This is a genomic window from Pseudoalteromonas sp. 2CM28B, from assembly GCF_023161935.1.
The window spans coordinates 1-97,401 of record NZ_JALNTH010000029.1 but is presented as its reverse complement, the minus strand read 5'-3'; the positions used below and the strand labels follow the sequence as shown (position 1 = coordinate 97,401).

Here is a 97,401-nt window from a genome sequence, read left to right as displayed (position 1 = left end):
TCAGTAGTGAAACGAAACAGCGCCGATGATAGTGTAGCATTTGCTATGTGAAAGTAGGACATTGCCAGGCTCCAAATACAAGAAAGCCCGACTCGAAAGAGCCGGGCTTTTTTACGTCCGTAGAAAAGTGAAATGCGGACAATTAATGCACACTCATCTACTTCTAGAATGTAGGTCGAGCGAGCGTAGCGACTTCTGGCACAATGATAGTGTCCCATTTGCTATGTGACTCTCTACCGCTGTGGGCACCACGACATTGCCAGGCTCCAAATACAAGAAAGCCCGACTCGAAAGAGCCGGGCTTTTTTACGTCTGCAGAAAAGTGAAAAATACATTCCAGATATTATTCGCACAGTCTCCACCACCACCGTAGCGTGGGTTGAGTATCACGAAACCCGCGGATAAAACACAACACAGAGCTCAAACTCTTTGTAGTAATACTAATACGCAATAATACTTAATCATTTAGCCTAGCCATCAACACGTTTTTCCACCCTCAAAATAGATCACATAATTAAGCGAATTGGTATTACAGTACAAGCAAGTCTCTTAACTTAACTAATCTATTAAGATGTATAAAAATAATAGCTTATAGTTCAGACTATTTTGATCCACACTCTTTAACTTTGACTATAGTTATACCTCATAATAATTATTCTGCAGAATTATAAAATGTCGTTACTTTTTAATATTCAGCGCTTTTTATCTAGGTTGCTGAGTGTCTATGCGAAATAAAATATTTCAGATATTCGTTTTAATCGTCAGCCTACACCATTTACCGGCTAAACCGGGTGAGTTTGATTTTTCAGGCTACGCGCGTGTTATTGGTGGTTATTTAGATGAAAAAGATGTCGAATATAGAGGCTACGACGACAGTCTTAACTTTTCACCATCAAGTTTAATAGGTCTTCAAGCTGAGTATCAGTTTAATACAAACTGGTCAGTGACAGCACAAGGGTTATTTAGATCTGATGGCACAACGGTATCTGGTGAGAGTGGACTTGAATGGCTGTATTTAACTTATACGCCCACAACAAACCTACAGATAAAAATCGGTAAGCTGCGAACCCCATTTTTTACAATGAGCGACTTCTCTGATGTAGGGTTTGCATACCCATGGATCAATCCGCCACAACAAGTATACGACACGTACTTATTTAAAACATTTAATGGTATTGATGCTATTTACAAATTTGGCTCAGATGACTTTGATATCAGTATTGAAGGGTACTATGGCGAAGAGTCGGGGAGTATTGGCATAGGCCCTTTTAAAACAGGTTTTGAGGTGGATAATTTAGTGGGTGTGATAGGGAAGTTGAATATTGAAAATATAGAATTTAGGGCTTCAAGGTATAACGGTAACATAGCGTTAGATCTTAAATCGATTAACCAACTACAAGATATTTTAGAGAATTTTAATTTTAGCCAAAGTGCAGCATCGCTGACAACGCAGGGCAGTGCACATGCAGATCAGTTTGGTGTTATTTATGATAATTTAGATTATTTTTTTAGAGGTGAGCGGGTAAAGATTAAAACACAGTTAGATATAATTCCGATTATACAAAGCTATTACTTAACCGTAGGCTATAACGATGCACCTTTTACTTATCATTTAACCTTTGCAGACAGCGATGTAGAAATTAATGCCAATCAGAATGAAATCCCTACTGGTGCTAATGTAGAGCTTGATCAGCTGGCACAGGCTTATAACAGCGTGTTTGCAGAGTCGGCGCCCGACTCACTAAAAACATGGACACTCGGTATACGATGGGATGTGCTACCTAATCTGGCATTAAAGGCGGAAGTATCTGCTTTAGAGGGCGATGAGGTTAGTAATTCTTTTTTTGTTATCCCTGAGGATGTTAGCTTTAATAGAAAAACGAATCTTTACCTTATTGGCTTAGATTGGGTATTTTGATGATGTACTCTAAGTTAACTTACGTGATTAGACATATAATACTGCTGTGTATTTTTACTTGGTCATTATTGTTTATCAGCGTACAAGCCTACGCGGATAATAGCCACACCACTAAAGTAATCATTGTTGTTAATACGGCCAATAAAAACTTAGCTTTGAGTAAGCAGCAAATTCGCCATATTTATATGGGCGGCGCGATGAGTCGTCAATTTAAAGCAGTAAATTTACCCGCCGGAAACCCGTTACGAATCGACTTTAATACGAAATTGGTTGGCTTAACCGAATCCAGAATTCAGGCTTATTGGGCTCAGATGAGATTTACAGGGCGTAGCAAGCCACCCGTAGAATTTAGCTCGACTAAAGAAATTATTGCGTATTTATTGAAAGAAGAAAATGCAGTTGCTTATTTGCCTGCTGATACAAAAATTCCGGACGAGTTAACTGTTGTAACGCTAACGCCTTAATTTATGGTTAACTAGTAGCGCTGATTTATTTTAAAGTTAGCGCTTTAAATGCCTCTTTTGCTTGGGCTTTAGCTGCTGGAATGTGTGCTATGGCTACAGCCTTTGCAAAATAATACCCTTGCATTTCATCACTGCCATTTTTAATTAGGTAGTTAGCCTGGCTGGCTGTTTCTATACCCTCACTACATACTTTTAAGCCTAGGCGTTTACTTAAATCGAGTATGGCCTTTAATACCGCCGCATCCTTTTCTGAGCTATCAAATTGATTAACGAACATACGGTCAATTTTGATGGTATCGATATCTATTTTTGTCAGGTAGCTTAGCGATGAATAACCCGTTCCAAAATCATCAAGGGCTATAGACCCGCCCATTTGTTTTATTTGGTTAAAGAATTCATTGGAGTTTTCAAAATTATCGAGATAGCTTGATTCGGTTATTTCAAACTGGATATTTGCAATGTCGACGTTGTATTTAACCAATTTATTTTTTACAACATCAATAAAGTGATTATCTTTAAGATCATGGCTCGATAGGTTTAAAGAAACGAGTACATGGTTACCTATAGTTTGCTTTAGTGTGGGTAAATCTTGAAATACCCTGGAGACAACCCACTGCGTGATTGCTTTTATTTTACCTGCTTGCTCTGCAATGGGTATAAATTCGCCTGGTGAAATGAAGCCAAGCTCTTCACTTTGCCACCTAATAAGGGCTTCAAGGCCATTAGCCTCACCATTGGCAGCTATTTTTAACTGATACACAACTTCAAACTCATTTTGCGCAATTGCATGACTAATTAAATTAGCCACTTGAGCCATTCGCTTGCTGTTTTCTAACATTTTTCTATGGAAAACAGTGTACGACCCTTTACCTTTTTCTTTTGAGGCATACATTGCGATGTCTGCATTACTAATCAATGTATTAATGTCAAACTCTGCCTCTTTAGCGTGGGCAATACCAATACTTACCCCGGTGGGTATATCCCACTGGTTAATAGTAAAAGGCGTTTGCATTGAGCTGATAATTTGCTCCGCAATATTAATAACGTCGGTGTAATTATTTATATTACGCAGCATTATTAAAAACTCATCACCCCCTAAGCGTGCAATAACATCGTTTTCGTGTAAGTGCTTTTTAATATTACTGGCTACCGCCTTTAAAAGTAGGTCGCCCGTTTCATGGCCAAGTGTATCGTTAACACCTTTAAAGCTATCTACGTCAAAAAACATAATAGCTATATCTTGATGATTATTTTTACAGCGTGTTAATTCTTCTTTTAGTAAGCCCATAATAAACATGCGATTTGGCAAACCAGTTAATATATCGAAGTTAGCTAAGTGCTCCATTGATTGTTTTTGCTTTAAAAGTTGTGCGGTGTTTTTTTGATTAGTGAGCACTTGGGCATTAATAGTGTTAAGTAAGTTATTAATATCTTTGCCAAGTTGCGATACTTCGTCGTTGCCCGAGCCCTGGTATTGGAGTTGATAGTTAGTTGTTTTTTCTACTTTTTGCGTGAACTTAGAAAGTTTTAAGAGCGGGCTTAATAAATGTTGGTATATCCAAAAAGAGATGATGATGGTGATCACGATACTAAAAATAACGATAGGGGCCGCACTATAAAATAAGCTCGCTTTGCTCTCATTAAGGGGTTTATTAAAATCTTGAACAATTAATAAGTAGCCTATAGGGAACTGCTCCTCACCAATTGTTTTTAAGGCAACTAAGCCTTGGTTAGTAACACTGACGGTACGGGGCAAGCTTTGCGGTTTGATGCCCTTTAGCTGTGGAGTAAAATCCTCGTACTTTAAGTAATTAGGGTGCACGTAGGACTGTATTAGTTGCCAATTGCTATCAAAGACATTTACAAATTTTATGTGCTCGTACCTATCTAACCCCAAAAGCTCAGTTGTAATAGAAAATAAATCTATCTCTTGCGACATAACACGTAACAAATTATCTGAAATATTTGATGACATAGCATCGAGGTTTTCTTCAACTGATTGGCGGTATAAATCCTCGTGCTCATTAATAGCTAAATAAAAAACAAAGCTAGCGCTTAGTACAATTAAACAAGTCGTAATAATAATAAATTTGTTACGAATACTATGAAACATTTAGCCAAATCCCTTCTTACTGTCATGCTCTTTCACTAAAAGAGTTATTACTTATTGTTGTTATTTATTAATAGAAGGCTTACGCGTAGCGCTGATGTTACTTACTAAATTTGTAAGTAAAAGAATGTGTTTAAATTCATAGAGTAACTATAGCTGGTTATTTTATTTTAGGCAGACTTACTTTGTTGCAATTTCATTCTTGGCTTAATAAGTGACCTGTGTAAGACTAATGCGGTTATTTATTAAATCAGGTGACATGAATGTCGAATATAAAAGCTTGGAAACTTATGAGCCTGTTTTGTTTGTTTGCAGTGCTTATGGGTTGTCAATCTAAAGAAGAGCAACTACAACAAACAATTCAAGAGTCTATTAAAAAGGCAGATGTTGAGCTTGCACAGCTTGGTACCGCGCTTGATAATGGGACTATACGTAATGCTGTATTGCTTAAAGAATATGGCAAACTCCTTAAACAGCAACAGCCAGAACTTAGTCAGGTTGTTGATGTAATTACCCTTGATGCTACAAGGCAGGGTGCCCTTTACAGTGGTTTAACACAACGACTTAAAGATATTAAAGGCACTTATTTAATCCCTCCTTACGAAGATACGCTACACAGTATTGATTTACTACGTGAGGCGGCTAAGCCTACGCTGTTTTCTGATGCGTTAACTGACCCGATTAATATGCTAGCGGATATGTCTAAGGGCAGCCTTGCGCGCGTTGGTGCTATTAGTAAAGAAGCGGAGGGCGCAGGCGAGGGTAATCAATTGGTGGGCAACCCTAATTACGGTAACTGGCAAACTAATAGTAATGGTATTAGCTTTTGGCAGTGGTATGGCATGTACCGTATTTTAGGCGATGTATTTGACCGTGTTGAATACGGACGTTGGAGCAGCCGCCGTAAATATAGCTATTACAACGATTACGGCCGCTATCGTTACTCAAGCCCTAAACAAATTAAAACGCAAAGTGCTTTAGAAACGCGTACGCGTCAATCGTACCAACGCCAAGGCAAACAGTTTACTAGCCCTTATGCGAGCAAAAAAACGGGTGCCTCGGGTTTAAGCCGCAGTAGTTATACACCGCCTAAAAGCCGCAGTAGCTACTCGCGTTCGAGTAGTTATAGCAACAGCTCTGGATCGGTACGCAATAGCGGTAGCAGAACCTCTCGTGGCGTGAGCCGTGGTAAGTAAAGAATAAGTTGGAGTTAGAAATATGTACGAATTTAATGGAATAACTACGTGGTCGCTACAAGCTTTGGCGATTGATTTTGCAATTATCGTGTTGTTATTTGTAAGCCTGAAATACATTAAGGGCTGGGTTTCAAACCTTCATGCAAATGACGAAATAACAGAACGCGATAACTTTGCTTTTGGTATTAGCTTTGCGGCAGGCTTAGTTGCACTTGCCATTGTATTAACGGGTGTGAGTAGTGGCGCCTTTGCTGCGTCGTTACAACAAGAAGCCCTGCAAATGCTGGGCTATGGTGTATTAGCCATTGTACTGATTAAATTAGGCCACTTTTTTCAAGACAAGGTCGCGCTTCGCAAAGTCAGCCTGCACGACGAAATTGTAAAAGGTAATGTAACAGCCTCTATTATCGATTTTGGTCATGTAGTGAGTGTGGCTATTGTGATTCGCTCTGCACTTTTATGGGTAGCAACAGAGGGTTGGCACGGGCTGCCTATCGTTATTGCTGCCTTTATTATTGGCAGTGTTGCACTACTGCTTGTAAGCCAATACCGCGTACAATTATTTAAGCGTACCAATAAAAGCGGTGATTGTTTACAACAAGCCATTATTGATGGCAATTTAGCTGTAGGTATACGCTACGCAGGCTTTTTAGTAGGAAGTGCCTTAGCTATTACTGCGGCATCAGGTATTGCGCCGTATGCGGCCGATAACATTAATGCTAGCCTGCTTTATTGGGCTATTAGCGCGATTGTAAGTTTAGTGGCATTCATCATTTTACATTTAATCACCATCAAAATAATTTTATCAGGTTGTGATATTTCAGATGAAGTTAACCGTCAGAAAAATGTAGGTGTAGGTGCTATTTCTGCTGCAGTGTCGTTTGCTGTCGGTATTACTATGGCAACCTTACTAGGCGCATAATCAGTGTCATCAACTACAACTAGCCCAAGTAAATCACGTTTACTTGGGCACGATATTTTACTAATAACTGTTATGGCCGTACTCGCTGGGTGCGGCCTTATTTATGAATACTTACTTTCGCATTACGCAGGGCGGGTACTGGGCTCTGTAGAGAGTGCTATCTATGCCATGATTGGCACAATGATAGTTGCCATGGGCTTAGGCGCATTTTTAGCCCGTTGGTTTAAAGATGCCTTTACCGCCTTTGCTTGGCTTGAAAGTATTATTGCCCTGGTTGGCATGGGCTGTATTTTGGCAATAGCCGGTGTAATTGCTGTAAGTTATTCACTTCCTCATTTGTTTTCTAGTATTTTTAATTTACCTCCCGATGTTGTGCTCAATGGCTGTGTATTTCAAAAGCTGCAAGAGTGGTCACGCTTTTTACCTTATGTGTTTGGTTTAGTACTGGGTTTATTTATTGGTATGGAAATACCGCTTATTGCACGTATTCGCCAACATGTGTACGGGCGTTTTTTAGAAAACAATGCAGGCACTATTTATGGTGCCGATTATATTGGCGCGGGTATTGGTGCGGCTATTTGGGTAAGCATTATGCTGGCGATGCCTATAATGCAAGCTGCAGCGTGGACAGCTCTTTTTAATATACTGGCAGGGCTCGTCTTTTTATGGCGCTACCATGCTCATGTGCGCTTTGCTAAGGCACTTCTGATCTGCCATATAGTGTTATTGGCACTGTTTGGGTTTATTTTAGTGATGGGAAGTAGCTGGATGAACAGCTTAAGTAATGTACTTTATAAAGATAAAGTTATTTACTCACAAGCAACTAAATACCAGCATGTAGTATTAACCGAGCGCTTAAGTAAAAACCAGCCAGCGCCTATCACCGACTTGTATTTAAATGGACGTTTACAGTTCTCGAGTATTGATGAGCAAATATATCACTCAATGCTGGTGTATCCGGCAATGCTCGCATCAAACCGGCACGATAGCGTATTAATTATTGGTGGTGGCGACGGGCTTGCCCTTAGAGATGTTTTAAAGTGGCCAGTGAACGACGTAACGTTAATTGATTTAGATGCACAGCTGCTTAATTTATTTGGCCATAAAGACGGTGATTTTACAGCGCCTGAGTCTATAAGTAAGCGGTTATTAGCGCTAAATAAACAATCGATGTTAGACCCACGCGCCAATATTATTGTGGGAGATGCGTTTTTAGAGGTTGAAAGGCTCCTTGATCAAGGTAAGCAATTTGACACCATTTTAATTGACTTACCGGACCCTAATCACCCCGATTTAAACAAAATGTACAGCGACTATTTTTATAACCATGTACGTCAATTGTTAGCTTCCGATGGCGCAATGGCTGTGCAGTCTACCTCGCCTTATCATGCCAAAAAAGCATTTTTAAGTATTGCTAAAACGGTAAAAGCGGCGGGTTTTGATTATGTTGAGCAGTACCAGCAAAATATTCCTTCGTTTGGGCAATGGGGGTGGACAATAGCCACTAAAATGGGTCAACCAGCCAGTGGGCGAATTAAAAATATAAGCGCTATGCCGGTGCCATCAAGGTGGGTAAGTAAAGAATATTTATTAGCCAGCTTTGTATTTCCTAACCAGTATTTTGAACAAGTTAAAAGTATTGAGGTCAATAGGTTAGGTTCGGGCCAGCTATATGATTACTACCGTAATGCGTGGCAGATAGAAAGCGAATTGTATAAAAATTAATAAAACATGGTTGACATAATATGTCGGCCGTGCGAATCTTAACTCAGACATAATATGTCAAACAGCAAAAAGGCAGAGACATGGAATTAAATGAACTTTCAATAAAATTAGCTTCTTTTGAAACAGAAGGCGCTAACTTTGAGTCTTTCTTGATTGCCAACCCTGGTGAGCAAGATGTTTTACAAGTCATAGTTGATGGAAACGATGAGCTTCCAATTTTTGTTACGCAAACACAAGAGCAGTTGTTATGTATTAGCTACTTGTTTGGCGAAGATGAAGTAAAAAGTGAATTACGCAACGAGTTAAACGAAACACTACTACGTTTAAACGTGCCAATTCCACTGAGTGCATTTGCTAAAATCGATAACAAATACGCGATTTTTGGTGCACTGTCGGTAAATTCATCATTAGATGATATTACCCACGAACTAGTGACACTAGCTGACAACGCTATTGACGCACTAGAAGCCGTGACCTTGTATTTAAACGATTAGTAACTAGTTAGTGGAGTTAAGATTATGAGTATATTAAAAAAATTATTTACAGCAGTACGTGGCGGCGCGCGTGAAGCGGGCGAAGCAATTGTAGATGCAAACGGCATTCGTATTTTTGAACAAGAAATAGCAGATGCGCAAAATGCACTTAATCGTGCTAAAAAGAGCCTTACAGAAGTAATGGCTAAAGAAATGCAAACTAAGCGTAAAATTAGCGCAGTTGATGCATCAATTGCTGAGCACGAAGCATATGCAGGCCAAGCACTTGAAAAAGGTAACGAAGCCTTAGCATTAGAAATTGCCGAAAAAATTGGCGACTTTGAAGCTGAAAAAGCTGAAAACGAGCAAGTATTAGCAGGTTTTAGCAATCATATTGTAGCGCTTAAACAACAAGTTAAAGACGCTGAAAAGTCAATTAAAGAAAACCAGCGTCAGCTTACTATGGTTAAAACCACAGAAAGCGTACAGCAAGCAACAATGGCGGTTAACAGCACGCTTAATACTAATAGCTCGTCTATGACATCGGCCCGTCAGTCGCTTGAGCGTATTAAGCAGCGCCAGCAAGATCGTAGTGACCAGTTAGGCGCTGCTAAGCAACTTGAGTCAGATACAAATGGCGACGATTTAAAAGCAAAAATGGCTGAAGCCGGTATTGGCGATACAAGCCCAAAAAGTGCTGATATTTTAGCGCGCATTAAAGCCAAGCAAAACGGCTAATAGTTCGTACATTTATAATAAAAGGTAATTAAGCGTGGCTTAGTTACCTTTTTTGCTTAAGGGATGCCTCATTATGTTTAATTTTTTCAAATCTAAAAAAGAGCCAGAACGTCAGCTTAACCATGCAAGTGAGCTTAAAAAAGGTGACATGTTTAGCGTTATCGATTCATTTGCGTATCCGTCGTGGTTAAAAGGGCAAACGCTGCGTGTTATTGATATTCAAACCTATCAATATCAACACAGTAGTGATACTGAGTTTGTGCTTGAGACGAACAGCGGACAGGTGGTATTTTTACAAATTGAGCAAGATGATGGCGAGCAGTGGGCTAATTTTTCAATCAAAATTCAGCGTGACGACGTAGAGCAAATATTTGGGCTAGACGAATTTGCACGTATTTTTGATGAAGAGTCGTTAACTCATATACAGGTACAAAATACGCCAGAGCAGTTTATGCAGTTTTTAGCTAAAAGCTATCAGCAAAGTGAATCGCCTTATGTGTGCTATTTCCATAACAAAGATTTTCGTGGCCAGTCATTACCGCGCTATGAGCAAGAGGGTGGCGAACCTTGTGAAATGATTTGCTTAGCATCGCCAGACGAAGGGCATGGCTTAAATATTGAAATATGGGATGGCGGTGAGACCGAAGTGTCACTAACGCTAACTCGCCCAATTACCGATATAGTCGACTTGTTTCCAGGAGATGCGAAGTGAGTGATGCTAAAGACAAGTGGTTACGTCAAGAGCAAGCCGTGCGTGCCACACAAATGGCATTTGATTTAAGCAGCGAAGTACAAAAGTCGATAAAAAAGCAGGCCATTGATCAAGAGCTTACGCCCTCAGATATGATCCGTAAAATTTTAGGCCTAGATGTAAAGTCTAAAAAAACACGTCAGCGCCTATCGTTTAATTTAAATGATGATGAAATAGCCCAACTTGCAACACGATTTAATGTCCAAAGTGATGATAAGCGAGCCGTAAAGCAACAAGTAGCAGAGTTATTAATTGCTCATACTAAAAACACTAAGTAGTTAATTTAGGTTTATATGAATATTATTTTAATTGCTTACTTAATTATTTTTGCTTTATTTGGCACAGCTGCAAGTTACTTTGTGCGATTTATTTATGCGTACTGGGTAAAAAAAGAAATGCCAATGAAATACATTGTTAAAGCAGGAATTTGTGTGGTGTTGGTGGTGGTTATTTCAGCGTTAATACCTTTTATAGGTTAACGCTGAAATTGGCGTTTGCGCTATTTTATATCAAATGCCTGGCATTGCTGATTAATACACAGGGTTTGTACCTCAAGTACCGGCGAGCAATCGGTTAAACCTTGCGCTTTGTTTTGTGCTTTTTGTTGTTGTGTAATTTTTTGGGCAACTTCTTCGGCGTGCTCTTGAGAGGTATTAAGTGTTGAATACACAACATACTTACTTGGCCCACCACATGCTCGTGCACCTACTTCGAGTACCTTACATTGAAAGCTTGCGGTGCAACTATTATCACTAACAATGTTATTAAGATCGTAGTTCAAGTCAGACAAATTCTGATTTTGCTCAGTACTTGATGATGTGCTTGCACAGCCGCTAAGTAATAGCATAGCGCTGGTGGCAACACTCACAATTGATAATTTAATTGCTGATGGTAAACAACTCATAACCTTGTCCTTAAAATACACTTACCGCTGAACCTTCAAGTTTAACACATTTATTTTCAACACACTGCGTGCTTGGCGAAGTTAAATGCTGGCACGTGCTCATCATTTCATTTTGTGTGTTGTAGGCTTTTTCAAGCGTTGTTATTTGCTTTGCAAGCGAACTGACTTGCCCCTCTTTAGCTGATTTTGTTGAGTAAACAACATAATCACTTGGTCCGCCGCAAGCTTTGCTTCCTACAGGCATAACCTTACATTGTGCAGAGGTATCGCACTGTGTATTGGCAATTAACGTATTAAGCTCGCTTTTTGCGGTTTTAATGTCGTTAAGTGATACTTCTTTTAAAGCGGTTTTTATGGGTTGTGATGCATCAGTAGGGGTTTTGTGCTTGTTTTCACTGCTGGTTTGTTGAGGTACTTCTTTATGCGGTACTTCTTTAAGCTCGTTCACCGAGTTAGTTGGTGCATCTTGCGATGTTGTTTCGAGGCATGCAGTTAAACAAAGTGGTAAAAGTAGGGCTAACAGTGGAGTACGCATAACAAACCTTGATAGTGATGAATTATTCATCACTATCATACACGGTGCATTTTTAACGGCAATAAAAACTATATTATCAAGTAATTAAAGCCGTTTTAGATTTACCTTTATAAACCGCCTTGGGTAAGTTTAGTGGGGTTAAGCAGTTTTTCTAATTCACTGCGTGGAAGGTCGGTTTCTTGCTCTGCGACATCAATAATTGGGCGGGCTTCTTTGTAGGCTTGCTTGGCTATTTTGGCTGCTTTTTCGTAACCGATCACCGGATTAAGCGCTGTCACTAAAATTGGATTTTTGGCCAGTGCTTTATCAATATTGGGCTGGTTTACTTTAAAACTCGCAATGGCTTTATCTGCCAATGCTTGGGCGCTATTAGCAAGTAACTCAATGCTTTGTAAAATATTGTGCGCAATAACAGGTAGCATTACGTTTAGCTCAAAATTACCGGCTTGGCCTGCCACAGTGATGGTTGCATCGTTACCTATAACTTGAGCGCTTACCATGGCTGCCGCTTCTGGGATCACCGGGTTTACTTTACCCGGCATAATCGATGAGCCTGGTTGCAGTGCTTCAAGCTCTATTTCGCCAAGCCCGGCGAGTGGGCCTGAGTTCATCCAGCGTAAGTCATTGGCTATTTTCATTTGCGCTACAGCGAGTACTTTTAACTGACCTGAGAGCGCTACAATGGCATCTTGCGAGCCAATATTGTAAAAAAAGTTACTGCTTGGCTTAAAGCTTATACCCACATTAGCGCTTAAGTTTTTAGCAAACTTTGAGGCAAATTCGCCATCAGCATTAATGCCCGTACCAACAGCTGTCCCGCCTTGGGCAAGCTCACATACTCGCTCTAAGCTATGGCGAATACCGGAGGCTGCATTATTTACTTGTGATTGCCAGGCGCTTAGCGTTTGCTCAAACGTAACGGGCATGGCATCCATTAAATGCGTACGGCCAGTTTTAACTATTTTGCCAACGTCTGCCTTTTTTTGCTCTAAACTCTGCGATAGTTTTTCAAGAGATGGCAGTAATTCATAAACCACGTTAATAGCACTACTTAGTGCAATGGCTGTAGGTACTACATCGTTAGAGCTTTGCCCCATATTTACATCATCGTTGGGGTGAATTGGCTCATTACCAATGCGAGTTGCAAGTGTTGCGATAACTTCATTCGCGTTCATGTTCGAGCTGGTGCCTGAGCCTGTTTGGAAAATATCAACCGGGAAGTGCTCGTAATGCTCGCCATCAATAATTTGTTGGCATGCTTGCTCAATAGCGTTGGCTTTACTTTTACTTAAGTGATTTAGCTCAAAGTTACTTTGTGCTGCAGCTTGCTTAATGTATGCAAGCGCTGTTACAAACTGTTTTGGCATAGTTAAGCCGCTAATAGCAAAGTTGTTAACTGCACGCTGGGTTTGCGCTTGGTATAGCGCATCACTAGGGACCTGTAATTCACCCATGCTGTCGGATTCGGTTCTAAAATTGCTCATAAGTCGCTCCTTAAAAAGGGTTAAATTCGTGACTGAGTACGCGAGCTTCGCGCTCAAGTTTTAAAAATTTTTCAGTATCGTTATGTGCATAGTAAAAGCGTTTTAATGCCAATAAGGGTTTATATAATTGCTCAAGGCACTGCTTACGAATGGCATTGTGTATTAGAGGGTCGCACATTTTATTGATAATTTCATGGTGAGTGCGTAATAAATATAACTCTTGTAGTAAGGGGTTACGCTGTTTTTCAAAGCTTTTAGCAACGTTTAAAGCGGTTTCTATGTAGTGAGCTACCACCATAGGCGCATGTAAGCCTGGGCGTAAGCAGTTACAAGCAAGTTCATGATGATAAGGCTGTAATGCCTGAAAGGGAGACATAAAAAAACCGATTTAAGTTAACGATAATAGTTATCATTACATTTAATCGGTTTCAGTGTAAACAGTTATTATAAAAATTATTTGCAGCGTTTAATTGAGTATCAATTATAGCCAAGGATGAATATTTGGTCTGTTTCATGTTTTTTTAGCGCCTGTTGATTTTGGTTACAGTGAGAAAGTAAGTCGATTACAGTGGCTCTACTATCACAGGTGCTACTTGGTTTTTCGGTGCTTTTTTCTGTCACTGAGACCACAGCGTCTACAGCGGTGTAAGGGGGAGTATGCATAATTTTATCCTCGTATTTAATATTGGTAATACACCCTACTTAGGGTTGATTTAATTAAAGCATAATACATACCATCGCCTTATTTTTATTTTAGTGCCATGAATTAACTCACTTTTATAAATTATCTATAAAACTTTAATTGTTCAGTGCCATTTTTTTGCGTTAATGTTGTGCAATAAGTTTCAATATTGGTGCAGGTCATGATCAAACCTTTCTCACAAGCGTGTGAAAACAATAAGGGTCCTATTTTAGAGGTGCTTAAAACGGTTTTTAATAAGACAAAATCGGTACTCGAAGTAGGCTCGGGTACGGGGCAGCATAGTGTGTTTTTTGCTGAGCAATTACCGCATTTACAGTGGTATACAAGTGATCGCCGTATAAACCATGAGGGCATAAATTTATGGCATAAGGAGGCAAATTTAACTAATTTACACGGCCCTCTTGAGCTTGATTTGAATTATGCATGGCCGGTAAATAACGTAGATGCCATTTACACAGCAAATACGTTTCATATTGTAAGTTGGCAGTTGGTTGAGCAATTTTTTAAAGGGGTTTCAACGCACTTAGCAAGCCAAGGTGTAGTGTGTATTTATGGCCCTTTCAAATACCAAGGGCAGTTTACAAGTGCAAGTAATGAAGAGTTCGATCGCTTTTTAACACAGCGTGACCCATTTAGCGGCATTCGTGATTTTGAGGCCATAGAGCAATTAGCAACACAAGCAGGCCTTACACTCATAAGTGATACAGCTATGCCAGCTAACAATCAGTTATTGGTTTTTAAACGGCAGTAAATCAGCGCACTGCGTTTTATAAATTGTCATATGTTGGCGTTCTCGCTTTAGGTAGTCGTTTATTGCTGCTCTAAAGTCGGGTTCAACAATATAGTGGCTGGAGTAGGTAAAAACAGGCTCAAACCCACGAGGTATTTTATGCTCACCTTGAGCGCCGGAGTGAAAGCAATGTAAGTTATGCTTAATCGCAAATTCAATCCCTTGGTAGTAACACAGCTCAAAATGAAGGGAGTCTATTTCTTCGCTGGCGCCCCAATAGCGGCCATACAAGGTGTTTTCACCTTGTAAGCTTAGCGTTGCTGCCACTATTTTGTTGTCTTTTTTGGCAAGCATAACAATTAGCTGATCGCTCATTAGTGCCTGTAATAAAGTAAAAAACTCAATATTTAAATACCCTAAATGCCCAGAACGTTTTAAATAAGTACGCTGATAAAACTCACAAAATAGCTGCATTGTTTCAGGGCTGAGGTGCGAGCCTTGCAGCCATTCAATGGTAATATTTTGCTGTGCTATTTTAGCTCGCTCTTTTTTTAGCGTTTTTCGTTTGCGTGCGGTGAGTGTATTTAAAAAATCGTCAAAGGTTTTAAAGCCTTTATTAAACCATTGAAACTGCACGCCTACGCGCTGCATTATATCGTCAGTACACAGGGCTTGAACTTGAACCTTTGGGCAAAAGTTAACATGCCAGCCAGACCAACCTTGCTCCACACTGGTTAAATTTAATTGCTTTTTTATGTACTCGTATACGCTTTGTGTATTCGTATGTGCAATGGCAATACGCTGGCCTTCAATGGGGCTAAAGGGCACACCGCTTAGCCATTTAGGGTAATAGGCTAATCCGTGTTGCTCGTAGGCTTCTGCCCATGCCCAATCAAAAACATACTCTCCGTAAGAGTGGCTTTTTAAATACCCAGGAGCGAGTGCGACTAATTTGTCAGCTTCATAAACCGCTAAGTGCTGAGGCTGCCAGCCTGTCTCTTTGTTCACACACTGGCTTTGCTCTAATGCATATAAAAATGCATGGCGGGTAAAAGGTTCATTACCGAATAAACGAGTCCATTCGTGTACGTCTATCTGGTTAATATCACTAAACCATTGGTGGGTAAAAGTGGCCATTACTGCTTACCTTGGGCTGCTTTATAGTGGGTGGTGGCGTTTTAAACTAAGTTAACACAAGTGCATTTATTTTGCGCATTATTGTATTAGGGCTCTTCAATTTCGGCATATTGGGCTAAGCACGCGGTTAGCTTAACCAGTTCTAGCGGTTTTGCAAGATGCTGATTAAAACCAACGGCTTGAGCATGGGCTTTATCCTCAGGCATAACATCGGCGGTCAGCGCAATAATGGGCAACTCTACCTCACTTTTAAATTGCCTAATTAGGGCGGTGGCTCTGTAACCATCCATTATTGGCATTTGGCAGTCCATTAAAATTAAGTCAAAGTGTTGCTCTTTTGCTATATCTACTGCCGCTTCACCATTTTCGACAAGATGGGCAACAATACCTAATGAGCCTAGCATGGCTTTAATTACCATTTGGTTTACGGGGTTATCTTCTGCTACTAGCACTTTTAAGGCCGCCAATTTAGTACCCGAGTATACAAGCTCGGCTTGCTCTTGTACTGGGCTGGTGCGAAGCTCAACGTCAAATTTAAACGTAGAGCCAACGTTTGGTTCGCTCTGTAATGTGACGTTACCGCCCATTAATTTACTGAGCTCTTTTACGACAGTTAAGCCCAGGCCTGTGCCACCGTATCGCCTTGATGTTGAGTCGTCTGCTTGGGTAAAGGCACTAAATAGCTTGGACTGCTGGGTAGGCTTTATGCCAATACCCGTATCTGTAACGGTTACGGTAATTTTAACTTTGTCAGTACTGATAAACTCTCCGCCAAAGTCTACATTTACTTTGCCTTGCTCTGTAAATTTTATTGCGTTGCTGCAAAGGTTTAGCACTACTTGCTCAAAGCGTAAAGGGTCGCCTACATACCAAGTATCTACCGGAAGATGACTGCTAACCTGCCAGCCAATGCCTTTATTGGCTGCACTGGCCTCAAACATTGTGTTAATACGCTTTATAATTGCATGAAGGTCAAACGCTGTGCTTTCTAGCTTAAGCTTATGTGATTCAATTTTTGAAATATCAAGTATGTCGTTAATCAGGTTTAGTAAGCTTTTAGATGAAGAGTTTATTTTGTCTAAGTAACCAATAAGAGTGTGTGCGTTGTCTTCTTTGCGCGCTAATGATGAAAAGCCAATAACTGCATTTAATGGTGTGCGTATTTCATGGCTCATATTGGCTAAAAATCGGCTTTTAGCCTGATTAGCTAAGTCAGATTGCTTTTTAGCTTGCGCAAGCGAATGGGTGCGCTCTGCGACTTTTCGGGTAAGGGCAATTTGTTGCTGATTAAAAAGCAGTAAAACAATTAAAATTAAAGCGCATACCACCAATTGCAAGGCCATTAAATACAGTGTTAATTGGTTATTATGGGGGGCAAGGTATTTTTCTTTTAAGGCTAAATGTGCATTCCATATTTGCCCACCAAAGCTGAGTTTTAGTTTCATAACACGGCTGCCCTGAGCAATATTTAAACTTTTGCCGTAGTTACTATAAAATGCGGGCTTATTTACATCTTCATAGAGCGCAATAGAAAACATCTCTGATTGTTGCTCGTTAATCGCTTGCTCAATAATATTACGCACTAAAAACACACCTGTTGCGTACCCCTTTATAATAGCTTTTTGCTGTTGTTGTTCGTACACGGGGGCAAATAGCAGATAGGCAGGCTCAGGCTCAGCTGTTTGCACTAACTGAATAATTTTAGTGCTGACTGGCTGATACCTAATTGCAGGGTTTACTAGCGATGCTTTTCTGTCTGGGTTTGAATACACATTAAAACCAACCGCTTTTTGGTTGCCATTAAAAGGGGCAATGTATTTAACGATGACCATAGGATCGTCTGGTTCAAGGGGCTCGCCGACAATTTCAAAGTCTAGGTGGTATATATCGGCAACTTCTTGGGTAAACGAAGCTCGCTCACTTTGCGCTATTTTTTGATTCCACGAAAGCGCTTTAATAAACGAATGCTGTGCCAGTAACTCGCTGGCGTAGGCGTAAAAGTCTTGTTGGTTTAAATCAGGGTTAGATTGTACTTGGCTGGCTAAGCTTTGCACCGCTATTAAACTTTGGTTGATGTAGCGATATAAGCTATTTTCAATAATGTGAGCTTCTCGCTCGGCGACTTTAACGGTATTTTGTCTGTTTTCTTGGTTATAAAGCTGAGTAGTTACTGCAACAGATACAAATAAAATACTACATACCGCTAACGTAGGCAGCGGCGATATAGGCCTATTTTGCCCCTTAAACTGAGTAAGCACCAATAGCAGAGGAGTGGCAATAATTACGCCTAATGAGTCTCCTAGCCACCAAAATAACACATTTTGCCAATGATCTTTAATATCGTATGCGGAGTTAAATTGGCTCAGCGCAATAACCCCAAAATTTGCTGAAATTAAACTAACCGCAATGCCCACAACAAAAATAAAATAAATGATACTTGCGCGTTTTTTAAAATACAGCGGGTGTCCAAGCCAATATTTAAGTAAACCAGCCCCCACCATTGCCTGCAATACAATGCCAATAGCAATATACATGGCTTGGCTGAAGGTATTGCCAACTAACACCATATCGTGAGCTGTGCTGTCAAAAATATTAAAGTTAAAAGCAAAGGCTGCTATAAAAAGCGCTGGAATGAAGCGCCACCACCACATATAGCATCCAACTAAGGCAATACCTGCAGGTAACCATACTGGGATAATTTGAGTATTAAAGGCGAGCTTAGTGAGTGAAATACCAATTAAAAAGTACGCTAATGAAAAAATTATGTAAAAGATAACTGAATGATATTTTGAGTTAAAATTTTTCACATAGCTCCCTGACTTTTTAAAAGTACTTAATTTTAAATATCAGTATAGCGAACAGTATGTTATTTGCGGTATTTTTTAATATATGTTGTAAAAGGTGTACCTTGCGCAATGTGTAAACTGCTTATTTAGCAGTTAAGGTTGTTTGCTCAGCTGCTGTTTTTGCTGCTGTAAAATAGAGATTTGTTGCTCTACAGCGCTAATTAATGCGTTATAGCGGTTTTGAATCGCTGAAGTTTTAGTGGCTATCGCATCGGCTATTGATTCGGCGCCCATTCTATTAGCTTGATCTTGAGTAACATAGCTGGCTTGTTGTTTGGCGTCGGCTAAGTCTTCTTTATAATTTTTGATAGTAAGCTGGTGGCGTTTAATTTCACGATCAATTTTTTTAATCTCAATGTAGTTATCTACAGAGGCACCAGGCATTGCGGGTGAGTTTGCATTATTGCCGTACTTATCGGCAACTAGTGGCTGTTTTAGCTTAATAACTTCTGCATTGTCAGCACAGGGTGTTTGGCTAAATGTAACGACTCCTTTAATTGTGCATTTATAAACCGTAATGTCTTGGGCTGCGTGTGTACTTAAAGCCACAAGGCCTATTAAAGGTGCAATTAAACGAAACATAATTAAACTTACGTTAGTGGAGTTGTTATTAATAATGCCGTAACTACCCAGTGTATTCAATGTGTTTTGATTCACCTCTTTTAATAAGAAATGGTGGAGAAGGAGGGATTAGCTTAATTACATCCATGTAATTAATTGCTTTGCAACGCCTGTGGCGGCTTAAACTGTTCCAGACATTTTATCGAACCCTATCGAGGGTTCTCACCCTCCTTGGATACATTGGCTGTTAAATTTCAGGCACAAAAAAACCGCAACTAAGCGGTTTTTAATAAGAAATGGTGGAGAAGGAGGGATTAGCTTAATTACATCCATGTAATTAATTGCTTTGCAACGCCTGCGGCGGCTTAAAGTGTTCCAGACATTTTATCGAACCCTAGCGAGGATTCTCACCCTCCTTGGCTACATTGGCTGTTAAATTTCAGGCACAAAAAAACCGCAACTAAGCAGTTTTTAATAAGAAATGGTGGAGAAGGAGGGATTCGAACCCTCGATAGAGCTACAAACTCTATACTCCCTTAGCAGGGGAGCTCCTTCGGCCACTCGGACACCTCTCCAACGCATAACAGATTGTATTAACGGTAGTTTATTCATACCATTAATTAAATAGTGGTGGAGAGATAGGGATTTGAACCCTAGATAGGCTACAAACCTATGCCGGTTTTCAAGACCGGTGCATTCGACCACTCTGCCATCTCTCCGTGACGCAGAATAATACTTAGGTGATACCGTCGTGTAAATAGCAAATAAACTGTTTGCTTAAAAAGTAGGCGTAATTACGGTTTTTTTTGTAAATAGAGGGAAATTAGAAGGATTTAAACTAAAAATTAAAGGGTGGCAGCAAACTAAGGGAGCTAAAGAAGCGCTTTCAATAGTGGTTAGTTGTTTACTGCCCCTGCTTAATAATCATAACAAGATTGATTATTTGTATTGCGCGGCGCTGTTTAATGCTAACTTTTTGCCCATACGGTTTAATTTAGCAAGCATTTTAGCTTTACGGTTAGTTGGTTTTACGCCAACGTGGGCTGCTGCATTTTGGTTTAGGGTGTTTATTGGGTTCATGTCTTTGCTCCAAGGTGTATGTGTTTAAATCGCGAGCATTTTGACTCTTTTTTGTTTAAAAATACAACAATATAAACTAAGGCTTGGCTATTAGTTATTTTTATCTGAATTTGCATTGTTTTGTTTTTAATTAAAACTACTAAGTGCCCATTTTGCATAGTTATTTAACCAGGGGAACAAGCTTTTAATTTGTTTTGTAAGTATTTTTTTTGTTTTTTAATGTTTTTAGTAAATTTTTACGCACTTTTATGATTAATTATTCAGATAAATTAATTTTAACTTAATTCTTATTTATGCTGGCGTACTGGCTAATAGGAGGTAAATTACTTGCAGTTGTTAATAATAGTTAAACCGAGCGTAAAAAACGTGGTGTTAGAACACTTTGATTGGCTTAAAAAAACATGCCAGAAGAAAAATATTCTCTATATTACGGTTAAAACGACAGGTAATTTTGAGTACGACTTAGCAAACGTTAAATTGAATGCACAAAAAAGCCAAATAGCAGTGGCTATTGGTGGCGATGGCACGCTTAATTTGGCACTTAATGGCGTGATTAACAGTGCATGTAGTTTGGCAATATTACCTTGTGGTACGGGCAATGATTTTGCCCGTCGCTTTCATTGCTCCGCTAAACAATGGCAAAACGCTATTTTTAATGCCCCCACACACTTAATTGATGTAGGTAAAATTAATACTCGTTACTTTATTAATGTGGCTGGTGTTGGTTTTGATGCTCATGTAATTAAGCAGTTGGGTCATTTACAAAGCATGTCAGCTTGGCGCTATAAGTGGACGAGTTTTAAATCGCTCTTTACTTACAAAGCAAGCACACTAAATGGAGCATTTTTAAATAAGCAATGTAGCTATCAAAATTTAATAACTGTATTTGCGAACTCTCAGTATTTTGGTGGCGGCATTAAAATAGCACCTAGGGCGAAAATTGATGATGGACTGCTTGATTGCTACCAAATGCAAGCGGGTAGTCTTGTTGATCACTTATATAGCTTTATTAAATTAATTTTTAAGCGCCACCATACTTTAAAAAAGCTTACTTATAGCCAACTCAAACAGGCGCGTATTAATACTAAAAACTTATTAATTGAGGCCGATGGCGAGCTAGTAGGTGTTACGCCCGCGGTTATTGCTATCCAGGAGCAGGCTGTTAATTTTCATATACCAATAAAAAAGCGCCTACAGTAGGGTAGGCGCTTTTGTGTTAGTGCGTTAAAAACGCCTCTAACTGGGGACGGAGCCATTTTTAGCAACGCAGCGGCTTGCTAAAAAGGCGTTAATTCTTTTTGTGGGGGTAAGTACAATTGCATTACCCAGTAGTACTAAACTAAAGCCGGCAAAGGTGTTTGCATGCCATTCAAAGCCTTCAAAAAAGCTGCTTAATGCAACGGCCACTAACGGAAACAGCACTATGGCGTAGCTTGCCTTTTCGGGGCCAATGTTTTTTAACAAGGCAAAATAGCAGCCAAATGCAATCACAGTACCAAAAACCGATAAATACAACAGCGACAGCCAATAGCTGGTAGGGGCACTAAAACTGACCGTTATACCATTTATTAATACATACACGGCTAAACCTACTGCGCTATATAACATGCCCCATGCGTTACCCTGCAGCACACCTATTTGACGATTAGAATTACGTACACTAATCATATTGCCCAATGAAGCCACAAAGGTACCCCCAAGGGCAAGTAGTAACCCGACCAACGCCCCATTACTCAAGTCGAATTGCTGTAAATGCGGCCAAAACAGACAAATAATACCCACCACGCCGATTAGCGCGCCGCAGTAAATGCGTTTGGCAATGGGCTTTGCAAAAAATAAACGGGTGTTGACTATGTTCATTATTAGCAACATTGAAAATGCAATAGAGGCCATTGCCGATGAGAGGTAGTTTTGTGCCCAATACAAAAGCAAATAATTTAAGCCAAAGTTAGAAATGGCCAATAAAGCAAAAAAGCCATGATCGACTAACGAAAATCGCATATTAGGCTTTTTGTAGGCCACAAATAGCCACATACATGCAGCTGCTATGGCAAAGCGATAAAACAAAGAAAGCTCCACAGCAATATCGCCTAGCTGAAACGAAATTGCGAGCCACGTAGAGCCCCAAATTAACACTGTTGTGAGATATAGCGCTGCGCTTTTCATGGCAAACCTCTAAAAAAACCGATTGAGTGGTTATTTTAGGGTCTATCTGTATACTTACCATAAACAGAAAAGTATAAATGTAACCTATACAGATTTGAGGCGAGATATGCAGCCAGCTGCCAATAAGCAAAAAGCCGAGTTTTTATATCAACAAGTTATTGAGCTAATTAAAGACATGCAAGCACAAAAGGTGTTACTACCTGGGGAAAAGCTTCCTTCGCTTCGTAAAATGGCCAGTAACTTAAATATTAGCATTCCGACGGTTAAGCAAGCGTATCAAGCGTTAGAAGATCAAGGGTTAGTAGAGGCACGTGAAAAATCGGGCTACTTTTTAACGGTGCTTAACACGGTTTACAGTTTGCCAAAGCGTGTAAAACTAAGCCGCGAGCCTGTCACTGTAAATAAACAAGCATTAATAGAGCAGGTATACAGCGCTATTCATCAACCTAATGTAATTGCCTTTGGTATTGCCAATCCCGTTGCTGCCGCGCCTACCGATAAAGCTTTAGCCCGTACCATGCGTCGGGTTATGACAATTGCTGGGGCGAGTGTTATTAATTATGGCCCTATTGATGGTTTTGCTGCGCTTAAAAAGCAATTAGTGCATAGATACTTAGGCTTTGGTATTGGTGTAAATATAGATGAACTGGTGATCACCAATGGCGCGCAAGAGGCGCTGGCTATCGCACTTAAGTGTGTTACTAAGCCCGGCGATGTGGTTGCAATTGAAACCCCATGTTATCACGGCATTATTGAACTAATAGAGAGCTTAGGATTAAAGGCGCTTGAAATTCCGCTATGCCCCGACAATGGTATTTGGCTTAACGACCTAGCTCAAGCGCTTGAACAACATGATATAAAAGCATGCTTGTTTTCGACCGCCATAAATAACCCGGTTGGCAGCTTTATGAGCGATGAAAGCCGTAAGCAAATGGTGGACTTAATAGAGTCACATAATGTTGTTCTTATAGAAGATGATGTGTACGGTGATCTGCACTTTACTGCCAAGCGTGGCACGCCCGCTTTAGCGTATTCAAAAAAGGGGCTTGTGATCAGCTGCGCCTCGTTTTCAAAAACGGCTGCGCCAAGTTATCGAGTTGGTTGGTTAATAGCTGGCAAGTTTGCTGGACAAGCGCGCCGGCATAAGCGTGCATTAAGTTGCTCTGCCTCACTTATAAATCAGTGGACGCTTTCTGAGTTTATAGCCAGTGGTGAGTATGACCGTAATTTAAAAGTACTTAGGCAACGCTTACGTAATAACAAAGAGCGCATGCGGTGGTGCTTATTAAACGCGATGCCTAAAAATACACGTATTAGTGACCCTAAAGGTGGGTGTGTTATTTGGCTTGATTTAGGCCAAGGGGTAGACAGTCAAAAGTTATTTTTACTGGCGTTAGAAGTTGGTATTAGCATAACCCCCGGACTTATTTTTTCAGCAAGTAATAAGTATAAAAGCTGTATTAGGCTAAGTTACGGGGTGCAGTGGAGCGAAAAAATAGAGCAGGCTATTACCACGTTAGGTGCGCTGGCTCACACGCTAAAAGAATAAAAAAGCAGCACCTAATATACAAGTGCTGCTAAAGGGATGTTAAATACGGTGCGGTGTATTAATTTTGTTTAATGGTAAATAGCTCGTAGCCTTTTAGCTGCGGTAACTGCGCTACTAATTGCTCTTCTTGCTGTGCAATGTTGGCAAAGCTGTCGCATAAAGAGTTGGCACGCTTTTCAAGCGCACTGGCATGCAGCTCTACTTTTTCTTCTATTTGCGCGCCCATATTTTCCATGCGTTGCTCAAATGCATCCATATCTCCACCCGAACCAAGCAGCTCAGAGCCTAAAGCAACTAAAATACTGCCCATTGATTGCATAACGGCAGACTCAACCACGGTTTCTATTTGCTCCTCAAATTGGTGTTCAAAGTTTTCACCAAATTGATTAAAGCTTTGTTGGCCCATTACAAACGTACCTTGTTGATAAAAGGTGTTTTCTACTTCAAGTCTTATATCGTCCATCAGGCCAGATAAGTCATCAAGGCCATCAATATTAAATGCGTTAGCTACTTCCTCTAGTGCTACACCGGCTATTTTTACTCCGTCTAGGGCAATATTAGCGACCTCAGGTAGCTGCGTACGTAAGTTGTCAGAATACTGGGTAAGCGCTTGGCGCTGTTCGCTATTAATGGATACTTGTTCGCCATTTATAGTTAAGTTGCCATTGCTGTTAAAGCGCATGAATTGATTAGATGCGGTAAAAATTTCTAATTCGCTAGGTTTAATGCGTACATCGTTTTTGAACTCTACATTGCACTGCTCATTGCTAAACGAAATGCCCGCATTGTTATCGTTATGTGCCATTGCAGCGGGTGTACAAATTAAAGCGCTTACTAATAGTAAATTTTTCATGTTTATTCTCTAATAATTGTTGATGACAGCTAAGTACAAACAAGTTTGGTGCCATTATTTATTTTTATTTTAAAACAGTAGGTTATGAAATTTGTGTGTTTTTAATGATTTTTAATTTTGATAAATAAACTACTTTTTAGTCAAAAACACTAAAAATAAATAAATGATAAATTTTATTTGTCGAAACGATAAAAAACTCTCACTTTCCACTTTCTTAATTTAGCGCTATTTATTCACAATATTGACATGAAGGCTATTTACGATAGTCACGTGGCTTTATTTTGGTGCTAATTTGTTCGTATTTTAGCGCTAAACATTTTTTTAATTTACCAAGTGCAGGAATAAACCTGAGTTGGTCTCAAACACTTTATGGAGTGGGTTGTGGGTAAGACATTTAGTTACGATGCGCTAGATGATGATTTTGTTGAAGACGAGTACGAAATGGTCGGGCGTAATCAGCATGACAAAAAAAAGCAAAAGGTGAAAAAGAAGTTGGAAGATTACCTTGAGCAAAAACGTTTGCGTAAAAATCTAGGTGAAGACGACTTAAACGATTACATAGACTAAATTGTGCTAGTTAAAATAATGCGCCTTTTTATTAGGGTTTGAATGTGCGTTTACGCATGTTTAAAGGCTAAACATTGGCAATAAAGAGGCTTTATGCCTCTTTATTACTTATTGTGTACTTAATTTAGCGAGTGCTTGTTGAATAGTGGTTTCTAGCTTTTCTGGTTTTGTAAAAGGCGCATAGCGCTTGATAGGTGTGCCATCGGACGCTATCAAAAACTTGGTGAAGTTCCACTTTATTTTGCGTGTTAAAAAGCCGGGTAAGGCCGATTTTAAATACCTAAATACAGGGTGGGCGTGACGACCGTTTACATCCACTTTAGCGGCCATTAAAAAGCTTACCCCGTAATTGATTAAACAACCTTGTTGTATTTGCGTTGCGTCGCCTGGCTCTTGCTGACCAAATTGATTACATGGAAAACCAATAATAACCAATCCGCTTTTCGCGTACTTACTATGAAGAGTTTGTAGCGACTCGTACTGCTTAGTAAAACCACACTCACTTGCGGTATTAACAATAAGCACAACCTTGCCTTCAAAGTCGCTAAAATTAATTGTTTTACCGTCTAACGCAGTAGCCGTTAATTGATGAAATTCATGCATGATGGATGCTTTTTTATTGTTGTTAGTTACATTCTACCCGCTGTAGCGCGTTACTAAAAGTATAAAATTTAGGCTTGTTAATACCGCGCTTAACTATGCGCTAATGGGTTGGCTGTTATTTAGGGCGTGTTGAACTTTGCGGATTGAAATTTGTTCAACCTAGGGGCGCTCAAATCGCGGCGCGAGGTTTGTAACCTAGTGGGCTAAGTAAAAACCGAGCAACAAAGAGTTTATCGCCCCTAGGCAGAACCCAAAGGGCAGCGCATGTTTGGCATTTATGCTACGTTATCGCCTATTTATGGGGAATAACCACACTTCACAGGCTCTGCCTTGCCTAAAAACCAAACATACTGCTGCAAATTCAAACGCCAAAGGTCAACACGCTCTAGTTTAAAATTAAAAATAACCCCATACTGGCAAGCGTTGTGTAATAAATATTATGTGTTTTATAGGCAACAATAATGGCAACGATGGCTGCGCTTAAATAAGGGTTGTGCCAGTTAAGGTTGAGCCCGTCTTCATTTATAAAAATAATGGGTACCCAAATAGCGGTTAGTACAGCGGGTGCGCTAAAGCTTAAAAACTGCTGCATTTTAGGGCCCACTTTAAAACCAAGGCGTTGATGTAAAAATAAGTAACGAGTAAAAAAGGTAATACACGCCATTAATAATATAGTGAGCATCATAATGGGCTGTCCTTTTTTTGTGTAAGCCTTGCAGTAAAGTAGCCTGCACTCATTGCAAGTAGAGCAGCACAAACCAACCACAACTCAAACCCCGTGCTTTTTAAAACTGTGGCGCTAATACCCGCAACAATCACAGTAACCAGCGAGGCTAAATTTTTTATGCCCGGTACCACAAGCGCAATAAATGTAGCTGCAATAGCAAAGTCGAGCCCTAAATTTGTTAAATCAGGGAGCACACTTCCTGCAACTATGCCTATGAGTGTCCAAAGGTTCCATGCAATATAAAAACTAAAACCCGCGCTTAAAGCGTATATTAGGCGCGCTTTTGTTTTATAGGCTTTGCGGTGATGCGAAAAGGCAAACAGCTCGTCGGTTAGTACAAAACTTATTGGTAAGCGCCACCGTAATGGCTGTGAAATAACTTTATGGCGTACGGCTAAACCGTATAAAAAATGCCGAGAGCTAATAATAAATGTGGTAAATAGAATAGTCAGTAAAGGGGTGTTACCGGCCATTAGTTCAATTGCAACTAATTGTGCAGAACCCGCGAATACAAGTAATGACATTGCTTGTGTTTCAAAGGCACTAAAGCCATTTTGAATCGCTAAAGAGCCACATAATATTCCCCAAGGAACGACCGCCAGGCAAAGCGGGAGCATATCAAAAAAACCTTTTAATACTGCGCGTTTAGTTATATTCATTAATACAAGTAAGTAATAAGTTTGTGCGTTTAGTGTGCCATAAATAGCGCTTTATGTAATATCATTAATGCAGCGGTAGTAAAACTTTGGAATAATGGCTTTAGTATCAAAATAATGTGCCAGAGCCTGGCAACTAGTTGAGGATTTATATGCAAAGTATAAAAGTATGGGATGGCTTTATAAGAAGCTTTCATTGGTTATTAGTGATTAATATTGCTGTGCTTTACTTTAGCATTGACGAGGGCATGATTGAGCTTCATTTTGTGGCTGGCTTTTTCGCAATCGCATTAATAGTGACCCGTTTAGTTTGGGGGCTGGTGGGCAGTAAAACGGCAAAGTTAAGCGCGTTACTGCACTCGCCAATAGCAGTATTTAAAGAGTTTAAAAACCCCAGTAAAGGTATGGGTCATTCGGCGCCAGGTAGCTACATGGTTTTGTTGTTTTTTGTACTCATTATAGTGCAGTTAGTGTCCGGGCTAATGAGCAGTGATGGCATTTTGACTGATGGGCCTTTGGTTGAGTATGTGTCGAGCTCAACAGTTGATTTTGCAAATTGGCTGCACAGCCTTAATTTCGATATTTTATTTTATGCCATTTGCCTGCATGTTACAGCCATTGTTGTGTATAAAATAAAAGGAAAACCACTTGTCAAAGCAATGATCACCGGTAAACAGGCTAACAGCGAGCAAGCCACTCAAACTAATATAGACAACACGAAAGCTCCTTGGTTGGCGTGGGCTATTTTTGCTGGATTGTTAGTGCTACTGGCTGTTACGTGGGGCAAAGAACCACTTAGTTATTTGCTAAGTTAATAGCTAACAAAAAAACAAAACGGCGCATAAAGCGCCGTTTTAGTGTGCATTGTTTTAATTGTAATTAGTCTTTAAATTGCTTATGGCAATCTTTACAGCCTTTGGCCCATGCGCCAAATGCTTTACCAATTACCGCTTTATCGCCAGATTGAGCTGCTAAAGCTAGCTTATCTGCATTGGCAGCAAAGGCATTGGCTTTTTTAACAAAGGTTGCATTATCAGACCATACATCAGCTAATGCTGCTGTATCACCTTTATCAGTGCCTTCGTAAAACGCTTCCCATGGCATTTTAGAAAGGGCTGCTGCGTTATTAGCGCGCATTTTAAATTGCTCTGCATCAAAAGGAATTTTACCTTTTAGCATCGCGCCCATATCGCTAATTTGCACTGAAATCATAGAAAATGCAGCTTGACGGTATTCAATAGCATCACTTGGCTCTTTAAATGCAGTATTTGCAGATACGCTAAGTGTACATGTTGCTAAAGCAACCCCTGCTAAAAATTGTTTTAATTTCATGTTTTGCCCCTGTAAGAAATTATATCTACTAATCAGACATCTTGAATCGATTATATATTTTATTCAAGTGAAACTTTAATGTCTCGCAGCTTGTTTTCTGAATATATCATTACACCTTGTCAGTTTATTGTTAACGACTGTAAACGGTGAGTTGCTATTAATACCCCTGTTGTGTACCTTGAGTCATCATAAAAATAATTAACGAAGGAAGTTTATGAAGCATAATATTTTTAAAATGTCGGCACTTTCTGCCGCAGTAGTTATGACGCTAGCAGGGTGTGGTGGCAGCGACAATGACAATAATAGCCAAGTTGCTGTAGTAACTGATGTTGCACCAAAAGCAAGCGATGTAGCCGTTGCCGGTTTAAAGCAATGGGTACCTGTAACTGCTGAGTTTAATGCAAGTGATAACGATGGCGATACACTTAGTTATACATTTACTGAAAATGGTGAAGCGGTTGAAGCGCAAAATGGCGTATATACTTTTAGCCATGGCTTACTAACAGTTGAAGGCGATACCTTTACTTACGTTCCTGTTTCAGGCGAAGACGCGGTAATTGATTACACCGCTAATGCAAATGGTAAGTCGGCGTCTGCGCAATTAACAATTAGTGATATTGCAACTGACCCGTTAGCTAATCAGCAATGGCACCTGCGTAACACAGGTCAAAAATCGTACGCTCTAAGCGATGAAATGAAACAAGGCCTAATTGATTTATATGTCAACCAATTAGGTTACAGCGAAGAAGAAGCGCAAACTATTTTTGACGAGGATTTTGCTGAATCAGAAGCAGAAGAATTGGTTGCTGGCGAAGATATGAACGTAGCAGCTGCGTACGCTCAAGGTGTTACAGGTGCTGGCGTAACGGCGGTTGTTGTTGACTCTGGTATGGAAATTCGTCACGAAGACTTAGTTGATAACGTGTTACCAAACCGTTCTTTAAATTTAGATGTTGATGTGTTGGATCGCACCGACCCTACTAGCCTGTCAAATAGCGGCGACCACGGTACCAGTGTTGCAGGCTTAATTGCAGCGAAAGGTTGGAATGGTAAGGGCGGGCGCGGTGTTGCACCAGATGCTGGTCTAATTGGCATGAACTACCTAGGTGGCGATAAAATTGAGCAAACTGATTTACTCGCGCATGGTTTCCCAGGTAGCGGTATTAGCACATCAGAAAATATTTCTGCGTTTAACCGCAGCTACGGTATTACATTCCCAACGTTTATTGGCTACTCAGAGCTAGATGAAGCTATCGAGTCATACCCTAACCTTAACCTTCGTGATGGTAAAGGTGCCCTAAACATGAAATCGAGCGGTAACTCGTTTGTCGATGGTAGCGGTGAAGGGTCATTATGTGCTGATAACGGCGCAAATGAGCTAGGCCTTACTTGTTATAACGGCGCGTTTGAGCCAAGCCAAGGTCATCCATATTACTTAAGCGTTGCAGCTGTAAATGCTGATGGTACGCATACAAGCTACTCAAGCGGTGGTGCTAACTTAATGGTTTCAGCCCCTGCGGGTGAATACGGGCGCTGGGCACCTGCCATGGTAACAACTGACCAAATGACCTGTATTAACGGGTACTCAGGCTTTAATGGTAGCTCGATTACGGCATGGGCTGCAGCATATGGCGAAGACTTTGCTGCATCGCAATACCCATTCAACTACCCAGGACATGAAGATAACGCTAGCTGTAACTATACCTCAACGTTTAATGGTACTTCTTCGGCAGCACCTAATGCGTCAGGTGTAGTATCACTGATTTTATCAGCTAATTCAGAGCTAACATGGCGCGATGTTCGTCATATCTTAGCTACTACAAGCACAGTTAACGATGCAGAAGATGAAGTTGTAACGCTTAGCGTTGGTGAAGGTGAATTTGTAGCGCATGACGGCTGGGTTGAAAATGCAGCAGGCTATAACTTTAATAACTTATATGGTTTTGGACGTGTAGATGCTGGTGCTGCAGTTGCGATGGCAAAAGAGTACGACGTAGCATTAGGTGAGCAAGTTATTACAGATTGGAGTGGTGTTGGCTCTGTTGTTGAAGAAGATGCCCTTACGCTAGAAATCCCAGATAACAGTGCCGCGGGTGTTACACAGCAAATCACTGTTGAAGAAGAGCTAAACATTGAAGCAATGCAGTTTAAGTTTGATGTGAGCAATACTGAAATGGGCTTTGGTTTAGCGGATGGTACGCAAACCTCTGCTGGTACCGATTTAGCAATTGAAGTGACGTCTCCATCAGGCACACGCAGTGTATTACTAGCGTCTAAGCAAGCTCTATTTTACCCAGCTTATAGCTTTACTAACGGTTGGAACACAGGCTATGTTTTAAAAGATGCGGTACTACTGTCTAATGCTTTCTATGGCGAGACAACAAAAGGTACTTGGACTATTCGTGTTCTTGATGCAGCAGCAGATAGCTTTGCATTCAGCGATGGCGGGGATAACGGACTTGGTGCCGTAGGTATTTCAAATAACCGTGCCGCAAGCGTTTTAGAAGGCGTTTCGTTGAGAGCATTTGGTCACGCAGGTCAAGAGTAAGGAATATAGATATGAAAATGAATAAATTAGTTATTTTAGGTGCTGCTGCGTGTATTTCTCTAAGTGCAACAGCGAGTTCAGTAGCAGATAAAAAGCTGCAACTTCCAAAAAAGCCGGTAAATAGTGTGAAATACAGCAAAACCGACTTTGGCTCTTACGTTGTAGAAAAAAACTTACGTTTAGTACCAACAAGTGTTGCTGCTGATGAGTATGTTGTTTCTACCAAAGGTGAGATGGCGGTTGTTGAGTCTTCTGAGGCTTCATCGTTAGTAACAAAAGGTACACTGGTACGTAATGTCCTAACAAACAACTTAACGTCGCTTTCTGGCAATATTACTGTTTTGCTTAAAGATGGCATGAACGCAACAGAGGTAGCTCAGCTGTCTGGCTTAAAGGTAGTGTCTGTTTTCCCAGGTACTAAAATAGCGGTTTTAGCTGTTAATGAGGGTCAAGATATTTTAGCTGCTGCAGAGCAATTAAAGTCAACTGATTATACTAAAGAAGCGCGAATTGAAGTGTTAGAGACTATTTATACTGCACAATAAAATTAAAATGTTGTGATAAAAGCCCGAGAAAATCTCGGGCTTTTTTATTGCTAATCGTTAATATCAGCAAATATCATCCCTCGGCGCATACTACGTGTGGCCAAAAATACCTCGCCAAGTAACGACATAAAACCACATATTAATAAGGCCATTGCAGCCACAAAACAGCTGGCAATTGTTACCCCTAAATTAATAGACTGAATGTGTGATAAAAACAACAGCATAACCACAGCGCATACTAGCAAGGCGCTTAGCACGCTCATACTAAAAGCAATATGAATACATCGAGAGCGCTTTAACAGGGCTCGCAGCTCTGTGGCTAGGGTTTTATTAAAGTCTTCATCGGTGCTTACCTTGAGTTTTCGCTCAAGTTGTCGCGCACGGTCAGTAATGCGGGCTAAGCGATTAGATAAAACCCCGAGCGTGGCAGCAATACCCGTAATTAAAAAGACTGGGGCGACGGCTGTCTGAATTACTTTAGCCATGGTTAAAATATTTATAACGTCGTTACTCATTCATTTTCCATAGAGAAGTTAGGTTTTGTTTACAGTGATTTACAAATTACAGAAAGAGAAAAACTTATTTAAAATTAGTTTGTTGTGATGTTTTTGCGATGCTATTCCTGCAGTTTTGTAATCCACTTGTAATTGAGTTGTTGCTAGCCTGAGGGCTGTAGTTCTATATTAAAATCACAATTCTAATCACATTGAATTGAGTAAATACAATAATATAAAACTCACTCCAGGGGAAATAATGTCTAATATAACACTGAAAAGAACCGCTATTTCATCAGCTATAGGTTTAGCTATGATGTCATACGGTGCAGCCGCCGCACCTGATTTATCTAAAGGATATGTCCCAGAAACATCAAGTGTAAAAACATACTCTCAAGATAAAACCATTTCTACTAAAGCACGCTATATTATCCAGCTTGAAGACGAGCCGCTAGCAACCTACAAAGGCGGCATTGCAGGGCTTGAAGCAACCTCTGCAGCAGTAACTGGGGATAGTAAAGTTAATCTATCTTCAGCACCTGCGTTAAAGTACAGCAGCTACTTAAAAGCAAAACAAAAAAGTGTAGCGCAAGTAGCCGCATCTGTTAGCGGTGGCTCAGTTTCACATTCATTTAGTACGTTATTCAACGGTATTGTGGTAGAAGGTGAGCAAGGTCAACGTGAAAAGCTCGCTAAACTTGCGGGTGTAAAAAAAGTATTTTTAGATACTGAGTACCACACATTAATGGATGCTTCTATTGATGTGATTAGAGGCGTTGAGGCATGGCAGGCGCTTGGTGGTCAATCTGAAGCTGGTAAAGGCGTTAAAGTTGCTATTATTGACTCGGGTATTCGCCCAGAAAACCCTATGTTTTCAGATGTGGGTTTTGCAGCTGCAGAGTTTAGTGAAGAAGAAGCGGCTTACATCGCAGAAAACCCCGATTACTGTCGTATAGAGGGTGGTGAAGCCGATTTTTGTAATAATAAATTAATAGTGGCGCGTGCATTTGGCCCAACACCAAGCGATGTTCACCCTGATGAATATATTGGTTCTCCACTCGGTTACGACGGTCACGGAACGCATGTTGCTGGTACTGCTGTAGGTAACCCAATTGAAATTACTTACCAAGACAATAACGTGTCAATTTCAGGTGTTGCACCAGCGGCACAGTTAATGGCTTATAAAGCGCTTTGGCACACAGCCGATGGACGAGGCAGCGGTACTACCGTTGCACTAATGGGGGCATTAGAAGCGGCCATTAAAGATGGCGCAGACGTAATTAATAACTCGTGGGGCGGTGGTGCAGGTGGTAATCCATCAAGCAGTGCATACAGTGATTTATTCACAGCTGCAGAAGAAGCGGGTGTAGTGGTTGTAACTGCAGCGGGTAACGATGGTAACGGCGCACAAACAATTGGTTGCCCTAGCTGTATTGAGTCTGGTTTAACAGTTGCCAATACGCAAACAGGGCGTTTCTTCTCTCAACAAATTGAAGTGGCAGGTGAAACCTATTTAAGCATTGAAGGAAGCAATGGTTTATTAACAGACCCTATTTCACTTCCTATTATTTCGGCGCAAGTGATTGCTCCTGATAATTTTGAAGGGTGTGAAGAGTTTGCTGAAGATATCTCATTTGCAGACTCTGTAGCATTAATCTCTCGTGGTAGCTGTGCGTTTTCAGCCAAAGCTGAAAATGCGGCGAAAGCAGGTGCAACAGCGGTAATTATCCACAACAATGTTGCTGGCGGTGCAATGGGCATGTCTATGGATGACGCCACAATTCCAGCCTCAGCGATTAGTCAAGAAGATGGTTTAAGCTTGGTTGAGCTGTTAACTGCAGCTGAAGAGCCGGTTATTGCTTCACTCGACCCTAGTGTTAAAAGAACAATTCAAGAGAAATTTACTGATGCAGTAAACTCTTCAAGTTCGCGTGGTCCTAATGGTGAGCCTAGCTTCTTAAAACCTGATATTGCAGCGCCAGGTACAGATATTTTATCTGCGTACTCGCCAGATGAAGGTAATGGTATTACCTTTAATGCCATTACAGGTACAAGTATGGCAAGCCCTCATGTTGCTGGTGCAGCAGCATTGATGAAGCAAGCTCACCCAGAGTGGAATGCGGTACAAATCAAAACGGCGCTTATGAGCTCATCTAAAATGGATGGCCTACATAAAGAAGACTTAGTAACCAAAGCTGATGCATTTGATGTAGGTGCCGGTCGATTAGATATGCCTAATGCGCTAGAGGCAGCACTTACATTTGATCATGGCTCTTACGCTGACCCTAGTTGTTTAAGTGTTTGTAGTTTCTCAAATACCGTGCAAAATATGACTGATGTTGCTGGTGAGTGGACTGCAAAAGTAGTAACTGATATGCAAGGCGCTGAAATTACAGTTTCGCCTAGCACCGTTATGCTTGGCGCGCATGGTTCTACTTCAACGGATGCAGAAGGTACAGAAACAAGCACTGACATGGCTGAATTTAACTTAGATATTGATTCAACATTTAACGATGTAAAAGGTTGGAACTTTGGCCACGTAGTGTGGACTCATACTGAGACAGGTCAAATCGCTCACTTACCATTTGCTATTTACGATAACGAAGCAACAAATAGCAGTGTGTTTAGTGCAACAGTCGATGCCGATTCTTTAAATTCTTCTACTCCTGCAAAAATAGGAGTGCAATTTAATAATACTCTGTTCACTGACGAGCTATCAGTAAATGTAAAACTTGACGAAAATGCGGAGCTTCTTAAAGGTGCTGCCCCTGTTGTTGAAGTGACTAATGGTGCAGGTGAAGTAACATTAAGTGAAGACAATAAAGAGCTAACCTGGACGGGTACATTGGGATCAAAAGAATTTGCTATTAACAGCAGTGATTTCTTAGGTACCTTCTCATTGGCTGATGAAGGCATTGAACCACAAGCATGTCCTGACGGGTGTGATGAGATAACCATTACGGTTGAAGCTGACTTTATTTTTGATGGGAAAGAGTACTCAGCATTTACTATCTCAGATAACGGCTTTATTGCTGTTGGTGCAGATGTAAATACAACTAACTCTTGGAGCCCTCAAGCAATGCCTAATGCACGTACACCTAATGGTGTTATTGCGCCGCTTTGGGCTGACTTTGATTTAGCTGGTGGCACGAGCGGTGGCGGTGATCTTTATGTGGCTAAATTTGATAGCGGCTATGTAGTTGTAGAATGGCATGACGTTGAGCTTTGGGGTAGTTCTTTAGGTGATAAGTACACGTTCCAAGTGATCTTAAAAGAAGGCACTGATGAAGTTCGTATGAACTACATTGATGTGCCTGCTTTACCTGCGCCTTACTCAGCGGGTGTAGAGTCTGCTGATGGCAACGTAGGTGCAATGCTGGACACAGTTCCAACGGGTAATGCTATTGGTAGTGGCTACTTAGTCGATCAAATCAAAGGCGGTGTTGTTGATATTCAATATCAAGCCTTTGCAAAAGATCGCAGCCATTACACAGCCGCAGATGCAGTAGAAGTTGATGAAGAACAAACAGTGACTATTGATGTATTAGCTAATGATATGGCTGAGTCGCGTTTTGTATTTGACGCAGTAGCCTCTTCAGAAACAGAAAACGCAGAATTCTCTGCCCATAAAGGTGTAAGAATTAAAGGCAGCTTAGTGGCATCAACTGTTGAGGTGGTTTCTGCACCTGCAAATGGCTCTACAACCGTGAATGAAGATGGCACGATTGATTATACGCCAAATGCACAGTTCTCTGGTGAAGATAGCTTTACATACACAGTGCGTGAAGCATCAGGCACTAGCGCCGAAGAAACTATGGTATCAATCGTTGTTAACGATACCATTGCAGACCCTCAGCCAGTGACGCCAACACCAGAGCCTGAAAGCAATGGTTCATCGGGCTCACTAGCTTGGTTAACATTACTTGCTGCGCCGTTTGCATTTATGCGTCGTCGTAAACAAAAGTAATTTTATAACTAGCACGTTATTTTAAAGGGAGCCTCGGCTCCCTTTTTACATAGCTTCACAAACTAAATTACACCACGCTTTATTATTAGGTATATTTAATAGCACCAATAATAAAAACCATAGAGATTTCATAATGATTCGTTCTTCATTCACGCTAGCCGCGTTATCACTCGCTGTGCTAGCCGGGTGTGATAATGCGCCAAAAAGTACACCTTCAGATACAGCAACTACTATGCAAACACAACAAACAGAAAAACCAGTGAGCGCCGTGGCGCCAATTGCTAAAAAAGTACCTCATGAAATGACGATTCATGGCGATACGCGTATTGATGATTACTACTGGTTGCGTGATGACGAGCGTAAAGCGCCAGACGTTATAAGTTACTTAAATGCTGAAAACGCTTATACCGAGGCAATGCTTGCGCATACTCAAACATTGCAAGATAAGTTATTTGAAGAGTTAAAAGGGCGTATTAAAAAAGACGATGACTCGGTGCCTGTTAAAAAAGGCGACTATTTTTATTCATCACAAACGCGTGGCGAAAACGAATACCCTACCTATGTTCGCAGTAGCGATTTTAAAGGCACTGATCAGCAAGTTATTTTAGATGTAAATGCGTTGGCCAAAGATCACGACTACTTTGCTGTAAGTGGCTTATCTGTAAGTACTAACGGAAATTTAATGGCGTACGGGGAAGACACCGTTAGCCGTAGAATTTACACCATAAAGGTAAAAGATTTAACCACAGGCCAATTACTCGAAGACACGCTTGAGGGAACAAACGGCGGCGTTATTTGGGCAAACGATAATAAAACCTTTTACTACATTAAAAAAGATGCACAAACCTTACTTGGCTATCAAGTTTTTCGCCATACGTTAGGTACACCGCAAAGCGATGATGAACTTATTTACGAAGAAGCTGATACAAGTTATTACACGGGTATTAGTAAGAGCAAAGATGGCTCAGAAATATATATTTGGCACAGCAGCACCAATGCCTCTGGTATGTCGGTACTCAGCGCAGATGATAATAAAGCAAAACCTAAGCGCTTAATTGAGCGTGAAGACGACCTAGAATACAGTATTTCAAAGCTTGGCAATACGTATTACATCGTCACTAACTTAAATGCGGTTAACTTTCAGCTTATGAAGGTGGATGTAGATAAAGCGCATGATAAAGCAAATTGGCAAACGGTAATTGCGCCGCGCGATGATATTAAACTAGAAGGCGTTGATTTATTTAAAGACTATCTTGTATATCAAGAGCGAGAACTGGGTCAGTCGCGCCTTATTGTTCGCCATTTATCGACTGGAGATGAGCACACGCTAAGCTTTAACGACAGTGCCTATACCATTGCAAGCTATGGCAACAACGATATAAACAGCGACAAATTACGTGTTTATTATACCAGTATGACGACACCGGTTTCGTCGTACGATATTGACCTTAAATCAGGTGATAAAACCCTACTTAAACAGCAAGCCGTGTTAGGTGATTTTAACGCAGATAACTATGCCTCGGAGCGTATTTTTGTAAATGCGCGCGATGGTATAAAAGTCCCCGTAAGCTTAGTGTACCGTAAAGATACATTTAAAAAAGAAGGGACTAACCCGTTACTGCAATATGGTTATGGCTCGTACGGCGCCACCATGGACCCTACTTTTTCAAGCTCACGTTTAAGCTTATTAGACCGTGGCTTTGTGTTTGCTATAGCGCATGTGCGTGGTTCGCAAATGTTAGGCCGCCCATGGTATGAAGACGGAAAGTTATTAACTAAAAAGAACACTTTTAACGACTTTGTTGATGTAACCAAATCATTAGTGGCACAAGGTTATGGCGCAAAAGACGAAATATTTGCCTACGGTGGTAGTGCTGGTGGTTTATTAATGGGCGCGGTGGTTAACCAAGCACCAGAGCTATATAAAGGGGTGGTCGCAGCAGTACCTTTTGTTGATGTAGTTACCACCATGCTTGATGCAAGCATACCACTTACTACCAATGAGTATGGTGAGTGGGGTAACCCAAATGAAAAAGAGTACTACGATTACATGCTGTCGTACTCGCCGTATGATCAAGTCTCAAAGCAAGCGTATCCTAATATGTTAGTGACTACCGGTTTACATGACTCACAAGTTCAATACTTTGAACCGGCTAAGTGGGTTGCAAAGCTGCGTGACTATAAAACAGATGATAATAAACTGCTGTTTAAAATAGATATGGAAGCCGGCCATGGCGGGGCGTCTGGTCGCTTTAAACGCCTAGAAGATACTGCGCTAAACTATGCATTTATGCTTGATTTAGCCGGTATTAAAAACTAACAAAATCAAAATTAAGTAATGTCCTAAAGGTATAGCCGTTGGCTATACCTTTATTTTTTGCGGCAAGTTAAAGCTAAACATAGTGCCTTTGCCCAGCTCACTTTGTACATTTATTTCACTGTCCATAAGTTTTAGTAACCCCTTACAAATAGCCAGCCCTAAGCCACCTTGTTGGCGCCCTTCGTTATTTGAATTTGAAGCCTGGTAATGCGGATTAAAAATTGCGTTTAGCTCATCATGCTTAATACCCACGCCGGTATCAGAAACCTGCACAAATAATTGCTTTTCATCAATACGCTTAACGTTTACAGCTATGCTGCCGCCTTTAGGTGTGTGCCTTATTGCGTTATCAATTAAATTACTTAAAACACGCTCAAGTTTTGCAATATCGGCTACAACAGGAAAATCGCAAATTGCAGGCTCTACCGTTAAGTTAAGGCCTTTTTTCTCGGCGGTTAGAGAAAACTTAGCAATGCAATCGTAAATAAGCTCACCTAAATTAAAGGTTTCTTTGTGTATGCTTATTTCACCGTTTTCTAAATGGGCTAATTCAAAAATTTGTTCAATAAGCTGTTTAAGCTGCGCGCAGTTATTAAGGGATACATGTAAGTATTCTTGTTGTTCTTGAGCGCTTAATTGTGACCCCGATTGATTAAGCACCTCTAAAAACCCCTGCAAGGAGGCTAAGGGGGTTCTTAAATCGTGAGATAAGTGGGTAAGCAACTCCTTGCGCTGTTTATCGCTTTGCTCAAGTGCTTTAAATTGCTCGTCAATTCGGGTAACCATAGCTTGAATGTTACGGCCTAAACTGTGCACTTCGTTACTTTTTTGAGTTGAATAGTTACTGAGCTTGGTATCGGTAAGGCTGTAATTAGCTGCTTCAATATTGCTTACATCACGGGCTAATCGCTGAATAGGGTTAGTAAAAAAACGCAGTAAAATAAGCATCGCAATCAGTAAAAATGCAAATGCAGCTCCAAGCCATAATGCGGCAAGCCATAGTTTGTCATTATTTTTAATTGTGTTTAAAGAGGTATCGTAAGCTTCACCGCCAATAATTACATACAAGTACCCTTGCAGCTTATCGTTATTAAAAACAGGCGCTACAGAGAATATTTTTTGCTGCGCTTTATTTCTTGGATCATCACCATAAATTGGCGCTGCAGCTGGGTTGTTAATCAGCTTTTTTAAAGGGGCTAAATTAATATGAGTGCGTTTAACTTTACCAGGCTTTGCTGAGTAAGTGAGGATTTTTCCGTTTTCATCCACAAAATAAAACTCAAATGCGGGGCCTAATAACATTAAGGTATGAAATAGGTTTTCTAGGGCTGCGTAGTCGTATACACCCTCTTTTATTAATGGGTTATCTTGTACTAAATGCTCAGCAAGGGCTAAGTGCAGGTTTTGCTCGCCATGATGTTTTGAGGTGAGCTCTAGTTGTTTACTCCAGCTGTAAACGAGTGCACAAATAAAGCAAAATATAACCACCAACGACACCGCTAATTTTTGATATAAAGATAGGTTCATAATAAGGCTCTTAAGTAAGTTGGCTTGGATTTAGTTTGTAGCCAACGCCCCAAACGGTTTCGATAATAGGCGCTTGATGATGTAGCTCAAGTTTGGCGCGTAGCCTATTTATATGTGAGTTAACAGTATGCTCGTACCCGCTGTGCTGATACCCCCATACTTTGTCGAGCAATTGCTGGCGGCTAAAAACATGGTTTGGGTGGCGAGCAAAATATACCAGTAAATCAAATTCAGTGGCGGTGAGGTTAAGTGCTTGTTCGTCTAAATAAACTTGATGTGAGCTAAATTCAATATTGAGTGAGCCTATATTTAGCGTTTGTTCGTTGCACGGGCTGTCGTTTTCGTTATTTTGAATCGCTAGAAGTTGTGAGCGGTGGCGTAATTGTGTTTTAACGCGGGCTTGTAATTCACGAGCAAAAAAGGGTTTGCAAATATAGTCATCAGCACCCATTTCAAGACCAATTACACGATCCATATCGCTACTGAGCGCGGTAAGTAAAATAACGGAAATGGTAGGGTAGTGCTCTTTAATTTTACGGCATAAACTCAAGCCATCCATTTGTGGCAGGTTTATATCCAGTAAAATAAGCCCGTAAGGTTGTTTTGCTATTTTTTTAAGTGCGAGCTCAGCGCTTACAACATGGTCAACATGCAAATTTAACGCAGCAAGTTGAGTTGTTATTAATTGCCCTATTTCTCTGTCGTCTTCTACTACCAGTATTTTTTCGTGCCGCATGGTTAACCTCGTAAAAAAGGGACATCCGTGTCGCCTTACATCCCCATTACAAGCTGTTTTTACTGTGTACGAGTGATCACGATTTTTGATACTGGGTTATCAAACTTATGTTCAGCACCTAGTGCAGAGGTTGATAAGCCATCTTGATTAGACACAACACCTGGGTGCATTGTGATTATATCGGCAATATCGTCGCGTATTTCGTTAAACCCTTCGCCGCCAGCAGCGGGACCAGGCACAGTGTCAGCTGTTTCTGTATTCGCCTCCGTACCTGCATCGTAAGCTGGCGTCGTTCGTGATATTGAACTGCCTACTTCCAATGTTGATACATCTACAGAACTAAGACCGGTAAAAGCGTCATTTGTATTCCCAAGCATGGCAGCAAAAGATAAATTAAGAACATCTTGTGCATCAACTAAAAGGGTTACAGAGGTTGTTTCGCCAGGGCCAATGCCGCCTTCAGCCGAGGCTGAAGCAAGTGCATTTTCATCGCTAAGGTACTCTTCATTAGCGCCGCTTTCAGCAATCATTTCTAAAGCAACAGAAGCCGTCTCACCAAATTTCCATGGTGGGGTTTCATCAAATGCAATGACCGAGAGTGGTGATAGTGGTTGTCCAGCCGTTAAGTTACTAAAAGTGATAGTAAACTCATAAACAACAGGTTCGGGCTCTTCAACAACCACAGGTTCTTGCTCTTCAATAGAGTCGTTATTATCGTTATCGCCACATGCGGCTAGTGAGCTGGCTAACAGTAAAATAAGCGCACTTTTTTTAAAATTAGAAAGAGATGACATAATTAACTCTCCTATTTAACCGTCACAGTTAATTTTGCAACGGGGTTTAACCATCTGTGTACAGTGTTATTCAAATCACTGTTTCCACCTTCTAGGTCATCATCGCCAAGGGCGCCGGGGTGAATGTGCACCATCGTATTTGTATCGCCAGTTGTAATACCTGTGCCGTTAGTACCAGCTTGGCCGCCCGGCGCAGCAGGGATACCTAATACACCAGGTGCACCCGAGCCTTCTACTACAAGTTCGTTATTTGCTTCTGTACCTGCATCATAACCATTGAGGTAAACAGTGTAGGTGCCTGCTTCTGTTGGAACTTTCCAGCTATCTAGACCTACAAAGCCATCATTGGTTGGTAGTAACATAGCCGCTACAGATAGGTATTCGTTGCCATCGGTAGTTGTGAGCTCTGCTGTTGCAGATGCCGCGGGTGCTAAAAGGCCTGCCGCTGGGTTTTCTGCAATATCGCTGCTCGATGCTGACGCTTGAGTAACAAGTGCTGATATATCGCCGCCTTCAGCCATTGCTTGCAGTGCAGCAGAGGCTTCGGTTGCAACTTCAAATAGTTGATCTTCGCTATCGTGTGCTGTTATTAGTACCGGTGTAAAGTAAAGGCCTTTAGTAAGGTTAGTAATTTCTACTTCTAGCTCTGCTGCCAATGTTGATTGGCTAGCTACTGCTAAAAGGGTTGCAACTGTAAATGCTGAAGCTTTCATTATTATTTCCTGTAAGTGATGATTCAGGCTAAGTATTGAATAACCACCTCAAGAAACTCTCACAAAGTTATCACTTTTTTATCACAGCGGGTTAGGGCGTGTTATTTAACAATATAGCTGCCTCTATATAGACACCTGCTCAATAAAAAGGCAGTATGTATTAACTAATAAGGAGAGCGTAATGGAAGAAAATCAACAGCTTGAGCCGTTATCAAAAGACGAAAAAACATGGGCTATGCTTTGCCATTTAAGCGCTGTAGCCGGTTTTGTTATTCCGTTTGGCTCTATACTTGGGCCATTAGTGGTATGGCTTATTAAAAAAGATGAAATGCCAATTGTCGATTTACACGGTAAAAAATCGCTTAATTTTCAAATTACTATGGCTATAGCTTACTTTGTATGTTTTTTACTGGTATTTGCCGTAATCGGCCTCGTTTTGCTGCCTTTAGTGGCTATTTTTTCTTTTATCATGGTGGTTTTAGCCAGTATTAAAGCCAACGAAGGGAAAGAGTTTAATTACCCACTGAGTCTAAATTTGATAAAATAAATGACGACCCTTTAATAAACCCAGCTGTATGCTGGGTTTTTACTTTAAGTACTTAATGCTTTATATCACCTTATTTTTTAGTGCGTTTGTGTCCGCTACTTTATTACCAAGTTCTTCAGAAGTGGTACTTGTTACCATGATAAGCCAAGCAAAAGCTAATCTGTGGCTGCTGTGGTTAGCCGCTACTTCAGGTAATGTGCTAGGAAGTTGTGTTAATTATTGGTTGGGAACTCATGTGCTGCGTTTTAAGCACAAAAAATGGTTTCCGGTATCGGCCAAGGGGCTTGAAAAAGCGCAATCTCAATTTAAAAAATATGGGGTATATAGCTTACTGTTTGCTTGGCTGCCGATTGTTGGCGACCCACTAACGGTAATTGGCGGCATATTTAAAGTGCGTTTTAGCCTGTTTTTATTATTAGTGAGCATTGGCAAAGGCGCGCGGTATTTAGCCGTTATTGCCCTTGCCAGTGGTGCACAAGCGGTTTTGTAAAGTTACTTTGTCCAATCAAGCGTGAGCGAAACTGAGTCGGCAAAGCGCAGTGCATGCGGTTTATCTACTCTGGCTTTTGCGTAATGCACGCTTGGATGTGTATGGCATACTACAAGTATTTCGGCAACCAGCTTTTCAAGCAACAAAAAGTGCCCTTGCTCTACTAGGTTTATCACCTCTTTGGTGATCACTTTATAGTTAAGCGCTTGGTCCACTTCGTCTGTTTTACAGGCGTCATCAGCAGGGTAGTGAATTTCTAAATTAATCACTACATCTTGCTTTTTTTCCCGTTCTTCTGGGTTAAAGCCAATAAATGTACGTAAGCGTAAGTTGGTTACGTTAATAATTGCGTTGGCCATAATTAACCCTTAATAAGCTGTAAAAACTCGTTACGCGTTTTAGAGTCACTTCTAAAGTTACCTAGCATTACAGAGGTACGCATGCTTGAGTTTTGCTTTTCTACACCGCGCATCATCATACACATGTGTTTAGCTTCAACAATAACACCTACGCCTTTTGCGCCGGTTACCTCTTCAACTGCTTTAGCAATTTGATGAGTAAGCTGCTCTTGAATTTGAAAGCGGCGAGCAAACATATCAACAATACGTGCAAATTTAGATAAGCCTAGTACTTTGCCATCGGGAATATAAGCAATATGGCAACGACCAATAAAAGGTAATAGGTGGTGCTCACACATAGAGTAAAGCTCTATATCTTGCACAAGTACCATATCGTCAGCGTCTGAGCTAAATACCGCATTATTGGTAATTTCATCAAGCGTTTGACGATACCCTTTGGTTAAATACTCCATGGCTTTTGCTGCACGTTTTGGTGTATCGAGAAGACCTTCTCGGCCTGCATCTTCACCCACAGCGGTAATAATATTTTGGTAGCTTTGCTTTAAATCGTCATGCATAAATTTCTCAGTTTAATGTGTGTTCTACTTTAAATGGCGGCCGCCATCAACAGGCAAAGCGCGGCCTGTGATGTAGTGGCTGCGCAGTAATAAATCAATACTATTAATAATTTCTTGGCAACCTGGCTCTATACCCATAAGAGATTTTTTAAGGGTTTTAGCACGGTAAGCCTCGTCATCGTGCTGATTAAAAATAATCAACGATGGCGCAACCGAATTCACCTTTATGTTTGGTGCGTACTTAGCGCTAAACGACTTGGTTAAGTTATCAAGTGCAGCCTTACTTGCGGCATAGGCAATGTGCTTTGGGCTACCTGTTTCAACAACGTAATCGGTAAGATGAATAATGTCAGCCGGTGTGCAAGTATCAGCTTGGTATGCCATTAATAGCTGTGCACAGGCATTATTAATTAAATACGGTGTTTTGGCATGAATGCGCATCATGTTATCAAACAAACTCGAAAAATCAGGGTTACTGGCTTCGCAGTCCCAGCTAGAGGCATTGTGCACAATGGCACGTAAAGAGTGAGTTTGCTGTTTGAGTGTTTCAATAAAGCTAGCTATACCGGCATCGCTGCTAAAGTCGGCGTGTATACATACGGCGCCTTGTTGTTCTAAGTCGTCGACTGCATCGTGGCGCGTACGATAGGTAATAATAATAGCTTGGCCTTGCGATAAAAAGTGCTTAGCAAGCGCAAGGCCAATACGTTGACCAGCGCCTGTTATTAAAATAGGAGATGTCATGTAATGCAGTTTTCTCTTTGGCAGGCGTTAAAATTAACTATAAATCAGTTTTTTGTTTTACGTAACATTACGGCGAATAGATCAGCTAGTGCATATGCAGCACTAGCTGTTTAGCCGTTATAAATCATCGTAAATAGTCGGAATGGGTTGGCGCTTATGCTGAGTGCGAACATAAATATCAGTTAGCTTTTGCTCAACCTCTGCAGCCACCGGCTTGCCTTCTAAAAAGTCGTCAATTTGGTCATAGCTCAGTCCTAATGCTTCTTCATCGGTGAGGCCTGGGCGGTCACTTTCTAAATCAGCTGTTGGGGCTTTTGTTACTAATAGTTCAGGCGCACCTAAGGCAGTTGCAAGTGCGCGAACTTGACGTTTTGATAAGCCAAATAATGGGGCTAAATCGCATGCGCCATCACCAAATTTGGTGTAAAAACCAGTAATGTTTTCAGCGCTGTGATCGGTACCTACAACGAGGCCTTGGCAAAAACCAGCTATTTCGTATTGCGCTACCATGCGTTGGCGTGCTTTTACATTACCTTTTACAAAGTCAACTTTAGCTTGCTCAGGTAGCTCTTCACCACTGCCTACTACCGCCGCCATAGCTTGCTCGTGTAATGCATCGGCAGCAGGTTTTACGTTGACGGTCATGCGTTTACTTGGCTTGATAAAATCAACGGCCATTTGCGCTTCGTCTTCATCTGCTTGTACACCGTATGGCAAACGAACCGCAATAAATTGGTACTTATTAGTGTTTTGCTCTGCGTTTAGTTCATCTACGGCTAATTGGCACAAGCGCCCGCAGGTCGACGAGTCAACACCGCCGCTAATTCCAAGCACTAGCGATACACTATGGGCTGCCACTAAACGTGCTTTTATAAAGTTAACTCGACGGGTAATTTCGGCGTTTACATCAATAGTTGGCTGAACTTTCATTTCAGCCATAATTTCGGCGCGCATGGCCAGCTCCTCGTTATTTAATAAGTTGTTTTTAAATAGGCTTACATTATCTGGTTTAGTGGTTATTAATTAAAGTCCTAAATGTGCTTTTATACGGCTAAGCTCGGCTTTTAGTTCCTCAATTTCTGCAAGTAACTCGTTAATTTCATCGTTTTTAACTTCTGCGACTTCTGTAGCTGGCACTGGGCTTGGCGCTACTGCTGGGTCAGCAAAAAGGTGCATGTAGCGACTTTCTCGTTTGCCAGGCTCACGCTCAAGCTTTGTTACGTAGTCATCTTTTGCTAACGCGCTCAGGGCGGTTTCTACTTCGCTAACGTTTGTAAAGTCAGCTAGGCGAGCGCTGCGCGTTCTTAGCTCACCGGGTGTTTGTGCGCCGCGTAACAGCAGTAAACATATAATTGCCCGTTGCTGCGTGCTCAACTGTAAGCTACTAAATTCTGTATTACAAAAACGGTGATCGTATTTATTAACTCGTCCCGAAAGCCCTTCGTCTAGCGTTACAAGGCGCTGACTTATAAGCTCATCAAGTGTTTGTTGCACATCACTTTCGCTCAAGTTTACAACCGGGTCTCGATTTGATTTTTGGTTACACGCATTCGTCAGTGCGTTCAACGACAGTGGATAATGCTCGGGTGTAGTGCTTTGTTTTTCTAAAAGGCAGCCAATAACGCGCTGCTGATTTGCTGATAAATGCATGGCTTTTCTTTATTAGTAAACAGTATTTTTAGCTTACACCTTTATTGTGTACCAAGCCATTGTTGTAATTTAGGCTCTAGTGCTGCGGAATCTAAAGGTTTGGTTAAATAATCGTTCATTCCTGCATCGAGGCACTTCTCTCTATCGCCCTGCATTGCGTTTGCCGTTAAAGCAATGATTGTAATATGTTTATTATGCTTACCCGCTTTGCCTTCGCGTATAGCTTGCGTGGCTTGGTAGCCATCCATCACGGGCATTTGGCAGTCCATTAAAACTAACTGGTATTTTTTGTCTTGGCTGCTGTTTAGCTTATCTAGTGCATCTTGGCCGTTTTGCGCAATATCAAAGGTAAGCCCAACTTGTTTTAACAACGCTGAGGCCACCACCTGATTTACTTTGTTATCTTCTACTAAAAGCACTTGCGCGTGCGCTGATATTTCTTTGGGCTTTTCGGTTAACTCATTTTGCAGTTGTGCTTGGCGCTGTTGTTGCTCAATGTATTTATCGTTAGTGAGTGAATCAAATAAATCTGACGGAGTAAGCGGTTTAAATATCAGGCAGTCTATATTTATGCCAATGTTGTTATGCTCTTGCGAATAACTCATTGGAGCCATAACAACCAGTTTGCTTTGCTTGGTGGTTACTCGGTTTTTTAATGTATTTATTTGTGGGTGTGCAGCTTGCTCAAAAAAATGATAATCGACTAGCAATGCATCTGGCTGGGTATCGCAGTTATCAAAATAATTAATGATGCCGCTATAGTCATTTAAAATATTAACGTGTGCGCCCCAAACGCGTAATTGTTTGGCGGCAATATTGGCGTTAAGTGTGCAGGCATCAATAATTAAAATATGTTTGTTATTAATTAAGTGGCTGGGTAAATCTTGCGCTTTAGTTAAACGTGGCTGTATTTTTATAGAAAACGAAAAAGTACTGCCTTCATTTAGCATGCTGGTTACGCTTACTTCGCCTTCCATGAGTTCACAAAGCTGCTTAACAATAGCTAGGCCAAGGCCTGTGCCGCCAAACTGGCGGGTGGTTGAGGCATCGGCCTGAGTGAATGAGTCGAATAAAGTTTTTTGTTTTTCTGCGTCTATTCCTATGCCGGTATCAATAATAGAGCAATGTAAAAAACTGCCATCGGTGGTTTCATCTATCTGCGCGGTCACCAGAATTTGCCCATCAATAGTAAACTTAACGGCATTGCCAATCAGGTTATTTAAAATTTGACGCAACCTATTCGGATCGCTAATTATTTCGCTGATAGTAATTTGGGTGGCATCTAAAATGAGATTGGTATTATTTTGCTCCACTTTAAGCGCAAACGACTCAACAACTTCACCAAGTAATTTAGGTAAGTTAAATTGCACATTTTCTATATCAAGTTTACCTGCTTCAATTTTAGAAAAGTCTAAAATGTCGTTAATTATATTTAACAGCGACTGAGCTGAAGATTGTGCAAGCTCAATATGGTGCTCTTGCTGTTGGTTGAGCTGGGTGCGCTTGATAATATTTAGCATGCCCAGTACGCCGTTCATGGGGGTTCTTATTTCGTGGCTCATACTGGCTAAAAATTCACTTTTAGCCATTACTGCTTGCTCTGCAGCCTCTTTGGCGGTGACTAGCTGTTGCTCTGTTTCAATACGTTGCTGACTTGAATGCAAGCTGCCCACGAGGGCGGCTACAGCAATTAAAAAGCTTTCTTCGTTACGTGACCACGGGCGCATTGAAGCACATTGCTCAGCGCATACTATGCCAATGGTGCCATTTCCCGCCGGTATGATTGCGCACAGCATGGCATTAATATTGAGCGGCGCAAAGTAATGCGCTTTAAGGGGGTTTAGTAGTGGGTGATTTTGGGCATCACTGGTGCTAAACACTGCGTGTTTTTCTATGGCTTCAAAAAAATCTGGCGCCTCTTTTTTAAGCCAAACCGCATTATTATTACCCATTCTGTTTTCAATATTATGGGATGCTATAGGACTCAATGAGGTTTTTGAGCTATTAAAAAACCAAATACTGGCTTGCTCAATGTTTAATGCATGGCAAATAGATTCAGTAATAACTTGTTTAGATTGGCTTAATTGGCCACTTAAAATAAGGTCGTTGGCTGTAAGCGACGCTAAAATTTCGTTATGTAGGGCAATTTTGCTGTTTTCAAGCTCAATACGCTTACGGGTATCAATATTTTGCAATGAGCCAAATATTCTTACACAGCGCTCGTTTTTGCGCTCAGCTTCACCATGAATAAGCACCCACATTTCGCGCCCTTCAGAGTCAATAACTTCAAGTTCGGCTTCGTAACTTTTGCCTTCTTTAATTGCAGATTCAACCAGTTGAGTGATACGTTCTCTGCTTTCACCGGCTTTAAAGTAATTTAAATTTGTAGGCCAAGTAGGCTCTTTGTTTAGCGGGTACTTAAAGATTTTTTTGGTCATATCTGACCAATACACTTGTTTGGTTTCTAAATTAAATGACCACGCCCCAATTTGGGCAAGGTCACTCATTGCCTCCAGCATTTTTTCGTTTTGTTGCTGGCGGTTTAGCATTTTTAAAAAGAATAAGAACGCCCATATTAGTAATCCGCAAATAATTATAATGGCGATTCTAAGCGGCCATATAGTTGAAGGTGCAGGGCTCCAACCTTCTTTAGGGGCTACGTATAATTGCCAGCTTCCCCCTTGAAAATTAAGCGTAAAGTCAAGCGGCTCTTGTGAGGTTATATTGTTATTGCCATAAAAAAACTCGCCTTTTTTGCCTAAACCATGACGCCCTTGAATAGCAATGTTGTAGTTTTTTTCAAGCTCTTTTATGCCTGAGTTTTTGTATACTTTTTCAATGTCGAGCACTACCGATAATAACCCCCAAAAGCGGTTTTCAGGCGGAATATAAACAGGCACTCTGGCAATAAGGGCAATGTCGCCTTGAACCAGTTTAAGTGGCCCTGCCATAACAATAGTATTGGTATCACGGGCTCTAATGGCGTCTAGGCGCTGGTTTTTGTTTTCTAAAAAGTTTAAGCCAATGGCTTTTTCGTTACCTTTTAGTGGGTAAGACATACGAATTATCATGTCGGGCGCACCACCAATATGGCGCAGCTCACTGGAGGTTTTAAACAAAGGCGCGGCAATTTGCTCAAACCGTGCTTGTTGTAACTCAGGTTCAGCTGATACAGCAACCGCTAATCCACGAACTAGCTGAATGTTTGATACCAAGGTGGCCTCTAGTTGTGCACGGTATGTACTTACTTGAGATAAAATTTGTAGGCGGTGGGCGTCTTTTGCGCGATTGTAGTTAATTCTATCTAACACAATGCTCACTAATATTATTAGCGTAAGCGATAACCAAAAGGTCAGCTTATAGTTGCTAATAGTGTTTTTTTTGTTGTTATTTTTTGGCGGCATTGGCTAAGTCATGCTGTTATTTTAGGCAATTTAACTATAGCTAATTTATTGTATAAATAAAAACGGCGCTGATAAATTAGCGCCGTTTTATTTTTATAATTAGTAGTTTAACTATTAAGCGTCGGTTACTTCACGTGCCCAATGGTTTTGCTTAGCGACATGTAACTTACGGTAACCATCAAGTAGTGCTGCATGCTTTTTAAAGCCTTCAAGCGATAAACCTGGGAAGGTTAAACCATTAAATAATTTACGGCCTTCTGCTATTTCAATTGCAAGCGTTACGTTATCGCTGCCAAACATTAAACCCAGTGCATCTTGGTAGTCGGCGTATTCACGCTCGTCATCGTATTTAATTTCAAGAATGGCTTTTAAACAGCGGAAGTGACGCATTGCATCTTCGTTTACTTGGCCTGTGTGTAGTATCCAGTCTACCCAATCAATGGCTTCTTCGTTGCCTGCGGCTAAGCATAAGTGCGCTTTAAGCTCACCAATACGCAGTGTATGCCATGGTGTATCGGCATCGGTGGCAAGGCCAATAAATTCAGCAGCACGAATAATATCGCTGTGGCCTGCTTCTTCTAGGCTGTCGTAAATGTCCATCCATTGCTGCGCATCGTACTGATCAAGCGATAGGAATGCTTCACGGAATTTAGCGCCTTCGTTGTTGTTACGCCAAATTAGTTCATCTACTGGGTAAATGTCTGACATACCTGGTACTAAAATACGACATGCATACACGTTTAAGTGTGTGTAATCCATAATGTAAATGTCGTGGCCCATGCTGTGAATTAAGTCAGTACAGAAGTTGTATTCTTGCTCTGTTGTACCGCTAAAGTCCCAATGAACAAAGTCAAAGTCGGCGTCGGCACGGAAAAAGTCATGCGAGATTAAACCGCTTGAGTCGATAAAGTGCAGCTCAATGTTTTCAGGCGTTGCAACTTCATCGTTATCAAAAGTAGCTGGTTGGAACACATCAAGTTGATCAAGGCGACGTCCTTGCAGTAGCTCGGTAACCGTACGCTCAAGGGCAACTTCAAATGATGGGTGAGCACCAAATGAGGCAAACACAGAGCCATCAACAGGGTTAATAAGCGTTACGCTCATTACAGGGTATTTACCGCCTAGTGATGCATCGGCAATACGTAAATGAAAACCATGGCTGCGTAGCTCTTCACACGCCTCGTGAATTTTAGGGTATTGCTTTACAACCTCTTCAGGGACGATAGGTAAACAAATACCTTCTGCGATAATACGGTTTTTAATGGCGCGCTCAAATACTTCTGATAGCCCTTGTACGCGTGCTTCAAATTTAGTGTTACCTGCGCTCATGCCGTTAGAAACAAAAATATTACCAATTACGTTTACCGGAATGTATACGTCTTGGTTATCGCGTTGGCGTGTGTATGGCAATGTACAAATGCCGCGCTCGTTATTACCTGAGTTAAAGTCAAAAAGGTGTGAGGCATTAAGCTCACGCTCTGGGTCAAAGTAATCCCAGAGGCTCTCGTCCATTATGCCTTCTGGCACTTCATTGCCTTCAACTTTAAACCATTTCTCGTTTGGATAATGAGTAAAGTCGCTGTTTGCAAATTCTTCACCTAGGTAAAAGTCGGCAAAAAAGTAATTACAGCTTAATCGTTCAAAGTATTCACCTAACGCAGAGGCGATAGATGCTTTATCGGTTGCGCCTTTACCATTGGTAAACATTACACCGCAGTCGCTGTCTTTTATATGAACTGAATAACAGTTAGCTACAGGGTTAAGCCAAAGTGCTTCTTCAACATTGATGTTTAGCGCTTTTAACTTGTTTTGCATGGTAGAGATAGACGATTCTAGGTCGCGGTCTTTACCTTTGATAAATGTTTTTTCAGTCATATGAGTCTCAACTAGATCTGCACAAAATGTGGAATGGCTATTATCGTGGATTTTGATGTTTATTTCACCCTTTGCGAGTAAGAACATTATTATTTAATAAAACTATGGTTATTATATGTGCAACAAATGGTGCAAAGGACAAATTAATGTTTAAAGTAATCAAATGGCTAGTGTTACTCGTTGTGGTTTTAGGGTTAGCTGGTACAGCGCTTGTGTATGGCGTATTAAGTTTAAGTATGCCCACACTTGATGGTAAAGGCCAAAGTACAGCAATTAATAAGCCGGTTACTATTTCGCGTGATGCACTAGGGCAGGCGGTTATAAAGGCAGAAAACCGCAATAGCGCCGCATACGGATTAGGCTATACGCATGGGCAAGACCGTTTTTTTCAAATGGATTTATTAAGACGTAACGCCGCCGGTGAGCTTAGTGAGTTATTTGGTAAAGCGGCCCTTGGGCTTGATAAAAAAATGCGCTTTCATCAATTGCGAAAACGCAGCCGCGCTATATTAAACACCTTACCCGAAAGTGATAAACAACTATTAAACAGCTACGCCCAAGGTGTAAACGAAGGGCTGGCACAAGTTGGCTTTGCAAGCTTTGAATATTTACTTACAGGCGGAGCGCAAAAACCATGGCAAAGTGAAGATAGCCTATTAGTTATATTTAGCATGTACCTTGATTTGCAAAGTGCCACCTTTGAGCGAGATGAAGCGCTCATACATATTGAGCAAGCATACGGACAACACATGGTTGATTTTTTAACACAACCTAGCCAATACCAAGCAGCGCTTGATGGCAGTAAACTTGCCCCGTTTACAGGCACCATTCCTCAACTTCCAGAGCAAGCACAGCACACGGTTAAAAATATTCAGGCAAACCAAGAGCGCGGCAGCAATAACTGGGCAGTAACCGGTGCGCATACCCAAACGGGAGCAGCCATGCTCTCTGATGATATGCATTTATCTATGGCGGTGCCGGTTATTTGGTACAGGACGCAGCTTAACTACACACAAAATGGCGAGCAAGCTCAGGTAACTGGCGTATCGCTACCTGGCGCACCCGCTATTGTGGTGGGTACAAATAATAAAATTGCCTGGGGCTTTACTAACGGCTACATAGACACGGCCGATTGGGTTGCTTTAAGTAACGATAATAAAACATGGCAAGTAAATGAGCCAATAGCGCTGCCAAATGATGAGGTAGAAAACTCCCCATTAACGTTAAGCGAATATGGCCCAGTAAAATATATAAATAAACAGCCTTATGCACTTAGCTGGGCTGCACACCAACTTTATGCTGTAAACATGGATCTGCTAAAACTAGAGCAAGCCACTAGTGTAGATGATGCGCTAGATGTGGCAAGCGATGTGGGTATTCCGGTACAAAATTTAATGGTGGTAGATAGCCAAGGCAGTGCCGCATGGCAACATATTGGCGCTATACCTGCACGTAAAACACCGAGCGAGCTAAGTGTTAATGCAAGCGAATACTCACCCGACTGGCAGCAAAATGAGCATCAGCGCCCTTATGTTAAAAACCCGCAAAATGGGCGATTATGGACAGGTAATTCGCGCGTGGTGTCGGCCACTGATAATGCACGCTTTGGCAATGGCGGGTACGCGCTAGGCGCACGTTCAAGCCAAATTCGTGATAGATTATTTGAAAAACAAAGCTTTGCTGAGAGCGACTTTTACGCGCTACAGCTTGATAACCAAGCCCGCTTTTTAACGCCATGGCACACATTGCTACTTAATCAGCTTAAAAAAGACAAAGCCAAAAACGCACAGTACATAAGTGCACTTGAAAACTGGCAGCAATGCGCATGTGCAAGCTCGGTAGGTTATACCTTAGTTAAACATTACCGCAGCACATTAATTAATACTGTATTTGCAAGCATGGAGAACAAACTTAATGAGCAAGACGCCACGCTCAAATATGTAAAACGCGATCTAGAACCAGCTATATGGCAGCTTATTAAGGATAGACCGGGCTCATGGGTAAACCCTGAGTATAAAAATTGGGACGAGCAGTTATTAGGTGCATTTAGCCAAACAGTGACAGCACTTGGGGCTGAGTATGGGGATAACTTACAAAATTGGCAGTGGGGTAAAGTTAATGCGCTTAATATTGAGCACCCGTTTGCTAAACAAATGCCCATACTGGCTAAGCTTTTAAATATGCCTGTAGCGCCAGCTTTTGGCGATAGCTACATGCCCGCCGTACAAGGCAAAAGCTTTGGTGCATCGCAGCGCTTTATTGCCCAACCAGGGCATTTAGAAAACGCCATTATGGCAGTGCCCGGTGGGCAGTCGGGGCATCCGCTATCCGCGTTTTATCGTGCAGGCTTTAGTGACTACATTGAAGGTAAGCACACGCCTTTATTGCCACAAACGCTAATACATCAAATAGTGATAGAGCCAGCACGATGAACTAAATTACAGTTAATCACGTTCTATATAATCATTAATAAATCAACAGAGAACTAAAATGAAAAAAATACTACCTGCATTAATCACAGGCTTATTACTTAGCAGTGCAGCGCATGCAGATGAAAGCCCAGTAACCGCTGAAAAGTTAAGTGACCACGTATACGTATTATTTGGGCAAGGCGGCAACATTGCTGCAAGTGTTGGGGACGATGGTATTTACATTATTGATGACCAATTTGCTAAGCTTTCAAACGACATTAAAAAAACAATTAGCGATTTAAAACCCGGTAGTGCAGAGTTTGTAATTAATACGCATCATCATGGCGACCACACTGGCGGCAACGAAAACTTTGCCAAAGCCGGTGCGCATGTCATTGCGCACGACAACGTACATAAGCGATTAGAAGAAAAACACGGTGCAAACTCAGATTATTTGCCACGCATTAGCTTTGGCCACGATTTAAAGCTGCATTTTAACAACGAACATGCCCATGTAGTGCACTACGCCCATGCACATACCGACGGTGATTCGGTGATATTTTTTAATAACGATAACATAGTGCACATGGGCGATATTTACTTTAACTTTGGCAGTTTACCGTTTGTTGATGTAGATAGCGGCGGCAGTGTTGACGGAATATTAGCAGCCGTAAATGACGTTATTAAGCAAATAGACGAGCGCACCATAGTGATACCCGGGCATGGGCCGGTAAGTGACCGTTCAGGGCTGGTAACGTATGCTAAACTTGTTAAAAAAGCCAAAGATTTAATGCTAAAAGCAATGCAAAATAACGCAAGCTTAGAGCAAGTAATTAAAGCCGATCCATTGGCAGAGCTTGGCCTTGAATACGCAGGCTGGTTGCCAAAAGAGAAAGTGACTACACTTTTTTATCGCAGCTTAAAGTAGTACGCGTAACGTAAAAAACATGATACAAAGCTGAGTGTACTTTAGCGTACATTCGGCTTTTATTTTATTATGCCCAAAGGAGTTGTGTATGTCGGCAGAAAAAACCCACCTAGAAATTTGTAACTTAACAAAAGAGCAGTATCCGCAAATTAAAACCTTAATGGATCAGGCTTATCCTGATTTAGGTGGCGCGTGGCCAAGCCATACTATTTTTAGGTTGATAGATCAGTTCCCTGAAGGACAAATAGGCATTGTAGATGATGGCGTGCTGGTGGGTTTAGCACTAAGCGTGCAAGTAGACTACGCGCGTTTTTCAAATCCTCACACATACGAAGACATAGCCGATGGGCACGACCGTGTATTTAGTGACTCCGACGGCGATGCGCTATACGGTTTAGATGTAGCAATTAGCGAAACCCACCGAGGCATGCGCTTAGGGCGCAGGTTATACGATGCCCGTAAAGAGTTGTGCCGCCAATATAACTTACGCGCTATTTTAGCCGGTGGCCGTATTCCGCGTTATTACAATCACAGCAGTGAAATGACGCCAATGGAATACATTGAAAAGGTTGACCAAAAAGAGCTTTACGATCCAATTTTAAGTTTTCAGCTCTCTAACGACTTTCAGGTAAAACGGTTACTTAAAAAGTACCTGCCGGAGGATCAAGAGTCTGTAGGTTACGCCACCTTGCTTGAGTGGAATAACATAATGTACGAGCCAACCGACACCGTGCTCGAATCAACTAAATCGATAGTGCGTATAGGTGCGGTGCAATGGCAAATGCGCTGTGTAGAGTCGGTTGACGAAATGCTCAAGCAGGTAGAATACTTTGTAGATACGGTATCTGACTACAAAAGCGATTTTATATTATTTCCGGAATTTTTTAACGCGCCACTTATGGGTTTAGGCGATCAGAATAATCAAACCGAAGCTATCCGCTATTTAGCAGAATATACCGAAACATTTAAAAACGCGATGTCGCGTATGGCAATAGAATATAACGCCAATATTATTACCGGCTCTATGCCACTTGCCGAAGACGATAAAATTTATAACGTAAGTTACTTATGCCACCGTAGCGGTAAAATAGACGAGCAGCGCAAAATACACATAACCCCGCATGAACAAAATGATTGGGTGATTCAAGGCGGCGACAAAATTGCCGTGTTTGATACCGATGCTGGGCGTGTAGGTATTCAAATTTGTTACGATGTAGAGTTCCCAGAGCTTTCGCGCATATTAGCCAAGCAGGGGCTTGATATACTCTTTGTGCCGTTTTGGACCGATACTAAAAATAGTTATTTACGGGTTCGTCACTGTGCGCAAGCGCGCGCAATCGAAAACGAATGTTATGTGGTTATTGCAGGCTCAGTGGGTAACTTACCTGAGGTAGAAAGCCTAGACGTACAGTACTCGCAATCGGCAGTATTGACCCCGTCTGACTTTTCTTTTCCGCACGATGCAACATTAAATGAAGCCACACCTAATACTGAAATGTTACTATTTAGCGACCTCGATATGGATAAGCTAAAAATTCTTCATAGCGAAGGTACGGTGCGCAATTTAAAAGATCGCCGCGAAGACTTATACGACGTAATTTTGAAAAAGAGAGATGTTTAATGGCATGGATTTATTTAGTCATTGCCGGCTTGCTTGAAATAGGCTGGCCAATTGGTTTAAAAATTTCACAAAATCCCGACACACGCTGGCAGGGTATAGTAATGGCCATTGCATTTTTAACAGCCAGTGGTTTTATGTTGTGGCTTGCACAAAAGCAAATATCAATGGGGACGTCCTACGCCGTATGGACCGGAATAGGTGCTGCGGGTACGTTTTTAGTGGGTATATTACTTTACGGTGATGCAGCCACGTTTGGCCGTATTGCTGGTGTATTAATGATTATTTGCGGTGTGATAACGCTAAAAATTAGCTCTTAAAAAGAGCGCTTTATACTCGCTTTATACTCGCTTTAAACGTTATAAGCAGCCTATAGTAGCGCAGGTTTAAAAGCCTGCGCTTTTTTATGTTCTCAATTTGGTAGCATTACTAAAACAGCGGCAATGGCTATAAGTATTAAGCCCGCGGTATCTTGCTTTTTAAGTGGCTGTTTGAGCCAAAGTACAGCAATTAGCATGGTAAAAAATACCTCTACCTGACCAAGCGTTTTAACATACGCTACGTGCTGTAAACTCATCGCGCTAAACCAGCCAATAGAGCCTACACAGCTAAAAGTACTAATTGCGGCAGTGGTGCCTTTATATTGCCAAAGTTTGCCAACAGTGTGTGGCTCTTTTAGTAATAAATAGCCAAGTAATATAAGCGTTTGTAGGCTTATTACAAATAGTAAAACCCATGCAGCTGAGTGTGGAAACAATAACCCTGAATTTAAGCTCGCTTCACGCACCCACAGCGATGTAAGGGCAAAGCTGGTACCACAGGCAAGGCCAAGTAACGCTGTTTTAGCATCAAAGTGTTTTACGCTGGTTATGCCGCTAAGTAAAAGCACCGCAATAGCGCCTAAAAATACACCCAGCCAACCAAGAAGGCTAAGCGCAGAACCAAAAAACAATACCCCTAAAATAGCCGCTACTAACGCCTCACTTTTAGCAAGCCCTGCACCAATGGCGTAATTATTCATTTTAAACAGCTTTACCATTAAGCCGGTGGCGAGTATTTGCATAACACTTGCGCCAATAACAAACCCCCAAAAGGCATTATTAAAGGTAGGCATGGCTGTGTCTTTATATTGATACAAGCCATACAAATACACTGCAGCAATAGGGCCGGCTAAAATAAAGCGCGAAAGGGTTACGCCAGCCACACTTGCATGTGCGCTTAATTTACTTTGTAGGGCATTTCGCCATGCTTGCATAAAGGCGGCTAAAAAAGTGAAAAAGATCCAGGTCATAGGGGTCGTCGGTAAAAAAATAAGGTCTATAAGTTAACAATCTTTAGTTATTAATGCGATGCATTAAGGGTGATAGTGAATATTCATCACCTGCGACATTATGCCGCACTGCTTTATAGGTAAACTTAGCTATAGTAAGTATGATGTTATTGTTTAGCCGCCTGCGTATGTCATAAAACGTGTTGGCGGCTTTTTTGTGTATGTGTGTTATATGTATTGGTTAAATAACTAGGTTTTAAAATAAGAGAATAAATTATGACAACATTAGTAGTATGCGCATTACTTGCTGTATTAATGCCTTATTTTGCAAAAATACCAGTGGCCATTGCAATGGCAAAGCTTGGCCAATACGACAATAAACACCCGCGCTCTCAACAAGCAAAATTAACGGGCTTTGGTGCGCGAACGCTCGCTGCTCATCAAAATTGTTTTGAATCACTTGCAGTGTTTGCCGTTGCTATTGCGGTGGTACTGGGAACTAACTCGGTAAATGCAGTAACCGAAACCTTGGCGGTTACCCATATAGTCTCGCGCACTTTGTATTGCATTTTTTATTGGTTGAACTTAGATATTATACGTTCGCTTGTATGGTTTATTGGCTTAGGCACTGCCATTGCCATGATTGTAGTGAGTATTTAATTTTATTGTTAAAACCACAAAGCAAGCGGCCTAAAATGGCGCTTGCTTTGTGCTCTTGCATCACTCATTAGCTTTAATGCGATACTTTAATTCGCTCTATTAAATCGGTATTAGCAACCTCGCTGTTTATAGCAAAATCGAGCTGTACAAGTACATCATTAAAGCCTGCCTCAGAGATTTTATACTCCCACTTTGCCAGCGCTTCTTTAGCTGATTTATCAAAAACGTCTGACGGCTTAGATTGAATGACACTAATGTTTTTTGTTCTGCCATTGACGGCAATATCGTATTTTAATACCACAGATCCGCTAATGCCTTGCTTAGCTGCTTGGGCTGGGTAGCGAGGTTCAATACGAATTATTGGTGAAATATGCTCTTCTTTAGCGCCCTCTGCTTGCGGTTGCTTTGCAATAGCGAGCGTGCTTAAAATACTTGCTGCAACTAGCAGTAAGCCACCTTTGGCAAAGCGAGAGCTGCTGCCACTGTGCTTTATATTGGTAAGTCGTTGTAACATGGTTTTTTTATCTCCGTAGTGTGAATAAGCCATTAGGCCTGCGGGCGTTGCTGCCGCACAGTTAACTAAGGCTTTGCTGTATAAAATGTGTTGGTGTGTGGTTTTATTGGCAAGTACCCGCTGATCACAAGTTAGCTCCTGCAAGCGTCTAAAGCTTGCGTAAGCCATCCAAGCGAGCGGGTTAAACCACATTAAAATAGTAGTCAGTAACAGCAGGGCATTTATTAGGTTATCTTTGCGTTTTATGTGCACAGCCTCATGCTCTAAAATAAGTGCCAAAGTGGCTTTATCAAACTGGGTTTTGTAATTACTAGGCAGTATGAGCTTACTTTGCAAAATACCCACCACCATTGGCGATGCAATATGATTACTGGTATAGGTTTTAATGTGTGAAGTTAGAGTGTGTTCGCTATTAATTAAATAATTGAGCTGCAGGTTTTTTATAAAGCGAATATGCACAGCAAGCGCTATGCTAAACAGCACTAAGCTAACCACTACATAAAGCACGGCCCAATTTAGGCCTAAGTTATTAATAAGGGGCTGGTTAGGCGTTATTAAATAATGGCTAATGGCGCTATTTTGCAGTGGCTTAATGTTACTTGGTAAGTTTGCAACCAGTAACGATACGGGGATTAGGCATACTAATTTATACACAAAGCCTGGGCCAAGCAGCCTTAAACTAAAACGCTCACATATAATAAACCCGCCAAGCATTATGCTGAGTAATAATTGCTGCTCTAGTAACCAGTTAAACAGGGTTTGAATATCCATAGCCACTCCTTACTTTTGGTTTTTTTCCCAGTCATCAATGACCTTTTTTAACTCGTTTATATCTTGTTGCGAAAGCTGCTCTGATTTAGCAAACCCGCTTACCAGCGGCGCTATGCGGCCACTAAAAAAGCGCTCAATAAAGTTTTTGCTTTCTTTTAATGTGTAGTCGGCGCGCTCCATACAAGGAGTATAAATATATTGGCGGCCGTCTTTTTCAAAGGTCAGTGCGCCTTTTTTAACTAATCGACCCAATAGGGTTTTAATGGTTTTTTCGTGCCATTGTTTGTCATCGCTTAAGCGCTCAATAATTTGGCTGGCGGTTGCTGGGTAATTAATCCAAAGCGCATCAAGCACCTCGAATTCTGCTTTTGATAACTCAATCATTTTATTGCCTACAAATGTAATCTTTAAATTAAGACTACACCTGTAATCTATTTTTGCAAGGTTATTTTTTAACTTTTTTGTGCGCTATTTAAACGAAGATTAGATTTTTGAAATATCTGTTTTATTAATTTGTATATAGTGGTTTTCAGGTAGGTTTAGTCTTGAAAGAGCAAGTTCGCTAAATTGTGCCCGATATAAATCAATTACTTTAAAGCCGCAGTACTGCGCCATTTTACGTATTTGTCTGTTAAGCCCTTGCTTTAAAATAATACTAAACTGGTTGTCAGCTATTTTTGTTACTTCACACGGTAAGGTTACTTGTTTATCTACGGGGATTCCTGCGGCCATTTTTTCGCAAAACGCATTATTAATAGGTTTATCTACCGTGACTAAATAACGTTTAGGCTGGTGGAAGTCAGGGTGAATAAGTTGATTACAAAAATCTCCGTCGTTGGTCAAAATAAGCAAGCCCCGAGAGTCTTTATCTAATCGGCCAATGGGGTAAACCCGAGTGAGGGTAGGTAAATGGTGAATAAGGCTGGCAGGGTCATTTTCATTTAATTTGCAGTCGATACCTACAGGCTTGTGGTACGCAAAATAAACTAAATCGGCAGCCCCTTTAACTGCTTGGCCATTAACTATTACGTCGTCTTGCTCATTAACGTGATCAATATGATTAGCAGGGCGATTATTTACCGTTACTACCCCTTCATCTATTAAGCGCGATGCCTGTTTTCGTGAGCACACACCAGCGTGAGCAATGTATTTAGCGAGTCGAATTTTATTGCTCATAAGCTTAAAAGGCAGTGATGTAATAATTTGATCGCGATTATAGCAAAGGTGCGTATCTATAAAGTTACTTTTTATTAAAAGGCGATTGTTATGGGTATGAAATTTTCTGAGTTAAAAAAGCACGAACCATTACAAAAAGTGGTCGCGCACTCCCTTGAAATGGCGCTCTATCAAGTGTCTGTCATTATAAATAACGTAGAGTATTACGTTACTGAAGAAAATGGCGAGTTTGTTAAAGCGCTCAGCCCGCTGCATATTCAAAAACGTTTTGAAAAAATAGCCTACGCCGAAATGGTACTGCGCCATACTAGCGCTTACGATGAAATGTGCGGCCAACCCGAAAAAACAAGCAGCAATTTGCTAGAAGTACCTTATGGAAAAAATAACCTTTTTTAATTAAGTTTGTTTGCTAGTATCTGCTTCTTTAAGGGCGGTACATGTATCAATTAAAAGCAGATAATACCGATGTGTTAAACTCAGCGCTTCGCACTAAAATAGTTGAATTTAACGCGCAGCATTTTGATGCGCAAAGAGTGCCATTAGGCTATAAATTTGTTGATGAGCAAGGTGAGCTTGTTGCAGGTATTAGTGGGTGTGTGTTTGGAAATTGGCTGATGATTAGTTGGCTTTGGTGTAGCGGTGTAGCGCGAGGTCAAGGGCTTGCAGATAAGTTACTAACGGCACTTGAACAATCAGCTGCTGAACTAGGTGCAACGACCGCACAGCTCGATACACTCGATTTTCAGGCCAAGCCTTTTTATGAAAAGCGCGGATACGTGGTTAAGTATCAGCTTAACAACTATCCGCGCTCTGGTACGCGTTACTTTATGGAAAAAACGCTTTAATTTAGTAGCTTAGTGTTATTTCTCTTTTAGTGGCTCACCATCAAAGCTCAGGCCTAAAAATGGAGTCGCTTCTGGCGCTAACATAAACGTGCGAATGTTCATGTGATCATCGCCTTTAGGGTTTTGTAGTACGTCTTCGCGGTAAAACTTACCAAAGCAATCCAATGTATTTTGCTTGCTTAAATCGTTTAATTTAGCAAACGCAAAAATTTTACATGAGCCGTTGTTCTCGCTTGCAGAGCTAAGTAAGCCGTGGTTATTAAATCCACATGCAGTAAAATCGTAATTAGCTTCTATCACCGCCATTGTATCGGTAAATTGAATGCTTTTTGGGTTACCTGCAAGTTGCTGTAAAAAATCGTTTAGGGTCATGTTTTTTCCTTAAATTTAAATTATTTAGCACTCAACTCTAACTCATCTGTTTGTTGATTTATATTAAATTTAAATCTAGATAAAAAGTTCATTCCTAACAAACCTTGGCCGCGGGTGTTTTCAATACTGAGCACTTCAAAACCGTAAATAGTTTGCATCCCTACTTTAAACGACTCAATTTGGTAGCGTTTTACTCTAATTTGCCCATTAGCCGTGTTTACGGTTACATCGCCTAAATACAGTGGTCTGGGTGAAAGTTGGTTAAGCACTTCACTCGAAAGAGAAGTAATACTTGCGCCGGTATCTATCATTAGCTCTGTTTGGATTGAGCTATTTAGCTCGGTGCTAATTAAGTAATGTGCGCCGTAGGGGGTAAGCGCAATAAAGTCATCTTGCGATTGAGCTTTCTCTATCATTGCGTGTAAGGCAGTTACTTCGGCTTGTAGTGGGTGATTTGATGGCATGCGCTCAATAGTTGTTAAGGCGCTAATAAAGTCCTCTAGTTGATAATAAGCATGCGCGAGTGCGTATAAAAAATGGCTATTGTCGTTTTGATAGTCGAGCCAAATTTGAGTTTGTTCAATAATTGTTTGCCAATTTTGCTGCTCACTCAAACTATGCAGTTCTTTAGTCGTTAAATGCACAAGGCGCCTATCTACAGGGCCTTGTTGGTGCTTATTTAATAATGGGTAGAGCTCAAATAGCGCAATAATTGCGTTTTGCCGTTGCCCGCTTTTTACTAGGTAATCAACGTGTAAAGTGAGTAACTCGGTATTGTAAGGGTCTTTATTTAAAAGTGCATTTAACAATGACTGGCTAAGCGGTAGGTTTGTGTTTAGCCATTGCTTTAGTTGTGCTACCCACGAAGCGTATAAAGTATGTGCTTTTTTTGGAGCGTTTAGATTTAGTTGCTGATACGTATTTAGAGCATCATCAAATTTGTGTTGTGTAAATTGCTGTTGAGCTTGGCTGAGCAGGTTACTTTTTGGCGCTTTGATGCTCTTGCCGCTGTGGGTTTTTTGTGTGCCAACTACAGGCTGTTTTTGTGGCCACAATAAGTAAGCGTTTAGGCTAAGCGAGCCTATTAATAGCAAGGTAATTAGCTTGGTATAATGGCTCATTGCAACCTCTTCGTTCTATTTAGGCTATTTGATAAAGTGCGCTAAGGCATGAATATTCGCAATTTCAACATCGGCAAGGCCTTTGTAGTGATAAGCCGCGCCTTGGTCGTTTAACCAAACCGATTGGCAGCCTGCATTATTAGCGCCTTGTACGTCGGTATCTAGGCTATCGCCAATATGTAAAATTTCACTTTTAGCCACGTTTAAGTGCGCGGCGGCTTTATCAAACAGTGTACCGTGGGGTTTGGCTTTACCGTGCATACCAGCTTGCAATACTAGCGCAAATTTATCGCGTAAGTTAAAGCGCTCAATTTCAACATTGCCATTGGTTATTGCAACCAGCGTAAAGTGCTGGGCTAAGTTATCTAGCAGCTTTAGTACGTCGTCGGTTACCACTATTTTACTGCGCGCATCGGCAAAGGCGTTATAGGCAGCATCGGCATGATGCACTACCTCTTGCTCATTAAAATCTAGCTTTGAAAGGGCTAAGCGTAGCGTATGTTGGCGCCATTTAGTTACATTATCAGCAAGCTCTGGTAACTGTAATACAGCCTCGTTGCGGCATTGTTGCCAGTATTTTGGGCCTTGTTGTAAGTAGCTGGGTAGCGCGTTTAAATAATCTTGCTGGGCTTTAACCGCGGCTTTTATTATAGGGTGGTTGTTATACAGGGTGTCGTCTAAGTCAAAGCTCATAACTGAAAAAGGGCGAGGAGCACGATTAAATCGGATCATAATTACATTCCTAATCGGTTTGTTTTTTAGCGCGCGGATGCGTGTTGTCGTACACTTTTGCTAAATGCTGAAAATCTAAATGCGTATATACTTGCGTAGCCGATAAACTACTGTGCCCTAATAATTCTTGCACAGCGCGTAAATCGCCAGATGATTCTAAAATATGAGAGGCAAACGAGTGGCGAAGTTTATGCGGGTGCACTTGTGAGCTAATGCCTTGTTTTATTCCCCACTCTTGCATGCGTAAGCGAACTTGGCGAACCGAAATACGATTTTTTTTACTGCTTAAAAACACCGCCATTTCGTCAGGCTTTGCAAATTGCCCCCGTATGTTGAGCCAATTTTTTAACGCTGTGAGCGCTTTGCGACCCACGGGAATGAGGCGCTCTTTGTTACCTTTACCTTTGACTAAAATTTCGCCGCTTGCAGCGTTTATATCCCGTAAGTTGGTGCCAACTAACTCGCTAATGCGCAGCCCAGATGAATACATAAGCTCCATCATAGCTTTGTCTCGTATGGCTAATGGGTCGTCATCGTTAATCTCTAGTAGGCTTGCCATCTGATCTACATCGAGATTTTTAGGTAAAGGCTTAGAAAATTTAGGCCCTTTAATGCCTTGTGCTGGGTTATGATAATGCGCGTGCTGAGCAATGTTTTTGGCTTTTAAAAATTTATACAAACTACGAATGCAGCTTAATTTTAAACTAATGGTGCGCCCACTTAATTGCTTTGAACGAAGCGCCATGCTGTAGCGGCGAATATGCTCGCCTTGTACGCCAAACCAGTCATCACATAATTTACTAAAATACAGGGCGGCAAAGTTTAGTTGGCTAACATACTGATTTACAGTGTGCTCTGAGTACTGTCTTTCGTACTTTAAATAGTCACTAAATAAATGAATGGGTGTACGCCAATGCTCACTTAATTGCTCAGTGTTAGGCGTCTCGTCGCTCATGCCAATTCCAACAGCCTAAGTTGCAATGCATGAACAAAATCAAGCACGAATAGGTTATCTTGTGCGGGTTCAAAATGGTTTTCATCATGGCTACCAAAGGCCAATATAGCGACGGGTTTTTCAGCGCAACCAATAAGATAAATAGCAGAAGACTGCGTGTTTTCGCAAAATAATAGCTCACGCTCTTGTTGATTAACGCGTCCTAAGTAGTGCCCAAATTGGCTAAGGCGGTGCTCAATAAGCCCATCTAAAGTGTTGTTGTATTTAACCAACCTGCACTCGCTAATATGTGGGCTGGTACAAATAATATTGCGCAAATTAGCGGCAAGCGTATTAAAGTCGTAGTTTGTCCACAGTTGGCGGTGGCATTGGCTAAACAAGCGATATACTAGCTCATTTTGCGTAGCGTGTTCGCTCATACTGTGTATTTGATTTTTTAACTGAGTATTGTGCTCGCGCAATTGGCGCTGTTGTATGTGCACAAGCGAGGTGGCACCTTGCGTTTTGTGGTGTAACTCAAGTTGTGCAAGCAGCTCTGGCTGTTCTATTAAAAAATCAGGGTGGCGCGCTAAATACTCAGCGACTTGCTCTTTTGTTAGCTCGCTCATAAGGCAACTTGCCCATCAAATACATGCTCGGCTGGGCCGGTCATGCGGACAGGGTGACCTTCGCCGCTCCAACGTACTTGTAAAGTGCCGCCGGGTAAATCAACTTGTACCGTGGTGTTAAGTTTGCTTTGAATGTGGCCAATTACCATTGCTGCGCAGGCACCCGTGCCACACGCTAGGGTTTCACTAACGCCGCGCTCCCACACTCTAAGTTTAATATGATCTTGCGATACCACCTGCATGAAGCCAATATTGGCACGATTTGGAAAACGTTCGTGGTTTTCAAGCAGCGGACCAAGCACCTCAACTTGTGCGGTAGCTATATCGTCAACTTCTAACACGCAATGCGGGTTACCCATAGACACAGCGCCACTAAATACAGTGTGTTCTTGAGCTCTTATTATATAAGTTAGTTCTCGCTTGCTGGCTTTAAGCGGGATTTTAGCAGGCTCAAAATTAGGATGGCCCATGTTTACCGTCACTTGCCCGTCTTTTTCTATGTATAGCGTGAGGTTGCCCGACTTAGTCGAGACACTAATTTTGTGCTTGTTAGTTAAGCCTTTCATGCGCACAAAGCGGGCAAAACAGCGTGCGCCATTTCCGCATTGTTCTACTTCATTGCCATCGGCATTAAATATACGGTAATGGAAGTCGAGATCAGGGGAGTAAGGGGCTTCAACCATAAGTAATTGGTCAAAGCCAATACCAAAGTGGCGATCAGCCAGTTTTTTGATTTGATCGCGAGACAAAAATACATTTTGTGTAATGTTATCAATTACAACAAAGTCGTTGCCTAAGCCGTGCATTTTGGAAAAATTAACTAACATAGCGCTCTAATTCGGGTTTGCTCTGCGCTAATCATGCCACAGAGCAGCGCCTTAACAAAAACGTTTATGGTAAAATTTTCTCACCTTGATAAAGGCTCTCGATGGTTTCGCGTTGGCGAATAAGGTGGTGTTGCTCACCATCTACCATTATTTCGGCCACGCGTGGGCGAGAGTTGTAGTTTGAACTCATTGTAAAACCATAGGCACCAGCACTTCGCTGCGCCAATAAGTCGCCTTGTTTAAGGGCTAGTTCGCGGTCTTTTCCTAAAAAGTCGCCGGTTTCGCACACTGGGCCCACAATATCAAAGTTATGTGTTGGGGTGTCGTCATCGCGCACCGATACAGGAATGATTTTTTGCCATGCCTGATAAAGCGAAGGGCGAAGCATGTCGTTCATACCCGCATCGACAATGGCAAAAAATTTATCCTGGTTTTGCTTAATAAACTCAACCTGCGTTACTAAAATTCCAGCATTAGCGGCTATAGCGCGCCCTGGCTCAAAAATAAGTTCAAGGTGTTTGTAATTGGCTAAGCGCTCGGTAACCTGCGCAGCGTATTCACTTGGGTGAGGTGGCTGTTCATCATTGTAAGGAACGCCTAACCCGCCGCCAATATCTAAATGAGTAAGCTCAATACCATTTGCTTTAAGTTCATCTATTAATGCCATTAGCTTATCAAGCGCTTCTAAAAAAGGTTTAACCTCAGTTAATTGCGAGCCTATGTGGCAATCTACGCCGGTTACTTTTAGACCAGGTAAAGACGCCGCATGCTGATAAACGCTCACAGCCGTTTGAATATCGATACCAAATTTGTTTTCTTTTAAACCGGTAGAAATATACGGGTGAGTTTTGGCATCTATATCAGGGTTTACACGAATAGAAATAGGGGCTTCTAAATTTAACTCGCACGCTACCTCAGAAATACGCTCAAGCTCTGAGGTCGACTCAACGTTAAAACATTTAATACCTAACTTTAGTGCATAAGCAATTTCGTCGGCGGTTTTAGCCACACCTGAAAACACCACTTTACTGGCATCACCGCCAGCTTTTATTACACGCGCCAGCTCACCTTTAGACACTATGTCAAACCCTGAGCCTAAACGCGCTAATATATTTAATACTGCAATATTAGAATTGGCTTTAACTGCGTAGCACACCAAACTTTTATGATTTTTAGTGGCATTTGCAAAGGCTAAATAATGGCGCTCAAAAGTAGCACGCGAGTACACATAACACGGCGTACCATAGTGCTGAGCAATTGTGGCAATGCTGACATCTTCGGCAAATAATTGATTGTTTTGATAGTTAAAATAATCCATTTATTGCTCCTGCACTTGCTCGGTGTTGGTTTTTTTTACGGGCGTTGGCAGTGCCGTATTAGGGGGTGTGTTTTGCTCAGCCTGTTGCTCTGGTAAATACAAAGGCCCGCTTTGGCCGCAGCCAGCTAATGCACTTAGCAGTAAAGTACTTATATATAGTCGTTTTAATTGTAAGGTATGTGTCGCTTTCATTAGATTAATACGGTTGCTGGCTTTATAATCGCAGAGTAACAGAATATCTAAAAAATGCAGCTATTCGCGGATGATTTTATTCCTGTTACACTAGCTGTATATAAACCGTATCCAATATTAGGCAGCTCGCCTGCAAAGGAAAATTACAATGACTGAACACGAATATCACCAATTAGCCGAAGCTCTTATGTTCACAATTGAAGAGCAAGTTGATGATTGCGAAGCAGATTTAGACTACGAATCGGCAGAGGGTATTTTAGAAATAATTTTCCCTGATAAAAGTAAAATTGTAATTAACAAACAAGCGCCTTTGCATCAAGTGTGGGTTGCGACTAAATTTAATGGCCACCATTTTGAAATGCGTGACGGCCAGTGGATTGATAACCGCTCTGGCGCAGAGTTTTGGGAGTTTATGAACCAAGCGTCTACTCGCCAAGCTGGCCAAGAAATTAAGTGGCAATCAAGCTTATGAGTTTAGAGTTTGCACAATATCCAGCGCAAGGTGAGCACAAAGCCACTGTTATTTGGTTACATGGTTTAGGCGACTCGGGCGATGGCTTTGCTCCGGTTGCACCGCAACTTAACTTACCCAGTGAGCTTGGTATACGATTTATTTTTCCGCATGCGCCTATTCAACCGGTCACCATAAATGGTGGCATGGAAATGCGCTCGTGGTACGACATTAAATCTATAGAATTAGACAAACGTGCCGATGAACAAGGCGTGAGAGATTCAGCCGAAAAAGTGCAAACCCTGATCAATCAAGAAATTGAAAATGGTATACCTGCCAATAAAATTATTTTGGCGGGCTTTTCGCAAGGGGGCGTGGTGTCTTTACATTTAGCGCCGCGATTTGAGCACAAGCTTGCAGGTGTTATGGCGCTGTCTACTTATATGTGCGTGCCTGAAAAGCTAGCGCAAGAAGCAAAGCATACTGATTTAAATGTATTTATGGCTCATGGTAGCCAAGATAATGTAGTGCCGCATAGCGCGGGTAGAAGTGCGTTTGAAGTATTAACAGCACATAACATGGATGTAAGCTGGCAAGAATACCCTATGGCTCATCAGGTTTGCGCAGAAGAACTGCAAGCTATTCGCCAATGGTTAATTGCCCGTTTAAGCTAATTTGGAGCCGCTGAGGTCAATATGAGTCAAAAAATAGTTATTAAAGCAAATGTAAAACGCGAACCACAAAATAGTGTACCTAATGTAAGCTACGAGTGGCATTGGCGTCGTATTGCGAGTGTTTCTATGTTAGTAGCAATGACCTCGGCAGCGGTTGTGTATGGCTTAACTAGCTCGGTAAATGCCGAGCAGGGCGAGCAACCTAATGAACAATCGCCGTATTCACCTTTGCGCGACAACACAGCAGGTAATGTTGAGCCCACGGTGAGTATAAATGACGAGCAAACGCGCCCAAATGAGCTTATAAATGATATAGCAGATGTTGCGCCAGCGGTGCTTGAAGATGAAAGCGTTAATAATACTTCGTTAGCGCAAAGCAATAATGAGCAAACGGATATAGAGCCAATTGCTAACGTTCAAAGCAATCAAGTTTCTGTTATTGAGCAATCAGATACCGAACTCGCTGAGCCTATCGCTAATCAGCCGCTTACTAGCACGCAGTTAAGCGCATCACCCAATGAACAGCTTCCAGATATTGAAAACGACGACGGTTCGCTAACCAGCAGTGAAGGCTTTTCATCTAATGCGCACATTGCCAGTGTTGCGTTAGGCGCACAAATTGATACAGGTAAAATTAGCCGTGCAGTGCTTACTCGCAAAGTAAGTAAGCGCGAGCCCACTAATGTATTTGCTGCAGATATTCGCTTAAATCAGTTTGAAGAGGCACTTTCGTTTTTTAGTGAGCTTAAAAACCTACAAGGCCAACAAGTAAAGCATGTATGGTCTTATGAGGGTGAAACTATGGCTGAGATTTCGCTTAATGTTACCTCGCCGCGCTACAGAACGTACTCAACCAAAAATATTATGAATACACAAACAGGCCATTGGCGTGTAGATGTTGTTGATGAGCAAGGTAATTTAATTGCTCAAAAAGAATTTAGAATTTTAGCTAATTAAGCTTGGCTATTAGCTGTAACTATTTGGATACCCCTATGACAGAAAAAACAAAGTTAGTACGCATTGCAACCCGTAAAAGTGCTTTAGCGCTTTGGCAGGCTGAATTTGTAAAAGCACAGCTTGAGCATTTTCATGCTGATGTGCGCGTAGAATTAGTCCCTATGTCTACTCAAGGGGATATTATTTTAGATACACCGCTTGCTAAAATTGGTGGTAAAGGCTTGTTTGTTAAAGAGCTTGAGCAGGCAATGTTAGATGGCCGCGCGGATATAGCAGTGCATTCAATGAAAGATGTACCCGTAGAATTTCCAGAAGGCTTAGCACTGCACACAATTTGTGAGCGTGAAGACCCGCGCGACGCGTTTGTATCAAATAACTTTGCCAATTTAAGCGAATTACCAAAAGGCGCTGTAGTAGGCACTTCTAGCCTTCGTCGTCAGTGCCAAATTAGAGCTTTGCGCCCTGATTTAGTCATTAAAGACTTACGTGGTAATGTTAATACCCGTTTAGCTAAGCTAGATGATGGCCAGTACGATGCGATTATTTTAGCCGCAGCCGGACTGCTACGTTTAAAAATGGACGAGCGTATTGCTGATTATATTGAGCCTGAGGTATCTCTACCTGCTAACGGACAAGGTGCTGTCGGCATTGAATGTCGTATTGACGATGAAGTAACAAAAGCCTTACTGGCCCCGCTTGAGCATACTCAAACACGTATTCGTGTAAATGCAGAGCGTGCTATGAATCGTCATTTAGAAGGTGGCTGCCAAGTACCAATTGGTGCCTACGCATTAGTTGATGGCGAGCAAGTGCATTTACGTGGCCTAGTGGGCGCAGTAGATGGTAGTGAAATTTTACATGACGAAGTAACCGGTCATATAAATGATGCAGAAGCTATCGGTGTGCAGCTTGCTAAAAAGTTATTAGCGCAAGGCGCCGACAAAATATTAGCAGAAGTATATAGAGACGCATAAATGACACATATCCTGATAACTCGGCCCGAAGGAAAAGGCGCAGCCCTTGCTCAGCAACTTGAGCAAGCGGGTTATCAGGCGTCATTATTTCCTGTTTTAAAAATATCCTACCTTACGCCTTCTACTACCGAGCTAAGCCCGCTAATTAATGCCGATAAAATTATTTTTATCTCTCAAGATGCCGTTACTGCCCTTGCGCAATTAAAGCCAACAATAAATACCAAAGCACAATTTTACGCAGTAGGGCAGCAAACTGCAGATACTATTTACGCGTTATTTGGCGTGCGAGCAGCAGTGCCTAAACTACATGATTCTGAAGGGTTATTGGCGCTAAACTCGTTAGCTGAGGTTGATGGTAGCAATATTGTATTAGTAAAAGGCCAAGCGGGGCGCCCAGATATTGCCAAAACCTTAAAGGCGCGTGGGGCATTTTTAAATAACTGTGTGGTATACAAGCGCGAGCCAATAAGCGCTGAAAAAACCAACTGGACAGACCACTGGCAAAGCCTGAAAGTACAAGGTATAGTCATAACCAGTAATGCAGCAGTTGATGCAATATTTAATAACCTGACTGAACAACAGTTACAGTGGTTACAACAGTGCCGATTTTATGTTGCTAGCGAGCGTATAGCCGCTTATTTACAACAGCAACAGGTAAGCTCGGCTAATATACACATTGCCGCAGGGGCAAGCGATACCGCTATGTTTTCCTGCATAAAACAGCAAGGTAGCAAGATGAGCGAACAGTCAAAGCCAGTAACGGCAGATAACACACCAACCACTAAGGCAGCGGCCTCTGCACAAAAAAAAGAGGCAGCTAAAGCACACAGTAAACCACATAACGATAAGCAAAAAATAAGTAAATTAGCGGTATTAGCGCTGATCATTTCGCTTATTGTTGCCTGTGGTGTGGGGTATGAGTTTTACCAAAAACTCAATGCAGGTAAAGCCCAAAATGTAGCTGTTAATGAACTAAAAGAAGAAAACGCGTTATTGTCACAAGAGTTACAGGCGCTCAAGTCGGCGCAATCTAATCTTCAGCAAGCATTATTCAATAGTGAACAAAAAGTGGCTGCAGCGCTTAATGAAAGTGCAGAGAGTAACCAGCAACAATTAAAAGCTGCATTGCAACAAGCTCAGCAGCAAGGCGCTTCACTAAACCCGCAAGAAGTAACCAGCTTACAACGTATGGCTGAGTTTAAACTGTGGGCTGAAAAAGATTACCAAGGTGCCAGCGCTGTACTTAAACGCTTAGATGCCTTATTGAGTGAACACCCAGGTACTGTTGCAGTTCGCCAAGCAATAACACAAGACATTCAAACACTAGATAGCTTAAAACCTATCCCAACAGAAGCCATTTACTTAAAGCTTAATAGCGTGTTATCAAACATAGATAACCTTGCATTTAATGCCGTTAACATACCGCAAGAAGCAACAGAAATTGAAAAAAATGCCTTGAGTGAAGATGTAAGCGATTGGCAGCAAAACCTAAGTAATAGCTGGAATAAGCTAGTTGATAGCTTTATTACTATTCGCCAGCACGAAGGGGTTGCTATAGAGCCACTGCTAACCGATCAGGAGCGCCACTTAATTAATCAACGTATTAAATTAAATGTGACGCAAGCTCAAGATGCATTAATGAGCAAACAAGCGAGCATTTATTTTAGTGCCATAAGTGAGGCAAAGCGTCTTGTTAATGAGTACTTTAAACAAGATGACGAGGCGACAAAAGTGGTTATAAATGCACTAACTAGCCTAGAAAAAGAGCCATTAAACTTTAACCCTGAAGTAAACCTACAAAGTACGCAGCAGGTTAAGGAGTGGGCGCAATGATAGGGCTTATAGTATTAATTGTTGCGATTGTTTTAGTTTTAGCGATTACGCCATTTGTACTGGATGAAAAAGGCTATGTGCTGATCTCGTTTAACAACACCACGATTGAAGGCACGATTGTATCGTTTTGTATTATGGCGGTAATTAGTGCAACCATTTTGTTTTTAACTTACAAATTAGTGCGCTATTTATTGTCGATTTATCATAATACTAAACATGGGTTTTTTGCGCGTAGCGAAGAGCGAAAGCAAGCAGCTATAGAGCAAGCCTTATGGAGTGCGATAAACGATGATTACGAGCTTGTTGAGCAAACGTTATCAGGTAATAGTGTACCCAGTAAGTTTGAAGATATACGCTTAGCGCTATTAGCAAAAGCAGCGCTTGCTAATAACCAAACCGACAAAGCACTAGAGCGTTTATTTGAAATTAGCCCAGAGCAGCAACTTAACGTTGCTAAACTTTGGATAGCCAGTGGCGATAGCAGCGCAATAGAATCACAAATGCGTGCAAACAGCGATTCAAAAAAAGCGACACCTCTTGAGCTTAAGCTATACGCCGAAATACTTGTACAGCAACAGCACTTTAGTGCACTTGAAGACTTTTTACCGCGTTTACTTCGTAAAAAAGTCCTCAACGATGCGCAGTGGACGCAGCTGTTTAATGGCTATTTTAATGCACAAGCTAGCGATAAAATCACTGAAAAATATAAACAACTTCCTAAAAAGCTACAAGCTCATGCTAATACAGCTTACTTAATGCAAATGGCTAAAGTGGGCCAGTTAAGTGCGATTGAAAGTGACTTAATTAAAATGGTGAAGCACGACGAGCAACATGCTCAGCTGGCTAATATATTAAGTAACGCCACCTCGGCAGAGGCTGTAAAGCTTCAAAGTAGTATTCAAGAGCGCCTGAAAAAAGATGATGCAAACAACGCATTATTACTCTCGCTTGCGTGTTTAGCTAATGCTCAAGGCGATTATGAGTTAGCCGCAAAGGTTTTTGATAAAGCCTTGAATATCGAAAACAAAAAGCAATTTGCTCAGCAAGCAGCGCTTAGCTATAAAAATACCGCACAAGCCGATAAAGCACTCGTTTTGTATCAATAAAGGCTACACTTATACTTTTGCAGCTTTGATATTCGGGAGCATTGGGTTGAAACACTTTTTCATTGTCACTGTAAGTTTAGCGTGCGCTTACTTTTTTACCGGATATTTTAGTAATTTACTATTAGCGATAGATGGCTACGCAGTGGCTGTGTGGCCGCCTTCAGGGATTGCGCTTGCTGGCTTTTTAATTTGGGGCAGAAAGAGCTTACTAGGTATTGTTTTAGGGGCTTTTTTTACTAACCTCATTCATTTAGAAAGCGCCTCAGCGATATTTCAGTTAAGTGTATTTATGCATGCTGCGGCTGTTACCTTTGCTGCTACTTTACAAGCATGGGTAGGTAGCCAATTGGTCACTAAAGTGATTAAAGCACCACTCGACTTATCTTCTTTAAAGCACTGTATTCAAAGCCTCGTTGTTGCCGGCCCATTGTGCTGTGTTATAACTGCAGGTGTAGGCACCAGCTTATTAATTTTTAATGGCGTTATTGTGTCTCAAGCCGGTTGGGATACGTTTATAGCGTGGTGGATAGGCGACAGTATTGGAGTGCTTGTTTTTACTCCGCTTATGCTAGCGGCATTTAACTATTCACAGGTAAATTATCGCCTACAAGTTATACTGCCCTCACTGTTAATTTATATGGTTATAAGTATTAGCTTTTATGGCGCGGCCAGTGTAAAAAAAGAAAAAAACATTCAAAAAGAAGAGCTGAAAATATTAGCCACTCAAGATGCTATCAACAATAAAATTAACGAAATAACAGCACACCTCGCCTTACTGGCGACCTTTTTTTCTAGTAGTGACGATGTGAGCTTTACTGAATTTAAGCAATTTACTTCTAAGCAGCTTAGTTACAGCGAAGAAATTTTAGCATTTGAGTGGGTGCCCTACTTACCAAGTGAAAACCTAGCTCAGTATATAGAGGCTAATAACAACACAGAGCTGGCTAAATATAGCTTAAAAGAAAGAGCAAAAGATGGCAGTTGGCAGGCCGCTCCCCCACGAGATTTTTACTACCCCGTACAATACGCACATCCTTTGTCGGGAAATGAAGACGTAATTGGCTTTGATCTTGCCTCAAATGAGGTAAGGCGATCTGCATTAATAAAAGCAAAAGTGTTAAATGAGTTGGTGATCAGTGAGCCAATAAATTTAGTACAAAACGAAGCTGAGCGCGGCGTGTTGTTTTTTCATCCGGTGTTTGGCAACAATATTACCGAAGACGATTTTAAAGGTTTTGTGGTAGCCGTTGTTAGTTTAGAAAGACTATCAAACGCGGTGTTATTTGATCAAAACAACGGCGTTGCAGTGAGCTTTACAGACACCACAACAGAGAATAATGCACAGCCTATTTTTATTGCCGATCATCAACAACTATTGCCGTTAAAAGACTATAAGTTATTGGTAGGTAAGCGGGTGTGGCAGGTGGAGCTGCATCAGCCAATGCAACGAGAGTCATGGTTAGTTTACTGGCTTGCGCAAATAGCAGGCATGTTATTTGTTTGGCTGCTTATTACCTTTTTAATATCGGTAACGGGTACCAATATTCGTATACGTGAGCAGGTAGCAAAACAAACAAAAGTTTTACGCTTAGAAAAGCAAAAGGCCGATGAAGCCAATGAAATAAAAAGCCAGTTTTTAGCAAATATGAGCCATGAAGTTCGCACGCCTATTAATGGTATTAAAGGGCTGCATTATTTAGCCCTACAGCAAAACGATTGGCAGCAAGCCCGCAGCTATATTGAACAAGCAGATGGGGCACTGGGCGTATTGCTAAGAGTATTAAATGATGTGCTCGATTTTTCTAAAATGGAAGCAGGCAAACTTGATTTAATTCAAGAGCCAATTGATGTAGGCACACTCAGTGAAGAAGTGGCTAATTTACTGCAGTTTGATATAGAAGCAAAGTCGCTAGAATTTATGCTTGATTACGATAAATCAAGTAACTTGGTTATCAACACCGACCCAATACGCTTAAAACAAGTTTTGCTAAACCTAATCAATAATGCCATTAAGTTTACGGCTAAAGGCAGCATCACACTCAAAGTGTGGCAATCTAAAAAAATGACTTACTTTAGCGTTAACGATACCGGTATTGGTATTAGTAAAGAGGCGCAAAAACAGCTCTTTAAACCGTTTGCACAAGCAGATAGCTCTACCTCGCGTCAATATGGCGGCACGGGCTTGGGTTTAAGTATATGCAAAAAGCTTGTAGAGTTGATGGGTGGAGAAATTGATTTAATAAGCCACGAAGGGCACGGTTCTACGTTTACCTTTAGCCTGCCAATTTATTCGCCGCTACCAAAGGCTGAGCAAATAAAGCAACAATATGATGAGATAGATGTTAGTACGCTTTCTTTTGCAGATTATAAATTATTGCTTGTTGAAGATAACCCATTAAATCAGCACGTCGCGAGCGCTATTTTAAAAACCAAAGGGTGCGTTGCTGATATTGCTAATGATGGTTTTGAGGCGATTGAAAAGCTGACAGAGCATACCTACGACATTGTGCTTATGGATATACAAATGCCAAAAATGGATGGCCTTGAAGCCACGCGAGTTATTCGTAATGAACTTGGTTTGTTTGACCTACCTATTATTGGCTTATCTGCTAATGCCCACGATGACGATGTTAAAAAAGCAGTTGCCAGCGGTATGGATAATTATATTACTAAACCCATTGAAGCAAATACCTTATTTAAAACACTCTGGCATCACTTAGCTCATCAAAATAAGTGAACAAAAACCTAATTTTGTTCACTTTTTGAGTAAAAAGCAGACATATGACCGCTAATATTTACTTTAACTGCTCTACACTTGAAAAATAACTGTACCTGCGTATCATGCGCGCAATTTTAACCTAACCGAGTCGCTATTATGATAAATAAAAAATTACCTCTGCTAGATATTCATCGTCATTTAGATGGCAATGTACGTGCGCAAACCATACTAGAGCTTGGTCGACAGTTTAATATTACGCTACCTGCTGATAACGTAGAGGCGCTTATCCCTCATGTGCAAGTTATTGATCCTGAGCCTGATTTAATGGCGTTTTTGCAAAAGCTCGACTGGGGTGTAACGGTACTGGGCGATTACGACGCCTGTAGACGCATCGCCGTTGAAAACATAGAAGACGCTCAAGCGCAGGGACTTGATTATGTAGAGCTTCGCTTTAGCCCGTATTATATGGCACAAAGCCAAGGCTTACACCCGCAAGGGGTGGTTGAGGCCGTGGTTGATGGTATTAAATCGGCTACTCAAGGCGCCAATATTAAAGCAAACTTAATTGGTATTATGTCGCGTACTTATGGTGTTAAAACCTGCCAGCAGGAGCTTGACGCATTACTTGCCTTTAAAAATGATTTAGTGGCGATTGATTTAGCCGGAGATGAAATTGGTTTTCCGGGAGAGCTTTTTGTCGAACAATTTAAGCAAGTAAGAGACGCTTACCTGGCCGCTACCATTCATGCCGGTGAAGCGCTGGGCGCAGCGAGTATTTGGCAAGCCATGAATGAATTAGGTGCAAGCCGTATAGGCCATGGGGTAAAAGCAATTGAAGACCCTAAACTAATGGACTACCTGCGCGATAACCGCATTGGTATTGAGTCGTGCTTAACCAGTAATATTCAAACCAGTACCGTAAACGATTTAGCTAAACACCCCCTTAAACAGTTTTTAGATCACGGTATTTTAGCGTGTATTAATACCGACGATCCGGCTGTAGAGGGCATTGAAATTGAGCATGAATATTTAGTGGCTGCACCAAAGGCGGGTTTAACACAAGCCGATATGCATAAGGCACAAGCGAATGCCTTAGAGATTGCATTTTTAAGCGACAGCGATAAAAGCGCATTAACTGCGCTTGCTGCAGCACGTTAAACACGCTTAATACAAAAAATGCCGCTTATTTGCGGCATTTTTTATGTTAGCTTACTTTTGTTTGGCAGCTCACGTAATTATCAAACAGTGCTTTTAATACATCGCTTCGGCCAATCAGACCTATTACGGTATCACCCTCAACAACGGGGTAGTTTTTTGGCTTTCCTGTTTTCATTTGCTCTGCAAGCTCGATAATGTTGGTATCGGCATTAACGGTTACAACCTCAGTTTGCATAAGCTGCGAAACTTTTACAACGCCATCGCAAAAATAGCTGCTTCGCATTAATGGTTTTAACAGCTCTTGCTCAGATATAAAACCAACCAGCGATTTATTGTCATCAAATACTGGTGCACCTAATAAGTTAAACTTTTGCAGCTCACTAATGGCGGTGGTCATTTCGGTATTTGGGGTAATGTGTGGCAACTTACGTTGCATAAAATCTTTTACTTTTGTATTTAACATTTGGGTCTCTCCCGCTGATGTTCTATACAAAGTATGGTTTATAGATAGGAATTTAGGAAATTGTTTATACTGATTAAAGTAATAGGTTATACCAATTAATGGCTTAAATTTGATAGAAATAACAAAGGCGCCATGGGGCGCCTTTGTATTATAAATAAAAATTTATTTTATAAACGCGAATGCATCGGCGTACATGTTTTCGCGAACAGCACCGTGAGCAATAAAGTCATCACGGACAATGCCTATCATGTCAAAGCGACCAGCCATATAAATGTCGTAAGGTTCTAACGACACAATATCTTGCATGACTGCTTTGTGTACAAACCCGGTGTGGCCTTGCCAATTAGCAGATGGGTTTTCTACAACAGGAATAAATTTAAAGTGCTCGTTACTCTCTGCCCATGCTTGCATTTCGCTGTGAGCATACAATGCAGACTCTTCTTTAACACCCCAGTAAAACAGTACCGGGCGGTCGCAGTTAATTTCAGCTAAGTGATCAGCCATTGATTTTGCATAAGAAAAACCAGTGCCGCCAGCCAATAAAATAATAGGGCGCTCACATTGTAGACGTAGTTGCGATACACCAAGGCCAGCTTCTATATCTACCGGTGTATTATTTTGATGCGCATTACGCAAATGCTCAAGCGATTGCATTGCGTATGAATCGGCTTTAGATGCGCCAATATGAAGCTCTATTTCATCACATTGCGATGGACGACTTGCAATCGAAAATGCGCGCTTGTCTTTTTCGCCAAGTACAAGTTGCATGTATTGGCCAGCTTCAAACGTAACAGGTTGTTGAGGCTTTAAAATTACTTTATGAACAAATTCTGTAAGTGGGCTGATGGCAACAACTTCAGCTTTTAATGTTTGCATTTTTTACCTTTTAGCAGCGTTTACGCAGATATGCAGTTAAGTGGAGCAATATTAACATATCTGCGGGGTTATTTTATAGCCTGTTTATATTCACTTAGCGTGCTTAAAGTATATCGAGACTTTGCCAAATTTCGTCAACACGATCTTTTGTTGCTTTATCCATGACAATTGGCTCGCCCCATTCGCGGTCGGTTTCACCTGGCCACTTATTTGTTGCATCCATGCCCATTTTTGAGCCAAGCCCAGATACAGGCGATGCAAAATCGAGGTAATCTATTGGCGTGTTTTCAATTAATGTGGTGTCGCGCGCAGGGTCCATACGGGTAGTGATGGCCCAAATAACATCGTTCCAGTCACGGGCATTTACATCATCATCGCAAACAATAACAAACTTAGTGTACATAAACTGACGTAAAAACGACCATACGCCCATCATGACGCGCTTAGCATGGCCTGGGTATTGTTTTTTCATGGTTACCACGGCCATACGGTAAGAGCAGCCTTCGGGTGGCAAGTAAAAGTCGACGATTTCTGGAAACTGCTTTTGCAATATAGGCACAAACACTTCGTTTAATGCCACACCTAAAATAGCTGGCTCATCAGGTGGACGACCGGTAAATGTACTATGGTAAATTGGGTTTTTACGGTGTGTTAAATGGGTCACTGTCATCACAGGAAAGTCATCAACTTCATTGTAATAACCAGTGTGGTCGCCATACGGCCCCTCGGGAGCCATTTCGCCAGGCATAATGTAGCCTTCAAGTACTATTTCGGCACTGGCAGGGACCTGTAAGTCATTTGAAATAGACTTAACCACTTCGGTTTTACTACCGCGCAGTAAGCCAGCAAAGGCATATTCGCTTAACGTGTCTGGCACAGGTGTTACCGCACCTAAAATAGTGGCAGGATCTGCTCCTAATGCAACCGAAACTGGGTAAGGCTTACCGGGGTTTTCTTTACACCATTCTTGAAAATCGAGTGCGCCACCGCGATGCGATAACCAACGCATAATTATTTTATTTTTACCTAATAGCTGCTGGCGGTAAATACCCAAATTTTGGCGCTTTTTATAAGGCCCTTTGGTAACAGTTAAACCCCAAGTAATAAGGGGCGCGGCATCTCCAGGCCAACAATGTTGTATAGGCAGCTTAGCTAAATCTACCTCGTCACCTTCTAGAACAACCTGTTGGCACGGTGCTTTTTTAACTTCTTTAGCCGGCATATTGAGTACTTGTTTAAATACCGGAATTTGCCCTAGTGCTTCTTTAATCCCTTTTGGTGGCTCGGGCTCTTTTAAAAAAGCGAGTAGCTTGCCAACTTCACGCAGCTCGCTTACATTTTCTTGGCCCATGCCCATAGCAACGCGCTTAGGTGTACCAAATAAGTTTGCAAGCACAGGCATACTGTGACCTTTTGGGTTTTCGAACAATAATGCGGGGCCTTTAGCACGTAATGTACGGTCGGCTATTTCGGTCATTTCAAGATACGGGTCGATTTCTTGAGTAATACGTTTAAGTTCGCCTTTTTTTTCAAGCAAATCGATAAAATCACGTAAATCTTTATATTTCATGGTAGGCCGCTACTAAGCAAAAAGTGAAAGTATTATACCCAACTAAACAACAAATGCATGTGCAGTTGTTTAGCGTAAAAACAGGCTATTTATTACGATGAGAAAAAAGAAAAAGTTTAAATCGCGAACGACAAAATTATAAGGCGTCCGTTTGTTGAAGTTGGCAGTGGTATTTATTACCTGAAACAATCAGCATGGCTTCATCGGCTTTAGACCAAAATAGCACTCGCTCATTAATATACTTTACCCCTGATGCGCTCGGCTCTTTATTAAGCGTATATGTTTGCTCATTTAAAGTAAGTGTTGCCCCCGCTCCTTGGTGGGCTAATTCTACTACGCGCTCGTTGCATAAGTAGTGGGTACTTTTAGACTCATTACTACAGGCTGATAAAACCAGCATGCTTGTAAAAATAACCACCAATGCTTTCATTTATATCCCCTAAGTAAGTTTGCCATTGATAAAAATCAGTGCGTTTAATCAGCATAACAAAGCAAAATTAACCGTTGGTGAAAATTACGTATTACGCTATGTTGATAGCATTATTTTTTAGCTAGGAAGCAACATGGCAGGCATTAACCTTTTAACATTACTTGATGATATAACCACCTTACTTGATGACATTGCCACAATGAGTAAAGTCGCCACTAAAAAAACAGCCGGTGTACTTGGTGACGACTTAGCACTTAATGCTCAGCAAGTTACAGGGGTTACAGCCGACCGCGAATTACCCGTAGTTTGGGCTGTGGCAAAGGGCTCATTTTTGAATAAAGCTATTTTGGTGCCTGGTGCATTGCTCATAAGTGTATGGCTGCCTTGGTTAATAACCCCGCTGCTAATAATCGGTGGCTTATTTTTATGTTTTGAAGGCGCTGAGAAAGTATTTGCTGGGTTTTTACCTCACCCCGAAAAAGAGGCTGATGAGTCGCAACAATTAGACCCAGCTGAGTATGAAAAGCAAAAAGTAAAAGGAGCCATACGCACCGACTTTATTCTCTCAGCCGAAATTATAGTGATCACCTTGGGAACGGTTGCAGGTGCCACACTTGTAAATCAGGCGCTTGTACTGTGTGTTATAGCCGTATTAATGACCATAGGTGTATACGGCCTTGTAGCCGGTATTGTAAAGCTTGATGACGCGGGGTTGTATTTGCTTAATCAATCAAAGGTGTCGGCTAATAAATTTAAAGAGATGCTTGGTAAGGGGCTATTAGCTGCAGCACCAAGGCTTATGCAATTTTTAGCCTTTGCCGGCACGGTGGCCATGTTTTTAGTCGGTGGCGGCATTTTATCCCACGGTATTGAGCTACTACATCATTGGCAATTAGAAGTAATAGCCATAGGCAAGTCGTTATTAAATGGCACCGGCGAAACATTAGCCCCCCTTATATTTGACGGATTACTAGGAGTAGTAGCAGGGCTATGCATTGTTATTCTGCATTTAGCTTATACAAAAATATTTAATAAATAACTGCTGTGTGAATTTTTAGGCTGCGCTTTGTTTTATATTTTCATCAAAGCGCAGCCTAATCATTATTTTAAATACAGCCTTAGATTATTTACATTGGCTGTTTTCACAAAGCTGTTCTAGCTCATATTTCGCTTTGCTATTACCTTGCGCTATTGCCTGCTCATACCAATGTTTTGCTGTTTGTACATTTTGAGTCACGCCTTGTCCATCTCGGTACATTTGCGCAAGATTGAGCTGCCCCCATTGCGAGCCGGCATTTGCGGCTAGAGTAAAACTCTCAAGCGCATCGCTATACTGTCCGTTTTTAAAATACGTAATGCCCTGTTGGTTATTTTTGTCGAGCTTTAAGCCTTTATATAGCGGTTTTGGTTTTGGCGGAAACATTACAAAACCACCATATAAACTGTTTGCCGAGGGGCGCAGTACGTCGTAAATCACCCCGTCGCTGTAAAGTCTTTTTACTTCGCTACGAGGCAAAGTAATTTTGTCATCTGAGAAGTAACCTCTTTGTACTAATAAGCTGGTACGCATTGCAGTAGTAATGCCTTTGTTGCGCTTATAGCTGTAGTTACTTACTTGAAACGTAATAAACTGCTCGTCAAAACTTAAAACTTGCGCAACTTTTAAGTTGGTGAGTGTCCATGGCTCATGAGTAAATTTATCAGCGTGTACTAAATACGTATCGTAGGGTTTAGGGTTAGTTAAGTAGCTTTGCTTTTGCGCTTGCGCAGCAGCGTGTTGTTGGTAAAAAAATAACCCCACCCATAACGCTAAAAATACCCCTATAAAGTATTTAGGTAGAGTGAAAATTTCAAACATCGGTAACTGCTTTAACTTTACAGGCGCATTATGGCCGCATTGATAGCATTCGTATTTATAGTTTAGTGCTAAAGGTAGAACCGGAATAACCGTAAAGCGTAAAAAACGACTTTGGTTTATTAGATGATAGGCGCGGCTATGGCAGTTAGGGCAGCACTGTGTTTGTGCAAAATGAGGAAACGACTGACTCGTATTGAAAAGCAACATGCCCGCACACTCCTTGTTTTATTTAATTTATATAAAGGTAAAACAAGGAGTGCGTTTATCAAAGCGACAAACTGTAAGTAAGTATGTCAGTTATTAGTTAGCCTGCGCTTTCGCTTGAATTGTTGTTTTGGCATCTGCTGCCATTAACGCAAATACAGCATACGCAGCGGTATTTTGGCGCAGTTTAGCAGGCGTTACTTTATCGAGTGTGTCATCAGCTGTGTGATGGTAATCAAAGTAATCAGTGCCATCTTGGGCCAACTCAAATATAGGTGCCGACACCGCTTTTTTTAAGGGGATTAAATCTGGCCCGCCGTTAGCCTGGTTTTTACCAATGTACTCAATGTTTAACGCAGCCAACTCTTTTGCTATGGCACGCACTACTGGCAGAGAAGCCGCATTAACATTTGACTCAAAACCATATACTACATCGGCGCCAAAGTCCGACTCAGCAGCTGCAACTATATTGTGTAAGTCACTTTTGTGTTGTGCAAAGTAAGCTTTTGCACCCCAAAGTCCAAGCTCTTCTGCTGCAAACAGTACAACACGAATACTGCGCTTAGGGCGTTTAACATCGCTAATGTGTTTGGCCGCTGCCATTGTTAGCGCAACACCTGCACCATCATCTAATGCGCCAGTGCCTAAATCCCACGAGTCTAGGTGGCCACCAATTAACACATATTGTTCTGGGTTTTCGGTGCCATTAAATTGGCCTATAACGTTATAGCTTGTGCCTTCTCCTAGGCTTTGTGTTTGTACATTTATATTAACTGTTACCTTTTTGTTTAAAGCCACTAAGCGCGCTATTTGATCCGCATCCGGGTTGGCAATAGTTACGTTAGGTATTTTTTTAACCCCTTCTTTATAGTAACTACCACCAGTGTGAGCAAAGCGATGGTGAGCTGTGCTCACTGAGCGCATCATGTAAGCAACCGCGCCTTTTTTTGCAGCTTCAATTGCGCCTGTGGCACGTGCTTTTACTGCGGGGCCGTATCCGTTGCCGTCTATGTCGCGGTTCATGCGGTAATTAATATAGGCAATTTTACCTTCTAAGCTATTTGCTGGTGCTGCAATTAGCTCATCCAATGTTTTAAACAACACAACCGGTGCACTAATACCATCTTTAGGTGTGCTTACACTGTTACCCAGCGCAGTTAAATGCAGAGGTTGCTCACTTGGGGTGAGTATTTTTCCGCTTTCGCTATAACGGCGCCATTTTGGAAATGTTGCTTCTTCAAGCCATACTTTATCAAAACCAAGTTCGTTAAATTTTGCTTTAGCCCATGCTACTGCTTTTTTATCGTTTTCAGTGCCGGGTAAGCGAGGGCCAACTTCTGTTGTGAGTGACTCGAGTAGCTCGTAGCTTAAATGGCTTTTAAGTGCAGCAGTGCGCACCTCATCAACCTGTTGTAATTGCATTGTGGTGAATTCTGCATTGTTTGCGCTAACGCTGAGGCTGCTAGTCATTAGTAGCGCTGTAATAATTTTTTTCATATAGAGTAAGCCTTTTTATAATTAAGTGTATTAGAGCACTTTTTAAAGGCTTTAAAAAATAGATGAGATGAATGCAGTGGTGTTTTTAATAGGCAGTAAAAAGCCCGCACAATTATTATTGTGCGGGCTTTATAAGTATAAGTTTTATAACTTAAAAGCTAAATTGAGCTGCTAGGCGTGCATTTGTGCCTTCGCCCACGGTAACGTTGTTTAAGCCACCGCCGCCTAAGTAGTTTTCGTCTAATAGGTTTTCAATGTTTAAACGAAGGTTTACATCGGTTTTGCTTACTTTAAGTTTGTAAGTTGCACCTACATCTACTCGTGTGTAAGCATCTTTTACTACTGTGTTTGCACTATCGGCAAAGCGCTCACCTTCATAAAATGCACCGGCATTAAATGCAATGGTGTCGTTTAACTCATAGCGTGTCCAAAGTGATGCAGACCATTTAGGAGCATCAGTAGGGCGTTTACCTTGTAGGTCTTCGTCACGCTCAAAATTTGCATCTAAGTACATAGTTGATGCCATAACAAATAAGCGATCGGTAGCTGCACCTTGCGCGCTTAGCTCAAGCCCTTTATGGCGTTGCTCGCCTACTTGGTTTGTTTCAGAGGTAAATTCGCCGACTGGCACTTCAAGTGCTTCGGTTACTAAGGTGCCTTTTTTGCTAATATCAAATACAGCACCGCTTAACATTAGGCGGTCATCAAATAGTTGCCATTTAACACCAATCTCTTTTTGCTCAGAGGTAACAGCATCAAGCTTCATACCGTTGTTGATGTCAGTTTCGCTTACTAATGTATCGCTACCTTGTGGCTCAAAACCTTCTGAGTAGCTAGCATAAATAGTCGCAGAAGGGTTAGGGTGATAAAGCACACCTACTTTTGGTACGAACGACTCGTTATCTGCGCCTTCTCTATTTTGCTCATCGTAACGGCCACCTAATGATACTTGCCACTGTGGCGAGAAAGTAATTAAGTCTTGAACGTAAATACCGTAGTAGTCGTATTCAGTTTCGCTAATAGTATCATCTGATTTATAGCTTACTGTTGGGCGGCTTGGCTCGTTTTGGCCTGCAGCAAAATTAAAATACTCTGCTGATGTACGGCGTTGCCCGTAATAGTAATCTAGTGAGTTTGCACCAATTAAAAACTGATGTTGTAAACTACCGGTTTTAAATTCGCCAACAAAATCAATAAATGCGGTTTTAAACTGCCAATCGTCAAAACGGTCGTAAGGGCGCGACTCATAGCTATCGCCTTCTACGAATGTGCTTGGCTTACGAGGTGCAGACTCAAAACGCTGGCGCTCAAATGTTTGCTCGTTGTAACCAAGCTTAACTTGCCAGTGATCGTTTAAGTACACTTCAAAATCTACGCCTAAGTTTTCTACCGTTATGTCAGTAAACGCCCAAGACATATCGCGAATGGTTTTGTCATCGCCAATCACATTAGCGTTGTCATCTATCCATGCACCTGTATCAAGGCCTGCTTCGTCGTCTGTGCGGTCGTAATGTACACGTACTAATGCGTTGTCGCTTAAATCGTAATCAACAATTACAGCACCTAAAAAACGGTCGCGTTCACGGTTTTCGCCGTTTTGGTATTCGCGCCAGTAATCAACATCTTGTTTTACTAAAATACCGCGTGCACGTAAATCTTCAGCGTCGGTAAGTGCACCAGCTGCGTCTAGCATAAAGCGGGTAGAGCCGTGTTGGTCTACATCTGCGCTGGCGTTAAATAATGTGGTTGCCGTAGGCTTTTTTGTCACCATGTTAATCAAGCCACCTGGGCCTGATTGTCCGTATAAAATACTTGATGGACCTTTAATAACTTCTACTTGTTGTAGAATTTCAATCGGTTGCTGGTAGTGAGACCAATGTTGGTGTCCGTCACGTAAGTAGCCTGTCGATGAGCTAAGTTCAAAGCCGCGTAAGTTAAATACTTCACGGTTACGTTGTTGAGAGCCGGCAGTTAAACTTGCATCGTTAGTAAGTACTTCGCCAAGGGTCGTTGCTAATTGCTCGCTAATGATTGTATCGCTAATAACAGTGACTGATTGCGCTGTTTCTAACAATGACGCTGATGTTCTCATTGCTCCGTTGGCGTTGTCGACTTTGTAGTCGTTAAAATAACTACCTTTAACTTCAATTCGCTCTAAGTCAGTAGGGGCGGCAAAGGCGCTTGTGCTAATGGCACCAACAAGTGCTACGTACAGTGAGTTTAGTTTCATCAATTACATCCAGTGTTAGGGTGTTAAAATTTTTCGAGGATCTTAATGAAAACTAGTATCATTTGCAACTTTTTTATTAACAAGGATTAACGCATCGTAAAATAATGCACATCGGGTATTAATGGTTGCCTAACCTGAATTCTGCTATTATAGAGCCATATTTTGGGGCTAAGCCCTGTGTTGTTTTTATTATTTTGGAATTTATTGTGACTTCTACTGCATTTTCATCTTTGGCTTTACCTGCTGGTTTAGTTGATAATTTATCAACACTTGGCTACTCGCAAATGACGCCTGTACAAGCGCAAAGCCTGCCACCTGTACTTGAAGGTAAAGACATTATTGCACAGGCAAAAACCGGTTCAGGTAAAACTGCTGCTTTTAGTTTAGGTGTGTTAGCTAAATTAAATGTAAAACGTTTTCGTATTCAATCGCTTGTACTTTGTCCAACGCGCGAACTGGCCGAGCAAGTGGCAGTAGAAATGCGTAAACTTGCCCGCGGTATTCACAATATTAAAATATTAACGCTATGTGGTGGTGTATCAATTGGCCCACAAATAGGCTCGCTTGAGCATGGCGCGCACATTATTGTGGGTACACCTGGGCGAGTGGACGATCATATTCGTAAAGGTACACTGCGTTTAGACGATGTTGAAACGTTAGTACTTGATGAAGCAGATCAAATGCTTGATATGGGCTTTCAAGATACCCTTGATGCCATTATTGAGCACATACCGCAAAATCGTCAAACGTTGTTATTTAGTGCAACATTTCCGCGTGCAATTGAAGCGATTGCAAAGCGCGTATTAAAAAATCCAGAGATGATAAAAGTAGAAGAAGAGCAAGAAAAAAGCACAATAAAGCAATACTTTTACAAAATGGATAACAACAAACAGCGTTACTCAACACTTAAATTATTACTACTTAAATATACACCACAAAGCTGTGTTGTTTTTTGTAATACCAAGGTAGAAACACAACAAGTTTGTGATGATTTAGCAAGTGAAGGCTTTAGCGCAGTGGCGTTGCACGGTGATTTAGAGCAGCGTGATCGCGAACGTACGTTAATTCATTTTGCTAATAAGAGCGCCTCAATATTAGTTGCTACCGATGTTGCCGCGCGTGGCTTAGATATTGACGACATGGACATGGTAATAAATTACCATTTAGCACACGACCCACAAACCCATGTGCACCGTGTAGGGCGTACAGGCCGAGCGGGTAAAAAAGGCATTGCGTGTTCTATTTACGGTGAGGCTGAGCAGTTTAAAGTGGCGCAAATAGGCGACCATTACGAACGAGATTTTTTGCCAGAGCCAATGCCTGCTTTTAGCTTATTAGAAAAGCCGCCTTACAAGCCTGAAATGGTTACCCTAATGATTGACTCGGGCAAAAAGCAAAAAGTGCGCGCTGGTGATATTTTAGGTGCACTTACTGGCAAAGATGGTGTTGCAGGACGCCAAGTAGGTAAAATAAATGTACTTGATAACGTTGCCTTTGTAGCCGTTGAGCGCAATGCATCAAAACCTGCGCTTCGTAAATTAACCGAGGGCAATATTAAAGGGCGTAAAATTCGTGCCCGTCGCCTTACCCGTTAATTACCTGTTTTGAGCAGCTAGCTTTAGCTGCTCATACTCGGCTCTTATTTGTCTAAATTTACATGCACTCCCAGTTTGCTTATCGGGATGATGTTTTAATGCCAATTGCCGCCAGCGCTTTTGTAGCATAGCCAGGCTAAAGTTTGGCGGTAGTTGCCAAGCCTTAAGTAATGGCTCAATATGCCCAACTGGTTGCTTTATTAGTGGGTTAAATTGCTGCCAAAAACTATCTAATAATGCCTCTATGTCTTTGGCACTGGTGTCGTAGTTTTCCCAGTTTAAATAGTAACTTTTTAAATGGGATTGCGTTGCTACATTGCTACTTGGCTCTGTAAGTTCAATATGTAATGACGATATAATTAAGTGCTTGGGTAATAGCTGTGTTTGCAGCTCAAATAAAGCATTCATAATTAAAAAATTCTTTTTAAATAAATTTTGCTCAGGGTTTGCATCTAAAGGTGGTAACACCCCTTGTTGAGCGAGCGTTGCAGCTAAGATATGAACTTTCCAAACACGCTGAGTTAAAAGTAGCTCAAAAATCTCATCAATCAGGGGGTTAAGCATTGTTTGCACTCGTTTTGTTGTGTATCTTCAATAAAGATTACACTGACTAAAGCTAAAGTTTGAAGGAATAATATTATGCAAGGCAAATTGAAGTGCCTTTTATTTGTTTTATGTTGTGTGTTCATACTGCCAAGCTTTGCTCAAAATAGTGTATCTTTATTTGATGAATTTAAAAAAGAGCAGCAGTGGGACGTAAAACTCACGCTCGGTAATGCACTGCTTGAAGCAAAAAATATTACAGAATCCCAAAAGGTCAGTGTGTATTCTGAACTTGCTGATTTAGCCTTCTCCTCAGATGATTTTGAAAATGCCCTGCTGTATTTTAAAAAATTAGAACAGCACACCTCCTTAAACTACCTACCAGATATGCATTTTAGAGCCATTAAAATGCAAGGCGTTGTGTTTTATTTTCAGGGGTATTTTCAGCAAGCTATTGTTGAATATAGCCGCGCCATGGTGATTGTTGAAAAAAACAATAAGCAAGTAGAGCTTGCAAACCTACTTAGTAATATTGGTTTAGCGTACTTTGAAATGAATAATATGGAGCTAACGCTCGAATATTATTTAAAAGCAAAAGAGATTTATGAGAAAAAGGGCAGTGCTCAAGACCAAGCTGATATTTTGCTAAATATAGCAGGGGTGTACATAAGGTTATCGCGTTACGAAAGCGCCATTTTATTTTATAAAGAAGTACTTAAAGTTTATCAAAAATTAGCTGATACCAGCGGCATAGCGCAAGTTAACAATAATTTAGGGGTTGCTTACTACGAAAGTTCGCAATTTGATTTAGCGCTGCATTATTATCAAATGGCACTGCGCTATTATATTTCTACCAATGATTATAATAAGTTATCTACCCAATATACTAATTTAGCAAACATCAATTTAATTCTTAATAACGTGGATGTTGCCTACGATCAAGCTAAATTGGGGGTACAAAATGCCCTTAAAATTGCTAATCACAGTTTAGAGCTTAACGCCTTACATGCACTGGCTAAAATACAATTTGTGAGAGGCGAGCTTGCTGATTCGCAAAAAAGCCTAGATAAAGCAACCGATTTGGCCACACAATATAATAGTGTGCGTATAAAGCGCGATGCTTTTGGTACACGCTCGCTCCTAGAGGCAAGCAAAGGCAACTACGCTGAGGCATTAACTCTGCACGAAAAGTTTGTAGCAGAGCAGCGCGGTATAAATAGCGAAACAATTACCAGCGCTTTAGCTGTACTGCAAAATCAATTTAAAGCTACTCAGTTAAATCAAGAAATTCAAAAGCTGAAGCAAGAACGAAAAGTACAAAAGTTAAAAATGAGCCAACGCTCGCAGCTTACGGTTTTTATTTTTGTTTTATTATTTTTAGTGATTGTAACGGGCACGGCGCTTTATCGTCGAGGCGCCGAAAAGCGTGCTAAGCAGTTATTAAAAGAACAAGTCGCGCAGCGTACAGCAGAGCTACAAGCTATTGCCCAAGAGTTGCGAGAAGCAAATGATGTTAAAAGCCAGTTTTTGGCAAATATTAGCCATGAAATTAGAACCCCGCTCACCGCTATTTTAGGCCAAACAGATGATTTAATTAATGGTTTGTACGAGCCTGAAAACCTACAAGACGAATTAAAAATAATTCAACGACATAGCGATCACTTAAAAAGTTTAATTAATGACGTACTCGATTTAAGTAAAATAGAAGCAAACAGATTAGAGCTTAATATTTCGTGCTTTGACATAGTGCAGCTAGTTAGCGATGTGCATGCTATGTTTATTACGCAGGCTAAGGCGAAGCATTTACAAATTCGTTTTGATAACCATGTAGGCAATGCGTTTTATACCAAGCTCGATTTAATGCGGGTGAAGCAAATACTCATTAATTTATGTGCTAATGCTGTTAAGTTTACTCAGGCGGGGCAGGTAGTTGTGTCTTTAAACAAAACCGAGCAAGGGCTTGTTTTTATAGTTAAAGACACCGGTATTGGCATGAATTCATCACAGCTAAAACAAATATTTGAATGTTTTAGCCAAGCCGATAACAGTATTAGTCGCCGCTTTGGTGGCACCGGGTTAGGGCTTAGTTTGTCTCAACAGTTAGCCTCTATGATGGGCGGCTACATTAGCGTACAAAGTGAGTTTAAACGCGGAAGTCAGTTTTCGCTGTTTTTACCCTGTGTAGAGGTCGAAAAAGAGCTAGATGAGTACGAACATGTAAACACAGCTGAACAGGTTAAGCAGTTAACCGGGCGTGTAGTACTGGCTGAGGATCATCCCGACAATCGCAGGCTCATAAGTCGTTATTTACGTTCTATGGGGCTTGAAGTTATTGCGGTAGAAAATGGCGAGCAAGCGGTTGAGAAGTGCCTACAAATATACCCAGACCTCGTGCTGCTTGATATACAAATGCCTATTATGGACGGGCGTGCTGCGTTTTCGTTGTTGCAACAATGCGGCTTTCAAGCGCCTATTTTTGCTTTAACGGCCAATGCAATGAGCCATGAAGTTGATGATTATCTTGCCCTAGGGTTTACAGGGTATTTAGGTAAGCCATTAGATAAAAACGCGTTTTATAACACCCTTGCCCAGCATTTAGGTGAAGCAAAACAAGAGGCAGCCTATACAGCTAAGATAGACATGAGCGACTTAGTAACAAGTTTTAAGCAAAGCTTCACGTTTGAAAGCGAAACCATAAGTCAGCACCATAATAGTAATGACCTAGAGGCACTACAAAAAGACAGCCATCGTATTTTAGGCGCTGCGCAAATGTTTGCGTTAGACGATATTGCCAAAGCCGCTAAAAATCTCGATATGGCTTTACTCAATAAACAAAGCCAAAGTAAAGAACACATTCAAAAGCTTGTAGATGAATTACAGCGTGTACTTAAAAAATATAACGAGAGTTAATTATACCAATCGTGTTAGGTTATTAGACATTTATAGCGACAGATAAATAGAGTGGTCATAAGGCATAAGTTTTGACACCTAGTTGTTCTACATAAGAAATTTATAACGCCATTAACGCTTTATTTAGTATGCTAGAAAGGCTAAATATCTAAGCCGATTGGTATTAGTCGTTTAAACATAAAAAAAGCGCCCTAGGCGCTTTTTTTATATAACGAAAACGCGCTTATTGGCGTTTCATCGAATCGAAGAATTCATCGTTCGTTTTGCTCATAGAAAGCTTATCAATTAAGAATTCCATTGCATCAATCTCTGACATTTCATGAACAATCTTACGTAAAATCCACAGCTTTTGTAGCTCATCTGGCTTAGTAAGTAGTTCTTCACGACGCGTACCAGAGCGGTTAAAGTCGATGGCAGGGAATACACGCTTTTCAGCAATCTTACGATTTAAGTGTAGTTCCATGTTACCGGTACCTTTAAACTCTTCGTAGATAACTTCATCCATTTTAGAGCCCGTGTCGATAAGTGCTGTAGCTATAATTGTTAAGCTACCGCCTTCTTCAACATTACGTGCAGCACCAAAGAAGCGCTTAGGCTTGTGCAATGCGTTAGCATCAACACCACCGGTAAGTACTTTACCTGATGAAGGAATAACAGTGTTGTAAGCACGCGCTAAACGGGTGATTGAATCAAGCAAGATAACCACATCTTTTTTGTGCTCAACTAAACGTTTTGCTTTTTCAATAACCATTTCTGCAACTTGTACGTGGCGAGAAGCTGGCTCATCAAACGTTGATGCAATAACTTCACCTTTAACGAGGCGTTGCATCTCGGTTACTTCCTCCGGACGCTCATCAATAAGTAAAACCATTAATGTAACATCTGGGTGATTGTGAGTAATTGATTGTGCAATGTTTTGCAGTAGCATTGTTTTACCCGCTTTAGGCGGTGCTACTAACAAACCACGTTGGCCACGGCCAATTGGAGATGCTAAATCAAGTACACGAGCGGTAATGTCTTCTTTACTGCCGTTACCGCGTTCCATACGAAAACGTTCGTTTGCATGTAGTGGGGTAAGGTTTTCAAAAAGAATTTTAGTGCGAGAGTTTTCAGGTTTATCGAAGTTAACTTCATTTACTTTTAATAAAGCAAAGTAGCGTTCGCCATCTTTAGGTGGACGAATAAGCCCTGAAATAGAATCGCCAGTACGCATGCTGAAACGGCGAATTTGGCTTGGAGATACATAAATATCATCTGGGCCAGCTAAGTAAGATGCTTCTGATGATCTTAAAAAACCAAAACCATCTTGTAAAATCTCTAGTACACCGCCACCGAAGATGTTCTCTCCGCCTTTGGCGTGTGCTTTAAGAATGGCAAAAATGATATCTTGCTTTCTTAAGCGGGCTACGTTTTCGAGCCCCATGGACTCAGCTAAGTTTACAAGTTCTTTTATAGACTTGTCTTTTAATTCGCGTAAATGCATATTGGTGGGTTCTTTATTACAATTGTCATACTCAAAATCGCTTTGATAGTTGAGTGAGGTTTGTTGAATATAACTAAGGATTAGTTGGCTTTATAAACTAGCAGTTCACTGGCATAGCGTCCAGTCTTTATACAAAATAAACACAAAAAAAGGGCAAAAACGCCCTTTTTTTAATTTTTACTTAGATATTGTTTTCTAAGAACTCAATAAGTTGAGTTTTAGAAAGCGCACCAACTTTCGTTGCAGCTACTTGGCCGTCTTTAAAAAGAAGCAGAGTAGGAATACCACGAATACCAAATTTAGGCGGTGTACCCGCGTTTTGGTCGATGTTTAATTTAGCAACTGTTACACGGCTTTCGTATTCATCAGCTACTTCATTAAGGATAGGGGCGATCATTTTACAAGGTCCGCACCACTCAGCCCAAAAATCTACTAGTACAGGCTTGTCTGATTGTAATACGTCAGCTTCAAAGCTATCGTCAGTAATTTGGATTATTTTCTCGCTCATTGCGCTCTCCGATTTAGTTAGGCGAAATATTTAGTGCGTATTTAAACACTCTTGTTTCTTATTGCAAGTTTAAACGTTATGCTTAAACGCTATGACTAAGACACATTTGACCGATAAAAAGTTTTCAGACTTTGCTATCGCACCGGAAGTGGTTGCCGGTTTAACCGAAAGTGGGTTTGAATATTGCACACCCATTCAAGCAAAATGCCTACCTTTTATTTGTGACGGACGCGATATCGCGGGCCAAGCACAAACAGGTACGGGCAAAACGTTGGCGTTTTTAACTGCCACGTGCCATCGGTTATTACAATCTAGCAAAGCACCTAGTAAACATCCAAGAGCCCTGATCATGGCCCCGACTCGGGAGCTTGCGATTCAGATACACAAAGATGCTAAAATTTTAGCGCCGCACTGTAATCTTAACTTAGGTTTAGTATATGGTGGCGAAGATTACGAAAAACAACGTGCACAATTAGAAAAAGGCGTTGATATTTTAATTGGTACTACAGGTCGACTAATCGATTTGTACAAGCAAGGCTGTTACACCCTTAATGAAATTGAGGTAGTTGTGCTTGATGAAGCCGATCGTATGTTCGATTTAGGCTTTATAAAAGACATTCGTTACATGTTCCGCCGTATGCCAGATACAGCAGATAGATTAAATCTATTATTTTCTGCCACGCTTTCTTATCGCGTGCAAGAACTTGCCTTTGAACATATGACCAACCCTGAGCACGTTCAAATCGAGCCAGACGTTAAAACAGGTAAGCGAATTAAAGAAGAGCTATTTCATCCTTCTCAAGAAGATAAAATTAAGCTGCTATTAACTTTAATTGAGGAAGAATGGCCAGACAAAGCCATTGTGTTTGCCAATACAAAGCACAGCTGTGAAACAGTGTATGCCTGGTTAAAAGCCGATGGCCACCGAGTAGGTATGCTCACTGGCGATGTAAACCAGAAAAAACGCCAATCTATATTAGCGCAATTCACCAAAGGCGAATTAGACTTTTTAGTGGCAACCGATGTGGCAGCACGTGGGCTACATATCCCTGAGGTAAGTCATGTATTTAACTTTGACCTGCCAGATGATTGTGAAGATTACGTTCACCGTATAGGCCGTACAGGTCGTGCGGGCGCATCAGGTCATGCAATTAGCTTTGCATGTGAGCAGTACGCTTATAACCTGCATGAAATAGAAGAGTATATAGAGCACAGCATTCCTTTATCACATTATGATAAAACCGCATTGCTAGATGATTTAACAAAGCCTACTATTCAAAGAAAGCGCAACTATTCTACAGGCCCACGTAATCGTAGTAATAATAACGGACGTCGCCCAAATAATAGTTACCAAAAAGGACGGTCGTAACTCGGCCGTTACTGTACGTAGTAGTAACTAGAGGTTTTTGAACGGTGGGGCAATTTAAACCGCAAAAAAATGTGTATGCAGTCATTGATTTAGGCTCAAATAGCTTTCATATGCTAATTGCTAAATCAATTGCTGGCGGCCTACAAACTATAGGCCGCGTTAAACGCAAAGTAAGATTAGCCGCAGGGCTTGATAAAGATAACGTATTAAGCACTGAGGCAATGCAGCGAGGCTGGGAGTGCCTTGCACTTTTTGCTGAGCGCCTACAAGACATTCCAAAACAAAATATCACCATAGTAGCAACGGCCACATTACGTCTTGCGACGAATGCCGATGTTTTCAAAGCACAAGCCGAAAAAATCTTAGGCCACACTATTAATGTAATAAGTGGTGAGCTAGAAGCACGCACTATTTATAAAGGCGTAGCACACACTTCATCATGCACTGGCAAGCAGCTAGTTATTGATATTGGTGGTGCAAGTACCGAAGTCGTTATAGGTAAGGGCTTTGAGGCACTGCACTATAAAAGCTTAAATATGGGGTGCGTTACTTATTTAGAGCGCTATTTTAAAGATTGCCAATTAAGTGAAGCAAACTTTAACGCTGCTATCAAAGCTGCCCACGAAGTCATTGATGAAATTGCCCCTGAGTATAAACAAGCAGGTTGGCAAATTGCATCGGGTGCTTCTGGCACGGTGCAAGCCATTCAAGAAATAATGGTTGCGCAACACTTAGATGAACTACTCACTCTAGAAAAGCTAAATAAAATAAAAGAGCAATCAATAACGTTTAGCACTATCGCTGCACTAGACTTACCTGGTCTAAGCGAGGAGCGCAGATTAGTTTTTGTATCTGGTCTTGCTATCTTAATTGCACTATTTGAATCACTTGAAATTGAAAAAATGGGATTAGCTGGCGGTGCACTACGCGAAGGTGTGCTTTACAGTATGGTGCCCGAGCTTCATAACAACGACATTCGTAAACGCACCGTTGATGGGTTTATGGACCGTTACCATGTTGATCAAAAGCAAGCTAATCGAGTATCGAGCTTAGTTATTCAACTGGCAGAGCAAGTAGGTGAAAGCTGGCCGCTTGTTAGTGAAAATGCGTTGCCGCTTTTAAAAGCCGCAGCACAACTACACGAAATTGGTTTATTAATAGAGTACAAGCAATATCACAAGCACACAGCCTACATTATAGAAAACACCGATATGCCAGGTTTTTCACAATCTGAACATAAAGTGATTGCTGCTGTTGCCAATGCTCATCGCTCCGATATTCAAAAAGGAAGCTTCGACGTTTTAGGTGCACATAGTACACTTACCCAATACTTAGTTAGGTTATTAAGAATTGCCGTAATATTATCGATGCGCCGACAAGACGACGTACTTCCTAAAATAGAGTTATCTGTAGAAAAAGACACCTTAGACTTAAAGTTTGCCAATAACTGGTTAAAAGAACACCCTCTTATGGCTAGTGAGCTACAACAAGAGTCTAAATTGCAAAGTAAACTCGGTTGGAAACTCATCGTAAACTAATATAAAAGGCCCGTAAGGGCCTTTTTAGTGTTTAAAGTAACCACTTTGCTTTAATTTCACGCGAACAGTCATTTATTTCAAGTTTTCTTCAAAAAAGGGTTGATCTGTTTTCGGATCTCCCTATAATGCGACCCCAC

91 protein-coding genes and 2 tRNA genes are annotated in these 97,401 nt (G+C 41.3%); 41 read left to right on the top strand and 52 right to left on the bottom strand.

Features of this window, described 5'->3' with window-relative positions:
* Positions 1 to 724: 724 nt before the first annotated feature.
* Together MTN96_RS27275 and MTN96_RS27270 are read left to right on the top strand one after the other, a co-directional pair.
* Complete coding sequence (locus tag MTN96_RS27275; RefSeq protein WP_248533389.1) at positions 725 to 1,918, top strand: hypothetical protein; 1,194 nt, start codon at positions 725 to 727, stop codon at positions 1,916 to 1,918.
* The gene (locus MTN96_RS27270) at positions 1,918 to 2,382 is read left to right on the top strand and encodes a hypothetical protein (protein ID WP_054983735.1); all 465 of its coding nucleotides are present in this window, start codon (positions 1,918 to 1,920) and stop codon (positions 2,380 to 2,382) included. Before MTN96_RS27275 ends, MTN96_RS27270 begins: the two co-directional genes overlap by 1 nt.
* A gap of 25 nt (positions 2,383 to 2,407) precedes the next feature.
* Here MTN96_RS27270 and MTN96_RS27265 read toward each other — a convergent pair whose 3' ends face one another.
* The gene (locus tag MTN96_RS27265; RefSeq protein WP_248533387.1) at positions 2,408 to 4,495 is read right to left on the bottom strand and encodes a bifunctional diguanylate cyclase/phosphodiesterase; all 2,088 of its coding nucleotides are present in this window, start codon (positions 4,493 to 4,495) and stop codon (positions 2,408 to 2,410) included.
* Positions 4,496 to 4,755: 260 nt separating this feature from the next.
* On the opposite strand from MTN96_RS27265, the gene MTN96_RS27260 reads away from it, so the two are divergent.
* The 8 genes from MTN96_RS27260 to MTN96_RS27225 all read left to right on the top strand — a co-directional run bounded on the left by MTN96_RS27260 (position 4,756) and on the right by MTN96_RS27225 (position 10,776).
* On the top strand, positions 4,756 to 5,688 hold the full coding sequence (locus tag MTN96_RS27260; protein ID WP_004589136.1) for a hypothetical protein: 933 nt from the start codon (positions 4,756 to 4,758) through the stop codon (positions 5,686 to 5,688).
* A gap of 22 nt (positions 5,689 to 5,710) precedes the next feature.
* A complete protein-coding gene (locus tag MTN96_RS27255; RefSeq protein ID WP_004589137.1) occupies positions 5,711 to 6,610 on the top strand; it encodes a DUF350 domain-containing protein in 900 nt (299 codons plus the stop codon).
* A 3-nt stretch (positions 6,611 to 6,613) separates the two neighbouring features.
* Positions 6,614 to 8,335, top strand: a complete 1,722-nt coding sequence (locus tag MTN96_RS27250) for a polyamine aminopropyltransferase (protein ID WP_248533385.1) — start codon at positions 6,614 to 6,616, stop codon at positions 8,333 to 8,335.
* A gap of 80 nt (positions 8,336 to 8,415) precedes the next feature.
* Entirely contained in the window at positions 8,416 to 8,829 is a 414-nt protein-coding gene (locus tag MTN96_RS27245; RefSeq protein WP_004589139.1) for a YjfI family protein, read from the top strand.
* Positions 8,830 to 8,853: 24 nt separating this feature from the next.
* Complete coding sequence (locus MTN96_RS27240) at positions 8,854 to 9,546, top strand: PspA/IM30 family protein (RefSeq protein WP_029772224.1); 693 nt, start codon at positions 8,854 to 8,856, stop codon at positions 9,544 to 9,546.
* A gap of 73 nt (positions 9,547 to 9,619) precedes the next feature.
* Positions 9,620 to 10,258: a DUF4178 domain-containing protein gene (locus MTN96_RS27235; RefSeq protein ID WP_024032119.1), complete on the top strand. Its 639-nt coding sequence runs from the start codon at positions 9,620 to 9,622 to the stop codon at positions 10,256 to 10,258.
* Entirely contained in the window at positions 10,255 to 10,575 is a 321-nt protein-coding gene (locus MTN96_RS27230; RefSeq protein WP_004589142.1) for a hypothetical protein, read from the top strand. Before MTN96_RS27235 ends, MTN96_RS27230 begins: the two co-directional genes overlap by 4 nt.
* Before the next feature lie 15 nt (positions 10,576 to 10,590).
* Complete coding sequence (locus tag MTN96_RS27225; protein WP_004589143.1) at positions 10,591 to 10,776, top strand: hypothetical protein; 186 nt, start codon at positions 10,591 to 10,593, stop codon at positions 10,774 to 10,776.
* A gap of 20 nt (positions 10,777 to 10,796) precedes the next feature.
* On the opposite strand, the gene MTN96_RS27220 is transcribed toward MTN96_RS27225, so the two are convergent.
* The 5 genes from MTN96_RS27220 to MTN96_RS27200 all read right to left on the bottom strand — a co-directional run bounded on the left by MTN96_RS27220 (position 10,797) and on the right by MTN96_RS27200 (position 13,883).
* Positions 10,797 to 11,201, bottom strand: coding sequence for a hypothetical protein (locus tag MTN96_RS27220; protein ID WP_029772226.1), 405 nt, complete (start codon positions 11,199 to 11,201; stop codon positions 10,797 to 10,799).
* 10 nt (positions 11,202 to 11,211) lie between these two features.
* Positions 11,212 to 11,736, bottom strand: a complete 525-nt coding sequence (locus MTN96_RS27215; RefSeq protein WP_205601655.1) for a hypothetical protein — start codon at positions 11,734 to 11,736, stop codon at positions 11,212 to 11,214.
* Between the two features lie 107 nt (positions 11,737 to 11,843).
* Entirely contained in the window at positions 11,844 to 13,220 is a 1,377-nt protein-coding gene (locus MTN96_RS27210; RefSeq protein ID WP_248533383.1) for a lyase family protein, read from the bottom strand.
* Positions 13,221 to 13,230: 10 nt separating this feature from the next.
* Complete coding sequence (locus tag MTN96_RS27205; RefSeq protein ID WP_004589147.1) at positions 13,231 to 13,596, bottom strand: hypothetical protein; 366 nt, start codon at positions 13,594 to 13,596, stop codon at positions 13,231 to 13,233.
* A gap of 101 nt (positions 13,597 to 13,697) precedes the next feature.
* Positions 13,698 to 13,883 (bottom strand): hypothetical protein, encoded by a 186-nt coding sequence (locus tag MTN96_RS27200; protein ID WP_004589148.1) that lies wholly within the window; start codon positions 13,881 to 13,883, stop codon positions 13,698 to 13,700.
* 200 nt (positions 13,884 to 14,083) lie between these two features.
* Here MTN96_RS27200 and MTN96_RS27195 point away from each other — a divergent pair, with 200 nt between their 5' ends.
* Positions 14,084 to 14,674 carry a DUF938 domain-containing protein gene (locus tag MTN96_RS27195; protein ID WP_024032112.1) on the top strand — a complete coding sequence of 197 codons (591 nt, stop codon included), beginning with the start codon at positions 14,084 to 14,086 and terminating at the stop codon, positions 14,672 to 14,674.
* Here MTN96_RS27195 and MTN96_RS27190 read toward each other — a convergent pair.
* From MTN96_RS27190 to MTN96_RS27165, 6 genes are all read right to left on the bottom strand, one after another.
* A complete protein-coding gene (locus tag MTN96_RS27190) occupies positions 14,651 to 15,790 on the bottom strand; it encodes a GNAT family N-acetyltransferase (RefSeq protein ID WP_248533381.1) in 1,140 nt (379 codons plus the stop codon). The genes MTN96_RS27195 and MTN96_RS27190 overlap by 24 nt on opposite strands.
* An 86-nt stretch (positions 15,791 to 15,876) precedes the next feature.
* Complete coding sequence (locus MTN96_RS27185) at positions 15,877 to 18,597, bottom strand: ATP-binding protein (RefSeq protein ID WP_248533379.1); 2,721 nt, start codon at positions 18,595 to 18,597, stop codon at positions 15,877 to 15,879.
* Between the two features lie 132 nt (positions 18,598 to 18,729).
* Entirely contained in the window at positions 18,730 to 19,218 is a 489-nt protein-coding gene (locus MTN96_RS27180) for a DUF4124 domain-containing protein (protein WP_248533377.1), read from the bottom strand.
* A 461-nt stretch (positions 19,219 to 19,679) separates the two neighbouring features.
* Positions 19,680 to 19,772, bottom strand: a tRNA-Ser gene (locus tag MTN96_RS27175).
* A gap of 53 nt (positions 19,773 to 19,825) precedes the next feature.
* Positions 19,826 to 19,916: transfer RNA gene (locus MTN96_RS27170), tRNA-Ser, on the bottom strand.
* 220 nt (positions 19,917 to 20,136) lie between these two features.
* Positions 20,137 to 20,277, bottom strand: coding sequence for a hypothetical protein (locus tag MTN96_RS27165; protein WP_004589025.1), 141 nt, complete (start codon positions 20,275 to 20,277; stop codon positions 20,137 to 20,139).
* A 327-nt stretch (positions 20,278 to 20,604) separates the two neighbouring features.
* On the opposite strand from MTN96_RS27165, the gene MTN96_RS27160 reads away from it, so the two are divergent.
* Positions 20,605 to 21,477, top strand: coding sequence for a diacylglycerol kinase family protein (locus tag MTN96_RS27160; protein ID WP_248533375.1), 873 nt, complete (start codon positions 20,605 to 20,607; stop codon positions 21,475 to 21,477).
* 36 nt (positions 21,478 to 21,513) lie between these two features.
* Here MTN96_RS27160 and MTN96_RS27155 read toward each other — a convergent pair whose 3' ends face one another.
* A complete protein-coding gene (locus MTN96_RS27155) occupies positions 21,514 to 22,443 on the bottom strand; it encodes a DMT family transporter (protein WP_055255371.1) in 930 nt (309 codons plus the stop codon).
* A gap of 106 nt (positions 22,444 to 22,549) precedes the next feature.
* Here MTN96_RS27155 and MTN96_RS27150 point away from each other — a divergent pair, with 106 nt between their 5' ends.
* Entirely contained in the window at positions 22,550 to 23,992 is a 1,443-nt protein-coding gene (locus MTN96_RS27150; protein ID WP_248533373.1) for a PLP-dependent aminotransferase family protein, read from the top strand.
* Positions 23,993 to 24,050: 58 nt separating this feature from the next.
* Here the strand turns inward: MTN96_RS27150 and MTN96_RS27145 are convergent, their stop codons facing one another.
* Positions 24,051 to 24,845 carry a YggN family protein gene (locus tag MTN96_RS27145; protein WP_004589021.1) on the bottom strand — a complete coding sequence of 265 codons (795 nt, stop codon included), beginning with the start codon at positions 24,843 to 24,845 and terminating at the stop codon, positions 24,051 to 24,053.
* Between the two features lie 381 nt (positions 24,846 to 25,226).
* On the opposite strand from MTN96_RS27145, the gene MTN96_RS27140 reads away from it, so the two are divergent.
* Positions 25,227 to 25,412: a PA3496 family putative envelope integrity protein gene (locus MTN96_RS27140; RefSeq protein WP_004589020.1), complete on the top strand. Its 186-nt coding sequence runs from the start codon at positions 25,227 to 25,229 to the stop codon at positions 25,410 to 25,412.
* Positions 25,413 to 25,520: 108 nt separating this feature from the next.
* On the opposite strand, the gene MTN96_RS27135 is transcribed toward MTN96_RS27140, so the two are convergent.
* From MTN96_RS27135 to MTN96_RS27125, 3 genes are all read right to left on the bottom strand, one after another.
* Complete coding sequence (locus tag MTN96_RS27135; RefSeq protein ID WP_054983691.1) at positions 25,521 to 26,015, bottom strand: glutathione peroxidase; 495 nt, start codon at positions 26,013 to 26,015, stop codon at positions 25,521 to 25,523.
* Positions 26,016 to 26,400: 385 nt separating this feature from the next.
* Positions 26,401 to 26,700, bottom strand: a complete 300-nt coding sequence (locus MTN96_RS27130; RefSeq protein ID WP_004589018.1) for an AzlD domain-containing protein — start codon at positions 26,698 to 26,700, stop codon at positions 26,401 to 26,403.
* Positions 26,697 to 27,401: an AzlC family ABC transporter permease gene (locus MTN96_RS27125; protein WP_138685495.1), complete on the bottom strand. Its 705-nt coding sequence runs from the start codon at positions 27,399 to 27,401 to the stop codon at positions 26,697 to 26,699. The genes MTN96_RS27130 and MTN96_RS27125 overlap by 4 nt, the downstream gene beginning before the upstream one ends.
* A gap of 149 nt (positions 27,402 to 27,550) precedes the next feature.
* Between MTN96_RS27125 and MTN96_RS27120 the strand changes: the two genes are divergently transcribed.
* The gene (locus MTN96_RS27120) at positions 27,551 to 28,213 is read left to right on the top strand and encodes a cytochrome b/b6 domain-containing protein (RefSeq protein ID WP_248463255.1); all 663 of its coding nucleotides are present in this window, start codon (positions 27,551 to 27,553) and stop codon (positions 28,211 to 28,213) included.
* A 64-nt stretch (positions 28,214 to 28,277) separates the two neighbouring features.
* Here the strand turns inward: MTN96_RS27120 and MTN96_RS27115 are convergent, their stop codons facing one another.
* Positions 28,278 to 28,730: a cytochrome c gene (locus tag MTN96_RS27115; protein WP_024032101.1), complete on the bottom strand. Its 453-nt coding sequence runs from the start codon at positions 28,728 to 28,730 to the stop codon at positions 28,278 to 28,280.
* 214 nt (positions 28,731 to 28,944) lie between these two features.
* Between MTN96_RS27115 and MTN96_RS27110 the strand changes: the two genes are divergently transcribed.
* Positions 28,945 to 31,278: a S8 family serine peptidase gene (locus MTN96_RS27110; protein WP_248533371.1), complete on the top strand. Its 2,334-nt coding sequence runs from the start codon at positions 28,945 to 28,947 to the stop codon at positions 31,276 to 31,278.
* Positions 31,279 to 31,289: 11 nt separating this feature from the next.
* Positions 31,290 to 31,823 (top strand): hypothetical protein, encoded by a 534-nt coding sequence (locus MTN96_RS27105; protein ID WP_248533369.1) that lies wholly within the window; start codon positions 31,290 to 31,292, stop codon positions 31,821 to 31,823.
* A gap of 50 nt (positions 31,824 to 31,873) precedes the next feature.
* Here the strand turns inward: MTN96_RS27105 and MTN96_RS27100 are convergent, their stop codons facing one another.
* Entirely contained in the window at positions 31,874 to 32,338 is a 465-nt protein-coding gene (locus tag MTN96_RS27100) for a DUF2721 domain-containing protein (protein ID WP_004589012.1), read from the bottom strand.
* A 238-nt stretch (positions 32,339 to 32,576) separates the two neighbouring features.
* Between MTN96_RS27100 and MTN96_RS27095 the strand changes: the two genes are divergently transcribed.
* Together MTN96_RS27095 and MTN96_RS27090 are read left to right on the top strand one after the other, a co-directional pair.
* Entirely contained in the window at positions 32,577 to 36,284 is a 3,708-nt protein-coding gene (locus MTN96_RS27095) for a S8 family serine peptidase (protein ID WP_248533367.1), read from the top strand.
* Positions 36,285 to 36,417: 133 nt separating this feature from the next.
* Entirely contained in the window at positions 36,418 to 38,604 is a 2,187-nt protein-coding gene (locus tag MTN96_RS27090; protein WP_248533365.1) for a S9 family peptidase, read from the top strand.
* A 42-nt stretch (positions 38,605 to 38,646) separates the two neighbouring features.
* Here MTN96_RS27090 and MTN96_RS27085 read toward each other — a convergent pair whose 3' ends face one another.
* From MTN96_RS27085 to MTN96_RS27070, 4 genes are read right to left on the bottom strand one after another with little or no spacing between them, the layout of a single operon-like run.
* Positions 38,647 to 40,131 (bottom strand): cell wall metabolism sensor histidine kinase WalK, encoded by a 1,485-nt coding sequence (locus tag MTN96_RS27085; protein WP_248533363.1) that lies wholly within the window; start codon positions 40,129 to 40,131, stop codon positions 38,647 to 38,649.
* 10 nt (positions 40,132 to 40,141) lie between these two features.
* Positions 40,142 to 40,867 carry a response regulator transcription factor gene (locus MTN96_RS27080; RefSeq protein WP_004589008.1) on the bottom strand — a complete coding sequence of 242 codons (726 nt, stop codon included), beginning with the start codon at positions 40,865 to 40,867 and terminating at the stop codon, positions 40,142 to 40,144.
* Between the two features lie 59 nt (positions 40,868 to 40,926).
* Positions 40,927 to 41,661 carry a spondin domain-containing protein gene (locus tag MTN96_RS27075; RefSeq protein ID WP_248533361.1) on the bottom strand — a complete coding sequence of 245 codons (735 nt, stop codon included), beginning with the start codon at positions 41,659 to 41,661 and terminating at the stop codon, positions 40,927 to 40,929.
* Positions 41,662 to 41,672: 11 nt separating this feature from the next.
* Positions 41,673 to 42,374: a spondin domain-containing protein gene (locus tag MTN96_RS27070; protein ID WP_096040944.1), complete on the bottom strand. Its 702-nt coding sequence runs from the start codon at positions 42,372 to 42,374 to the stop codon at positions 41,673 to 41,675.
* A 181-nt stretch (positions 42,375 to 42,555) separates the two neighbouring features.
* Between MTN96_RS27070 and MTN96_RS27065 the strand changes: the two genes are divergently transcribed.
* Positions 42,556 to 42,921, top strand: a complete 366-nt coding sequence (locus MTN96_RS27065) for a DUF4870 domain-containing protein (RefSeq protein WP_024032093.1) — start codon at positions 42,556 to 42,558, stop codon at positions 42,919 to 42,921.
* A 55-nt stretch (positions 42,922 to 42,976) separates the two neighbouring features.
* On the top strand, positions 42,977 to 43,411 hold the full coding sequence (locus MTN96_RS27060) for a YqaA family protein (RefSeq protein ID WP_024032092.1): 435 nt from the start codon (positions 42,977 to 42,979) through the stop codon (positions 43,409 to 43,411).
* 2 nt (positions 43,412 to 43,413) lie between these two features.
* On the opposite strand, the gene folX is transcribed toward MTN96_RS27060, so the two are convergent.
* From folX to ycaO, 7 genes are all read right to left on the bottom strand, one after another.
* Positions 43,414 to 43,770, bottom strand: a complete 357-nt coding sequence (gene folX, locus MTN96_RS27055) for a dihydroneopterin triphosphate 2'-epimerase (RefSeq protein ID WP_248533359.1) — start codon at positions 43,768 to 43,770, stop codon at positions 43,414 to 43,416.
* Between the two features lie 2 nt (positions 43,771 to 43,772).
* Positions 43,773 to 44,327 (bottom strand): GTP cyclohydrolase I FolE, encoded by a 555-nt coding sequence (folE, locus tag MTN96_RS27050; RefSeq protein WP_004589001.1) that lies wholly within the window; start codon positions 44,325 to 44,327, stop codon positions 43,773 to 43,775.
* A gap of 24 nt (positions 44,328 to 44,351) precedes the next feature.
* Positions 44,352 to 45,071, bottom strand: coding sequence for a dihydromonapterin reductase (gene folM, locus MTN96_RS27045; RefSeq protein ID WP_248533357.1), 720 nt, complete (start codon positions 45,069 to 45,071; stop codon positions 44,352 to 44,354).
* Positions 45,072 to 45,188: 117 nt separating this feature from the next.
* Positions 45,189 to 46,025 carry an ammonia-dependent NAD(+) synthetase gene (gene nadE, locus MTN96_RS27040; RefSeq protein WP_024032089.1) on the bottom strand — a complete coding sequence of 279 codons (837 nt, stop codon included), beginning with the start codon at positions 46,023 to 46,025 and terminating at the stop codon, positions 45,189 to 45,191.
* Between the two features lie 69 nt (positions 46,026 to 46,094).
* A complete protein-coding gene (locus MTN96_RS27035) occupies positions 46,095 to 46,721 on the bottom strand; it encodes a YceH family protein (protein WP_248533355.1) in 627 nt (208 codons plus the stop codon).
* Between the two features lie 41 nt (positions 46,722 to 46,762).
* Positions 46,763 to 50,125, bottom strand: coding sequence for an ATP-binding protein (locus tag MTN96_RS27030; protein ID WP_248533353.1), 3,363 nt, complete (start codon positions 50,123 to 50,125; stop codon positions 46,763 to 46,765).
* 114 nt (positions 50,126 to 50,239) lie between these two features.
* The gene (gene ycaO / locus MTN96_RS27025; RefSeq protein WP_064384538.1) at positions 50,240 to 52,000 is read right to left on the bottom strand and encodes a 30S ribosomal protein S12 methylthiotransferase accessory factor YcaO; all 1,761 of its coding nucleotides are present in this window, start codon (positions 51,998 to 52,000) and stop codon (positions 50,240 to 50,242) included.
* Positions 52,001 to 52,146: 146 nt separating this feature from the next.
* Here ycaO and MTN96_RS27020 point away from each other — a divergent pair, with 146 nt between their 5' ends.
* From MTN96_RS27020 to MTN96_RS27005, 4 genes are all read left to right on the top strand, one after another.
* Positions 52,147 to 54,432 carry a penicillin acylase family protein gene (locus MTN96_RS27020; RefSeq protein WP_248533352.1) on the top strand — a complete coding sequence of 762 codons (2,286 nt, stop codon included), beginning with the start codon at positions 52,147 to 52,149 and terminating at the stop codon, positions 54,430 to 54,432.
* Positions 54,433 to 54,490: 58 nt separating this feature from the next.
* Positions 54,491 to 55,339, top strand: a complete 849-nt coding sequence (locus MTN96_RS27015) for an MBL fold metallo-hydrolase (protein ID WP_248533350.1) — start codon at positions 54,491 to 54,493, stop codon at positions 55,337 to 55,339.
* 88 nt (positions 55,340 to 55,427) lie between these two features.
* Positions 55,428 to 56,960 (top strand): bifunctional GNAT family N-acetyltransferase/carbon-nitrogen hydrolase family protein, encoded by a 1,533-nt coding sequence (locus tag MTN96_RS27010; protein WP_029773759.1) that lies wholly within the window; start codon positions 55,428 to 55,430, stop codon positions 56,958 to 56,960.
* Entirely contained in the window at positions 56,960 to 57,277 is a 318-nt protein-coding gene (locus MTN96_RS27005; RefSeq protein ID WP_248533348.1) for a multidrug efflux SMR transporter, read from the top strand. Before MTN96_RS27010 ends, MTN96_RS27005 begins: the two co-directional genes overlap by 1 nt.
* Positions 57,278 to 57,369: 92 nt before the next feature.
* On the opposite strand, the gene MTN96_RS27000 is transcribed toward MTN96_RS27005, so the two are convergent.
* Positions 57,370 to 58,248, bottom strand: coding sequence for a DMT family transporter (locus MTN96_RS27000; protein ID WP_171036168.1), 879 nt, complete (start codon positions 58,246 to 58,248; stop codon positions 57,370 to 57,372).
* A 255-nt stretch (positions 58,249 to 58,503) separates the two neighbouring features.
* Between MTN96_RS27000 and MTN96_RS26995 the strand changes: the two genes are divergently transcribed.
* Positions 58,504 to 58,887, top strand: a complete 384-nt coding sequence (locus tag MTN96_RS26995) for an MAPEG family protein (RefSeq protein WP_121636797.1) — start codon at positions 58,504 to 58,506, stop codon at positions 58,885 to 58,887.
* Positions 58,888 to 58,960: 73 nt separating this feature from the next.
* Here the strand turns inward: MTN96_RS26995 and MTN96_RS26990 are convergent, their stop codons facing one another.
* The 3 genes from MTN96_RS26990 to MTN96_RS26980 all read right to left on the bottom strand — a co-directional run bounded on the left by MTN96_RS26990 (position 58,961) and on the right by MTN96_RS26980 (position 61,348).
* Positions 58,961 to 60,172 (bottom strand): TonB family protein, encoded by a 1,212-nt coding sequence (locus MTN96_RS26990; protein WP_248533346.1) that lies wholly within the window; start codon positions 60,170 to 60,172, stop codon positions 58,961 to 58,963.
* A gap of 9 nt (positions 60,173 to 60,181) precedes the next feature.
* Complete coding sequence (locus MTN96_RS26985) at positions 60,182 to 60,556, bottom strand: BlaI/MecI/CopY family transcriptional regulator (RefSeq protein WP_248533343.1); 375 nt, start codon at positions 60,554 to 60,556, stop codon at positions 60,182 to 60,184.
* A 99-nt stretch (positions 60,557 to 60,655) separates the two neighbouring features.
* Complete coding sequence (locus tag MTN96_RS26980; RefSeq protein WP_248533341.1) at positions 60,656 to 61,348, bottom strand: pseudouridine synthase; 693 nt, start codon at positions 61,346 to 61,348, stop codon at positions 60,656 to 60,658.
* Between the two features lie 90 nt (positions 61,349 to 61,438).
* Between MTN96_RS26980 and MTN96_RS26975 the strand changes: the two genes are divergently transcribed.
* Positions 61,439 to 61,744 (top strand): DUF6482 family protein, encoded by a 306-nt coding sequence (locus MTN96_RS26975; RefSeq protein WP_004588987.1) that lies wholly within the window; start codon positions 61,439 to 61,441, stop codon positions 61,742 to 61,744.
* Positions 61,745 to 61,785: 41 nt separating this feature from the next.
* Entirely contained in the window at positions 61,786 to 62,193 is a 408-nt protein-coding gene (locus tag MTN96_RS26970) for a GNAT family N-acetyltransferase (protein ID WP_248533338.1), read from the top strand.
* A gap of 15 nt (positions 62,194 to 62,208) precedes the next feature.
* Here MTN96_RS26970 and MTN96_RS26965 read toward each other — a convergent pair whose 3' ends face one another.
* The 8 genes from MTN96_RS26965 to MTN96_RS26930 all read right to left on the bottom strand — a co-directional run bounded on the left by MTN96_RS26965 (position 62,209) and on the right by MTN96_RS26930 (position 68,318).
* Positions 62,209 to 62,565 (bottom strand): HopJ type III effector protein, encoded by a 357-nt coding sequence (locus MTN96_RS26965; RefSeq protein WP_248533336.1) that lies wholly within the window; start codon positions 62,563 to 62,565, stop codon positions 62,209 to 62,211.
* A 20-nt stretch (positions 62,566 to 62,585) separates the two neighbouring features.
* A complete protein-coding gene (locus MTN96_RS26960) occupies positions 62,586 to 63,686 on the bottom strand; it encodes a retropepsin-like aspartic protease (RefSeq protein WP_248533334.1) in 1,101 nt (366 codons plus the stop codon).
* A gap of 24 nt (positions 63,687 to 63,710) precedes the next feature.
* On the bottom strand, positions 63,711 to 64,418 hold the full coding sequence (locus tag MTN96_RS26955; protein WP_248533331.1) for an HAD-IA family hydrolase: 708 nt from the start codon (positions 64,416 to 64,418) through the stop codon (positions 63,711 to 63,713).
* A gap of 10 nt (positions 64,419 to 64,428) precedes the next feature.
* Positions 64,429 to 65,373 carry a tyrosine recombinase XerC gene (locus tag MTN96_RS26950; protein WP_004588982.1) on the bottom strand — a complete coding sequence of 315 codons (945 nt, stop codon included), beginning with the start codon at positions 65,371 to 65,373 and terminating at the stop codon, positions 64,429 to 64,431.
* Positions 65,370 to 65,981, bottom strand: a complete 612-nt coding sequence (locus MTN96_RS26945) for a DUF484 family protein (RefSeq protein WP_024032071.1) — start codon at positions 65,979 to 65,981, stop codon at positions 65,370 to 65,372. The genes MTN96_RS26950 and MTN96_RS26945 overlap by 4 nt, the downstream gene beginning before the upstream one ends.
* Complete coding sequence (dapF, locus tag MTN96_RS26940; protein ID WP_004588980.1) at positions 65,978 to 66,808, bottom strand: diaminopimelate epimerase; 831 nt, start codon at positions 66,806 to 66,808, stop codon at positions 65,978 to 65,980. The genes MTN96_RS26945 and dapF overlap by 4 nt, the downstream gene beginning before the upstream one ends.
* 64 nt (positions 66,809 to 66,872) lie before the next feature.
* Positions 66,873 to 68,126: a diaminopimelate decarboxylase gene (gene lysA, locus MTN96_RS26935; protein WP_248533329.1), complete on the bottom strand. Its 1,254-nt coding sequence runs from the start codon at positions 68,124 to 68,126 to the stop codon at positions 66,873 to 66,875.
* Positions 68,127 to 68,318: a lipoprotein gene (locus MTN96_RS26930; protein WP_248533327.1), complete on the bottom strand. Its 192-nt coding sequence runs from the start codon at positions 68,316 to 68,318 to the stop codon at positions 68,127 to 68,129.
* Positions 68,319 to 68,466: 148 nt separating this feature from the next.
* Between MTN96_RS26930 and cyaY the strand changes: the two genes are divergently transcribed.
* The 8 genes from cyaY to add all read left to right on the top strand — a co-directional run bounded on the left by cyaY (position 68,467) and on the right by add (position 78,190).
* Positions 68,467 to 68,790 carry an iron donor protein CyaY gene (cyaY, locus tag MTN96_RS26925; protein WP_004588977.1) on the top strand — a complete coding sequence of 108 codons (324 nt, stop codon included), beginning with the start codon at positions 68,467 to 68,469 and terminating at the stop codon, positions 68,788 to 68,790.
* Positions 68,787 to 69,443 carry an alpha/beta hydrolase gene (locus MTN96_RS26920; protein WP_029773747.1) on the top strand — a complete coding sequence of 219 codons (657 nt, stop codon included), beginning with the start codon at positions 68,787 to 68,789 and terminating at the stop codon, positions 69,441 to 69,443. The genes cyaY and MTN96_RS26920 overlap by 4 nt, the downstream gene beginning before the upstream one ends.
* Before the next feature lie 21 nt (positions 69,444 to 69,464).
* Positions 69,465 to 70,400, top strand: a complete 936-nt coding sequence (locus MTN96_RS26915) for a DUF2914 domain-containing protein (RefSeq protein ID WP_248533325.1) — start codon at positions 69,465 to 69,467, stop codon at positions 70,398 to 70,400.
* A 35-nt stretch (positions 70,401 to 70,435) separates the two neighbouring features.
* The gene (hemC, locus tag MTN96_RS26910) at positions 70,436 to 71,374 is read left to right on the top strand and encodes a hydroxymethylbilane synthase (protein WP_024032067.1); all 939 of its coding nucleotides are present in this window, start codon (positions 70,436 to 70,438) and stop codon (positions 71,372 to 71,374) included.
* On the top strand, positions 71,375 to 73,207 hold the full coding sequence (locus MTN96_RS26905; protein WP_248533323.1) for a uroporphyrinogen-III synthase: 1,833 nt from the start codon (positions 71,375 to 71,377) through the stop codon (positions 73,205 to 73,207). It begins immediately after the preceding gene.
* Positions 73,204 to 74,313, top strand: a complete 1,110-nt coding sequence (locus tag MTN96_RS26900) for a heme biosynthesis HemY N-terminal domain-containing protein (RefSeq protein WP_248533321.1) — start codon at positions 73,204 to 73,206, stop codon at positions 74,311 to 74,313. The genes MTN96_RS26905 and MTN96_RS26900 overlap by 4 nt, the downstream gene beginning before the upstream one ends.
* Before the next feature lie 46 nt (positions 74,314 to 74,359).
* A complete protein-coding gene (locus tag MTN96_RS26895) occupies positions 74,360 to 77,050 on the top strand; it encodes a CHASE domain-containing protein (protein ID WP_248533319.1) in 2,691 nt (896 codons plus the stop codon).
* A gap of 138 nt (positions 77,051 to 77,188) precedes the next feature.
* Positions 77,189 to 78,190, top strand: coding sequence for an adenosine deaminase (gene add, locus MTN96_RS26890; RefSeq protein WP_248533317.1), 1,002 nt, complete (start codon positions 77,189 to 77,191; stop codon positions 78,188 to 78,190).
* Between the two features lie 46 nt (positions 78,191 to 78,236).
* Here the strand turns inward: add and MTN96_RS26885 are convergent, their stop codons facing one another.
* The 4 genes from MTN96_RS26885 to MTN96_RS26870 form a co-directional block, all read right to left on the bottom strand.
* Entirely contained in the window at positions 78,237 to 78,653 is a 417-nt protein-coding gene (locus tag MTN96_RS26885) for a CBS domain-containing protein (RefSeq protein ID WP_004588969.1), read from the bottom strand.
* Between the two features lie 162 nt (positions 78,654 to 78,815).
* Complete coding sequence (fre, locus tag MTN96_RS26880; protein WP_004588968.1) at positions 78,816 to 79,529, bottom strand: NAD(P)H-flavin reductase; 714 nt, start codon at positions 79,527 to 79,529, stop codon at positions 78,816 to 78,818.
* 103 nt (positions 79,530 to 79,632) lie between these two features.
* Positions 79,633 to 81,099 (bottom strand): 4-hydroxy-3-polyprenylbenzoate decarboxylase, encoded by a 1,467-nt coding sequence (gene ubiD / locus MTN96_RS26875; protein ID WP_248533315.1) that lies wholly within the window; start codon positions 81,097 to 81,099, stop codon positions 79,633 to 79,635.
* 136 nt (positions 81,100 to 81,235) lie between these two features.
* The gene (locus tag MTN96_RS26870; protein ID WP_248533313.1) at positions 81,236 to 81,529 is read right to left on the bottom strand and encodes an MliC family protein; all 294 of its coding nucleotides are present in this window, start codon (positions 81,527 to 81,529) and stop codon (positions 81,236 to 81,238) included.
* A 133-nt stretch (positions 81,530 to 81,662) separates the two neighbouring features.
* On the opposite strand from MTN96_RS26870, the gene MTN96_RS26865 reads away from it, so the two are divergent.
* Positions 81,663 to 82,568, top strand: coding sequence for a DUF808 domain-containing protein (locus MTN96_RS26865; RefSeq protein WP_248533311.1), 906 nt, complete (start codon positions 81,663 to 81,665; stop codon positions 82,566 to 82,568).
* Positions 82,569 to 82,652: 84 nt separating this feature from the next.
* On the opposite strand, the gene MTN96_RS26860 is transcribed toward MTN96_RS26865, so the two are convergent.
* The 3 genes from MTN96_RS26860 to MTN96_RS26850 all read right to left on the bottom strand — a co-directional run bounded on the left by MTN96_RS26860 (position 82,653) and on the right by MTN96_RS26850 (position 87,318).
* Positions 82,653 to 83,594 (bottom strand): tetratricopeptide repeat protein, encoded by a 942-nt coding sequence (locus MTN96_RS26860; RefSeq protein WP_248533309.1) that lies wholly within the window; start codon positions 83,592 to 83,594, stop codon positions 82,653 to 82,655.
* A 93-nt stretch (positions 83,595 to 83,687) separates the two neighbouring features.
* Positions 83,688 to 85,088 carry a M20/M25/M40 family metallo-hydrolase gene (locus MTN96_RS26855; RefSeq protein WP_248533307.1) on the bottom strand — a complete coding sequence of 467 codons (1,401 nt, stop codon included), beginning with the start codon at positions 85,086 to 85,088 and terminating at the stop codon, positions 83,688 to 83,690.
* A gap of 151 nt (positions 85,089 to 85,239) precedes the next feature.
* Positions 85,240 to 87,318, bottom strand: coding sequence for a TonB-dependent siderophore receptor (locus MTN96_RS26850; RefSeq protein WP_248533304.1), 2,079 nt, complete (start codon positions 87,316 to 87,318; stop codon positions 85,240 to 85,242).
* A gap of 206 nt (positions 87,319 to 87,524) precedes the next feature.
* Here MTN96_RS26850 and dbpA point away from each other — a divergent pair, with 206 nt between their 5' ends.
* The gene (dbpA, locus tag MTN96_RS26845) at positions 87,525 to 88,913 is read left to right on the top strand and encodes an ATP-dependent RNA helicase DbpA (RefSeq protein ID WP_248533302.1); all 1,389 of its coding nucleotides are present in this window, start codon (positions 87,525 to 87,527) and stop codon (positions 88,911 to 88,913) included.
* Here the strand turns inward: dbpA and MTN96_RS26840 are convergent, their stop codons facing one another.
* Positions 88,914 to 89,477 carry a DNA-J related domain-containing protein gene (locus MTN96_RS26840; RefSeq protein WP_248533300.1) on the bottom strand — a complete coding sequence of 188 codons (564 nt, stop codon included), beginning with the start codon at positions 89,475 to 89,477 and terminating at the stop codon, positions 88,914 to 88,916. It abuts the gene before it with no gap.
* Between the two features lie 75 nt (positions 89,478 to 89,552).
* Between MTN96_RS26840 and MTN96_RS26835 the strand changes: the two genes are divergently transcribed.
* Positions 89,553 to 92,366, top strand: coding sequence for an ATP-binding protein (locus MTN96_RS26835; RefSeq protein WP_248533298.1), 2,814 nt, complete (start codon positions 89,553 to 89,555; stop codon positions 92,364 to 92,366).
* A 223-nt stretch (positions 92,367 to 92,589) separates the two neighbouring features.
* On the opposite strand, the gene rho is transcribed toward MTN96_RS26835, so the two are convergent.
* Positions 92,590 to 93,849, bottom strand: a complete 1,260-nt coding sequence (gene rho, locus MTN96_RS26830; RefSeq protein ID WP_004588958.1) for a transcription termination factor Rho — start codon at positions 93,847 to 93,849, stop codon at positions 92,590 to 92,592.
* Between the two features lie 181 nt (positions 93,850 to 94,030).
* A complete protein-coding gene (gene trxA, locus MTN96_RS26825) occupies positions 94,031 to 94,357 on the bottom strand; it encodes a thioredoxin TrxA (RefSeq protein WP_004588957.1) in 327 nt (108 codons plus the stop codon).
* A 91-nt stretch (positions 94,358 to 94,448) separates the two neighbouring features.
* Here trxA and rhlB point away from each other — a divergent pair, with 91 nt between their 5' ends.
* Entirely contained in the window at positions 94,449 to 95,726 is a 1,278-nt protein-coding gene (rhlB, locus tag MTN96_RS26820; RefSeq protein ID WP_054983731.1) for an ATP-dependent RNA helicase RhlB, read from the top strand.
* A 44-nt stretch (positions 95,727 to 95,770) separates the two neighbouring features.
* Complete coding sequence (gene gppA / locus MTN96_RS26815) at positions 95,771 to 97,264, top strand: guanosine-5'-triphosphate,3'-diphosphate diphosphatase (RefSeq protein ID WP_096040975.1); 1,494 nt, start codon at positions 95,771 to 95,773, stop codon at positions 97,262 to 97,264.
* The last annotated feature ends 137 nt before the right edge of the window (positions 97,265 to 97,401 follow it).

Bases quoted from the DNA above. Each gene is read 5' to 3' on its own strand.
- MTN96_RS27125 (WP_138685495.1), bottom strand. From the start codon at position 27,401: ATGAATATAACTAAACGCGCAGTATTAAAAGGTTTTTTTGATATGCTC.
- hemC (WP_024032067.1), top strand. From the start codon at position 70,436: ATGACAGAAAAAACAAAGTTAGTACGCATTGCAACCCGTAAAAGTGCT.
- MTN96_RS26960 (WP_248533334.1), bottom strand. From the start codon at position 63,686: ATGAGCCATTATACCAAGCTAATTACCTTGCTATTAATAGGCTCGCTT.
- MTN96_RS27110 (WP_248533371.1), top strand. From the start codon at position 28,945: ATGAAGCATAATATTTTTAAAATGTCGGCACTTTCTGCCGCAGTAGTT.
- MTN96_RS27060 (WP_024032092.1), top strand. From the start codon at position 42,977: ATGCTTTATATCACCTTATTTTTTAGTGCGTTTGTGTCCGCTACTTTA.
- MTN96_RS27065 (WP_024032093.1), top strand. From the start codon at position 42,556: ATGGAAGAAAATCAACAGCTTGAGCCGTTATCAAAAGACGAAAAAACA.
- cyaY (WP_004588977.1), top strand. From the start codon at position 68,467: ATGACTGAACACGAATATCACCAATTAGCCGAAGCTCTTATGTTCACA.
- MTN96_RS26835 (WP_248533298.1), top strand. From the start codon at position 89,553: ATGCAAGGCAAATTGAAGTGCCTTTTATTTGTTTTATGTTGTGTGTTC.
- MTN96_RS27275 (WP_248533389.1), top strand. From the start codon at position 725: ATGCGAAATAAAATATTTCAGATATTCGTTTTAATCGTCAGCCTACAC.
- MTN96_RS27010 (WP_029773759.1), top strand. From the start codon at position 55,428: ATGTCGGCAGAAAAAACCCACCTAGAAATTTGTAACTTAACAAAAGAG.
- MTN96_RS27100 (WP_004589012.1), bottom strand. From the start codon at position 32,338: ATGAGTAACGACGTTATAAATATTTTAACCATGGCTAAAGTAATTCAG.
- folM (WP_248533357.1), bottom strand. From the start codon at position 45,071: ATGACATCTCCTATTTTAATAACAGGCGCTGGTCAACGTATTGGCCTT.
- MTN96_RS27205 (WP_004589147.1), bottom strand. From the start codon at position 13,596: ATGTCTCCCTTTCAGGCATTACAGCCTTATCATCATGAACTTGCTTGT.
- add (WP_248533317.1), top strand. From the start codon at position 77,189: ATGATAAATAAAAAATTACCTCTGCTAGATATTCATCGTCATTTAGAT.
- MTN96_RS26865 (WP_248533311.1), top strand. From the start codon at position 81,663: ATGGCAGGCATTAACCTTTTAACATTACTTGATGATATAACCACCTTA.
- MTN96_RS27015 (WP_248533350.1), top strand. From the start codon at position 54,491: ATGAAAAAAATACTACCTGCATTAATCACAGGCTTATTACTTAGCAGT.
- MTN96_RS27235 (WP_024032119.1), top strand. From the start codon at position 9,620: ATGTTTAATTTTTTCAAATCTAAAAAAGAGCCAGAACGTCAGCTTAAC.
- MTN96_RS27095 (WP_248533367.1), top strand. From the start codon at position 32,577: ATGTCTAATATAACACTGAAAAGAACCGCTATTTCATCAGCTATAGGT.
- MTN96_RS27220 (WP_029772226.1), bottom strand. From the start codon at position 11,201: ATGAGTTGTTTACCATCAGCAATTAAATTATCAATTGTGAGTGTTGCC.
- MTN96_RS26965 (WP_248533336.1), bottom strand. From the start codon at position 62,565: ATGACCCTAAACGATTTTTTACAGCAACTTGCAGGTAACCCAAAAAGC.
- MTN96_RS26870 (WP_248533313.1), bottom strand. From the start codon at position 81,529: ATGAAAGCATTGGTGGTTATTTTTACAAGCATGCTGGTTTTATCAGCC.
- MTN96_RS27165 (WP_004589025.1), bottom strand. From the start codon at position 20,277: ATGAACCCAATAAACACCCTAAACCAAAATGCAGCAGCCCACGTTGGC.
- MTN96_RS26955 (WP_248533331.1), bottom strand. From the start codon at position 64,418: ATGATCCGATTTAATCGTGCTCCTCGCCCTTTTTCAGTTATGAGCTTT.
- MTN96_RS27240 (WP_029772224.1), top strand. From the start codon at position 8,854: ATGAGTATATTAAAAAAATTATTTACAGCAGTACGTGGCGGCGCGCGT.
- MTN96_RS27145 (WP_004589021.1), bottom strand. From the start codon at position 24,845: ATGAAAAATTTACTATTAGTAAGCGCTTTAATTTGTACACCCGCTGCA.
- MTN96_RS27035 (WP_248533355.1), bottom strand. From the start codon at position 46,721: ATGCATTTATCAGCAAATCAGCAGCGCGTTATTGGCTGCCTTTTAGAA.
- ycaO (WP_064384538.1), bottom strand. From the start codon at position 52,000: ATGACTGAAAAAACATTTATCAAAGGTAAAGACCGCGACCTAGAATCG.
- lysA (WP_248533329.1), bottom strand. From the start codon at position 68,126: ATGGATTATTTTAACTATCAAAACAATCAATTATTTGCCGAAGATGTC.
- MTN96_RS27225 (WP_004589143.1), top strand. From the start codon at position 10,591: ATGAATATTATTTTAATTGCTTACTTAATTATTTTTGCTTTATTTGGC.
- MTN96_RS27070 (WP_096040944.1), bottom strand. From the start codon at position 42,374: ATGAAAGCTTCAGCATTTACAGTTGCAACCCTTTTAGCAGTAGCTAGC.
- MTN96_RS26950 (WP_004588982.1), bottom strand. From the start codon at position 65,373: ATGAGCGACGAGACGCCTAACACTGAGCAATTAAGTGAGCATTGGCGT.
- MTN96_RS27255 (WP_004589137.1), top strand. From the start codon at position 5,711: ATGTACGAATTTAATGGAATAACTACGTGGTCGCTACAAGCTTTGGCG.
- MTN96_RS27020 (WP_248533352.1), top strand. From the start codon at position 52,147: ATGTTTAAAGTAATCAAATGGCTAGTGTTACTCGTTGTGGTTTTAGGG.
- MTN96_RS26920 (WP_029773747.1), top strand. From the start codon at position 68,787: ATGAGTTTAGAGTTTGCACAATATCCAGCGCAAGGTGAGCACAAAGCC.
- MTN96_RS26885 (WP_004588969.1), bottom strand. From the start codon at position 78,653: ATGTTAAATACAAAAGTAAAAGATTTTATGCAACGTAAGTTGCCACAC.
- MTN96_RS26930 (WP_248533327.1), bottom strand. From the start codon at position 68,318: ATGAAAGCGACACATACCTTACAATTAAAACGACTATATATAAGTACT.
- MTN96_RS27085 (WP_248533363.1), bottom strand. From the start codon at position 40,131: ATGAACCTATCTTTATATCAAAAATTAGCGGTGTCGTTGGTGGTTATA.
- MTN96_RS26900 (WP_248533321.1), top strand. From the start codon at position 73,204: ATGATAGGGCTTATAGTATTAATTGTTGCGATTGTTTTAGTTTTAGCG.
- MTN96_RS27180 (WP_248533377.1), bottom strand. From the start codon at position 19,218: ATGTTTCGTTTAATTGCACCTTTAATAGGCCTTGTGGCTTTAAGTACA.
- folX (WP_248533359.1), bottom strand. From the start codon at position 43,770: ATGGCCAACGCAATTATTAACGTAACCAACTTACGCTTACGTACATTT.
- MTN96_RS27210 (WP_248533383.1), bottom strand. From the start codon at position 13,220: ATGAGCAATTTTAGAACCGAATCCGACAGCATGGGTGAATTACAGGTC.
- dapF (WP_004588980.1), bottom strand. From the start codon at position 66,808: ATGTTAGTTAATTTTTCCAAAATGCACGGCTTAGGCAACGACTTTGTT.
- MTN96_RS27200 (WP_004589148.1), bottom strand. From the start codon at position 13,883: ATGCATACTCCCCCTTACACCGCTGTAGACGCTGTGGTCTCAGTGACA.
- MTN96_RS26980 (WP_248533341.1), bottom strand. From the start codon at position 61,348: ATGAGCAATAAAATTCGACTCGCTAAATACATTGCTCACGCTGGTGTG.
- MTN96_RS26850 (WP_248533304.1), bottom strand. From the start codon at position 87,318: ATGAAACTAAACTCACTGTACGTAGCACTTGTTGGTGCCATTAGCACA.
- MTN96_RS26905 (WP_248533323.1), top strand. From the start codon at position 71,375: ATGACACATATCCTGATAACTCGGCCCGAAGGAAAAGGCGCAGCCCTT.
- MTN96_RS26840 (WP_248533300.1), bottom strand. From the start codon at position 89,477: ATGCTTAACCCCCTGATTGATGAGATTTTTGAGCTACTTTTAACTCAG.
- trxA (WP_004588957.1), bottom strand. From the start codon at position 94,357: ATGAGCGAGAAAATAATCCAAATTACTGACGATAGCTTTGAAGCTGAC.
- MTN96_RS27155 (WP_055255371.1), bottom strand. From the start codon at position 22,443: ATGAAAAGCGCAGCGCTATATCTCACAACAGTGTTAATTTGGGGCTCT.
- MTN96_RS27120 (WP_248463255.1), top strand. From the start codon at position 27,551: ATGCAAAGTATAAAAGTATGGGATGGCTTTATAAGAAGCTTTCATTGG.
- rho (WP_004588958.1), bottom strand. From the start codon at position 93,849: ATGCATTTACGCGAATTAAAAGACAAGTCTATAAAAGAACTTGTAAAC.
- MTN96_RS27090 (WP_248533365.1), top strand. From the start codon at position 36,418: ATGATTCGTTCTTCATTCACGCTAGCCGCGTTATCACTCGCTGTGCTA.
- MTN96_RS27130 (WP_004589018.1), bottom strand. From the start codon at position 26,700: ATGATGCTCACTATATTATTAATGGCGTGTATTACCTTTTTTACTCGT.
- MTN96_RS27075 (WP_248533361.1), bottom strand. From the start codon at position 41,661: ATGTCATCTCTTTCTAATTTTAAAAAAAGTGCGCTTATTTTACTGTTA.
- MTN96_RS26860 (WP_248533309.1), bottom strand. From the start codon at position 83,594: ATGTTGCTTTTCAATACGAGTCAGTCGTTTCCTCATTTTGCACAAACA.
- MTN96_RS27030 (WP_248533353.1), bottom strand. From the start codon at position 50,125: ATGCCGCCAAAAAATAACAACAAAAAAAACACTATTAGCAACTATAAG.
- MTN96_RS27260 (WP_004589136.1), top strand. From the start codon at position 4,756: ATGTCGAATATAAAAGCTTGGAAACTTATGAGCCTGTTTTGTTTGTTT.
- MTN96_RS26855 (WP_248533307.1), bottom strand. From the start codon at position 85,088: ATGAAAAAAATTATTACAGCGCTACTAATGACTAGCAGCCTCAGCGTT.
- MTN96_RS27190 (WP_248533381.1), bottom strand. From the start codon at position 15,790: ATGGCCACTTTTACCCACCAATGGTTTAGTGATATTAACCAGATAGAC.
- MTN96_RS27005 (WP_248533348.1), top strand. From the start codon at position 56,960: ATGGCATGGATTTATTTAGTCATTGCCGGCTTGCTTGAAATAGGCTGG.
- MTN96_RS26945 (WP_024032071.1), bottom strand. From the start codon at position 65,981: ATGAGCGAGCTAACAAAAGAGCAAGTCGCTGAGTATTTAGCGCGCCAC.
- folE (WP_004589001.1), bottom strand. From the start codon at position 44,327: ATGCATGACGATTTAAAGCAAAGCTACCAAAATATTATTACCGCTGTG.
- MTN96_RS27270 (WP_054983735.1), top strand. From the start codon at position 1,918: ATGATGTACTCTAAGTTAACTTACGTGATTAGACATATAATACTGCTG.
- MTN96_RS27105 (WP_248533369.1), top strand. From the start codon at position 31,290: ATGAAAATGAATAAATTAGTTATTTTAGGTGCTGCTGCGTGTATTTCT.
- nadE (WP_024032089.1), bottom strand. From the start codon at position 46,025: ATGCGCGCCGAAATTATGGCTGAAATGAAAGTTCAGCCAACTATTGAT.
- MTN96_RS26985 (WP_248533343.1), bottom strand. From the start codon at position 60,556: ATGATTGAGTTATCAAAAGCAGAATTCGAGGTGCTTGATGCGCTTTGG.
- MTN96_RS26975 (WP_004588987.1), top strand. From the start codon at position 61,439: ATGGGTATGAAATTTTCTGAGTTAAAAAAGCACGAACCATTACAAAAA.
- MTN96_RS26970 (WP_248533338.1), top strand. From the start codon at position 61,786: ATGTATCAATTAAAAGCAGATAATACCGATGTGTTAAACTCAGCGCTT.
- MTN96_RS27080 (WP_004589008.1), bottom strand. From the start codon at position 40,867: ATGCGGCACGAAAAAATACTGGTAGTAGAAGACGACAGAGAAATAGGG.
- MTN96_RS27195 (WP_024032112.1), top strand. From the start codon at position 14,084: ATGATCAAACCTTTCTCACAAGCGTGTGAAAACAATAAGGGTCCTATT.
- MTN96_RS27150 (WP_248533373.1), top strand. From the start codon at position 22,550: ATGCAGCCAGCTGCCAATAAGCAAAAAGCCGAGTTTTTATATCAACAA.
- MTN96_RS27000 (WP_171036168.1), bottom strand. From the start codon at position 58,248: ATGACCTGGATCTTTTTCACTTTTTTAGCCGCCTTTATGCAAGCATGG.
- MTN96_RS27245 (WP_004589139.1), top strand. From the start codon at position 8,416: ATGGAATTAAATGAACTTTCAATAAAATTAGCTTCTTTTGAAACAGAA.
- MTN96_RS26990 (WP_248533346.1), bottom strand. From the start codon at position 60,172: ATGGATATTCAAACCCTGTTTAACTGGTTACTAGAGCAGCAATTATTA.
- fre (WP_004588968.1), bottom strand. From the start codon at position 79,529: ATGCAAACATTAAAAGCTGAAGTTGTTGCCATCAGCCCACTTACAGAA.
- ubiD (WP_248533315.1), bottom strand. From the start codon at position 81,099: ATGAAATATAAAGATTTACGTGATTTTATCGATTTGCTTGAAAAAAAA.
- MTN96_RS27135 (WP_054983691.1), bottom strand. From the start codon at position 26,015: ATGCATGAATTTCATCAATTAACGGCTACTGCGTTAGACGGTAAAACA.
- MTN96_RS27115 (WP_024032101.1), bottom strand. From the start codon at position 28,730: ATGAAATTAAAACAATTTTTAGCAGGGGTTGCTTTAGCAACATGTACA.
- MTN96_RS27215 (WP_205601655.1), bottom strand. From the start codon at position 11,736: ATGCGTACTCCACTGTTAGCCCTACTTTTACCACTTTGTTTAACTGCA.
- rhlB (WP_054983731.1), top strand. From the start codon at position 94,449: ATGACTAAGACACATTTGACCGATAAAAAGTTTTCAGACTTTGCTATC.
- MTN96_RS26995 (WP_121636797.1), top strand. From the start codon at position 58,504: ATGACAACATTAGTAGTATGCGCATTACTTGCTGTATTAATGCCTTAT.
- MTN96_RS26915 (WP_248533325.1), top strand. From the start codon at position 69,465: ATGAGTCAAAAAATAGTTATTAAAGCAAATGTAAAACGCGAACCACAA.
- MTN96_RS27265 (WP_248533387.1), bottom strand. From the start codon at position 4,495: ATGTTTCATAGTATTCGTAACAAATTTATTATTATTACGACTTGTTTA.